This window comes from Rhizobium cauense (assembly GCF_019511525.1).
In the GTDB taxonomy this organism is placed as follows: domain Bacteria; phylum Pseudomonadota; class Alphaproteobacteria; order Rhizobiales; family Rhizobiaceae; genus Rhizobium; species Rhizobium cauense.
In genome coordinates, this window is record NZ_JAEUAT010000011.1 from 1 (window position 1) to 112,174 (window position 112,174).

The 112,174-nt window shown below is 60.6% G+C and carries 112 protein-coding genes and 1 tRNA gene (1 of these 113 cut by a window edge); 46 read left to right on the top strand and 67 right to left on the bottom strand.

The annotated features are described in order from the left end of the window. The 6 genes from JNB88_RS20110 to JNB88_RS20135 all read right to left on the bottom strand — a co-directional run. A partial coding sequence (locus JNB88_RS20110; RefSeq protein WP_220356986.1) for a DUF2207 domain-containing protein occupies window positions 1–1,895 on the bottom strand: 1,895 nt, incomplete at its 3' end. Between the two features lie 41 nt (window positions 1,896–1,936). Next, complete coding sequence (gene aroA, locus JNB88_RS20115; protein ID WP_220356987.1) at window positions 1,937–3,196, bottom strand: 3-phosphoshikimate 1-carboxyvinyltransferase; 1,260 nt, start codon at window positions 3,194–3,196, stop codon at window positions 1,937–1,939. A gap of 93 nt (window positions 3,197–3,289) precedes the next feature. Next, entirely contained in the window at window positions 3,290–3,841 is a 552-nt protein-coding gene (locus JNB88_RS20120) for a LemA family protein (protein WP_037135632.1), read from the bottom strand. A 327-nt stretch (window positions 3,842–4,168) separates the two neighbouring features. Next, window positions 4,169–5,104 (bottom strand): glycine--tRNA ligase subunit alpha, encoded by a 936-nt coding sequence (locus tag JNB88_RS20125; RefSeq protein ID WP_220357114.1) that lies wholly within the window; start codon window positions 5,102–5,104, stop codon window positions 4,169–4,171. A 102-nt stretch (window positions 5,105–5,206) separates the two neighbouring features. Continuing rightward, complete coding sequence (locus JNB88_RS20130; RefSeq protein WP_037135827.1) at window positions 5,207–5,401, bottom strand: hypothetical protein; 195 nt, start codon at window positions 5,399–5,401, stop codon at window positions 5,207–5,209. Window positions 5,402–5,420: 19 nt separating this feature from the next. Then, entirely contained in the window at window positions 5,421–6,281 is an 861-nt protein-coding gene (locus JNB88_RS20135; RefSeq protein ID WP_037135628.1) for a S49 family peptidase, read from the bottom strand. A gap of 169 nt (window positions 6,282–6,450) precedes the next feature. On the opposite strand from JNB88_RS20135, the gene JNB88_RS20140 reads away from it, so the two are divergent. Beyond that, entirely contained in the window at window positions 6,451–7,791 is a 1,341-nt protein-coding gene (locus JNB88_RS20140; RefSeq protein WP_037135626.1) for an Nramp family divalent metal transporter, read from the top strand. Here JNB88_RS20140 and JNB88_RS20145 read toward each other — a convergent pair. Together JNB88_RS20145 and JNB88_RS20150 are read right to left on the bottom strand one after the other, a co-directional pair. Then, on the bottom strand, window positions 7,788–8,564 hold the full coding sequence (locus JNB88_RS20145; RefSeq protein WP_220356988.1) for a tRNA1(Val) (adenine(37)-N6)-methyltransferase: 777 nt from the start codon (window positions 8,562–8,564) through the stop codon (window positions 7,788–7,790). The two genes, JNB88_RS20140 and JNB88_RS20145, sit on opposite strands and share 4 nt — an antisense overlap. Before the next feature lie 7 nt (window positions 8,565–8,571). Beyond that, window positions 8,572–8,799: a putative signal transducing protein gene (locus tag JNB88_RS20150; RefSeq protein ID WP_037135623.1), complete on the bottom strand. Its 228-nt coding sequence runs from the start codon at window positions 8,797–8,799 to the stop codon at window positions 8,572–8,574. A 108-nt stretch (window positions 8,800–8,907) separates the two neighbouring features. On the opposite strand from JNB88_RS20150, the gene JNB88_RS20155 reads away from it, so the two are divergent. From JNB88_RS20155 to moaB, 4 genes are all read left to right on the top strand, one after another. Beyond that, on the top strand, window positions 8,908–9,924 hold the full coding sequence (locus JNB88_RS20155; RefSeq protein ID WP_037135622.1) for a polyprenyl synthetase family protein: 1,017 nt from the start codon (window positions 8,908–8,910) through the stop codon (window positions 9,922–9,924). Between the two features lie 130 nt (window positions 9,925–10,054). Then, entirely contained in the window at window positions 10,055–11,887 is a 1,833-nt protein-coding gene (locus tag JNB88_RS20160; RefSeq protein ID WP_220356989.1) for a tetratricopeptide repeat protein, read from the top strand. A 6-nt stretch (window positions 11,888–11,893) separates the two neighbouring features. After that, complete coding sequence (locus JNB88_RS20165) at window positions 11,894–12,802, top strand: 4-(cytidine 5'-diphospho)-2-C-methyl-D-erythritol kinase (protein WP_220356990.1); 909 nt, start codon at window positions 11,894–11,896, stop codon at window positions 12,800–12,802. Continuing rightward, the gene (gene moaB, locus JNB88_RS20170; protein WP_220356991.1) at window positions 12,786–13,337 is read left to right on the top strand and encodes a molybdenum cofactor biosynthesis protein B; all 552 of its coding nucleotides are present in this window, start codon (window positions 12,786–12,788) and stop codon (window positions 13,335–13,337) included. The genes JNB88_RS20165 and moaB overlap by 17 nt, the downstream gene beginning before the upstream one ends. Before the next feature lie 27 nt (window positions 13,338–13,364). Here the strand turns inward: moaB and JNB88_RS20175 are convergent, their stop codons facing one another. Both JNB88_RS20175 and JNB88_RS20180 read right to left on the bottom strand, forming a co-directional pair. Beyond that, the gene (locus tag JNB88_RS20175) at window positions 13,365–13,682 is read right to left on the bottom strand and encodes a hypothetical protein (protein WP_220356992.1); all 318 of its coding nucleotides are present in this window, start codon (window positions 13,680–13,682) and stop codon (window positions 13,365–13,367) included. 185 nt (window positions 13,683–13,867) lie between these two features. Further along, a complete protein-coding gene (locus JNB88_RS20180; protein WP_220357115.1) occupies window positions 13,868–14,386 on the bottom strand; it encodes a glycosyltransferase family 2 protein in 519 nt (172 codons plus the stop codon). A gap of 137 nt (window positions 14,387–14,523) precedes the next feature. Here JNB88_RS20180 and JNB88_RS20185 point away from each other — a divergent pair, with 137 nt between their 5' ends. Together JNB88_RS20185 and JNB88_RS20190 are read left to right on the top strand one after the other, a co-directional pair. Then, a complete protein-coding gene (locus JNB88_RS20185; RefSeq protein WP_220356993.1) occupies window positions 14,524–15,681 on the top strand; it encodes a PA0069 family radical SAM protein in 1,158 nt (385 codons plus the stop codon). A 110-nt stretch (window positions 15,682–15,791) separates the two neighbouring features. Next, window positions 15,792–16,463: a ribonuclease HII gene (locus JNB88_RS20190; RefSeq protein WP_037135615.1), complete on the top strand. Its 672-nt coding sequence runs from the start codon at window positions 15,792–15,794 to the stop codon at window positions 16,461–16,463. Between the two features lie 9 nt (window positions 16,464–16,472). Here JNB88_RS20190 and JNB88_RS20195 read toward each other — a convergent pair whose 3' ends face one another. The 12 genes from JNB88_RS20195 to JNB88_RS20250 all read right to left on the bottom strand — a co-directional run bounded on the left by JNB88_RS20195 (window position 16,473) and on the right by JNB88_RS20250 (window position 28,360). Further along, a complete protein-coding gene (locus tag JNB88_RS20195) occupies window positions 16,473–17,237 on the bottom strand; it encodes a phosphotransferase (RefSeq protein ID WP_220356994.1) in 765 nt (254 codons plus the stop codon). An 80-nt stretch (window positions 17,238–17,317) separates the two neighbouring features. Continuing rightward, complete coding sequence (locus JNB88_RS20200) at window positions 17,318–17,809, bottom strand: F0F1 ATP synthase subunit B (RefSeq protein WP_037139595.1); 492 nt, start codon at window positions 17,807–17,809, stop codon at window positions 17,318–17,320. 3 nt (window positions 17,810–17,812) lie between these two features. Continuing rightward, the gene (locus JNB88_RS20205) at window positions 17,813–18,451 is read right to left on the bottom strand and encodes a F0F1 ATP synthase subunit B (protein WP_037139593.1); all 639 of its coding nucleotides are present in this window, start codon (window positions 18,449–18,451) and stop codon (window positions 17,813–17,815) included. A gap of 78 nt (window positions 18,452–18,529) precedes the next feature. Continuing rightward, entirely contained in the window at window positions 18,530–18,757 is a 228-nt protein-coding gene (locus JNB88_RS20210; protein ID WP_003588243.1) for a F0F1 ATP synthase subunit C, read from the bottom strand. Between the two features lie 72 nt (window positions 18,758–18,829). After that, window positions 18,830–19,582: a F0F1 ATP synthase subunit A gene (locus JNB88_RS20215; protein WP_037139586.1), complete on the bottom strand. Its 753-nt coding sequence runs from the start codon at window positions 19,580–19,582 to the stop codon at window positions 18,830–18,832. A 73-nt stretch (window positions 19,583–19,655) separates the two neighbouring features. Beyond that, window positions 19,656–20,000 (bottom strand): AtpZ/AtpI family protein, encoded by a 345-nt coding sequence (locus JNB88_RS20220; RefSeq protein ID WP_037139582.1) that lies wholly within the window; start codon window positions 19,998–20,000, stop codon window positions 19,656–19,658. Between the two features lie 281 nt (window positions 20,001–20,281). Next, window positions 20,282–21,460, bottom strand: coding sequence for a cell wall hydrolase (locus JNB88_RS20225; RefSeq protein ID WP_220356995.1), 1,179 nt, complete (start codon window positions 21,458–21,460; stop codon window positions 20,282–20,284). A 262-nt stretch (window positions 21,461–21,722) separates the two neighbouring features. After that, window positions 21,723–23,621 (bottom strand): potassium transporter Kup, encoded by a 1,899-nt coding sequence (locus JNB88_RS20230; RefSeq protein WP_037139578.1) that lies wholly within the window; start codon window positions 23,619–23,621, stop codon window positions 21,723–21,725. Between the two features lie 18 nt (window positions 23,622–23,639). After that, complete coding sequence (locus JNB88_RS20235) at window positions 23,640–24,614, bottom strand: magnesium transporter CorA family protein (RefSeq protein ID WP_220356996.1); 975 nt, start codon at window positions 24,612–24,614, stop codon at window positions 23,640–23,642. 353 nt (window positions 24,615–24,967) lie between these two features. After that, a complete protein-coding gene (gene apbC / locus JNB88_RS20240; protein ID WP_220356997.1) occupies window positions 24,968–26,122 on the bottom strand; it encodes an iron-sulfur cluster carrier protein ApbC in 1,155 nt (384 codons plus the stop codon). Between the two features lie 520 nt (window positions 26,123–26,642). Then, entirely contained in the window at window positions 26,643–27,374 is a 732-nt protein-coding gene (locus tag JNB88_RS20245) for a helix-turn-helix transcriptional regulator (RefSeq protein ID WP_037139569.1), read from the bottom strand. 191 nt (window positions 27,375–27,565) lie between these two features. Then, window positions 27,566–28,360, bottom strand: a complete 795-nt coding sequence (locus JNB88_RS20250) for an IclR family transcriptional regulator (RefSeq protein ID WP_220357116.1) — start codon at window positions 28,358–28,360, stop codon at window positions 27,566–27,568. A 105-nt stretch (window positions 28,361–28,465) separates the two neighbouring features. Between JNB88_RS20250 and JNB88_RS20255 the strand changes: the two genes are divergently transcribed. From JNB88_RS20255 to JNB88_RS20275, 5 genes are all read left to right on the top strand, one after another. Continuing rightward, window positions 28,466–29,236: an SDR family NAD(P)-dependent oxidoreductase gene (locus JNB88_RS20255; RefSeq protein WP_220356998.1), complete on the top strand. Its 771-nt coding sequence runs from the start codon at window positions 28,466–28,468 to the stop codon at window positions 29,234–29,236. Continuing rightward, complete coding sequence (locus JNB88_RS20260; RefSeq protein WP_220356999.1) at window positions 29,236–30,153, top strand: 2-dehydro-3-deoxygalactonokinase; 918 nt, start codon at window positions 29,236–29,238, stop codon at window positions 30,151–30,153. The genes JNB88_RS20255 and JNB88_RS20260 overlap by 1 nt, the downstream gene beginning before the upstream one ends. Before the next feature lie 15 nt (window positions 30,154–30,168). Then, the gene (locus tag JNB88_RS20265) at window positions 30,169–30,801 is read left to right on the top strand and encodes a 2-dehydro-3-deoxy-6-phosphogalactonate aldolase (RefSeq protein WP_220357000.1); all 633 of its coding nucleotides are present in this window, start codon (window positions 30,169–30,171) and stop codon (window positions 30,799–30,801) included. Between the two features lie 5 nt (window positions 30,802–30,806). After that, window positions 30,807–31,694: an SMP-30/gluconolactonase/LRE family protein gene (locus JNB88_RS20270; protein ID WP_220357001.1), complete on the top strand. Its 888-nt coding sequence runs from the start codon at window positions 30,807–30,809 to the stop codon at window positions 31,692–31,694. A 253-nt stretch (window positions 31,695–31,947) separates the two neighbouring features. Beyond that, a complete protein-coding gene (locus JNB88_RS20275) occupies window positions 31,948–32,556 on the top strand; it encodes a PRC-barrel domain-containing protein (RefSeq protein ID WP_220357002.1) in 609 nt (202 codons plus the stop codon). Window positions 32,557–32,615: 59 nt separating this feature from the next. Here JNB88_RS20275 and JNB88_RS20280 read toward each other — a convergent pair whose 3' ends face one another. Both JNB88_RS20280 and JNB88_RS20285 read right to left on the bottom strand, forming a co-directional pair. Then, window positions 32,616–33,974, bottom strand: coding sequence for a putative bifunctional diguanylate cyclase/phosphodiesterase (locus JNB88_RS20280; protein ID WP_037139554.1), 1,359 nt, complete (start codon window positions 33,972–33,974; stop codon window positions 32,616–32,618). Between the two features lie 122 nt (window positions 33,975–34,096). Then, complete coding sequence (locus JNB88_RS20285) at window positions 34,097–35,818, bottom strand: response regulator (protein WP_220357003.1); 1,722 nt, start codon at window positions 35,816–35,818, stop codon at window positions 34,097–34,099. 174 nt (window positions 35,819–35,992) lie between these two features. Here JNB88_RS20285 and mutL point away from each other — a divergent pair, with 174 nt between their 5' ends. Beyond that, entirely contained in the window at window positions 35,993–37,804 is a 1,812-nt protein-coding gene (gene mutL, locus JNB88_RS20290; protein ID WP_220357004.1) for a DNA mismatch repair endonuclease MutL, read from the top strand. Window positions 37,805–37,872: 68 nt separating this feature from the next. Next, window positions 37,873–38,103, top strand: a complete 231-nt coding sequence (locus JNB88_RS20295; protein WP_037139669.1) for a DUF2093 domain-containing protein — start codon at window positions 37,873–37,875, stop codon at window positions 38,101–38,103. Window positions 38,104–38,136: 33 nt separating this feature from the next. Here the strand turns inward: JNB88_RS20295 and lpxK are convergent, their stop codons facing one another. The 6 genes from lpxK to JNB88_RS20325 all read right to left on the bottom strand — a co-directional run bounded on the left by lpxK (window position 38,137) and on the right by JNB88_RS20325 (window position 43,944). Next, a complete protein-coding gene (lpxK, locus tag JNB88_RS20300) occupies window positions 38,137–39,174 on the bottom strand; it encodes a tetraacyldisaccharide 4'-kinase (RefSeq protein WP_220357005.1) in 1,038 nt (345 codons plus the stop codon). A gap of 106 nt (window positions 39,175–39,280) precedes the next feature. Continuing rightward, a complete protein-coding gene (locus tag JNB88_RS20305) occupies window positions 39,281–39,994 on the bottom strand; it encodes an HAD family hydrolase (protein WP_220357006.1) in 714 nt (237 codons plus the stop codon). Between the two features lie 11 nt (window positions 39,995–40,005). Beyond that, window positions 40,006–41,325 carry a lipid IV(A) 3-deoxy-D-manno-octulosonic acid transferase gene (gene waaA / locus JNB88_RS20310; protein WP_220357007.1) on the bottom strand — a complete coding sequence of 440 codons (1,320 nt, stop codon included), beginning with the start codon at window positions 41,323–41,325 and terminating at the stop codon, window positions 40,006–40,008. Window positions 41,326–41,463: 138 nt separating this feature from the next. After that, entirely contained in the window at window positions 41,464–41,709 is a 246-nt protein-coding gene (locus JNB88_RS20315) for a DUF4170 domain-containing protein (protein ID WP_037139538.1), read from the bottom strand. A gap of 61 nt (window positions 41,710–41,770) precedes the next feature. Beyond that, window positions 41,771–42,580 (bottom strand): 3'(2'),5'-bisphosphate nucleotidase CysQ, encoded by an 810-nt coding sequence (locus JNB88_RS20320; protein ID WP_220357008.1) that lies wholly within the window; start codon window positions 42,578–42,580, stop codon window positions 41,771–41,773. Between the two features lie 17 nt (window positions 42,581–42,597). Then, window positions 42,598–43,944, bottom strand: coding sequence for a TldD/PmbA family protein (locus tag JNB88_RS20325; protein ID WP_220357009.1), 1,347 nt, complete (start codon window positions 43,942–43,944; stop codon window positions 42,598–42,600). A gap of 118 nt (window positions 43,945–44,062) precedes the next feature. Between JNB88_RS20325 and JNB88_RS20330 the strand changes: the two genes are divergently transcribed. Together JNB88_RS20330 and JNB88_RS20335 are read left to right on the top strand one after the other, a co-directional pair. Next, entirely contained in the window at window positions 44,063–45,871 is a 1,809-nt protein-coding gene (locus tag JNB88_RS20330; protein WP_220357010.1) for a monovalent cation:proton antiporter-2 (CPA2) family protein, read from the top strand. 193 nt (window positions 45,872–46,064) lie between these two features. After that, window positions 46,065–46,214, top strand: a complete 150-nt coding sequence (locus JNB88_RS20335; RefSeq protein WP_220357011.1) for a hypothetical protein — start codon at window positions 46,065–46,067, stop codon at window positions 46,212–46,214. Window positions 46,215–46,234: 20 nt separating this feature from the next. On the opposite strand, the gene JNB88_RS20340 is transcribed toward JNB88_RS20335, so the two are convergent. Genes JNB88_RS20340 through JNB88_RS20350 form a run of 3 tightly spaced genes read right to left on the bottom strand, consistent with a single transcriptional unit; the run spans window position 46,235 to window position 49,684 of the window. Then, complete coding sequence (locus tag JNB88_RS20340) at window positions 46,235–47,131, bottom strand: patatin-like phospholipase family protein (protein WP_220357012.1); 897 nt, start codon at window positions 47,129–47,131, stop codon at window positions 46,235–46,237. Window positions 47,132–47,154: 23 nt separating this feature from the next. Beyond that, on the bottom strand, window positions 47,155–47,715 hold the full coding sequence (rsmD, locus tag JNB88_RS20345; protein ID WP_037139529.1) for a 16S rRNA (guanine(966)-N(2))-methyltransferase RsmD: 561 nt from the start codon (window positions 47,713–47,715) through the stop codon (window positions 47,155–47,157). Further along, window positions 47,696–49,684, bottom strand: coding sequence for a pseudouridine synthase (locus JNB88_RS20350; protein WP_220357013.1), 1,989 nt, complete (start codon window positions 49,682–49,684; stop codon window positions 47,696–47,698). Before JNB88_RS20350 ends, rsmD begins: the two co-directional genes overlap by 20 nt. Before the next feature lie 90 nt (window positions 49,685–49,774). Here JNB88_RS20350 and JNB88_RS20355 point away from each other — a divergent pair, with 90 nt between their 5' ends. Together JNB88_RS20355 and JNB88_RS20360 are read left to right on the top strand one after the other, a co-directional pair. Then, entirely contained in the window at window positions 49,775–50,212 is a 438-nt protein-coding gene (locus JNB88_RS20355; protein WP_220357117.1) for a nucleoside deaminase, read from the top strand. After that, window positions 50,209–50,514 carry a hypothetical protein gene (locus tag JNB88_RS20360; protein WP_220357014.1) on the top strand — a complete coding sequence of 102 codons (306 nt, stop codon included), beginning with the start codon at window positions 50,209–50,211 and terminating at the stop codon, window positions 50,512–50,514. Before JNB88_RS20355 ends, JNB88_RS20360 begins: the two co-directional genes overlap by 4 nt. 16 nt (window positions 50,515–50,530) lie before the next feature. Here JNB88_RS20360 and JNB88_RS20365 read toward each other — a convergent pair whose 3' ends face one another. The 4 genes from JNB88_RS20365 to JNB88_RS20380 form a co-directional block, all read right to left on the bottom strand. Beyond that, the gene (locus JNB88_RS20365) at window positions 50,531–51,157 is read right to left on the bottom strand and encodes a hypothetical protein (RefSeq protein ID WP_037139521.1); all 627 of its coding nucleotides are present in this window, start codon (window positions 51,155–51,157) and stop codon (window positions 50,531–50,533) included. A gap of 133 nt (window positions 51,158–51,290) precedes the next feature. Next, window positions 51,291–54,215: an isoleucine--tRNA ligase gene (ileS, locus tag JNB88_RS20370; protein ID WP_220357015.1), complete on the bottom strand. Its 2,925-nt coding sequence runs from the start codon at window positions 54,213–54,215 to the stop codon at window positions 51,291–51,293. A 287-nt stretch (window positions 54,216–54,502) separates the two neighbouring features. Beyond that, window positions 54,503–55,498 (bottom strand): bifunctional riboflavin kinase/FAD synthetase, encoded by a 996-nt coding sequence (locus tag JNB88_RS20375; RefSeq protein ID WP_220357016.1) that lies wholly within the window; start codon window positions 55,496–55,498, stop codon window positions 54,503–54,505. Window positions 55,499–55,523: 25 nt separating this feature from the next. Continuing rightward, window positions 55,524–56,372 carry a TIGR01459 family HAD-type hydrolase gene (locus JNB88_RS20380; protein WP_220357017.1) on the bottom strand — a complete coding sequence of 283 codons (849 nt, stop codon included), beginning with the start codon at window positions 56,370–56,372 and terminating at the stop codon, window positions 55,524–55,526. A gap of 378 nt (window positions 56,373–56,750) precedes the next feature. Here JNB88_RS20380 and groES point away from each other — a divergent pair, with 378 nt between their 5' ends. From groES to JNB88_RS20395, 3 genes are all read left to right on the top strand, one after another. Further along, window positions 56,751–57,047, top strand: a complete 297-nt coding sequence (groES, locus tag JNB88_RS20385; protein ID WP_007530391.1) for a co-chaperone GroES — start codon at window positions 56,751–56,753, stop codon at window positions 57,045–57,047. A gap of 73 nt (window positions 57,048–57,120) precedes the next feature. Next, window positions 57,121–58,761, top strand: a complete 1,641-nt coding sequence (groL, locus tag JNB88_RS20390) for a chaperonin GroEL (RefSeq protein WP_037139509.1) — start codon at window positions 57,121–57,123, stop codon at window positions 58,759–58,761. A gap of 709 nt (window positions 58,762–59,470) precedes the next feature. After that, complete coding sequence (locus JNB88_RS20395) at window positions 59,471–59,917, top strand: hypothetical protein (protein WP_220357118.1); 447 nt, start codon at window positions 59,471–59,473, stop codon at window positions 59,915–59,917. 63 nt (window positions 59,918–59,980) lie between these two features. Here the strand turns inward: JNB88_RS20395 and JNB88_RS20400 are convergent, their stop codons facing one another. Next, window positions 59,981–60,691, bottom strand: coding sequence for a glutathione binding-like protein (locus JNB88_RS20400; protein WP_220357018.1), 711 nt, complete (start codon window positions 60,689–60,691; stop codon window positions 59,981–59,983). 219 nt (window positions 60,692–60,910) lie between these two features. Here JNB88_RS20400 and JNB88_RS20405 point away from each other — a divergent pair, with 219 nt between their 5' ends. Then, window positions 60,911–61,354, top strand: coding sequence for a DoxX family protein (locus tag JNB88_RS20405; protein ID WP_037139503.1), 444 nt, complete (start codon window positions 60,911–60,913; stop codon window positions 61,352–61,354). Window positions 61,355–61,430: 76 nt separating this feature from the next. Here JNB88_RS20405 and hisG read toward each other — a convergent pair whose 3' ends face one another. Genes hisG through hisS form a run of 3 tightly spaced genes read right to left on the bottom strand, consistent with a single transcriptional unit; the run spans window position 61,431 to window position 64,760 of the window. Next, entirely contained in the window at window positions 61,431–62,126 is a 696-nt protein-coding gene (gene hisG, locus JNB88_RS20410) for an ATP phosphoribosyltransferase (protein WP_220357019.1), read from the bottom strand. Then, a complete protein-coding gene (locus JNB88_RS20415; RefSeq protein WP_220357020.1) occupies window positions 62,126–63,244 on the bottom strand; it encodes an ATP phosphoribosyltransferase regulatory subunit in 1,119 nt (372 codons plus the stop codon). Before JNB88_RS20415 ends, hisG begins: the two co-directional genes overlap by 1 nt. Window position 63,245: 1 nt before the next feature. After that, a complete protein-coding gene (gene hisS / locus JNB88_RS20420) occupies window positions 63,246–64,760 on the bottom strand; it encodes a histidine--tRNA ligase (RefSeq protein WP_220357021.1) in 1,515 nt (504 codons plus the stop codon). 138 nt (window positions 64,761–64,898) lie between these two features. On the opposite strand from hisS, the gene JNB88_RS20425 reads away from it, so the two are divergent. The 5 genes from JNB88_RS20425 (at window position 64,899) to JNB88_RS20445 (ending at window position 68,878) form a co-directional block, all read left to right on the top strand. Next, a complete protein-coding gene (locus JNB88_RS20425) occupies window positions 64,899–65,657 on the top strand; it encodes a hypothetical protein (protein ID WP_220357022.1) in 759 nt (252 codons plus the stop codon). 195 nt (window positions 65,658–65,852) lie between these two features. Then, entirely contained in the window at window positions 65,853–66,488 is a 636-nt protein-coding gene (gene catB / locus JNB88_RS20430; protein WP_220357023.1) for a type B chloramphenicol O-acetyltransferase, read from the top strand. A gap of 242 nt (window positions 66,489–66,730) precedes the next feature. Beyond that, window positions 66,731–67,252 carry a P-loop NTPase family protein gene (locus JNB88_RS20435; RefSeq protein ID WP_220357024.1) on the top strand — a complete coding sequence of 174 codons (522 nt, stop codon included), beginning with the start codon at window positions 66,731–66,733 and terminating at the stop codon, window positions 67,250–67,252. A gap of 149 nt (window positions 67,253–67,401) precedes the next feature. Next, window positions 67,402–67,872 carry a GNAT family N-acetyltransferase gene (locus JNB88_RS20440; protein ID WP_220357025.1) on the top strand — a complete coding sequence of 157 codons (471 nt, stop codon included), beginning with the start codon at window positions 67,402–67,404 and terminating at the stop codon, window positions 67,870–67,872. A 121-nt stretch (window positions 67,873–67,993) separates the two neighbouring features. Further along, on the top strand, window positions 67,994–68,878 hold the full coding sequence (locus JNB88_RS20445) for an amino acid ABC transporter substrate-binding protein (RefSeq protein WP_220357026.1): 885 nt from the start codon (window positions 67,994–67,996) through the stop codon (window positions 68,876–68,878). A gap of 35 nt (window positions 68,879–68,913) precedes the next feature. On the opposite strand, the gene JNB88_RS20450 is transcribed toward JNB88_RS20445, so the two are convergent. Further along, entirely contained in the window at window positions 68,914–70,320 is a 1,407-nt protein-coding gene (locus tag JNB88_RS20450) for an adenylate/guanylate cyclase domain-containing protein (RefSeq protein WP_220357027.1), read from the bottom strand. Between the two features lie 352 nt (window positions 70,321–70,672). Between JNB88_RS20450 and JNB88_RS20455 the strand changes: the two genes are divergently transcribed. The 5 genes from JNB88_RS20455 (at window position 70,673) to copM (ending at window position 74,524) form a co-directional block, all read left to right on the top strand. After that, the gene (locus tag JNB88_RS20455) at window positions 70,673–71,821 is read left to right on the top strand and encodes a hypothetical protein (protein ID WP_223217270.1); all 1,149 of its coding nucleotides are present in this window, start codon (window positions 70,673–70,675) and stop codon (window positions 71,819–71,821) included. Between the two features lie 134 nt (window positions 71,822–71,955). After that, on the top strand, window positions 71,956–72,882 hold the full coding sequence (locus JNB88_RS20460; RefSeq protein WP_220357028.1) for a ketopantoate reductase family protein: 927 nt from the start codon (window positions 71,956–71,958) through the stop codon (window positions 72,880–72,882). A 22-nt stretch (window positions 72,883–72,904) separates the two neighbouring features. After that, window positions 72,905–73,630 (top strand): class I SAM-dependent methyltransferase, encoded by a 726-nt coding sequence (locus JNB88_RS20465; protein ID WP_220357029.1) that lies wholly within the window; start codon window positions 72,905–72,907, stop codon window positions 73,628–73,630. Window positions 73,631–73,729: 99 nt separating this feature from the next. Then, entirely contained in the window at window positions 73,730–74,095 is a 366-nt protein-coding gene (locus tag JNB88_RS20470; RefSeq protein ID WP_220357030.1) for a hypothetical protein, read from the top strand. Window positions 74,096–74,164: 69 nt separating this feature from the next. Next, window positions 74,165–74,524 (top strand): CopM family metallochaperone, encoded by a 360-nt coding sequence (gene copM, locus JNB88_RS20475; RefSeq protein WP_220357031.1) that lies wholly within the window; start codon window positions 74,165–74,167, stop codon window positions 74,522–74,524. 51 nt (window positions 74,525–74,575) lie between these two features. On the opposite strand, the gene JNB88_RS20480 is transcribed toward copM, so the two are convergent. Next, window positions 74,576–75,625, bottom strand: a complete 1,050-nt coding sequence (locus JNB88_RS20480; RefSeq protein ID WP_220357032.1) for an aldo/keto reductase — start codon at window positions 75,623–75,625, stop codon at window positions 74,576–74,578. A 250-nt stretch (window positions 75,626–75,875) separates the two neighbouring features. On the opposite strand from JNB88_RS20480, the gene JNB88_RS20485 reads away from it, so the two are divergent. Beyond that, complete coding sequence (locus tag JNB88_RS20485) at window positions 75,876–76,580, top strand: HAD family hydrolase (protein WP_037139462.1); 705 nt, start codon at window positions 75,876–75,878, stop codon at window positions 76,578–76,580. 7 nt (window positions 76,581–76,587) lie between these two features. Here JNB88_RS20485 and JNB88_RS20490 read toward each other — a convergent pair whose 3' ends face one another. Beyond that, window positions 76,588–77,067: a hypothetical protein gene (locus JNB88_RS20490; RefSeq protein ID WP_037139459.1), complete on the bottom strand. Its 480-nt coding sequence runs from the start codon at window positions 77,065–77,067 to the stop codon at window positions 76,588–76,590. Continuing rightward, on the bottom strand, window positions 77,064–77,693 hold the full coding sequence (locus JNB88_RS20495) for a DNA-3-methyladenine glycosylase I (RefSeq protein ID WP_220357033.1): 630 nt from the start codon (window positions 77,691–77,693) through the stop codon (window positions 77,064–77,066). The genes JNB88_RS20490 and JNB88_RS20495 overlap by 4 nt, the downstream gene beginning before the upstream one ends. Window positions 77,694–77,903: 210 nt before the next feature. Here JNB88_RS20495 and JNB88_RS20500 point away from each other — a divergent pair, with 210 nt between their 5' ends. Together JNB88_RS20500 and JNB88_RS20505 are read left to right on the top strand one after the other, a co-directional pair. After that, the gene (locus tag JNB88_RS20500) at window positions 77,904–78,644 is read left to right on the top strand and encodes a L,D-transpeptidase (protein WP_037139451.1); all 741 of its coding nucleotides are present in this window, start codon (window positions 77,904–77,906) and stop codon (window positions 78,642–78,644) included. Between the two features lie 135 nt (window positions 78,645–78,779). Beyond that, a complete protein-coding gene (locus tag JNB88_RS20505) occupies window positions 78,780–79,460 on the top strand; it encodes a L,D-transpeptidase (protein WP_220357034.1) in 681 nt (226 codons plus the stop codon). Window positions 79,461–79,490: 30 nt separating this feature from the next. On the opposite strand, the gene JNB88_RS20510 is transcribed toward JNB88_RS20505, so the two are convergent. From JNB88_RS20510 to JNB88_RS20525, 4 genes are read right to left on the bottom strand one after another with little or no spacing between them, the layout of a single operon-like run. Continuing rightward, on the bottom strand, window positions 79,491–79,931 hold the full coding sequence (locus JNB88_RS20510) for a hypothetical protein (RefSeq protein WP_220357035.1): 441 nt from the start codon (window positions 79,929–79,931) through the stop codon (window positions 79,491–79,493). 36 nt (window positions 79,932–79,967) lie between these two features. Then, window positions 79,968–81,281, bottom strand: coding sequence for a glycolate oxidase subunit GlcF (gene glcF, locus JNB88_RS20515; protein WP_220357036.1), 1,314 nt, complete (start codon window positions 81,279–81,281; stop codon window positions 79,968–79,970). A 3-nt stretch (window positions 81,282–81,284) separates the two neighbouring features. Next, the gene (gene glcE / locus JNB88_RS20520; protein ID WP_220357037.1) at window positions 81,285–82,490 is read right to left on the bottom strand and encodes a glycolate oxidase subunit GlcE; all 1,206 of its coding nucleotides are present in this window, start codon (window positions 82,488–82,490) and stop codon (window positions 81,285–81,287) included. Next, a complete protein-coding gene (locus JNB88_RS20525; protein ID WP_220357038.1) occupies window positions 82,487–83,926 on the bottom strand; it encodes an FAD-linked oxidase C-terminal domain-containing protein in 1,440 nt (479 codons plus the stop codon). Before JNB88_RS20525 ends, glcE begins: the two co-directional genes overlap by 4 nt. Before the next feature lie 132 nt (window positions 83,927–84,058). Here JNB88_RS20525 and JNB88_RS20530 point away from each other — a divergent pair, with 132 nt between their 5' ends. From JNB88_RS20530 to JNB88_RS20555, 6 genes are all read left to right on the top strand, one after another. Then, entirely contained in the window at window positions 84,059–84,955 is an 897-nt protein-coding gene (locus tag JNB88_RS20530; RefSeq protein ID WP_220357039.1) for a LysR family transcriptional regulator, read from the top strand. 374 nt (window positions 84,956–85,329) lie between these two features. Then, window positions 85,330–85,842, top strand: coding sequence for an NUDIX hydrolase (locus tag JNB88_RS20535; protein WP_220357119.1), 513 nt, complete (start codon window positions 85,330–85,332; stop codon window positions 85,840–85,842). Window positions 85,843–85,904: 62 nt separating this feature from the next. Continuing rightward, a complete protein-coding gene (locus tag JNB88_RS20540) occupies window positions 85,905–87,404 on the top strand; it encodes an inorganic phosphate transporter (RefSeq protein WP_220357040.1) in 1,500 nt (499 codons plus the stop codon). 13 nt (window positions 87,405–87,417) lie between these two features. Beyond that, window positions 87,418–88,155 (top strand): 16S rRNA (uracil(1498)-N(3))-methyltransferase, encoded by a 738-nt coding sequence (locus JNB88_RS20545; protein ID WP_220357041.1) that lies wholly within the window; start codon window positions 87,418–87,420, stop codon window positions 88,153–88,155. A gap of 148 nt (window positions 88,156–88,303) precedes the next feature. After that, window positions 88,304–89,677 carry a glutamate--cysteine ligase gene (locus JNB88_RS20550; protein ID WP_220357042.1) on the top strand — a complete coding sequence of 458 codons (1,374 nt, stop codon included), beginning with the start codon at window positions 88,304–88,306 and terminating at the stop codon, window positions 89,675–89,677. Window positions 89,678–89,774: 97 nt separating this feature from the next. Further along, window positions 89,775–90,638, top strand: coding sequence for a DUF937 domain-containing protein (locus tag JNB88_RS20555; RefSeq protein WP_220357043.1), 864 nt, complete (start codon window positions 89,775–89,777; stop codon window positions 90,636–90,638). Window positions 90,639–90,725: 87 nt separating this feature from the next. Here JNB88_RS20555 and JNB88_RS20560 read toward each other — a convergent pair whose 3' ends face one another. Then, on the bottom strand, window positions 90,726–91,025 hold the full coding sequence (locus tag JNB88_RS20560; protein ID WP_037139413.1) for a DUF1127 domain-containing protein: 300 nt from the start codon (window positions 91,023–91,025) through the stop codon (window positions 90,726–90,728). Between the two features lie 202 nt (window positions 91,026–91,227). Between JNB88_RS20560 and JNB88_RS20565 the strand changes: the two genes are divergently transcribed. Further along, complete coding sequence (locus JNB88_RS20565; protein WP_037139410.1) at window positions 91,228–92,184, top strand: LysR substrate-binding domain-containing protein; 957 nt, start codon at window positions 91,228–91,230, stop codon at window positions 92,182–92,184. Window positions 92,185–92,187: 3 nt separating this feature from the next. Here the strand turns inward: JNB88_RS20565 and JNB88_RS20570 are convergent, their stop codons facing one another. Continuing rightward, window positions 92,188–92,820 carry a TetR/AcrR family transcriptional regulator gene (locus tag JNB88_RS20570; RefSeq protein WP_220357044.1) on the bottom strand — a complete coding sequence of 211 codons (633 nt, stop codon included), beginning with the start codon at window positions 92,818–92,820 and terminating at the stop codon, window positions 92,188–92,190. A gap of 391 nt (window positions 92,821–93,211) precedes the next feature. On the opposite strand from JNB88_RS20570, the gene JNB88_RS20575 reads away from it, so the two are divergent. Further along, window positions 93,212–94,117 carry a hydrogen peroxide-inducible genes activator gene (locus JNB88_RS20575; RefSeq protein WP_220357045.1) on the top strand — a complete coding sequence of 302 codons (906 nt, stop codon included), beginning with the start codon at window positions 93,212–93,214 and terminating at the stop codon, window positions 94,115–94,117. On the opposite strand, the gene JNB88_RS20580 is transcribed toward JNB88_RS20575, so the two are convergent. The 3 genes from JNB88_RS20580 to JNB88_RS20590 all read right to left on the bottom strand — a co-directional run bounded on the left by JNB88_RS20580 (window position 94,118) and on the right by JNB88_RS20590 (window position 96,381). After that, window positions 94,118–94,993: a dienelactone hydrolase family protein gene (locus tag JNB88_RS20580; protein WP_220357046.1), complete on the bottom strand. Its 876-nt coding sequence runs from the start codon at window positions 94,991–94,993 to the stop codon at window positions 94,118–94,120. A 107-nt stretch (window positions 94,994–95,100) separates the two neighbouring features. After that, window positions 95,101–95,523 carry an MAPEG family protein gene (locus JNB88_RS20585; protein ID WP_037139397.1) on the bottom strand — a complete coding sequence of 141 codons (423 nt, stop codon included), beginning with the start codon at window positions 95,521–95,523 and terminating at the stop codon, window positions 95,101–95,103. A gap of 102 nt (window positions 95,524–95,625) precedes the next feature. Then, window positions 95,626–96,381, bottom strand: a complete 756-nt coding sequence (locus JNB88_RS20590; RefSeq protein WP_220357047.1) for an SDR family oxidoreductase — start codon at window positions 96,379–96,381, stop codon at window positions 95,626–95,628. 95 nt (window positions 96,382–96,476) lie between these two features. On the opposite strand from JNB88_RS20590, the gene JNB88_RS20595 reads away from it, so the two are divergent. Further along, window positions 96,477–97,394, top strand: a complete 918-nt coding sequence (locus tag JNB88_RS20595; RefSeq protein ID WP_220357048.1) for a LysR family transcriptional regulator — start codon at window positions 96,477–96,479, stop codon at window positions 97,392–97,394. 2 nt (window positions 97,395–97,396) lie between these two features. Here JNB88_RS20595 and JNB88_RS20600 read toward each other — a convergent pair whose 3' ends face one another. From JNB88_RS20600 to JNB88_RS20610, 3 genes are all read right to left on the bottom strand, one after another. Next, window positions 97,397–97,957 (bottom strand): hypothetical protein, encoded by a 561-nt coding sequence (locus JNB88_RS20600; RefSeq protein ID WP_220357049.1) that lies wholly within the window; start codon window positions 97,955–97,957, stop codon window positions 97,397–97,399. 2 nt (window positions 97,958–97,959) lie between these two features. Next, on the bottom strand, window positions 97,960–99,444 hold the full coding sequence (gene guaB / locus JNB88_RS20605) for an IMP dehydrogenase (protein ID WP_220357050.1): 1,485 nt from the start codon (window positions 99,442–99,444) through the stop codon (window positions 97,960–97,962). Between the two features lie 247 nt (window positions 99,445–99,691). Then, window positions 99,692–100,681 (bottom strand): MBL fold metallo-hydrolase, encoded by a 990-nt coding sequence (locus tag JNB88_RS20610; protein WP_220357051.1) that lies wholly within the window; start codon window positions 100,679–100,681, stop codon window positions 99,692–99,694. 239 nt (window positions 100,682–100,920) lie between these two features. Between JNB88_RS20610 and JNB88_RS20615 the strand changes: the two genes are divergently transcribed. Beyond that, on the top strand, window positions 100,921–102,345 hold the full coding sequence (locus tag JNB88_RS20615; RefSeq protein ID WP_037139385.1) for an MFS transporter: 1,425 nt from the start codon (window positions 100,921–100,923) through the stop codon (window positions 102,343–102,345). Window positions 102,346–102,347: 2 nt separating this feature from the next. On the opposite strand, the gene JNB88_RS20620 is transcribed toward JNB88_RS20615, so the two are convergent. The 3 genes from JNB88_RS20620 to JNB88_RS20630 are packed head-to-tail and all read right to left on the bottom strand — an operon-like array spanning window position 102,348 to window position 105,060. Beyond that, entirely contained in the window at window positions 102,348–102,731 is a 384-nt protein-coding gene (locus tag JNB88_RS20620) for a VOC family protein (protein ID WP_037139382.1), read from the bottom strand. 58 nt (window positions 102,732–102,789) lie between these two features. Further along, window positions 102,790–103,509, bottom strand: coding sequence for an RlmE family RNA methyltransferase (locus JNB88_RS20625; protein WP_037139379.1), 720 nt, complete (start codon window positions 103,507–103,509; stop codon window positions 102,790–102,792). Between the two features lie 9 nt (window positions 103,510–103,518). After that, window positions 103,519–105,060: a Ppx/GppA phosphatase family protein gene (locus tag JNB88_RS20630; RefSeq protein ID WP_220357052.1), complete on the bottom strand. Its 1,542-nt coding sequence runs from the start codon at window positions 105,058–105,060 to the stop codon at window positions 103,519–103,521. 255 nt (window positions 105,061–105,315) lie between these two features. Here JNB88_RS20630 and JNB88_RS20635 point away from each other — a divergent pair. Then, window positions 105,316–105,389: transfer RNA gene (locus tag JNB88_RS20635), tRNA-Gln, on the top strand. Window positions 105,390–105,481: 92 nt separating this feature from the next. Here the strand turns inward: JNB88_RS20635 and JNB88_RS20640 are convergent. From JNB88_RS20640 to JNB88_RS20670, 7 genes are all read right to left on the bottom strand, one after another. After that, window positions 105,482–106,495, bottom strand: coding sequence for a GlxA family transcriptional regulator (locus JNB88_RS20640; protein WP_220357053.1), 1,014 nt, complete (start codon window positions 106,493–106,495; stop codon window positions 105,482–105,484). Between the two features lie 32 nt (window positions 106,496–106,527). After that, entirely contained in the window at window positions 106,528–107,526 is a 999-nt protein-coding gene (locus tag JNB88_RS20645; RefSeq protein ID WP_220357054.1) for a 4-hydroxyproline epimerase, read from the bottom strand. A 9-nt stretch (window positions 107,527–107,535) separates the two neighbouring features. Next, window positions 107,536–108,393, bottom strand: coding sequence for an ABC transporter permease (locus JNB88_RS20650; protein ID WP_220357055.1), 858 nt, complete (start codon window positions 108,391–108,393; stop codon window positions 107,536–107,538). Then, window positions 108,390–109,238 carry an ABC transporter permease gene (locus tag JNB88_RS20655; protein WP_220357056.1) on the bottom strand — a complete coding sequence of 283 codons (849 nt, stop codon included), beginning with the start codon at window positions 109,236–109,238 and terminating at the stop codon, window positions 108,390–108,392. The genes JNB88_RS20650 and JNB88_RS20655 overlap by 4 nt, the downstream gene beginning before the upstream one ends. 23 nt (window positions 109,239–109,261) lie before the next feature. Continuing rightward, on the bottom strand, window positions 109,262–110,353 hold the full coding sequence (locus JNB88_RS20660; protein WP_220357057.1) for a quaternary amine ABC transporter ATP-binding protein: 1,092 nt from the start codon (window positions 110,351–110,353) through the stop codon (window positions 109,262–109,264). A gap of 83 nt (window positions 110,354–110,436) precedes the next feature. Next, window positions 110,437–111,288 (bottom strand): glycine betaine ABC transporter substrate-binding protein, encoded by an 852-nt coding sequence (locus JNB88_RS20665; RefSeq protein ID WP_220357058.1) that lies wholly within the window; start codon window positions 111,286–111,288, stop codon window positions 110,437–110,439. 75 nt (window positions 111,289–111,363) lie between these two features. Then, window positions 111,364–112,174, bottom strand: the 3' portion of a protein-coding gene (locus JNB88_RS20670; RefSeq protein WP_220357059.1) for an NAD(P)/FAD-dependent oxidoreductase. 536 nt of this gene lie beyond the right edge of the window; 811 of the gene's 1,347 nt are visible here — the last part of the coding sequence; the start codon falls outside the window, past its right edge — the gene reads right to left on this strand; its stop codon occupies window positions 111,364–111,366.

A 112,174-nucleotide genomic window follows, 5' to 3' on the forward strand; every position in this document is an offset into this window, starting at 1 on the left:
CCGCCCGACGAGCCGCCGCCGGAGAAGCCGGAGGACGAACTGGACGGCGGTGCCGGAATGGTCGACGCAATGGTCGAGGCCATGGACGAGGAGAAGCCGCCAATGCGATCGGAAAAGTTGCCGCTGCCGAAATTGCCGGAATACCATGAGGGGGCGTAAGCGGCCGCTGCTCCCGCTGCCGCTGCCGCAAGCCATGTCTCGAAGGCCCGCGACCAGGGCTTTTCGACGCCGAGCGCCACGGCATAGGGCAGCAGCTTCTCGAAATGCTGGGGCGACATCTCTGGCGCGCCAGCCATGTTCATGCGGTCCTTCTCGGCCAGTGTCATGTACTGCCGCAGACCATCGATGCCATCCATCATCTTGGTCCCGAGCGGCGTCGGCGCGCCCATGATGAAGACGTAGAGCAGGTTCAGGAGAATGATGCCGCCGATCGCAAACAGCATCGGCGTCTCATGCACTTCAACCAGAGAGGAGAACAACGCCAGTGCTAGCGACGACACGATGCTGAAGCCGAAGAAGACGGCAAAGGCGATGGCGATCACGGACATGATCTTGGCGCCAAGCGATCTGCCGGGCCGAAACGACTTGGCGAAACCGGCAATGAAAACCGAGAGGAAGACGACAACGACAACAGGAATGATCATCAACGCGATCGTATCGGGCTCCAGCGTTCCGAAGACGAAGAGGGCCACCAGTGACGCGACGCTGAGCGCGATGCCGCCCGTCGTGTAACCGGTATTCGCGTTGTAGTACTTGCCCCGGTGCTCGCGCTCGATGGCAGCCCGGAAGCTATCGCCTGCCGATTTCACCCGGGTTCCGTTCGACTTGTCGATCGTGAGCGACCCTTTGGCTCCAACTGAATTGAGCAGGCTCGTCTCGCCCGCTTCCAGCTTCTCCTTGCCGACCGGCTTGTCCGTGCGGCGGATGACGATCGAGTTCTTCAGGTCCTCCAGTACCACATAGCCGCGCACCGCCAGATTGAGGGCGGTGGCCGACAGCGCCGTCCAGCCCTGCCCGGAAAAGCCGCGGTTATCAATGTAGTTCACCAGCGCCGGCGAGATCCCGTCGGGCGGATCCCAGCGCGGGACCAGTACCCCGCGGGCGGGGTCACGGCCAACCTTCAGCCAGGAGCGCGTGTAGTAGAGAAAGACAAGAATGAGCCCGCCGAAACCGAGAAAGTAGTCACGGTTGTCGCTAAGCCACCAGCGACGCTCATCGTCGGCACTCGGCGGATTGATCGAGCCCTTCGGCATCTTGACGGCGATCGTCAGTCCTTCGCCGGCATTGAGCGGCCGGGTCGTCGAAAACAGCAGTCGACCGCCACTCCCGGAAACGCTGGCATTCCTGTCCGTCGCACCCTGCGGGCCGGTGAAGAAGGCGGTGTCGGTCGCGCTGACACCGTCCGGAAGGTTGACCGTCGCTGTTGCTGTCAGGATCGGGAAGATCCAGCCGTTGCCGGTGACATTCCAATAGAGTTCATCGTGATCGTCGAAATAGCGGATCTGGCGATTGGTGCGGTAGGTGAAGACGTAATCGTGGCGGCCATAGCTCACGGTGACGTCTTCCGAACCGGCATAGATGCGGATACCGCCGCTGATGGACTCGGTATGCCATGGCTCGTCGCGGCCATCGCGCTTCACCGAAATGACGTCGAAATCGACGCGGCGGAGACGGCCTTCCGCATCCTGATAGGTCAACGGAAAATCGCGGAAGATACCGCGCCGGATACGATTGCCTTCGGCATTGACGGATATCGTCTCCGTCACCGTCATCGCGCCGCTCTTCTCAAGCGCGATGTCAGAGGCGAAGGCATTGATCACCTCCGCAGCGATGGCGCCACGCGCCGCAAGCATCAGAAACAAAACGAAGCAAAGGCCGAAAAGCCGTCGGATCATTATACCCCTCGCCTGCGGCGTCCCGGCCGCGTCAGATAAAGTCAGCCCTCGTCGGTATAGGTCACACCAAGCCCTGCGAGCGTGCGCCAATAGGCAGGGAACGTCTTGCCGACGCACTCCGGATCGAGAATCGTGATGCCCGCGATCTTCAGGCCGGCGAGCGCAAAGCTCATGGCAATGCGGTGGTCGGCGAAGGTGTCGATGTTGGCAGGCAGGCGTTGTCCAACTAGCGATGGATCGGACTGGACAACCAGATCGTCGCCTTCCTCGGCCGCGAGCCCCTGGCGGATGTTGTTGAGCCCGGTCGAGACGGCGCGGATACGATCGCATTCCTTGACGCGCAGATTGGCGATGCCGACGAAGCGGACGGGCGTCGCGTTGAAAGCCGCAAGAACGGCCAAGGTCGGAACAGCATCCTGCATCTGCGAACCGTCGATAACGGCTGGAAGATGCGGGAACTCGGCGATCAGATCATAGGCCTTCGCGTCCGGCTGCGTGAACGCGCCATTCGCGACACCGAGGTCGATCTTGCCCGATGTCAGCACTTCGGCCGCCCAGAGGTAGGTCGCGGCAGAGGCGTCGGGCTCGACCACGAAATCTGCTGCCGTGTAGCCGGTCGGCTCGACGCGCCAAGTCACCGCGCTCGTCTTCTCGACCTTGGCGCCGAAGGCGCGCATCGCCGCCGTCGTCAGGTCGATATAGCCGAGCGCGCCGATATCCTCACCGAGCAGCTCGATTGTCACCGCCTTGTCGCCACCGGCAGCCATCATCAGGAGCGCCGAGACGTATTGACTAGACAGGCCGCCATCGATCTGGATGCGGCTCGCCTCAAAACGGCCGGTGCCGTTCACGGTGACGGGCGGGCAACCGGTCTCGGTAGACGCATCGATGCCAAGCGAACGCAGCGCATCGACCAGCGGACCGATCGGGCGCTTGCGCATATGCTGGTCGCCATCGACGACAACGGTGCCATCGACCAGGGCGGCAGCGGCCGTCAGGAAGCGCGTCGCCGTTCCGGCATTGCCGAGGAAAAGCGGCACCTGCGGCGGCAGTAGCTTGCCGCTGCCCGTAACGACGAAGCTCGTATCATCCGGCTCCTCGATGATCACGCCCATGGCGCGGAGAGCATCGGCCATGTAGCGGGTGTCGTCACTCTTCAAAGCGCCGGTCAGGCGGCTGGTGCCCTTGGCGAGACCTGCCAGAAGCAGGGCGCGGTTGGTTATGGATTTCGAACCGGGCGGGACGGCACGACCTGTCAGCGGCTTGTCCGGCGGGATGATGGTGAGCTTGTCTTTACTCATTACCTTGTCTTTTCCGTCTTTGCGCGAGGGCCATGTCTGGCCACGATCATGCCCTGCTCATAGCAGCTTTTGCGCAAAGGCAAATGGCGGATATCAGAACTTTACGGTCGGAACGGCGCGATCTGCTTCGTTGGTGATCTCGAAATACTCGCGCTTCTGGAAACCGAACTGGCCGGCGACCAGATTGGACGGGAAGCTCTCTACCTTGACGTTCAGATCGCGAGCCGCGCCGTTATAATAGCGGCGAGCCATCTGGATTTCGCTTTCCATCGTCTCGAGCGAGGTCTGCAACTCGCGGAAATTCTCGTTTGCCTTCAGATCGGGATAGGCTTCGGCCAGCGCCAGCACGCGCCCCAGCGCCTGGCCGAGCAGGCCTTCGGCCTGGGCGCGGCCGGCGACGTCTCCAGTCGGAACCGATTGCGCCTTGTTGCGCAGGGCAACGACCTCTTCAAGCGTCGTCTTCTCGTGCGCGGCGTAGCCCTTCACCGTCTCGATCAGGTTGGGGATGAGGTCGGTGCGGCGCTTCAGCTGCACGTCGATGCCTGACCAGGCTTCCTCAGCCATCTGCCGTGCACGAACAAGGCCGTTGTAGATGAAAACGGCATAGAGCGCGGCCAGAACAATAAGGCCAAGAATAACATACATTCGCGAATCCCCCGCAACGACCGAAAGTATATCGGGAGACTATGCGCGTTACCGCAGATTGTCATCCCGCATTTCCGAGCGATCAATAGACCGGGGGTAGTGAGAAATCACGATACCGTGGCGCGAACGGACGCCCTATTTTCATCTTGCACGGTTGAAGCAACCGCGCCCGAGAAACTTGCGACGAGGATTACTCAGACCATGAGCGCAGTACTTTTCCTGCTGAACACGCTGGCCATCGCTTCGTACTTCTTTGTCCGGAAAATGGCGCGCCCGGTGGAGCGCCGTGTCGAGGTAAGAAACCACGAGCGCCGTTGACTACCGCCCTTAAGCGGCAGTTTTCGACAGATTCACGCCACCCGCATCCGTCATGAGGAAGGCTTCGCCACAGGCCTTCGCCAGCGTCCGCACCCGCAGGATATAGCTCTGGCGCTCGGTGACCGAGATCACGCCGCGCGCATCCAGCAGATTGAAGACGTGGCTCGCCTTGATGCACTGGTCATAGGCGGGGAAAACGCACTTGTGCAGCAACTGGTTGGCGTTGTCGCCCGGCGCGCCGGCCGCCAGGAGCGCCTGGCACTCCTTTTCGGCATCGATGAAGTGCCGATGCAGCATTTCCGTATTGGCGTATTCGAAATTGTGGCGTGAATATTCCTGCTCCGCCTGCAGGAAGACGTCGCCGTAGCTGATCTTCTCGTCGCCTTCACGGCCGTTGAAGTTCAGGTCGTAGACGTTGTCGACGCCTTGCACATACATCGCCAAGCGCTCCAGGCCGTAGGTCAACTCGCCCGCCACGGGCGAGCATTCGATGCCGCAGACCTGCTGGAAATAGGTGAACTGCGACACTTCCATGCCATCGCACCAGCACTCCCAGCCGAGACCCCAGGCACCGAGCGTCGGGCTTTCCCAATCGTCCTCGACGAAACGGATGTCGTGCAGCAGCGGGTCGAGACCGATGGCTGCGAGCGAGCCGAGATAGAGCTCCTGCAGGTTCGGTGGGTTCGGCTTCAGGATGACCTGATACTGATAATAGTGCTGCAGCCGGTTCGGATTCTCGCCGTAACGGCCGTCCGACGGGCGGCGCGATGGCTGTACGTAGGCAGCCTTCCACGGCTTGGGGCCGAGCGCACGCAGCGTCGTTGCCGGATGAAACGTACCAGCGCCCACCTCCATGTCGTAGGGCTGCAGTACCGCACAACCCTTGTCCGCCCAGTAGTTATGGAGCGTGAGGATCAGCGCCTGGAACGAGCGCTTCGGGTTCATGTGATCGGGGATTGCTGCAGACATGGAACGGCTTCCGAATTCGTACAAAAAGTGCGCGGACAGGTGCCACGCCGCGCCAGACGGGTCAAGGCTTTTGCGGCCCTACTCGTCCTCGTCCTTCTTCAGATGGTACTCGCCGGTGACCGGATCCTTGACCAGCGTACCGATGGCGCCGGTCTGGCGCTCCTTCTCTTCCCTGCGGGATCGTGCTGCCAGCCGCTGCGCGTCGGCAACAAAGCGGCGATAGAGAAGCCAAGCGCCTACCACTAGAACGACGATAATTATCAGTTGCGGCATGATGCCAGCCTTTAATCCCTCAGAGCCCGTATCGGCTCCACAATGCTTTTTCCTCGGCAGCCTCGACAAGCCCGCTTGCAAGACCAGCGCCGGCTCCCTCCAGGTTGGCTGACGATATACCCGGAATGCGCCTTCCGAAAAGACCGCGCGCGGGCATAACCAGTTCGAGCTTGGTTTTCGCCCCGTATCGACGCTTCAGTTCCTGGCGCATGTCGCCCAGTCCATCGATCAGGCCGAGTTCAAGGCCACGCGTGCCGGTCCAAAAAAGGCCAGAGAAGACCACATCGTCGTTCTTCAACTTGCCTGCACGCCGTTCGCGAACCATCGAAATGAAGACCTGATGAATCTCAAGCTGCAACGTCTTCAGATACTCGATGTCCTTTTCCTTCTCGGGCTGGAACGGATCGAGGATTACCTTGTTTTCACCGGCCGTGTAGACGCGGCGTTCGACGCCGATCTTTTTCAGCAGTTCCGGGAAGCCGAAGCCGCCGGACACGACCCCGATCGAGCCGACAATTGAGGTCGGATCAGCAATGATCTCGTCGCCTGCAAGGGCGATCATGTAGCCGCCGGATGCAGCAACGTCCTCGACGAAGACCAGAACCTTCTTCTGCTTTTCACGCGCGAGTTCGCGGATGCGGGTAAAGACCAGGCGCGACTGGACCGGGGAACCGCCGGGAGAATTGAGCGATATGGCCACCGCTGGCGCATCCTTGAAGCTGAACGCCTTTTCGAGGACCTGTGCCGTGGCGGCGAGATTGAGGGTCGGCCGAAACTGGCTTCCGCCGCTCATGATCGGACCGTGAAGTCGAACGACGGGGATCACCACGCCTTCCTTGCGGAAACGCTTGGGCAGCAACCTCTTCAAAAATCCGGCCATTTTCCATCCTTTGCGGCGATATCAGCAAACGTCTTCCATGTATGCAACGACACGTCAAACACAATGGTGACGGCACAAAACATCTTTCATTTGTAATTCTTGTTGCGAATGACTTGCATTATCATTCTAATCAGACATACTGGCCCTATCGGTAAGAAGGGCGAATTGCATGGACATCGTAAATCCGAACACAAAGGCCGGCTGGCGACATGAGCGCGAAGAGGCATCGCTTTCCGATGTCTACCGTTCGATCCAGACGCAGAAACACGGGACGCGCTGGCGGCGCATCGCCGCGTTCCTCGGCCCTGGCTACATGGTGGCCGTCGGCTATATGGACCCCGGCAACTGGGCGACTTCGCTCGCGGGCGGTTCGAAGTTCGGCTATGCGCTGCTGACCGTCGCCTTGCTATCCAACCTGATGGCGATTGTTCTGCAGTCGCTCTGCGCGCGCCTTGCGATCGCCTCCGGCCGCGACCTAGCCCAAGCCTGCCGTGACGCGTATCCGAAATACGTCTCCATTCCGCTATGGGCGTTTGCTGAAATTGCCATTATCGCCACCGACATCGCGGAAGTGATCGGCACGGCAATCGGTCTCAACCTGCTGTTCGGCATTCCGCTCGAACTCGGCGTGCTGATCACGGCGCTCGATGTGTTCCTTATCCTCTATCTCCAGAAGATCGGTTTCCGCTGGGTGGAAGCCTTCGTGATCGCCCTGCTCGGTATCATTGCCGTATGCTTTGGCGTGCAGATCTTCCTTGCCGATCCGGAATGGGGCGCGGTAATCCGGGGCTTCTTCCCGACGACCGAGATCGTTTCCAACCCCGAGATGCTCTATCTCGCACTCGGCATTCTTGGCGCCACCGTGATGCCGCACAATCTCTATCTGCACTCCGGCATCGTCCAGACCCGCGCCTATGGCCACACGGTGCCGGAAAAGCGCCAGGCGCTGACCTACGCAACGATCGACTCGACGATAGCGCTCTGCTTTGCGCTCCTGATCAACGCATCGATCCTGATCCTTGCTGCCGCTGCGTTCCATGCGAACGGCAAGACCGACGTCGTGGAATTGGGCGTGGCATCGTCGTTGCTCGCACCGTTGCTTGGCCTGGCAATCGCTCCGACGCTCTTTGGTATAGCATTGCTCTGCTGCGGCCTGAATTCGACGGTTACGGCAACGCTTGCCGGTCAGATTGTCATGGAAGGCTTCCTGAAGATCCGGCTTCAGCCATGGGTTCGCCGCCTCATCACCCGCGCGATCGCCATCATTCCGGCCGCCTTCGTCACCATCTGGTACGGCGACCAGGGCACAGCGGAACTACTGATCCTGACTCAGGTCGTGCTCAGCCTGCAGCTCTCCTTCGCCGTCTTCCCGCTGGTTATGTTTACGGCAAGCAAGGCGAAGATGGGCGCGCTGGTTGCACCGCGCTGGCTGAGTGCGATCGCCTACCTCATCGCGGTCCTGATCGCTGGCCTGAACATCAAGCTGCTGTTCGACTTCGTCATCGGTTAGCGCCTTTTATAGGCCGCCCGGCCATTGTTCAGATCGTCGACGAAGGACGAGAATTTATGCGTCCCTTCCTCGTGCATGATGAATGGCGCGCGCAGCGAAAGCCGCGCGCGCGACCCTTTTATAGCCGTGACAAGGATGCGTACGGCATTCTCGCCGTCGCGCGGATGGATCGCGGTGATCTCGATGCCGCCGAAGCGACGGCCACAAGCGTCGATGATCTCGGCGATCGATTCCGGCCGCGCGATTAGCGACAATTGCCCGCCAGGGATCATGATTGCCCCGGCAGTCCGCAACCAGCTATCGAAGAGACCTTCCGTCATAGCATGCGCTTCCGCCTTCAAGGCATCCGGTGTCCGGCGATCGCCTGCGTCGTTGAACGGCGGGTTCATGATGACGTGATGGAAGCTCTCGTCGACAAGGCCGGCCTCGTTTCGCGCCTTGGCCTTCAGCGTCACATCCGCCCGGATGACCGAAACGCGACCCGCCACATGCGCGTTTCCGGGTAAAAGAACGCTGCGGCGCGCATAGTCAGCCATCTCCTCCGAGCGCTCGAAGAGCACGACATGAGCCGCCGGCAGCCGCGATGCGACAGCCAGGCCGGCCGCGCCTGCGCCTGCGCCGAGATCGGCAACCTTGATAGGACGACCGTCCGCGACAAGCGCGGCGAGCAGCATTGCATCCATGCCGGCGCGATGCCCCCTGCCCTTCGGCTGCACCACATGAAAGAGCCCGCGGTGAAAGGCGTCGATGGTCTCGGCAACATCGTCCGTCATGGCAGGATCACTTCGGAGCGCGCAGTTCGTCGCCGAGCCCGGCATCCACGAGGATACGTCGTGCCCGGTCCGCTTCCTCGTCATCGACAAGCAGCCGGCGCTGCAACATGCCCAGCGACCCTTCCAGAATGCTCATTGCCTGATCGGCGATAAAGCAGTGAATGCCCGCATCTTTCAGCAGGCTCTCCGCATAGGAGAGCAGCACGGGATCATTGGCGCGGATAAGTTCATGCATTTGCCGGAAAATCCCTTTCAAATTTGCGCGACGCGACAATTCACCCCTTGCCGCGCCAATCGCCCCTTTCTATTGTCGAACTCAATAATTTAACAGGAGTCCGGGTCGTTGGGCGTGGTCATACCGCTTGAAGAAAGCAAAAACAAACTCGCATCCGTCAAGCCGCTGGTGGATTTGACCAAGGCAGATATGGAACGGGTCAACCAGCTTATCCTCTCCAAGGCCGGTTCCGATGTCCAGATGATCCCGGAGGTGGCCAACCATCTCATCTCGTCTGGAGGCAAGCGCCTGCGCCCGATGCTGACTCTGGCGTCCTCCGCGCTCTTCGGCTACAAGGGCGAGAACCACATCAAGCTCGCGACATCAGTCGAGTTCATGCACACCGCGACGCTGCTGCATGACGACGTCGTCGACGAGAGCGATCTGCGCCGCGGCAAGTCCACGGCCCGCATGATCTGGGGTAACCAGGCGAGCGTGCTCGTTGGCGACTTCCTGCTCGGACAGGCGTTCCGCATGATGGTCGATGTCGGCTCGCTCGACGCGCTGGACGTTCTCTCCTCGGCGGCTTGCGTGATCGCCGAAGGCGAAGTGCTGCAGCTTTCCGTCGCCAAGAACATGGAAACGACCGAGGATGACTACCTCGCCGTCATCCGGGCGAAGACGGCAGCGTTGTTTGCCGCTGCCGCCGAAGTCGGCCCGATCGTCGCCGATGCAGGCAAGTCCGGCCGCAACGCACTGAAATCCTACGGCATGAACCTCGGCCTCGCCTTCCAGCTCGTCGACGACGCGCTCGACTATGGCGGCAAAGCAGCCGATCTCGGCAAGAATGTCGGCGACGACTTCCGTGAGGGAAAGATCACCCTGCCAGTGATCCTCGCCTATCGCCGCGGCACCGAAGACGAGCGCGCCTTCTGGCGGCAGGCAATCGAAGGCGGCGAAAGCAGCGACCAGAACCTTGAAAAGGCGCTTGGTCTAATTGCCAAGTACGGCACGCTGAACGACACCATTGCCCGCGCGGTTCATTATGGAACCATCGCAAGAGATGCGCTTGCGCCGCTTCCCGACACGGCATGGAAATCTGCCCTGATGGAAGTCATCGACTTCTGCATCGAGCGCGTCAACTAACCGACGGCCACTGAGCGCGGGCTGAATTTGTTGCAGGACCGCTTCAAAAAAGCCATCCTGTTGTGAGTCAGTCATTTCAACTGATTTTGCAGTCGGACGAGGCCGACTGCCCGACAAGAGAGGTTTTCTAATGCGGCAGAAGCTTGCCATCCGTCTTCTTTCGAGCGCAGCCCTGGCAGCGGTCCTGTCGCTGGCTGCACTCGGCGGCGCAAATGCCGAAGAGACGGCCAAGAAGGACGATGCCGCCGCTACGGTGATGTTCGATCCGGACAGCGTCACGAGCTTCTCCGGTGCGTTTCTGGCTGCCCGTACCGCCGATGTCGACCATGACTACGAAACGGCGATCGCGCTCTACAAGAAGGCGCTGCAGATCGAGCCGGGGAACCCGGAAATCCGTCAGCGTCTGATGATCTCGCTGCTTCTCAACGGCGACATCCAGGATGGCGTCAAGTACGCCAACGACCTGAAGGGCGATCCGACAGTCGAACGCATCACGACCATCGTGCGCAGCATGGATGCTATTCGTCGCGGCGAATACAAGACGGCTGAATCGCTCCTGAAATATACCGGCCCGAACGATCTCGACCGGATGATGAACGATCTCCTGGCTGCCTGGGCGCGCGTCGGTGCTGGCCGTGGCAAGGATGCGCTTGCAATGGTCCAGAAAATGAGGGGGCCGGAATGGGTCGGCATCTTCAAGTCCTACAATGCCGGTGCGATCGCGATCGTGAACGGTGACGTCAGGGCGGCCCGCCAAAATCTCAATGACGCCGTTCTCGACAAGGACGGTGGCGCGACGGCGCCGGACACCTTCATGCGGGCAGTCATGGCGCTTGCGCGGCTGGAAGCATCCCAGGGCAACAAGCGAAAGGCGCTCGACGCAATTTCCGTCGGCGACAACCTGCTGCCGAACTACGCGCCGCTGAACGCGTTGCGTCAGAGCATCGAAAAGGGCGAGAAGCAGGAACAACAAATCCAGACGGCGAAGCAGGGTGCTGCCGGCGTACTCTTTTCCATCGGCGGCGCGCTGAACCGCGACGGCGCCGAGGATATCGTTTCGCTCTACCTTCAGACTGCAAAAACACTGGATCCGGATAGCGCCGACACGCTCGTCATGCTCGGCGGCATCGCCGAGAAGCAGGAGCAGATGGACCGCGCGATCGCGCTCTACAAGCAGGTACCAGAAACCTCGCCGATGCGCCGGATCTCTGAACTGCAGCTCGGTCTCGCCCTTGCTCAGGGCGGCAAGGTGGAGGAAGCACGCAAGCATCTCCAGAGCCTTATCGCCTCCGATCCGAAGGACATTCGCAGCTATCTCGCCTATGGCAGCGTGCTGTCGGATGCGAAAGATTACGCCGCGATGGCCGACAATTACGACAAGGCTGTTGAAGTCCTCGGTCCGCTGCCGGGCAAGGGTGCCTGGACGGTCTTCTTCCAGCGCGGCATTGCCTATGAGCGCCTGAAGAAATGGGACCAGGCCGAGCCGAATTTCCGCAAGGCTCTGGACCTCAACCCCGACCAGCCGCAGGTTCTGAACTATCTCGGCTATTCCTGGATCGACATGAACCGGAACCTCGACGAGGGGCTGGCGATGATCAAGAAGGCGGTCGATCTGCGTCCTGACGATGGCTACATCATCGACTCTCTCGGCTGGGCCTATTTCCGCCTGAACCGCTTCGACGACGCGGTGGAGGAATTGGAGAAAGCTGCCCAGATCAAGGCCGGTGACGCCACGATCAACGACCATCTCGGCGATGCCTATTGGCGTGTCGGCCGCAAACTTGAAGCCGTCTATCAGTGGAACCGCGCGCTCGGCTCCGAGCCCGAGGCCGCCGAGATCCCGAAGATCAAGGAAAAGATCGCCAACGGCTTGCCGCAGGATACGGACAACTCGAAGGCGGCAGACAAGAAGCAGCCAGATCGAGCACCGGTGGAACCGAAGCCCACGGACAAGAAGTCCTGATAGCCCATGCCCGACGCGAGCATGCGCGATGACGTGACCGTCGTCGAGAACGCTCCAGCCAAGATCAATCTGGCCCTGCACGTAACGGGCCAGAGATCCGATGGCTATCACCTTCTCGATATGCTGGTAACCTTCACCCTTCATGGGGATCGGTTGGATTTCACGTCGACCGACGAAGATGAGTTCTTGATTTCGGGGCGCTTCGCCGGGGCACTCAACGACGGCCACGACGATAATCTCGTCCTAAGGGCCCGGGACCTTCTGCGGGATGCCATCAGCCACGGCGGCGGCTCTGCTCCCACCGTCCGCATCCATCTCCAGAAGAACCTTCCGATTGCATCAGGAATCGGCGGCGGGTCGGCCGATGCCGCAGCGACGCTTCGCGGCCTGATGCGGCTCTGGAACGCATCGCTCCCTGACGCGATCATTCAGGCGATAGCCATCCGCCTCGGCGCCGACGTGCCGATGTGCCTGGCGAGCAGACCGCTGATCGCGCGCGGCATTGGCGAGCAGATCACGCCTGTCGACGACATGCCTGTGTTTGCCATGGTGCTTGCAAACCCGTTGCAAGGCGTGTCGACGCCCGAGATCTTTCGGCGATTGAAGAACAAGAGCAATGGGGCCCTCGAGATGACAGCGCAGTCCGACTGGCTCGACACGGTCCGCGCGATGCGCAATGATCTTGAGCCAGTCGCTCGGGATCTTCTGCCCGAAATTGGCGAGATCTCGGCGATGTTGGCAAAGCAAGGTGCCGCATTCGTCCGCATGTCTGGTTCCGGCGCGACTTGCTACGGCATTTTCGATACGCTTGCTGCAGCGGAAGCGGCGGCGGCCGCGCTTCGCAGCAAACGGCCGGACTGGTATTTCGAAGCGACTGAAACGATTGCTGGAGGTCATGATGCCAGGGCTGGATGATACACGTCCCTTCATTCCTGTGGGCATTGCCGTGCTGACTGTCTCCGATACGCGCACGCTGGCCGATGACCGCTCCGGAGACACGCTGGCCGCCAGGATCAAGGAGGCCGGTCATCGGTTGATCGACCGTGCAATCGTCCCGGATGATCGACAGGCAATCGCCTCGCGTGTGAAGACCTGGACAGAGCAGGACGATATCGACGTTGTCATCACTACCGGAGGAACCGGCTTTACCGGCCGCGATGTCACGCCGGAAGCTCTGGAGCCGCTTTTCGAGAAGAGGATGGACGGATTCTCGGCGGTGTTCCACCGTATCTCCTACGACAAGATCGGCACCTCGACGATTCAATCCCGTGCAACGGCGGGTGTTGCCAACGCGACCTTCATCTTCGTGCTGCCCGGTTCGCCCGGCGCGTGCAAGGACGCCTGGGACGGCATATTGAAGGCCCAGTTCGACTACCGCCACATGCCCTGCAATTTCGTGGAGATCATGCCGCGCCTCGATGAGCATCTGAAGCGCGGCGCGGGCAAATAACGGACTGCGCCGGCGAAGACCACCGTTCTACGTCCCTATACCCGGTAGGTTAGGCATCGTTTCCCAGCTTTCACCAGACAGCAGGATGCAGCTTACGCCGCGAACATCCGTGATGAGCAGCGTCCATGTGCCACTCTGCGCGGCATAGACCTCAAGCATGGCGTTATGGTTGATCAGTCCGACTGCCGTCAGCCTCTCGGCAAAGTTCTTGTCGAGGAAATTGACGACCTCGGATCGGCCTGCGCAACTGCGCATCATCTGCGATGCTGCCGAATGCGGATGCGCGATCATCGATGTCGTCAATATGACAGCCAATAACAGGCTGCGGATCATATTGCGTTTCATGACGCACCTCCTTTTGCCGGAAACCGGCAGAAGAGGAGACTTCCGCTGACCTGTTCTGCCGCCTAACGGCATTCCATGGCCGACCGTCACGAAGCGAGGCGCTCGGGCGGCGCCACGGCTGAATTATAGCGCAAAACTGTTTAGGGCGCCATTATTTGCGGGAAATAGCACCAACTCGCGCCAGCTTATCGTGCGGCGCGCGCGACCCAAGATGGAATCAGTTCGCTGCTGAGCTTGCGCAGTTTCTGCCCCTTCGCGAACTCGGAAAGGCGCATCCCGCTTCTCGCCGTGGCTACCGCCTGCTTCTTCGGGAGAAGAAGCCCGAGCTCCAGCGGCGATGAGGCCCGGCCGATGCGCTGCAGCAAAGGGCGCTTATACCCACGGGAGGCGGTGAAACGCGCCGGCAGCTTGTTCAACGCCATGTACTCGGCGATTTCATCGATCCAGCCAGTCTGCGGCCGCGCGCCCGCCTCGACGAAGAGCAACCACTCGCCCCGCGCCGACCGCACTATATCCTTGATATCCCATTGCGAATGAAAGCGGCAGCCGGCTGCGTCGGCCACCCTCGACGTCCCGTCTCTGGAATCGTGGTCAAGCACCACGACGTCACTGACGAGCCCTTCCACTGCGCCTGCAACCAACACCGACAACGTCTGCGCCAATTCAGGTTCCTGATCCTGGCATTCAAGTACAACAGTCAACATTGCCCATTCATAGAGCACCGCACAAATTTTTGCCAGCGGCACTTTCCTCATTTTGTTCTTGCATTGTTCTCATTTTGCCGATAGGAATTTAATCATCAAACCGGATGGAAGCAAAGCTTCCGCCAGCGGAGAATCCGATGAACGAGCAGTCCCTTGCAGGGCAGGCCGCATTCGCGCCTGCCAACACGGCAGATATTGCCGATGCGATGATCGCATCTGCCGGCCTGCGGATCGACGTCGACCGCCGACGGGGGCGCGCGGCCGGACTCAATCCGAGTGGCCGTTTCGAGCCTTTGCGACGGGAGTCCTTCGACGATGGCTGGCAGAATCTTGAGGATTTGCCACCGTTCAAGACCGAAGTGCAGATCGAGAAGCCTCGCACAGCCATCACCCGCAATGAATCGCCGGACATTCCCTTCGACCGCTCGATCAACCCCTATCGCGGCTGCGAACACGGCTGCATCTACTGCTTCGCGCGGCCGACGCATGCCTATATGGGGCTTTCCGCCGGTCTCGACTTTGAAGCCAAGCTCTTTGCCAAGCCGGATGCGGCAAAGCTTCTGGAGCGCGAACTGGCAAAGCCCGGCTATAAGCCGCGCGTGATCGCGATCGGAACCAACACCGACCCCTATCAGCCGATCGAGAAGGAATGGCGCATCATGCGGCAGATCCTCGAGGTGCTTGATAAGGCGAACCATCCGGTTTCGATCGTAACCAAGTCGGCAATGATCATGCGTGACCTCGATATTCTCTCGGCGATGGCAGAGAGGAACCTTGTTCGTGTTTCGCTGTCGGTGACCACGCTCGATCGGAAGCTGGCGCGGACCATGGAGCCTCGTGCTTCGACACCGACGCGCCGGCTGGAAGCGATCCGCGCACTCTCCGAGGCAGGGATCCAGACATCGGTCATGGCTGCTCCGATGATCCCTGCGCTCAACGATCATGAACTGGAGCGTATTCTGGATGCGGCTCACGCCGCCGGCGCTACGGAGGCCGGTTATGTGATCCTGCGTCTGCCGCTTGAGGTGTCGCCGCTGTTTCGCGACTGGCTGCTGCAGAATTATCCCGACCGCTACCGCCACGTCATGTCGCTGGTTCGCTCGATGCGCGGCGGCAAGGATTATGACGCGGAGTTCGGCAAGCGAATGAAAGGTGCCGGCCCCTATGCCTGGCAGATCGCGCGCCGTTTCGAGATGGCTACGAAGCGGCTGGGCATGACCCGTCGCAGCATGCCGCTGCGCGACGACCTGTTCGTGCCTCCTGACGGCAGCGGCGTCCAGCTTACACTGCTTTGATATTTGCGCTTCGCGGATGGTCACCCTGCCCTTCCGCGCTCGAGTCCCCGGCCCGCCGCCCTGATCCGGGGACTTGCAGGAAATCGGGTTGGCGTGCGAGGTTCAACCGCATGAAACGTCGCACGTCACCCGATTCTCCCATGCTTTTCGAAGATGTCCCTCTCGTGCCGGATTTCCGGCTGGAGCTGAAGGCGCGCAAGGCCGGCCATTGGCCGGTTGCCGGCGCCGATGAAGCAGGGCGCGGGCCACTCGCCGGCCCTGTCGTGGCGGCTGCCGTTATTCTCGATCCAAGGCGTATTCCCGACGGCCTGAACGACTCGAAGCAGCTTTCGGCGCAGAAACGCGAGGAACTCTTCGTGCAGATCCTCGCAACGGCGACCGTATCGATCGCATCCTCAAGCTCGACGCGCATCGATGAGACGGATATTCGCAAAGCCAGCCTGGACGCCATGCGCCGCGCCATTTGTGGCTTGTCTGTCCCCGCAAGCTATGTCCTGACTGACGGGCTCGACGTTCCACCGGGCCTGGCCTGCCCCGGGCAGGCGGTCGTCAAGGGCGACGCCCGCTCCGTCTCCATCGCTGCGGCCTCGATCGTCGCCAAGGTGACACGCGACCGGATGATGGCGCGCGCCGACAGCAGCTTCCCCGCCTACGGCTTTGCAGCGCATGTCGGCTACGGCACCGCGCAGCACCGGGCCGGCATCGAAAAACACGGGCCCTGCCCGCTCCACCGCATGAGCTTCAAGCCGCTCAGCCAGTTCACGGTGACCGAGACGGAGTGAGCCGACGCATCAGCGGCGCAGCAGACCGACAAGAAGGGCCTCGCGATGGCGGGCGAGGTAGGCGATGTCGGCCTCATAAAGGCGGCCGTCTCCCTCCAGGAGATCATCACTGTACTTGGTCGATCCGGCGTCCGCCTGCTGCTTCATGAAGTCGAGAAGGCTGCGCAACCGCTCGGTCACGGCATCGACGATGGCGGCGCGTTCCCGGTTCGCCAGACCATAGGCATCAAGGAAGCGGCGAGCGCGGGCGATCTGCGCGTCGATATCGGCCAGCGGCGCGGCGGCGTGCTGCGACAGCGGCGCCCAGCGATAGAGCGCGTAGGCGAGATCCCATGAACGCGGCGCCGGGTGCGCCGTCTCGAAGTCGATGATCCCCGCCACCACTCCATCGCGTAACACCACGTTGTAGGGCGCGAAGTCGCCATGGCAGATCGTTTCGAACGGAACTCGCGGCGGCAATTGCCACACCCGTCCCGCCCAGTCGGCGGCGATCGCCGCCGTGTAATCGTGAAGGCGGCGCAGGAGGACTGCTGCCGATACCAGGACCGGCTCAGACTGCATCTCGGCATCGGTTTCGATCTCGGCGACGCGGCCCTCCACGAAGCTGACGCGCTCCCATTGCCCGGTGAAGCCGGCGGCAGCGGGTACGGCATCAAACCCCTGCGCTTGAATATGTGTAAGAAGCTCCTGGACAGCCTCGCTCCACGGTCGGCGTGAGCGCCAGACCAACCCGTCGCGCAGGTACGGCTCGCGCGTGTCTTCGCTCGTCAACATCGGCATCCTCCTCGCCACGATCAGAGTACAAAAACAAAAAGCCCCGCAGTGCGGGGCTTTTCAGCAGCTCGTGGCTCACCTCAGTTGAGGCGGCTCTTGACCTGGCCAACGGCGTCACTGAAAAGTTCGGACTGAACCTTCTTGTCTGCCTTCTTCGCCAGAACGTTTTCGGCAGCAGCGATCGCCAGATCGACGGCTGCGGAACGAACCGCCTTCATCGCATCGGCTTCGGCCTGCTTGATCTTCTGCTCGGAAACCGCCGTGCGGTTCGCGACGAATTCTTCCGTCTTCTTCTTGGCTTCGACAGTGAGCATTTCAGCTTCGCGCTCGGCAGCGGCAACGATGTGCGCGGCTTCGGCTTCAGCTTCCTTGCGCTTGCGCTGATACTCGGCAAGCAGATGCTGGGCCTCTTCGCGCAGACGCTTGGCTTCCGCCAGCTCATTGCGGATCTGGTCGGCGCGATCGTCAAGCGACTTCGCCATCATGCCCGGAACCTTGAGGTACACGACCAGCGCCAGGAACAGGACGAGGCCGACGAATGCGAAGAATGTTGCGTCGAGTGCAAATTCCATCGATCAAGCCCCCTTCTTGATTTCAGCGACCGCAGCGGCAACATCTGCCTGTGCCGAGGTTCCGATCAGCTGTTCCACGACAGCCGTTGCAGTTTCTTCTGCGATGGTTCCAACGTCAGCGAATGCTTTCGCCTTGATGTCGGCGATGCGACCTTCAGCGGCTTTCAGCTTTTCGGCGAGGCCGGCTTCAACAGTCTTGCGGTCGGCTTCAGCCTTCAGCTTGGCTGCGTCGCGAGCGGCGGTGCCAATCGCGCTCGACTTGGCGCGGGCGGCAGCCAATTCGGCTTCGTATGCGGCAACGTCGGCGTCGGCTTCCGCCTTCAGGCGGCTTGCCTCGTCGAGGTCCTGCGAGATGCGGTTGTGGCGCTGCTCGAGGATAGTGCCGATGCGCGGCGCGATAACCTTTTGCATGAGCACGAAGAAGACAACAAACGTAATCGCCAGCCACAGCAGCTGCGAGGCGTAGGTCGTCGAATCGAAAGGCGGGAATACACCGCCACCATGATGCTCGGCTGGCACGCCGGTCTCGGTGTGGACATCGCCTGCGGCCGGAGCGGCATGCGGGTCTGTACCGGTCGCTGCACCAGTTTCTGCGGTTCCCGCCGGGGCCTCTTCGGCGTAAGCCGGGGTCACAAAAAACATGCTCACCTCCAGGTGTACTGCAAATGCAAAAGATCACGGCATGCGGACTGCAGGCCGTGATCCTTCAATGCGCCTGTATTAAACGGCGAAGAGCAGGAGGAGAGCGACGAGCAGCGAGAAGATGCCCAGAGCTTCCGTAACGGCGAAGCCGAAAACCAGACGGCCGAACTGGCTGTCAGCAGCAGACGGGTTGCGCAGAGCGCCGGACAGGTAGCTGCCGAAGATGTTGCCGAGGCCGAGAGCCGTACCGGCCATACCAAAGCAAGCCAGACCTGCACCGATGAACTTTGCTGCTTCCGCTTCCATGTTGAACTCCTTTGAAATGGTTGTGTTGCGGCGATTTGACTGACGCCCGAGTGACGTCAATGTCGGTATCCCTTAGTGGCCACCCGGATGGACCGCATCGTTGAGGTACATGCAAGTCAGCACCGCAAAGACGTAGGCCTGGAGGAAGGCGACGAGGAACTCGAGACCGGTCAGGGCGACCGTCATAATGAGAGGAAGAATGGCACCACCGATACCGACCGCACCCATTGCTCCGAGCGAGGCAACGAAGCCTGCGAACACCTTGAGGGTGATGTGACCAGCCAGCATGTTGGCGAAAAGACGAACGGAGAGAGAAATCGGGCGGGACAGGAACGAGATGATTTCGATCGCCACGACGAGCGGCAGAAGAATGCCAGGAACGCCGGAGGGGATAAAGACGTTCAGGAAATGGAAGCCATGCTTGTAGAAGCCGTAGACCAGAACGGTACCGATAACGAGCAGCGCCAGCGCGAAGGTGACGATGATCTGGCTGGTGACCGTGAAGAAGTACGGGAACATGCCAAGCAGGTTTGCCGTCAGCACGAACATGAAAAGCGAGAAGACCAGCGGGAAGAACTTCATTCCCTTTGAGCCGGCGCCTTCCTTCAGCATGTTGGCGATGAACTCGTAGGACATCTCCGCAACCGACTGCGAGCGGCCAGGCACGATCGCCCGGTTCGACGTCGAGAAATACAGAAAGCCAGCAGCAACGGCAGCCGACGCCACCATGAAGAGCGATGCATTCGTAAACGAGAAATCAATTCCGCCGACTTCGATCGGCACAATCTTCTGGATCAGGAACTGATGGGTCGGATCGTTAGACACCGCTTGTTCTCTCTATCTTTAGCCCACGCGAGGCGGGATCATTGCACTGGATCGAACGCCGGAGCGCTACGCCCTATTTTCCACCATTCCGGTGCTCCGTTGGATCGGGCTTCGCAACCCTTCCCGCAGCACGCAGAACGTTCAATACACCGGCACAGAATCCAAGAAGAAGAAGAACAATCAACCCCCAAGGCGTCGTGCCGACAAAACGGTCGAAGAGATAGCCAAGAACGGCGCCAACCACGATTGCGGAAATGAATTCGCTCGAAAGCTTCATCGCCTGGGCATAGCCTTTGCGGCTCGCCTCAGCGCTGGCTTCGATAGCCTCTTCCTTCCCCGCTTCGACGCGCCTGGTTGCGAGTTCCGCTTCCAATTGCGCCCGGCGCTTCTCAAGACTTTCCTCGCGGTCTTCCGCCATGGTGCTCTCCTCTGCCAGCCGCTGTCCGCGATCCCGCTACCCCGGTTCTCCGGACAACGACCTCAAGGTTTGAGAACCTTTCGGCCCGTTCTGAAGTCGCGCGCAACATAGTTTTAGCAAAAAGCATAGTCAAGGCGTAGCAGGTCGATGTCCAGCCATAAAATAAGCGATCAAAAACATAGGCTTAGGCCGTCAGCTGCGGACTACGCCAAAATCGACCGGAAGAATCCGCTTTTGTGGGGGGCGATGACGCGCAGAATCCCGTCGGTATCGCCTTTTTCTCAGCTCCAGCCGCCGCCATAGGTGCGATAGAAGACATGCAGGCCAATGCGTCCGACCTTTTCCATCGTCTTGGCCCATTTCGGACGAACATAGACGGCATGGTAATGAGTCGAGGATCCGACCTGCGGGAGCCAGATCTTGCCTGCGGTGACGGCCATGGCCACTTCGCGGGCGATTCTCCAGTGATACTGCGAGTTCACACGATCCTTGATGCTGTCGCAGGCAAAGGAGAACTGGCAACGGTTGCGCCAGTCTTCGTTCTGGTAGACGACGCCGCAGATGGTCTTGGGGTATGCCGGATTGCGGACGCGGTTGAGAATGACCTGGGCGACGGCGGCCTGCCCCTTTACCGTCTCGCCACGTGCTTCGAAATAGATGCCTGATGCCAGGCACTGCTGTTCAGCTGCTGAAAATACAGAAGGAGGCAGAACACTTGCGGCCCAGGCGTGGTCGCGCGGACCAATCTGCGGCACGAAGCGGCCGTCGTCGGCCTTCTCGGTCAAGATCGAATCGAACGGGGACTGGCGGGAATAGTCCGGCGCGGCCGGCGCATAGGCCGTCGCCAGCACATCAGCCTTGGGGTTCGTCACAAGGCCGGCCAGCATGGGCGAGACGCCGCGATCCGGCTTGGGCGGCTGTTTCTTATAAAAATTGGTCGCGATCTGGATTTCCTTGCCCTTGATCTTCGGCTTCACGAAAGCCGACTTATCCTTCAGGTCGAAAGTCGGCTGGAAAAGCAGACGCGTGCGCTGCAGAATCGATCCGGCTGAGAAATCCTTTGGCGGCTGCACCTTTTCGACGGCAACGACGCGCCCCTTCTTGGACGGGCGATTGATGCGATCTTCATCCGGCGTCGCCTCGTGTCCCTTGTCCTTCGCCATGAAAGCGACCTTGCGACCGTCGGGTAGGACCATGCCCGCTCCGGCGGCGATCGTACCTGTCACAACGGGATCAGCAAAGGTGAGCTCCGCCTGATGGATCGAACCTGCCGGCGAATTGGTCAGAACCATGCGCCAGTTTTCCCGGCCCTGATCGAGGCCGGCAAGCAGAGCGGCCAGGTCAGCATGAGACGCCATCGTCGGCGACATCAGCCATCCGCAAACGCCGAAGAGCGCGGGTGAACTCCAGTTTTGAAGCAAGAGGCGCAGCTTGCCAAGGGAACGGCTATTTCGACGCAACGCAAGACTCCGGCATGAGACGCATGAACATGCCGTTGAAAATGTCTCATTAACCTTGATGCTTGGTTAATGACGGCGCCCTTGGGAGAGAAAGAATTAGCACTAGGAAAAATAAAAGCCCGGCGGATCGCCGGGCTTTCATCTGAGGTATTTGCTCACCTAAAGCGCGTCGCGATCTTTCAGATTCGCTCGTGCGCTTCAGCTCATTGTTTTCTCGCATGTCTTTATCCCGAAACCGGTGACCACTTTCGGGAGACATGTTTTAGATGATGACGTGCGAGCCGAGCTCCACCACGCGGTTTGCGGGTAGGCGGAAGTAATCCGATGGATTGGCCGCGGCATTGGCAAGCGCGATGTAGAGGCGGTCCTGCCAATACGGCATGCCCGACTTCGCATCGGGAACGAGCTTGCGGCGCCCGAGATAGAAGGACGTGGACATAATGTCGAACTTCAGGCCGGTCTTGCGCAGCGTCGCCAGTGCTTGGGAGACATTCTGCGATTCCATGAACCCGAACAGCAGTTCGACGCGCGAGAAGCGCTCCGAGATCTGCTCGACCTTGTAGCGGTCGGCGCTCGCGACACGCGGCTTGTTGATCGTGCGGATCGTCAGGATGACGTTCTTGTCGTGCAGGACGTGGTTGTGCTTCAGATTGTGCAGCAGCGCGGCCGGAGCCGATTCCGGATCGCTGGTCAGGAAGATCGCCGTGCCAGGGACCTGCGCCGGCGAATGGTCGCTCTTGCGCTCGATCGAGCTGACGAACGATGCCAGCGGAATATCCGTATGACGCGTTTTCTCCATCAAGAGAGCAGAACCGCGCCGCCACGTCCACATGATCACGGTAAATGCGGTGGCGATCAGGATCGGGATGTAACCACCATCGTGGATCTTCAGGAGGTTTGCGCCCAGGAAGATGAGTTCCAGGCCAAGCAGCGGCGCAAGTGCCAGCGTCGCAACCAGGATGGACCAGTTCCAGCGAACTCGCACGAACTCGAAGGCCATGATGGAGGTCACGACCATCGCGCCGGTGACCGAGATACCGTAGGCCGTTGCCAGCGCATCCGACGTCTTGAAGCTGATAACGAGGAAGATAACGCCGAAGAAGAGCACGGCGTTCACTGACGGTACGAATATCTGTCCCGTGTTGGTTTCCGAGGTGAAGAGGACCTCCATGCGCGGCAGGAAGCCGAGGTTGATCCCCTGGCGAACCAGCGAGAAGGCACCCGTAATGACGGCTTGGCTGGCAATAATCGTCGCCGCGGTGGCGAGGATGACGGCAGGCAACAGCGCCCATTGCGGGAACATCAGGTAGAACGGATCCGACATCGTCGCCGGATTGCCGAGCACCAACGCCCCCTGCCCCAGATAGTTCAGCGTCAATGACGGGAAGACCAGCGCAAACCACGCCCACTGGATCGGCCGACGACCGAAGTGGCCAAGGTCGGCGTAAAGCGCTTCGGCGCCTGTTACGGTCAGGAACACCGCGCCGAGCACGATGACGCCGTAGAACCCTTCATGCAGCAGGAAGCTCACCGCGTAGTAGGGATTGAATGCGGCGAGGATGCCGAAATCGTCCGAGATATGCGAGATGCCCGCGGCTGCCATCGCGAGAAACCATAGGGCGGTGATTGGCCCGAAGAAGCGCGCCATGGTGCCGGTCCCGCGGGACTGCACGGCAAACAGCAGCGCCAGAATGAAGACCGAAATCGGCACGATGTAGCTGGTCAGGCTTGGCGCCACGAGCTTCAGACCTTCGACGGCCGACAACACCGAAAGCGCCGGCGTGATCATCGCATCGCCGAGGAACAGCGCTGCACCGACGAGACCGAGCAGCATCAGCAGCGCGGTGTGTCCGTTGGCGGTCTTCATCAACAGTGCCAGCAGAGAAAGCGTCCCGCCCTCGCCTTCGTTATCGGCGCGGAGCAGGAAGAGCACGTACTTGATAGTGACGATAATGGTCAGAGCCCAGATCATCAGAGAGATGAGACTGATCACCTCGAAACGAGTGAGACCATCGGCGGCGATGGGCTTCAACGCTTCGCGGAACGCATAGAGCGGGCTGGTACCGATATCGCCATAGACGACGCCGACGGAGCCCAGCGCAAGGTAAAACAGCTTGCGCGGCTTCATTTTTCGTTCGTGTGAATGGCTGCCTTCGTGCATGAAATGAAAACAGGCTCTTCAGAGCCAGCCTTTCCATCGGAAAAAGAAGAAGGGAATGATGGCGGACATCACCATCAGCCCAAGCGAATACGGATATCCGTGGGCAAAGTGCAGTTCCGGCATGAACTCGAAATTCATGCCATAGATGGAAGCGACCAGCGTCGGCGGCAAGAAGACGACGGACGCGATCGAGAAAATCTTGATGATCGAGTTCTGCTCGATATTGATCAGGCCAAGCGATGCATCGAGCAGGAAGGTGATATTGCCGGCGACGAACGACGCATGCTCATTGAGCGACTGGATATCGCGAGAAACAGTCTTGCACAGTTCCTTGGTATCGCGATCCTGCTGCACAGCCGGAATTGTGTAGAAGAATGTCATCAGGCGGGAGAGCGATGCCAGGCTATCCCGGACCTTGCTGACCAGGCGATGATGGCCGGCAATGTCGCGGAGCTTTTCTTCCAGATAGTTGGACGGCTTGCGGACCTTCTTGGCGCGCTCGCCGAACACATGCGTCGACAGGATGTCGATGCGGGCAACGGAAAGCTCAAGGATCTCGGCAGTCCGGTCGATCACTGTTTCGAAGAGCTTGGCAAGAAGTGCCGCGCCGCTGCGCCACTGCTGCGGCACGCGATGAAGGGCAGCGATAAAGAGCGTGAAGGACTTCGGCTGGGCGTAGCGGATGGTAACCAGTCGCTTGCCGGCGAGGATGAATGCCACATCCGTCAGCGTCGGCGCATCCGTTTCCACTTTCCAGAGGAGCGAAGCCGTCATGAAAACAGCATCGTTCTCGACGTAGAGGCGCGCGGACGGCTCGATGTCCTTGAGATCGTCGCGCGTCGGAACCTCGATGCCGAGAGCTCTCTCGACGAAGAGTTCTTCCTCTCGCGTTGGTTCGATCAGATCGATCCACATAACGTCTTCCCGCACGGCGCCTTGCGACAAATCGCCGACTTCAATCGACGTGCAATTGGAGCAGTATGCTGTAATCACCGAATGCCCTTTCGCGGCGCGCTGGCTACAAGAGCGCGCGGGACGCGGGTTCCCGATCTCAACGAAAGCGATTGAAGAAAGCGCATACTACTCCTGACACATCCGGAAATCGCCCGGATATGCAATCTGCTCAACCGCATCGCAGTCACCAATCCTTCGACCAAGATAACTCCGAACATGCAGGCGACCAGTCCCAATCGGGATGGCCATCATCGAGCATTCGCAAAAAGCCGCCCTCATGGCGACGGCGGGCCATATGACGGAAAGCTGCGAAAGAATCAAGACATCTTACGTACGCTGCGCCGTTTGAACACATTTCCTCCGCAATTGGGAGTCTAGCCGGCGCGAAGCATTCACTCGAAAACAATTGCCGGCGCTGCCCTCTGCGGCTGCCCGCCGAGCTGCTGCCAGACCTTTGCCGCGATCTCGCGATAGATACCCGCGACGATGCCGTTAGGCTCCGAGGCGACCAGCGGCGTTCCGGCGTCCGAAGTCTCCCGAATGTTGATCGTCAGCGGCACTTCGCCGAGGAAAGGCACGCCGATGCGCTCGGCCTCGTTGCGTGCCCCGCCGTGACCGAAGATATCATAGCGCGTACCGGTATCCGGCGCGATGAAATAGCTCATGTTTTCAACGATGCCGAGGACAGGAACCTCGACCTTCTTGAACATGTTCAAGCCCTTGCGGGCATCGATCAGCGCGAGGTCCTGCGGGGTCGAAACAATGACGGCGCCAGCCAGCGGCACTTGCTGCGCCATCGTCAACTGTGCGTCGCCTGTGCCGGGCGGCATGTCGACGACAAGCACGTCGAGCTCGCCCCAGGCGACCTCGCGCAGCATTTGCATCAGTGCAGACTGCACCATGGGGCCACGCCAGATCATGGCCGTTTCCTCGTCCACGAGGAAACCCATCGACATGACCTTGAGCCCATAATTCTCCATTGGATTGATGATGCGACCGTCGATCTGCGTGGGGCGGCCGGAAATCTTCAGAAGCCGGGGCATCGACGGGCCGTAGATATCGGCGTCGAGAATGCCGACACGCAGCCCGTTTGCCTGCAGACCGAGCGCAAGATTGACGGCCGTCGTGGATTTTCCCACGCCTCCCTTGCCTGATGCGACTGCGATGATGGCGTTGACCCCGGGAACGCCGAGCTTGCCGGCACGGGGCTGCTGTTGTGGTGCGTGCGAATGACCGTGATGGTCGTGCCCCGCCGATGGCTGCGGGCGGGAAACAGGCGCCGAGGCGGAGCCTGCTTTCTTGTCTGCCGTCAGCGCAACCAGCGCGCCCTTGACGCCCGGCATTTCCTTGATGACCCGTTCGGCAGCAAGACGAAGCGGCTCCAACTCTTTGGCGCTCTCAGCCGGAACGGTGATCGAGAAGTAGACCTTCCCATCGGCAATGAAGACATCGGACACCATGCCGAGCTCGACGATATCGTGCTCCAGATCGGGCCCGCGTACTGTCTTCAGTGTTTCGAGAACCTGTTCCTTGGTGACGCCCGTCATTCCATCCTCGCTGCCTATGCTGGATTCCTAGATAGAGGAGCGCCGCGCCTTCGCCAAACAAAATCGGCGGCACGGTTTCATCGCGATGGCAATTGAGGAGAATTCGAACCGGAAGGCCGTTGCGTCCACCAAGTCCGCCGGGCTTTCGCCCTGATGATCGCCCCGGCCTTCCAGGATAGTCGGTAAGTTTCGCGAATTAGCGCATACTCGGCAAAAGGCCAGCATAAAACGACATGGAAAGAACGGACGCGAGGGCATCGGGCCGCAGCGTGCCCCAAAAGCAACAACCGCCGCCGACACCAAAGCCCGATGGGCACATTGGCGTCGGCAGGCAGTATGCGGGTCGCGCCGTTTATCCGGCGTCGATACCAGGTCCCCTCTGGACCGCTGAGAACAAGGAAGCAGAAAATGTGCCAATTGGCAAACATACGCCAAAAGCCACCCGACACGGCGGCTCACCATTTGCGCTTGATGAAAATTTAGGCGTGAATGGCCGCCGAGCCCCCAATTTGAGCACCCCTTACTTTATAAGGCCGATCCGCAGAGCCTTGGCGACGGCTTGCGTTCGGTTCACCGTATCGAGCTTCTTGGTGGCTCGGTTGAGGTAGTGATTGACCGTGTGCTCCGAGAGGGTGAGAATTTCGGCGATTTCCACACTGGTCTTACCGGCTGCAGTCCAATTCAAACAATCGATCTCGCGGTCAGTCAGCGCATCGGTGATCCGGTTATCATAGCTGCGGATCTCTGCCAGCCGGTTGAAGACATGCGTTGAGAGATAATGGAGTTCGCGCATTTCCTCCGCCGTGAAGGGTTCACGGTCGCCCGAAAATGACACGGCGCCTCGACCGCCCGAAGCCTCATGGGTCGGGAAATAGGCGCAGCGCATCATTCGAAAGCGCTCGAATAGAGCCTTGACGATGCCGGCCTTTCCATCGGGCCGCTCCAACTTTGCCTGCGACAGGTCGTTGAAGAAGGGCGCGGTCGACGTCCGCAGCCGCTTCATCACCGGACTGTGGGCCACCAACCGCTCGTGATCGTAGGCCGCCAGGAGTTCGACCGGCCAACTGGAGATGACCGTGTTGCTCTGCAGATCAACTGCAGTCACGGAAGGAAGATTGAAAACCATGAAGGCACGCGAACGATAGGCTTCCGTCACTTTCTTCATGAAGCGGAAAATATCGAACTGCGTTTTCAGTCCGGCGATCTCACTAACGTGGACGTCCACGGAAGATCCTGGCTGCGATGAAGTCATTTATGTGTTCGACTCGAAAAGATGCGGTTGAGGTTGAGATAGCGCGTTCACCGTCGCTGATTTGTAGCGCCGGTGACAATTTACCAGCACATACACCCCAGGACGGGGGATTGACGAGCCTCAATTGTGATGATTCGTCAGAAAATCTCAATATTATGCTTTAGGAGGGCTTTCGCGCTCAGCCGAACCGGTCAGCGACGTGGCCCAAGCCCGATTCTCATGGCTTCCATGATCCGTTTCGCCGTCTCCTGGATTGGACCGGACCACTCCGAAAGCCGCTCCATCGTCAGCCGATAGGCAGGACCAGTGACCGAAACGCCGCCGACGAGCGACAGGTTTTCCGACCAGATCGGTGCCGCGACACACCGGATTCCGACCTCGTGTTCCTCACGATCGAACGCGTAGCCCTGCTTTCGGATGTCCTCGATCTCGGCAAGAAGCGACGCGGCTGTATGTGTATTCGCCGTGAACCGGTGGAAGACGATATCAGCCACCAAGGCTTCAACACGCTCCCTGGGCAAGATGGACAACGCCGCCTTGCCCACGCCCGTGCAGTAGACCGGCGAGGCATTGCCGATCTGCGAGTACATCCTGACTGGCTGCTGCCCCTCGACCTTGTCGAGATAGATGATCGCGGTACCGCGCAGCACGCCAAGGTGCACGGTCTCTCCGGTCAGACCCTGAAGCGCCTTGAGGTGGGGCTCGGAGACGAGGCGGAACTCATTGCGCGCCCAGCTGCGAGAGGCGAGATCCAGAAGCCGGAAGCCAGGCGAATACCGGCCATCCGCATCGATCTCGAGCAGCCCCTCTTCCACCAGATGGCTCAGCTGGCGGTGAAGCGTGCCGCGCGGCTGATCGGCGACCGCCAAGATGTCAGTAAAGCGCATGGGACCCTCGGCATGCGTCACCAGATCAAGGAGGACCATAAGTTTGCCAAGGGTGCCGGTATCGCGCTTTTCGGAAGCGCTGTCCTTTGCCACACTCATCATCGCCCCAAACCGCCTTGACAGAGATACCAGCCTAGTCGGATAATTCCACATAGTCAAATAAAGTTCCAAATAATAGAACACGCGAAACCGGGAGGAAGTGTGGTGACGGGTGTGCTTGCACAGTTTCCGGAATTCAGGGATCGCACGGTCCTGATCACAGGCGGTGGGTCAGGCATCGGGGCTGCCATCGTCGAGGGCTTTGCCCGGCAGGGTGCCAAGGTTTCCTTTCTTGATATCGCGGAAACCGAAAGCCGCGAGCTCGCCGATAGGCTGTCGCGCGACACGCTGCACCCGGTTCGCTTCCACAAGACCGACCTTCGCGACGTCAGTGCCATTCGCAACGCAGTGGATCAGGTCGTCGCTCATTCCGGTCCGATCAGCGTTCTCGTCAACAATGCCGCTCGCGACGACAGGCATGATTTCGAGGCGGTCACCGAAGAGTATTGGGACAACAATCAGGCGACGAACCTGCGCCACGTCTTCTTCACCACGCAGGCCGTCGCGCCCTCGATGCGCGCTGCCGGCGGCGGTGCCGTGATCAACATGTCGTCGATCGCCTTTCTGCTGAATATGCCGGAGTTTCCGGCCTATTCGACTGCCAAGGCGGGTGTGATCGGGCTGACAAAGAGCATGGCTGGCAAACTCGGACCCGACAACATCCGCGTGAATTGCATCCTGCCCGGGATGATCGTGACGGATCGCCAGATGAAGCTCTGGCTTACCGAGGAAGGCATTGCGCAGACTGTCCAGCGCCAGTGCATCAAGAAGGTTCTGCACGCCGACGCGATCGTCGGCCCCTGCCTGTTTCTGGCGTCCAGCTGCGCAGCAGCGATGAGCGCACAATCTCTTATAGTCGATGGAGGCATTTTCTGATGGCGGATCCCGCTTATGTCGCGGTGGATTGGGGAACGAGCAGTTTCCGGCTCTGGCTGATAGGCAAGGACAACAGCATCCTTGGCGAAAGCCGCAGCAACGAAGGCATGACGACGGCGGCGAAGACCGGCTTTGCCGAGGTTCTGGCCTCGCACCTCGAGAAGGTCAACGCGCCGGCGCATCTGCCGGTAATTGTATGCGGCATGGCGGGCGCGAAGCAGGGATGGGTCGAGGCCGGCTACATCGATGTGCCGGCGTCGCTTTCTTCGATCCTGACCGGCGCCGTGCCTGTCCCCGGCCAGAGCCGGGACGTTCGCATCCTTCCCGGCCTCGCGCAACGGGATGAGACGAGACCGGACGTCATGCGTGGTGAGGAAACGCAGCTTCTCGGTGCGCTTGGCCCGGCAAGCACCGGATCGCAGGCAGTGTGCATGCCCGGCACGCATTCGAAGTGGGTGCATGTCGAGGACGGGCTGGTCACCGGCTTCTCCAGTTTCATGACCGGCGAACTCTTCGATGCGATCTCCAAGCACACGATCCTGTCTCATGCCGTGGCTGGTGCTGAACAGGCGCCCTCCGATGACGCCGCCTTTGCGAGTGCCGTCAGGCAGGCCTACGATCATCCGGCCCTGGCGACGAACCTCTTCTTTACCGCTCGCTCGGGACAGCTGCTGCATGGCCTGACCGCCGCCGGCGCACAGGCCAGGATATCCGGCACCCTGATCGGCCTGGAAATCGCGGGCGCACTTGCCGACACGGGAACAGGCGCCAACGTTACCCTTGTTGCAGCAGGCCGATTGCAGGGCCTTTATGAAGCAGCCTTCCGAGCACTATCTCTATCTTATACTACCATCGACGCCGACGTGGCCGTCCGTGGCGGCCTTGCTGCCGCTGCCAAGGCAATCTGGCCGAATTGAGAGAGCACCAAAACCATGAACCGCATCCCCTTCCCCAGCATGAAGCGTCCGTTGATTGCCATTCTGCGTGGTATCAAGCCCGAAGAAACTGAAAGTGTTGTCGGCGCGCTGATCGAAAACGGACTGACCGCGATCGAAATTCCGCTGAACTCTCCCGAACCGTTCAAGTCGATCGAGATCGCGGCGAAGATGGCACCGGCCGATTGCCTGATCGGCGCCGGGACTGTGCTGACCACCGAGGGCGTCGACAGCCTTCACTCGGCCGGCGGCAAGCTGCTGGTGACGCCGAACGTTGAGCCTGAAGTCATCATCCTCGCCCGCAACTATGGAATGGTCACCATGCCCGGTGTATTCACGCCAACAGAAGCGCTGGCGGCAGCCCGCGCTGGCGCAACGGGGCTGAAATTTTTCCCCGCCAGCGTTCTCGGCCCCTCCGGCATCACGGCGATCCGCGCAATCCTGCCGCCGGAGCTGGTGATCGCAGCCGTTGGCGGCGTTTCGGACAAGAATTTCGCCGAATATACCAAAGCCGGCATCCATGCCTTTGGCCTCGGCACCAGCCTCTACAAGCCCGGAATGACCGCCGCAGAGGTTGCCGAGCGTGCCAAGGCGACCATTTACGCCTATGACGCAGCGGTAGGAGCTTAAGGCGTATGACGGAAATTCACGAGTTCGCAGGCAAGACACTTTGCAGTACCAACTCCGTGCTTGGCGAAGGCCCCACCTATGATCCGGACACAAACACGGTCTGGTGGTTCAATATTCTCGGCAAGGAATTGCACGAACTGAACCTTTCCACGAACGAGAAGAAAGTGCACGCGCTGCCGATGATGGCAAGCGTGCTTGCGCGCATCGATCCCGCACGCCAACTGCTTGCCACTGAACAGGGTCTCTTCGTCCGCGACATGAAGAGCGGCAACCTGACCTTCTATGCGGCGCTTGAAAGCGACAATCCTGATAACCGTTCGAACGACGGCCGCACGCACCCTTCAGGCGCGCTGTGGATCGGTACGATGAGCAAGCGGGCTGAAAACCGCGCGGGCGCCATCTATCACGTGGCTGGCGGTCGCGTGACCAAGATTTTTGACGGCATCAGCATTCCGAATTCGATCTGTTTCTCGCCGGACGGCACGATTGGTTACTTCACCGACACGCGCCTCAGCCGCCTGATGCGGGTGATGGTTGATCCGCAGACGGGCCTGCCGACCGGCGAGCCGATCGTGCTCGTGGATACCATGGATGAGCAGGGCGGCATCGACGGGTCTGTCGTCGACGCCGACGGATATATCTGGAATGCGCGCTGGGGTGCCGGCACGGTCGATCGATACAGCCCGGACGGCTTGCGCATATCGCGCTACAAGGTCCCGGCAGCGCAACCCTCCTGCCCCGCATTCATTGGACCGAACGGCGATCGTCTTGCGGTCACCACGGCATGGGAAGGACTGGATGACAACGCACGGTCCATGCAACCGCAGGCTGGATCCCTGCTTGAGCTCGAGGTCACGGTGAAGGGGATTTTCGACCCCGCCTACGTGATGTAACCCGACAGCAGTCAGAATCTCCAGGGGCGTCCTCCAAGGCGCCCTTTTTTATTTTTCGATGCATTTGATTGCTGGGAGGCCTGCAGCGTTTACGATAAAAGTTCCACGAAATTAGCAATTTTCGCGCGATTTTTTTGCGGAACCAATAGGAATCCCATTCATTTCGATAGGGAGCCGGCCAGCGAACGCCCAACCGCGAAGGAGGGCAAAGCTGGCTAGAGATCACCCATTGGACTGTAAAGGTAGGTTCGAAATGACACGCAAACTCCTCACAACCGTTGCCGCTGGTGCCCTGTTTGCCACGGCTTTCGCACCGGCGGCATTCTCGCAGAGCACAACCCAGCCGGCTGATCCGAGTGCTCCGGCTACGCAGGCGGCGCCAACCGATCCGGCAGCTCCGCCGAAGGTTCCGGATGCGACTGCTCCGGGTGATGCGGCTCAGGCTCCGGCACCGGCTACGACGACCGATACCGCACAGGCGGGCGGCTCATATCTGACCGAGCAGGCTGCCGACCAGGTAAGCGCCAATACCTATATCGGCCAGTCGGTCTATAATGGCCAGAACGAGAGCATCGGTAACGTCAACGACCTGATAATGAAGAAGGACGGCGGCTTGGTCGCTGCGATCGTCGGTGTCGGCGGCTTCCTCGGTATCGGCGAGAAGAATGTGGCCGTGCCCATGGACAAGATCACGGTCGCTCAGAACACACAGGACGGAAGCGTCAAGCTGACCACTTCCGAGACCGCTGAATCGCTGAAGGCAGCACCTGAATTCAAGACGCTGCAGATGCAATCCGCGGAAAAAGCCCCGGCCCCAGGCGCAATGGACACCACGGCCACGGGTTCAACAACGAACAAGTAAGATACTGCGCAGTGAGTACAGAGTAGCCGGTGGCGTCCGACGGGGCGCCATCGGCGTTTCTATGCGCTGACACGATCGGTCGTATCGCAGTAGTTCTCGTGCAGGAAGCGCAGCGTGGCAATGCCATCGGCGGGCTTGCCGAAGTGATAGCCCTGGCCCATGCCGCAGCCGAGCGAACGGAGCTTAACGGCCTCCGAATAGTCTTCGATGCCTTCCGCAACCACTTCGAGGTCTAGCCCCTCGCACATCGTCAGGATTGCCTTGATGATGTGCTCGGAAGCGCGATCCGAGTTGATCCGCGATACGAAGGCGCGATCGATCTTGATCTTGTCGAACATGAAATCGCGCAGGCGACCGAGGCTCGACTGGCCCGTTCCGAAATCATCCAGCGAGATGCGCACGCCTGCCTGCCGCAGATCGGCGATGATGCGGTTTGCGGTGTCGGCGGACCCCATTACCGCAGTCTCGGTGATTTCCAGTTCGAGCCGATGCGGATCGAACCCGACCCGACCGAGGATCGACAGGATGCTATTGCTCGTACCGGGATCCATCAGCTGGGCCGATGAGAGATTGAAGGAGAGGAAAAGTTCGCGCGGCCAGGAAAGTGCTGCCTCCGCCGCCTTGCGCAGCAACGCCTCTGACAGGGCGTCAATGAAACCGCGTTCCTCGGCAAGCGGGACGAAGACTCCTGGCGAGACAAAACCCAGATCGGGATCATTCCATCGCGCCAAAGCTTCGAAGCCGACCACCTGGCTGTTGGAAAGGGAGACGATCGGTTGAAAATGCACGTCGATCGCGTCGGAGATAATGGCGTTGCGCAGGGCCTGTTCGAGCTGCGTTGCGCGCTTCATTTCCTGCGCGATCTCGCGAGAATAGACCGTGATCTGCCCGCGGCCGCGCCGCTTGGAGCGGTAAAGAGCCGTTTCAGCGCTCTTCAGCAGTTCCTCGAATTCCTCGCCGGCGAATGGATAGATCGAAAAGCCGAACGATGCCGAGAGCCTAACATTGCGGTCGCCGAGATCGTATGGCGCCGACAGGACCTCGCGGATCATCTGGCCGAACTTCTCGGCGCTGGCTCGCTCGAACACGAGCGGCAGGACAAAGGCAAATTCGTCCCCATCATGACGCGTTACAAGCGCACCGTCGGGAATGCAGGCCTTCAGCCGATGGGCAACCTGACAGAGGATTTCATCGCCTGCCGATGAACCGAAGAGATCGTTGATCGGCTTGAAGGAGTCGAGATTTGCGATACCGATCGTAAAGGGTGCAGGATCGCTCGCCCGTTCCGCGGAGATCTGTGCGATCCGATCGCGCATGCGGTAGCGATTGCCGAGACCGGTCAGCGCATCGGTATAGGCCATCGTCTGAAGTTCATTCTGACTTACGGGCATCAAGGGCATTTCAGCCGACATCATCATTCAGACCCAGACTGCACCAACGCCTGGAGGATGGCGGGCAAGTCTTAAAAATTCGATAGTATAGCGTCCACTCAGAAGCCCTATTCTGTCCCCAGATTTAGGGAGTTGACCAGTCTTGTCGGTCACATGCCCGTCAGTCGCATCTCTTCCGCAAGGTACTTGTGAAAGATCGCCTGCAGAATATCCGGACTTACCGGCTTCATGATCACATCATCCATTCCAGCTTTCGCGCATTCAGCTCGGTCGCGCTCAAAGGCTTGGGTCAGGACGCCGATAATCGGCGTTCTTGAGCTGCCGCCTTCCTCGGTCTGGCGGATCAGCCGCGCTGCCTCGAAACCGTTGAGGCCTGGCAGCGATATGTCCATCAGGACGATCTTTGGCTGATGCTCGCTCCAAAGCCGAACCGCTTCATCGCCGCTCGGGGCGATTAGGTAGCGGTAGCCGAGCCCTTCGAGGATCTGCGAGAAGACGATCTGGTTGATGTCATTGTCTTCGGCAACGAGCACGTCGAGCGTCTTCACCTCCTCGACGGTCGTGATCTCCCAATCAGTGTCGATGCCGTCGGCGGTTTGGCCACGATTGCTGCGATTGAAGTGCCGGGCGATCTGGAATGTCAGTTCATTGGCTAGCTGGAAGCCGTCCATGACAAGTGCCGGGATGCCGTACTGTTCGGCCAGTTCCAGGCAGCGCATTCCAAGCTGGTTGTCGATGACGAGCAGGTCGAGCGCGATACCCGAGGAGCTGGCGATCTCAAGGAAGTGCTCTTCTTCGTCCTCTCCGCGGACCGAGCAGGCCTCGAAGCCGTACTTGGCCAGCGTCCGCAAGGCTGCTCCCTCCGCGACGACGTCAGAGGTTACCACCAGGATCTTGCGGCCCGAAAAGTTCTCCGGGACGATGGCCTCCATTGCCGCCGGTTCGCGCCGTTCACCGCTGGCGCTCATCGGAACGTAGGCGCGCCGATAGGAGCTCTTGCTTGAAGTTGTGACCGTCGATGCAAGCCGGAATTCATCGAGATCAGCGCCGTCGCGTGGCAGGTCCTGCATGGTCGAGACGAGGAAGTAGCGTCCCGGCTTACCGATGCGATGCTTGCGTGTGACGATGTCCCGTTCCACGCCGTCGCGGGAGACTTGCCGCTGGCGCGAGATCGACATTTCGCCGGTCTCGAGGACGTGTCGGTCGCTCTCCTCGAAACGCTGGGCGACCTCCGCCGAAAAGAGGTCGCCGCTCTTGCGGCCGAGCACCTCATCGACGGTCGTCTGGTACTTCTCGCAGAAGGCGATGTTGACGGCGACGTAGTTCAGATTGCGGTCCTTGACGAAGAGCGGAAACGGCAGGTTATCGAGGATGTCCTCGGTGAGCTGCACGCGCTCGAGATCGGAGCGCCACTGCTCCTCGCGTTTCTTTGCCTCGGAGATGTCCTGGATGACAGAGACGCCATAGCCGCTTGCAAGACGCCTCTTGCCGAACCGGATCCAGCGATCCGTACCGTGCCGTTCGACGGCTTCGAAACGCTCTCGCCAATGCGTGGCGATCTTCTGGGACAGCCAATCCTCACGGCTCATCGCACCCTGGTTACCGACCGACTGCGTGCGGATGCCGGTATCATAGATGGCGCCCAGATAGTCGCGCAACCGCGTACCCGGTTTCAGCATGGTCTCTGATATGGGGAAAAAGTCGAGAACCTGACGGCTCGCGAAGATTATGTGATCGGTCTTGTCATAGATGACAACGGTGGCCGCAAGGCCGTCGCAGACCGCGTCGAACAGCGCCGCCTGCAGACCTGCGTCAGCCGGCATGTCGCCACTCACAGATGATGTGTCCGCTTTTTCGAAGCCGGCACTCATTCTTACGCGTCCCACATCTGTCCGACTGAAACCCCAGTCCTCGGAAGTTGCAAAATGGCATTTTTGTCTTAAGGCGCGCTTAACGTTAAGCAGGCCGAACTAGGGCGTGCAGAACTGGCAAACAACCATGCTTTCGCCCTTCCCTCGGCCCCGCGAATCCAAGAGAATAGGCGCATGGCCATCAGACAGCTTTCAGAGACCCTCATCAACCAGATCGCGGCCGGCGAAGTCATCGAACGGCCGGCGAGCGCCGCCAAGGAGTTGATCGAGAACGCCCTCGATGCGGGCGCGACGCGCATCGAGGTTGCAACATCGGGCGGCGGCAAAAGCCTGCTGCGGGTTTCCGACAACGGCTCCGGCATGGATGGCGCCGACCTCGAACTCGCGGTGCGACGGCACTGTACCTCGAAGATATCCGACACCCTCGACGATATCCGCACGCTCGGCTTTCGCGGCGAAGCACTGCCATCGATCGGCTCGGTGGCGCGGCTCAGTATTTCCAGCCGGCGGCGGGACAGCGCAGGCGGCAGCGAGATCGCCGTCGAAGGGGGGAGGATCCGGCATGTCAGGCCATCAGCCGCCAATCCGGGCACCATCGTCGAGGTCCGCGATCTCTTCTTCGCGACCCCCGCCCGCCTGAAATTCCTCAAGACCGAGAAGGCCGAGGCTGCTGCGATCACCGAGGTCGTCAAGCGGATGGCGATTGCCTTTCCTGGCGTGCGTTTCGTCCTTTCGGGAACCGACCGCACGACGCTGGAATTGCCGGCGACGGGCGACGATCATCTGGCCCGTATGGGGCAAATCCTCGGCAAGGATTTTCGCGACAACGCCATTGAGATCGACGCCGAGCGCGAAGGCATATCGCTGACCGGCTTTACCGGCGTGCCGACCTTCAACCGCGGCAACTCCGCTCATCAATACGCCTTCGTCAACGGCCGCCCTGTGCAGGACAAGCTCATCCTGTCGGCAATCCGCGGCGCCTATGCGGAGACGATCCCCGCTGGCCGTTACCCGGTCGCCGTGCTTGCGATCAGGCTCGACCCGGCTTTGGTCGATGTCAACGTGCATCCCGCCAAATCGGATGTACGCTTCCGTGATCCGCAGCTGGTTCGTGGCCTGATTGTCGGCGCGGTGCGCGAGGCGCTGGCGCGCGACGGCAGTCGGGCTGCGACGACGGGGGCGGACGGGATGCTGCGTTCCTTCCGGCCGGGTTTCCAGCCAGGCGCTCAGCGACCGCAGCAACCATGGTCGCCCGCAACCTCGCCTTCGCGCCCTTTCCATCCGGCGGCGAACAACGCTTTCAGCGAGCGCCCTCAGGCATCGTTCGATGGGCTTGCAGCACCGACGGCGCGCAGCGATGCCGCGCCGCCGCCAACGCCGCAAGCGGCGGAGGAGCCGCCGCAGCACTATCCGTTGGGTGCCGCCCGAGCGCAAATCCATGAAAACTACATCGTGGCGCAGACGAACGATGGCCTCGTGATCGTCGACCAGCACGCGGCGCATGAGCGCCTGGTGTTCGAAGCGATGCGCAAGGCGTTGCATTCGAAGCGACTTGCCTCGCAGGTACTCCTCATTCCCGAGATCATCGATCTGCCGGAAGAGGATTGCGACCGCCTGATGCAGTTTTCGGCCGAGTTCGGCGAACTCGGGCTTGCGATCGAACGCTTCGGTCCGGGCGCCATCGCCGTGCGTGAGACGCCTGCAATGTTGGGCGAAGTGGACGCCGCGGGGCTCATCCGGCAGCTCGCCGACGAGATCGCCGAGTGGGATACTGCTTCCGGCCTGTCGGCCAAGCTCGAATACGTGGCCGCGACGATGGCCTGTCACGGATCGGTCCGTTCAGGACGGCGGCTGCGCCCGGAAGAAATGAACGCGCTCCTGCGCCAGATGGAAGTCACGCCGGGTTCCGGACAGTGCAACCACGGACGGCCGACCTATATCGAGCTTAAGCTCTCGGATATTGAACGCTTGTTCGGCCGTAGCTGAAAAAGCTGGAAAAGGCCGGCGCGGCGCGTTATGGCAAGGCTGTGACAGGCCGCAAGGAAACGGAGCACATGAATTTGTTCGAGGGAAATGGAAACCGCGAAGCGCAGATACGCTATCTCGATGCGGATTTTCAGATCCTGTCGCCGGGCTCCTATGTGGTCTGCGCGATTACCGGAAAGCAGATCCCGCTCGACGAGTTGCGCTACTGGAGCGTCGCGCGTCAGGAGCCCTATGCCGACGCCGTTACCTCGCTCGAGGCGGACAAGCGCGCTGGCGTGTTGCCCACCCAGAAACGTTGACGACCCGAAATCGCCGAGCTTTCGTAGCGCACGCTAATTCTGCCCTTCCTTCAGTCGACGGTTGCGGCAGGCGCCGATCGCGCGCTCGATGACAAGCGCCGGCGCCAGAGGATCGGCGAACGCCATCTCCACCTCGATCACACGGCATTTGGCCGCAAGCGCCTCTGCCTTGCCATGGTGGCCGGCGAGGCGCACGAAATCCTTCGAGGTGGTCACGATCTGAAGGCCGTCGCGCTCCGCCGTTGAAAGGATGTCGTCAATTTCGTCATCCGTCAGGTGCTCGTGATCGCCGAACGAGCGGCGGGCCGCAATTTGCGCCCCGGTGGATTCGACCGTGCGGAAGAATTTCGACGGGTCGGCAATGCCTGCGAAAGCCAGTACTTTCTGGCCAGAAAGATCGGCGCTGTCGCACACTTTCAGCGAGGCCGTGAAATAGGGCTTGGCGGCACGCGCGGCGATCCGAACGATATTGTCGGCGGCCTCTCCGGCGCCGACCTTCAGGAGCGCCGTCGCGTGGCGAAGCTGCTGGCGAATGGGGGCCCGCACAGGACCGCCCGGAACGATATGACCGTTTCCCAGCCCTCGCGTCGCATCAATGACCAGCAAGGCGTAGTCAATTGCCAGTCGCGCGCTCTGGAAGCCGTCATCCATGATGATGAGGTCGACGCCCTCCTTGACGAGGCGCTGTGCACCTTCGACGCGGCGGCGAGAGATCACCGTCAGGGCTTCGCGGGCGAGAAGAAGCGGTTCGTCGCCGACTGCAAGGGCGCGGTGATGCGCCGGATCGACGACCGTCGTGACATCCAGGGATCCGCCATAGCCGCGGCTCAGGAATCCTGGGGTCAACCCCTTCGCTTTGGCTGCGCGGGCGATCGTCAGCGCCGTTGGTGTCTTGCCTGCCCCGCCAACAGTGAAATTGCCGACGCAGATGACTGGCACCGGGACCGACGCTCGCTTCGCATTGGCCATGCGGTAGCCGGCAATACGCCCGTAAAGGAAGGAAATCGGATAGAGCGTCCAGGCACGCCAATCGGCTTTCGACCACCAGAAGGGTGGCGCTTCGGATACCATTTTCCCCGCCCTGCCTTTCGGACCCCGCGCGTCATGCTGACGGGTTATGTCCTCGACCGGGCGAAAAGAGAGGGTAATTTTCAAGAAAAAGCAAGCCCTTGGTCAATCAGACAAGCTGGAGGTCGGGCAGCAGGCCCTCAAGCTCGGTGATGTCATTCAGGCAATAGTCGGAGGCGGCTGCGAGCGTCTCCCGCGATCCCGTGCCTGTCAGAACAGATACCGTGACGCCGACCTTGGCGTTCCGGCCCATATGAAGGTCATGATTGTTGTCACCGACGACAGCAATCTCGGCAGGATCAAGGCCGGTCGCCGCACAGAAGCCGAGTACCATCCCGGGCTCCGGTTTCGTGCCGAAGCCGCTGTCGTACCCCGCCACGTAATCTATGAACGGAGCAAAGCCGAAACGTTGGGCGGTCTGCCTGATCGAGCGCTCGTTGTCACTTGAGGCGACGCCGAGGCGAAAGCCGCGCGCGTGCAGGCGACCAAAGAACGCCGCGAGATCGGTGACCGCGACGGAAAAATCGGCGGCGTGCGAAAAGAGGTCGTCCAGCTTGATCGTGAGCTCGATGACGTCGAGGCGCGAGCCGGCCCCGACCAACCCTTCGGCGATCTGGCGTGTATTGCCAGCAGCAAGCAGACTGTCTGGAACGATGTGGCCACTGACCGGATCCATCCCGCAGGCAAGCAACAGCTGGTCGGCAAGAGCAGGATCTCCCTCCGAAGCGATGCGCGCCAGCTCGCGATTCACCGGAAGCCAGCTCTCGTCATAATCGAGAAGCGTACCATCCTTGTCGAAGAGAATGCCCTTGATTGCCTGCATGCCCGCCCCCTTCAGCGCTGCATCGCCGTCTTCGGCAGCAGCCTCGCCTTCACCGTCAGCGGATTGATATAGGGTTCAAGGCCCTTCACCGTCGCCGTCAACGCACCGCGCATCTCTTGCACGGTGGCGATCCCGGCGTCGATCATCTTGCGCCGTGCCTCGTCGTTGGTAAGCAAGTAATGGACGCCCTTGGCAAGCATCTCTGTGTCGCGCACCATCCGGGCGCTGCCCCTGCGCGCCAGCTTCTGATAGGCTTCGCGGAAATTCTGCACGTTGCTACCTGACAGCACCGCGCAGCCAAGCATTGCCGGTTCCAGAGGATTTTGCCCTCCCTCGGCAAACAGCGAGCGCCCGACGAAGGCGACCTCGGTCAGGCGCAGGTAGAGGCCCATTTCACCGATCGTATCTCCGAGGAAGACATCGACATCCGGTGTGAGCATATCGCCGCGCGTGCGGCGGGCCACCTTGAGACCCAGCTTGACGAGCTCGGCCTCCACCTCATCGGCACGTTCGGGATGGCGCGGGACAATAATCGTCAGCTGCGCGTTTCGCTCCTTCAACGCACGATGGACGATACCTGCCGCCTTTTCCTCACCGTCGAAAGTGGAGATGGCCGCCCAGGTCTTGCGGTCGCCAAGCTGTTTCTTGTAGCCGGCGAAGACGGCAGCGTCGTAAGGCGGGACGTCGGTATCGACCTTCAGATTGCCCGACATCATGACGTGGCGCGCGCCGAGATCGCGAAAGCGCTCCGCGTCGACATCGGACTGCGCAATCACGAGCGCCAGGTTTTCAAACAGGGCTTCGGCAAGTGCGGGGCGCCGGCTCCAACGCTCGAAGGAACGGTCCGACATGCGGGCGTTGACGAGTATCTGCGGGATGCGACGCCGGCCAAGCTCCATCAGGGTCGCCGGCCAAATTTCGGACTCGGCGATCAGCGCGCAGTCCGGCTGCCAGTATTCGAGGAAGCGGCTGACGGCCGGTTTCAGGTCGAGCGGCACATACTGGTGGATCGCTTCATTGCCGAGACGCTCCGCGGCCAGCTTGGCGGAGGTCATCGTTCCGGTCGTCAGAATGACGTGGATATCGCGGCGGCGAATTTCGCGGATCAACGGAATGACCGCGTTGGTTTCACCAACGCTCGCCGCATGGAACCACACCAGGGGTCCGGCTGGACGATCGGCGCTGGCATAGCCCGAACGCTCCAGGCGGCGCGTGCGATCTTCCTTACCCTTGGCTGCCCGATAGGCCAGGTATCCGCCGACGCACGGGGTCAGCAACGTCCCCGCTGCCTGATAGGCGCCCAGCGCAAACCGCGCCATGCGACCACTCATCTGCCAATTCTCCGATCGCAAATGATCGACATCAACCCATTCCCTATTATTGTTGCGGCCAAATGGCCGATCAGTTTGTCCAGAATGCGTCAGGCAATCGGTCGGCGGCTATCGACACCAGTCGCCACCGTGGGAGGGTTACTGCGCAGACTTGTTTTCCGGATCCAGCAAGCGATGCATGTGGACGATGAAATAGCGCATGTGGGCGTTGTCGACGGTCGACTGAGCCTTGGCCTTCCAAGCTGTCAGGGCGCTGGCGTAGTCCGGATAAATGCCGACGATATCCAGGTCTTTCAAGTCCCGGAACTGAACGTCTTCCAGGCTTTCCAGTTCGCCGCCGAATACGAGATGCAGGAGCTGCTTTTTGCCGCTGGATTCAGTCATTTTCTTCTCTTTCTGCTCTGTTCTCCCCCACAGTGTCATCTGAGGGATTTTGACGGAAACGTCAACTGCCTCGTCGCTGAGCGATCCCTGATAGCAGATCGGCAAGCCGCGCTGGCGCGGCTGCGCAAAGCTCGCCATGGCTGATCTGCTCGCGATTATAAAGCGGCACGTTGCCCTGCAGATCCACCAGCCGGCCACCGGCGCATTGCAGTATCAGATCAGCGGCCGCGAGATCCCAATCGTGGGAGTTATGCTTGATGAAGGTTCCGTCAAGCCGGCCGTCTGCCACCATGGCGATGCGGTAAGCAAGAGACGGCACATGCCGGACACGTTCGATGCGATTTTTAAGCGCGTCCGGGAACGCCTTCAGCACGTCCTCGGCGATGGCAAAGCGTCCAGGTGTTTCGAGAGCTGTCGTCGAAACGACGATCGGCCGGCCATTCTTCAGGGCAGTGCCGCCTTCTGCAGCCTCGTAGAGTTCTTCGAGAGCGGGAGCGTAGAGGACGCCGGCGACAGGGCGCCCACGGCGCACAACCGCGACACTGACGCACCAGAGGTCCTGACCCGCCAGGAATGCCCGAGTGCCGTCGATCGGATCGATGATGAACAACGTGTCCTTCGACAGGCGCTCGGCGTCGTCGTCGGTTTCTTCGGAAAGCCAACCATAGTCCGGCCTAGCCGCGCGGAGAATGGATTCCAGCTTTTTGTTGGCCGCAAAATCGGCGGCGCTCACGGGCGATCGGCCCTCGTTCTTCCACCAGACCTCTGGCGATTGATTGAAGTAGCCGAGTGCGACGGTACCGGCCTGCCTGGCGGCATCGGCGATCAGCTCCAGATCGCTCCGCCAGAGGGCTGTGTCCACGTCAGTCATTTCGGCAATCCAATCCTTCAGCGCCCGGCGAGCGTCATTCCTTCGATCGCAAGCGTCGGAGCGGCGACACCGAACTTGCGGTCGATGTCGTTTGCAGGCGTCACCCGCATGAACATGTCCTTGAGGTTCGACGCGATCGTCACTTCCGATACGGCAAAGGTCAGTTCGCCGTTTTCGATCCAGAAGCCGGTCGCGCCGCGGCTATATTCACCGGTGATCATATTGACGCCCTGGCCGATCAATTCCGTAACGTAAAAACCGTTGCCGACGCTGCGGATCAATTCCTCCGGCGAGATGTCACCCGGCTCGAGAGCAAGGTTCGTCGCTGAGGGCGTCACCGAATTGCCGCCGCGCACGCCGCGGCCATTGGTTTCAAAGCCGATTTCACGGGCCGTCGACGTGGAGAGGAACCAATGATTGAGGACACCGTCCTCGATCATCAGCAACCGCTCACCCGATACGCCCTCGCCATCGAAGGGGCGCGACGACGGACCGCGGACGATGAGCGGATCGTCCGAGATCGAAAGCCCCGACTTCAGTACCTGCTGGCCCATCTTGTCGCGCAGGAAGCTCGTCTTGCGGGCAACAGAGGCGCCGTTGATTGCTCCGGCAATATGGCCAACAAAGCCGCGGGCGACGCGGGGATCAAAGACGACCGTGATGTCCTTGCCAGTGTCCACCTGACGCGGGTTGATGCGTTTGACCGTTCGCTCGCCTGCCCGACGGCCGATCTCCGCGGCATCATCCAACTCGCCGAAATAGATCCGGCTGTCGAAATCGTAATCGCGCTCCATGGCCGTGCCTTCGCCGGCAATGACGCTGACGGACCTACCAAAGCGCGAGGCCATGTAACTGCCTTCGAAGCCGTGGGAGGTGACGAGAACAAGGCCGCCCATGCCGGCCGAAGCCCCAGCACCGGACGAATTCGTGACGCCCTTGACCGCAAGTGCCGCGGCCTCCGCCTCGAGGGCTGCTTCGCGGAGTTGGTCGGACGAAACCTCTGTCGTATCGAGAAGCTCAAGGTCCGGGTAGGACTTTGCCAGCCTGTCCTCGTCCGCCAGGCAGGCGAACGGATCTTCCGGGGAAACCCTGGCCATCGCCACGGCGCGCTCGGCCAGAGCAGCAAGATCAAAGCCCGGATTGGCGGAGACGCTGGCAACGCGCTTGCCTACGAAGACGCGCAGAGAGAAATCATCGCTTTCCGACGATTCCGTGCCCTCGACCTTGCCGAGGCGCACGCTGACCGATTGCGAGCGGGAGCGAACGATCACCGCATCGGCGGCGTCGGCTCCAGCCTTCTTTGCCAGGTCGATCAGTTGGCTTGCGCGGGAAAGAAGCGTCGAGGAGTCGATTTCTGAGGACATGATTTGGCCTTTCCTTCGCGTTCCATTTATTGTGCACTACGAAAAGCATCAAGGCCGCGCGCGCCGATTCTTTTGCCCGTCGCTTGCATGCCTCCCCGCATTGAAAGAAAATCGCCTGATGTCAGAGCCCAATACCTTTTTCACCGAGACGATCCTTTTGCTCGGTGGCGCCGTGGTTTCGGCGCCTATCTTCAAGCGCCTCGGGCTCGGCACGGTGCTCGGCTATCTTGCCGCCGGCGTCGTCATCGGGCCGATCTTTCACGGATTGACGGATGGTGAAGAGATCCTTGGCGTTGCCGAACTCGGCGTCGTCTTCCTGCTGTTCATCATCGGGCTGGAGCTGAAGCCCACGCGCCTCTGGCAGATGCGGCGCGACATCTTCGGACTCGGGACCGCACAGGTGGTTGCGACAGGCCTTTTACTGACGCTCCTGACCTATCTCTCCGGCGTTCTCGACTGGCGAGGGAGCATTGTCGCGGGCTTCGGGCTGGCGCTCTCCTCCACCGCCTTTGCGATGCAGATTCTGGAGGACGAAGGCGACGTGAATACCCGCTACGGGCAACGTTCGTTCTCGATGCTGCTGTTTCAGGACCTCGCCATCGTGCCGCTGCTTGCCCTGATCAGCATCCTCGACGGAGGCAAGGGCAGTGGAACGCCCCTGCTGGACTTTGCGATTGCCATCGCGGCAGTCGCCGCGATGATCGTCATGGGACGCTATCTGCTCACGCCGCTCTTTCAGATCATCGCCCGCACCGGCGCCCGCGAGGCAATGATCGCGGCGGCTCTCTTCGTGGTGATGGGGGCGGCAAGCCTGATGCAGCTTGCCGGACTGTCGATGGCGATGGGCGCCTTCCTGTCAGGCGTTATGCTCGCCGAGTCCTCCTACCGCCATGAACTGGAGGCAGATATCGAGCCCTTCCGCGGCGTGTTGCTCGCTATCTTCTTCATAGCGGTCGGCCTTTCGATCCAGCTGGAAGTGCTCAGAGACAACGCGCTCTTCATCATCTTTGCCGTGCCTGTCGTCATGGCAACGAAGGCTCTCGTCATCTACATCCTCTGCCGCGCGACAGGTTCGAACCACAACGACGCCATTCGCATTGCATTCCTGCTACCGCAGGGCGGAGAATTCGGCTTCGTCCTTTTCTCCGCAGCCGGCGTTGCCGGTTTGATGCCAACGAGCACCGCCTCGCTTCTGATTGCGATCGTCACCCTTTCGATGGCACTCACACCGATCGGAACGATCCTTTCCAAGCGATTGCTGAAGGCCGACGAGGCGGAAGAACTGGATGAAGACTTCGAAGGTGCAGGTGCCGACGTACTGATGGTCGGTTTCTCGCGTTTCGGCCAAATCGCGGCCCAGATCCTTCTCGCCGGCGGGCGCGATGTGACCGTCATCGATTTTTCGGCTGATCGCATCCGCCAGGCTTCGTCCTTCGGCTTCCGCATCTATTTCGGCGACGGGGCACGCATGGATGTGCTCCGTGCCGCCGGCATCGATCGCGCGAAGATCGTCGTCGTGTGCACGCAGAAGCGGGAGACGACCGACAAGATCGTCGAGCTGGTGCAGGCCGAATATCCGCATGCCAAGCTCTTCGTACGCTCCTACGATCGCATCCATTCGATCGCGCTGCGCAATCTCAACGTCGACTACGAACTGCGTGAAACGCTGGAATCCGGCTTGCTCTTCGGCCGCCGCACGCTCGAGGCACTGGGTGTCGGTGAAGCTGAGGCTTACGAGATCGGCGAGGATATCCGCAAGCGCGATGAGGCGCGCCTCGTGCTTCAGGTCTCGGAGGGACTGCAGGCCGGCCGCGACATGCTGTTCTCTCAGCCGGTCAAACCTGAGCCGCTCATGAAGCCGAAGCGCACCGTGGACCTCGATGAGGACCCGCTGGCCGGCACGGCAGATGCGACAGCGGGCGCTTAGGGCCTTTCAGACATCCCCGGACGAGGCGCCCGGCCCGGAAACCTAGTGTCGGAGCCTCAACACAAACCGTCACGATACACCCTCCAGATATCGATGGGCAGTTTGCATCCACTCGTTGCCAACCCCGTTGATTTGAGGGAGTATCCGGCTCTGGCCCCTGAGGCCCGCGCAGTCTCGATGAGAGGACAATGCCATGCCTCAACGCTATCTTCTGGCCACCTTGGCCATCGTGCTCCTGGCCCTATCAGCGTGCTCGACCACCGGCTCGGGTGCAGGCAATACGACCTACGCCACCCCCGCGGGGATTGGCCCCGTTCGAGGCAGCGGAATTAACGGTTACTAATCGAATGCAGGTGCCGCCCCTTAAGAGGCGATCCGCGCCTCGATCTCGCGATCGAGGGCGTACTTCAGTTCGTCCTTGATGCCTGCTGACATCGACAGGACTTCACGCGCCTTGAGGAAATCCATCACGCCGATGCGCCCGACCGCCGGGCGCAGGAAGATATGCGGTGCCTGAAGCCGCAGCTTCAGGGAAATCGCCGTCTGCATCATCAGCTGGCCGGAGCCGAAGATGCTCTCCATCCGGTTTGGAATATGGGTGCCATCGCCCTCGGGCGCGCCGACGACATCGATGCCGATGACGATGTCGGCGTGGTCCATCAGGCATTCGTAAGGGACGGGATTGCTGATGCCGCCATCGATCATCACGCGCCCGTGCAACCGCACCGGCATGAAGACTGCCGGGATTGCCGAGGACGCCGCCAGCGCCGGGAACAGCGCGCCGTGACTCGTCAGTACCTCGCACTGGCCGTAATAATCGGTGGCCGTCACGGTCATCGGGATCGGCAGATCCTCGAAACGATCCGGCAGGTCGGCGGGCAGGAAGGCTTTCAGGATACGCTCGAGATTGAACTGGCCGATGCGTACGCCGTTTGCGACGGCATCGCGCACCGTCTGCGGACGCAGGCCCCAAAGGCGGCTGACGACCGCGGCCTTGTTGCCGACCGTCATCATCACATGCTCGCGGATGGCTTCGCCCGTCATTCCTGCCGCCATGCCGGCTCCCATGATCGAGCCGATCGACGACCCTGCAATCGCCACGGGGCGAATACCGAGCTCATCCAGCGTTTCGATGATGTGGATGTGAGACAGGCCGCGCGCGCCGCCACCGCCGAAGGCAACCGCGACGGTTGGTGTCGCCCGGCCGGAGGTGTCGCGGGGGGCAGGCAACTCGGTTTCGATCTTCTCTGCCTGCTGCACCGCTGCCCCCGATTTCCGCCGCCCTATTCGGGCTGATAGCGGAAGAAATGAACCTTGGTATCGCCGAATATCCGGCTTTCCAGGAAAAGATAGGAAGGGTCGACCGAAACGGCAACGTCAGCGCGTTCCTCAAGCACAGAGATTGCGCCCGGTTGCAACCAGCCGCCCTTGGCGGCAGCGGCCATCGCCTTTTCGCCAAGCCCCTTGCCATAGGGCGGGTCGGCAAACAGCATCTGGAAAGGCTCGAGGTTACCGACGCTGCCGAGATCGGTGGCGTCGCGCCTCAGGATGCGCGTCCTGCCATGCAGGCCGAGCGCATCGATGTTTTCCCAGAGCAGGCCCCTGCCCTCGACGCTGTTTTCGACGAACAGCGCGTGCCGACACCCGCGGGAGACGGCTTCGAGGCCAACCGCGCCGGTACCGGCAAAGAGGTCCAATATCCGGGTGCCATCGACGCATTCCGGATAGGCATGGCTTAGAATGTTGAACAGGCTCTCACGCGTCCGGTCGGCAGTCGGCCGGATGTCGTTTGACTTTGGTACGGCAAGCGGCCGTCCGCGAAACTCACCGCCGACGATCCGCACCGCGTCCTATTCCCTTTCCTTTTGGTCCACCCCGCGACGGTCCACCCGAAGGCTTGCCACCGCCGCCCGGCCTGTCGCCCTTCGGCTTGCTGGAGAAAGACTTGCCGCCACCGGGCTTGCCGCCGCCGAAGCTCTTGCCGCGCGGCTTGTCGCCAAATGACTTCCCGGCCGGACGCTCTGAACGAGCCTCGCCCGAAAAGCTCTTGGCACGAGGACGCTCGTCACCTTCGGCGCGCGGAGGACGATCCCCGCGTGGCTTGCCGCCGAACGGTCGGTCGCCACGTGGAGGACGGTCTCCGAATGAACGGTCGCCGCGAGGACGATCCCCGAACGAACGCGGACGCTCCTCGCCCTCTTCGCGTGGCTTGCGATCACCACGGGGGCGGTCCGAGAACGGACGGTCGCCGCGCGAAGGGCGATCGCCATGCGGTCTGTCGCCACGAGCGGGACGGTCACCGAACGAGCGTTCGCCGCGAGGGCGATCCCCGAACGAACGCGGACGCTCGTCGCCCTCTTCGCGTGGCTTGCGATCACCACGGGGGCGGTCGGAGAACGGACGGTCGCCGCGTGAAGGGCGATCCCCGAAGGAGCGCTCACCGCGAGCCGGGCGGTCCCCGAAGGAACGCTTGCGGCCGAAACCTTCGTCCCCTTCATCCTTGGGCTTGCGAACGATCTCGCTGGAACGGATCCACTCGCCCTCGTCATCGCGGGCGCGGTTGATCTGAACGCGTGGCCGGTCGTCACCGTGACGCTCCGGTTTCGCGGAAGCTGGGGCCTCGCCGCGCCTGCGGGCCGTCTTGGCGTTCTTCTCGGCCTTGGCGGCTGCCTTTTCGCCGAGAGGGCGAGCGCCGGGAGCCATCCAGACGTTGGCGTTGCGGCGGCTGCCTAGCGCCGGACGCTTCGGACGATCATCGTCATTGCGGCCACCCTCGCGGCGGTCGTCACGGCGATCATCGCGGCGGTCATCACGCTTGGTGTCGAGGCGGCTCAGCGCACGCTCGCGCTTGTCCTCAGGCTTGTGGGGGCGCTCACGGCGCTCCGGCTTTGCCTCTACCTCTTCGTCGGCGGCAACGGCCGGCGAGTTGTAGATCGGCGCGTCGAAATTGGCCTTCGCATCCTCGATCAGGCGTGGGCCGAGCTGGTCGCGCAAGGTGCGTCCACGCACTTCGACCACGTCACGCTCAGGCAGGTCGCCGAGCTGGAAGGGGCCGTAGGAGATGCGGATCAGACGATTGACGTCGAGACCGAGCGCGCCGAGCACGTTCTTGATTTCGCGGTTCTTGCCTTCGCGAAGGCCCATGGTGAGCCAGACGTTCGAGCCCTGCGTGCGATCCAGCGTCGCCTCGATCGAGCCGTAGAGAACGCCCTCGACGGCAATCCCGTCCTTGAGCTTGTCGAGCGCGTCCTGATCAATCTCGCCATGGGCGCGCACGCGGTAGCGGCGCAGCCAGCCTGTGGTCGGCAGTTCCAGCGCGCGGGCAAGGCCCCCGTCGTTGGTCAAAAGCAGCAGGCCTTCGGTGTTGATGTCGAGGCGGCCGATCGACATGACGCGCGGCAGATCATCCGGCAGGTTGTCGAAAACGGTCGGGCGACCTTCCGGATCGGCGTTCGTGGTCACGAGGCCGGCCGGCTTGTGATAGAGCCAGAGCCTGGTTCGCTCGATGCCGCGGATCGGAACACCATCGACTTCGATCTTGTCCGTGAGCGTCACGTTGACGACGGGGGTTTCCAAGATCTTGCCGTTGAGCTTGACGCGGCCGTCCATGATCATGCGCTCGATATCGCGGCGCGAGGCAACGCCGGCGCGTGCCATCACCTTCGAGATACGCTCGGCCTTGCCATCGCTCTCGGCGACGTCGCTTGCCTCGGCCTTGGCGAGCGGCTTTGCCGGCTTCTCGCCGGATTTCGGGCCGGCATTGCGCGGGGATGGCTTGCCGCCTGGCCGTTTTGGCTTGTCTTTGAATGTCATTTGTTGTTTGCCTGCCTTTTGGGGCCTTCCTATCAGGTCGCGCCCCTGCGGTTAAGTGGAAATTGTCGGATCGTGAAGACAAATCAATTTATGGAGTTGGCGCTCGAGCAGGCCCGCGCAGCCGGAGAACGGGGCGAAGTGCCGATCGGAGCGGTCCTTGTGCTTGACGGCAGCGTGATCGCAGCGTCCGGCAACCGCACACGCGAGCTCAACGATGTCACCGCCCACGCCGAAATTGCCGTCATTCGAATGGCTTGCGAGGAACTCGGCCAGGAGCGGCTGACGGGCGCCGACCTCTATGTGACGCTGGAGCCCTGTACGATGTGCGCGACCGCCATTTCCTTCGCGCGCATTCGCAGACTGTACTACGGTGCGGAAGACCCGAAGGGCGGCGCCGTCGACAACGGCGTGCGCTTCTATGCACAGCCAACCTGCCATCACGCGCCCGAGGTGTATTCCGGTTTACAGGAGACGACATCCGCGGATATCCTGCGGGCGTTCTTTGCGCAGAAACGGGACGTGCCATGACATTGCTTGCCGGCGAATTCACTTTCATGATCGCCGTCGCAATCTATGGCTACTACAGGATTGCGCCCGACAGTGGCGCTATTCCGATGCAATGGTCACTTTCGGGAAGCGTGAACTGGTCAGCACCGCGGCTGGTCGCGTTTGCCTTCATACCAGTCCTTGCACTTGCGGCGACGCTGCTTGTCGCATCGAGCGCGATCATCGATCCATGGAGCCTCGGCCTGGTCGGCGGGATCCTTCTTGCCTGCCAGATTCTTCACATTGTGCTGGTTGACCGGTGGTCAAAAGCAAAGCGGGGCTGACTGCCCCGCTGAAGACCTACTGAAGGAGGTTCCACCACTGCTTGCCTGAACCGGCGATTGCAGCTTCCTTCTTTTTCTTCTTCGCCTTCTTCAGCTCCGGTTCGCCGACATCGTCCAGCTTCGTGGGGTCGTCGACCTGACGATATTCGGTCGGCGGATCCGAGATGTAACGACGATCGGTATAGGTGCCCTTCTGGGCGGCGCGGGCCTCGCGATACGCCTTGGTCTGGGCTTCCGTCGTCTGCCGGCCGCCTTCAACCTTGTCGCTTGCGAGCGGCGAGCGGTAATTCGGGTTATCGCTGTTCTCGTCGGCTTCCTTGACCAAGCGCGCGCGGGTCTCTTCCGGGGATTCGATCCACTGCGGATTTTCCTTGCTGGCAATGCTCTGCTGCGGCTCGACAAGGGCCTCCTTGGAGGCCGCAGACGGCAGAACCAGGCCTGGACGCGCGCTGTACTTGACGCCCTTGTTCTTCGGTCCGTCGCCGGTGATGGAAACGGACTGGCCGATATCGTCGGTCAACTGCTCCATGGCGGTCTTGTCCGTACCGTAGCGGGGGCTTCCCATGCAGCCGGTGATCATCGAGCCGCCTGCCACAGCAACTGTCAGGCAGACGCCCGCACGGAACCAACGCGTTGATAACATGAAAACCCTTCCAGCCATGCCGGTGCAATCGTCGCCCTACCGGACATTCGTCCCCCTGACGCAAAAATCCGGCCATTTTCAGGCAGCTTTTACCGGATGAACCACAATTAGGCAATTCACCCGGCAATATTCTTCAGTTTTGCACCGCTAGTTCGCGCAATGCGGCCGCATCGCGGGCTGAGACATCGGGATACTCGGAGTCCGAGCCAACGTCCGTCGTGATCCGCCAGGAGCGAGCGCATTTCGTGCCCTCGGCCAGTTTCGGCTCGACGCTGACACCGGGCACCTCCGGCAGGCGGAAAGCATCGGCCGGCCCTTCCGTGCCGTCGATGACGATGCCGGACGTGATGCAGATCTCTTCGAAGTCCTGACCGTCCAATGCCTTCAGAAGCTCCACATCGGCGACGTGCACGACAGGTGCAGCCTCCAGCGAGGAACCGATCCGCTTGTCCTTGCGCTCGATTTCGAGAGCGCCTGTCACAACCGTGCGAACGGCGCGGATCTTCTTCCACTTCTCAGCCAGAGCCTCGTTCTTCCATTCCGCCGGAACGGTCGGGAACTGCTCGAGGTGAACCGAAACGGCCGAAGGATTGCGCGACAGCCAAGCCTCTTCCGTCGTGAACGGCAGCATCGGCGCCAGCCATGTCACCATGCACTCGAAGATATTGCGGATGACATGAAGGGCCGAACGACGGCGCAGGCTCGACGGCGCATCGCAGTAGAGTGCATCCTTGCGGACGTCGAAGTAGAAGGCCGAGAGTTCGACGTTCGCAAAGTCGATGAGCGCGCGGGCGATCTTCTTGAACTCGAATGCGTCGTAGCCTTCGCGAACCAGTTGATCGAGTTCCGCCAGGCGGTGCAGCATCAGCCTTTCCAGCTCCGGCAACTCGGCAAGCGCGATGACCTCGCCCTTGTCGTGCGCCAGCGTGCCCAGCATCCAGCGGATGGTATTGCGCAGCTTGCGATAGGCGTCGACGTTCGTCTGGATGATCGTCTTGCCGAGGCGCTGGTCTTCCCAATAGTCCGTGGTCATGACCCACAAACGCAGGATGTCGGCGCCGGCGTCCTTCATGACGTCCTGCGGGGAGACGACGTTGCCCTTCGACTTAGACATCTTCTCGCCCTTCTCATCCATGGTGAAGCCATGGGTGATAACGGCGTTGTAAGGCGCGCGACCGCGGGTGGCAGCCGATTCCAAGAGCGAGGAATGGAACCAGCCGCGATGCTGGTCCGACCCTTCCAGATAGACATCAGCCGGCCACTTCAGATCAGGGCGATCTTCCAGCGTAAAGGTATGCGTCGAGCCCGAGTCGAACCAGACGTCGAGGATATCCATGACCTGCGCCCACTTGGCCGGGTCATGCTCGTTGCCGAGGAAGCGCTCCTTGGCGCCTTCGGCGAACCAGGCATCGGCACCCTCGGCATCGAAGGCATCGAGGATGCGCTGGTTGACGGCATCGTCCTTCAGCACTTCGCCGTGCTCGTCTACGAAGACGCAGATCGGCACGCCCCAGGCGCGCTGGCGCGAGAGGACCCAATCCGGGCGCTGCTCGATCATGGCGCGCAGGCGGTTCTGGCCGGCAGCCGGCACGAAGCGGGTGTCATCGATCGCCTTGAGGGCGCGGGAACGCAGCGTCGTGCCGTCGGCAAGGTCCTTGTCCATGTAGACGAACCATTGCGGCGTGTTGCGGAAGATGACCGGCTTCTTCGAGCGCCAGGAATGCGGGTAGGAATGCTTCAGGCGACCGCGCGCGAAGAGCATACCGACCGCGATCAACGCCTTGATGACCGCGTCATTGGCATCACCCTTCTTGCCGTGGTCGTCGATGACGCGCGCAGCGCCGCCATCGCGGTCCGGGCCGAAGCCGGGGGCGTCAGCGGTGTAGAAGCCGCCGTCATCGACCGGGAACGGGATCTTGGTGTCGACGCCGCGGGCTTCGAGCTCGCGGGTGTGATCCATCCAGACGTCAAAGTCCTCGCGACCATGGCTCGGCGCGGTATGCACGAAGCCGGTGCCGGCGTCGTCGGTAACATGGTCACCGGCGAGCAGCGGCACGGGGAATTCGTAGCCGCCGCCGAGGCCCTTCAGCGGATGGGCGGTGGTGAGGCCAGCCAGGACGCCAGCCGGAACATCGGCCAGACGACGGAACTGCAGCTTGGCTTTGGCAAAGCTTTCCTCAGCCAGCTTGTCGGCAAAGATCAGCTTCTCGCCGGGACGCGGACCGAAGTCGTTCTCGGCGGCTGTCACTTCGTAGAGGCCGTAGGCGACCTTCGGAGAATAGGCGATCGCGCGGTTGCCCGGGATGGTCCAGGGAGTCGTGGTCCAGATGACGACCGCGGCGCCCGCGAGTGCGTCCGCACCCTTGGCGACCGGGAACTTTACCCAGATCATGTCGCTGTCGACGTCTGCGTACTCGACTTCTGCTTCGGCCAGCGCCGTACGCTCGACGACCGACCACATGACCGGCTTGGAGCCACGATAGAGCTGGCCCGACTTGGCGATCTTCAGGAGTTCGCCGGCGATGCGGCTCTCCGCGTGGAAGTTCATCGTCAGATAGGGGTTCTCGAAATCGCCGATGATGCCGAGGCGCTGGAACTCGCTGCCCTGGATGCCGATCCACTTTTCGGCATAGGCGCGGCATTCGCGACGGAACTCGATCATTGCCGCCGGTTCGGAAAGGTCAGGCTTAGCCTTGCCCTTGGAGCGATAATTCTCTTCCTCGATCTTCCATTCGATCGGAAGGCCGTGGCAGTCCCAGCCGGGAACATAGTTGGAGTCATAGCCGCGCATCTGGAACGAGCGGGTGATGACGTCCTTGAGGATCTTGTTCAGCGCGTGGCCGATGTGGATGTTGCCGTTCGCATAGGGAGGGCCGTCGTGAAGCACGAATTTTTCGCGGCCGGCGGCGGAAGCACGCAGCTTCTTGTAGAGATCCATCTGCTGCCAGCGGGCAACGGTTTCCGGCTCCTTCTGCGGCAGGCCGGCGCGCATCGGGAAGTCGGTTTCCGGCAGATAGAGGGTCTTCGAGTAATCGATCTTTTCGGCTGTATCGGTCATGTCTAGCAATCGTCTCTAGGCGCCACGGGAGCGGGCGCAACGGGCTTGAAAAATTGGTGACGGAGGCGCTCGTCGTCCAAGCGCCAAAAACCCGGACCTTCCGGCCGCTTAGCGCGCGCGGAAGGCCGGGCCGATAATTCGTATCGTGATCGCCAGCCGGAACTTGTTCATCGCGCCGGTTCATAGGCGCTTTTGCCGGGAAAAGGAAGAGGCATTTCATGCCGTCATGCCGCGGACGCCTTCATCGTTGACGTCATTGCGAGCGGCTTCGGAGAGCGAAGGAGGCCTTACTCCTGGCGATCGGCGAAGCAAATCTTTCGGTCGAGCTCGCGAAGCGGTTGCACACCTGCAAGCAACGCCCTCGCCTCCTCCTTGTCGCGGTTCATTTGCTCCACAAGCGGATCCAGACCGTTGAATTTCAATTCGGGGCGCAGGTAACCGAAGAAGGAAACGGAGCAGATCTGTCCGTAAAGGTCGCCGCTGAAATCGAAAACGAACGTCTCCAGCAGCGGTGCACCGTTGTCCGTGACCGTGGGACGGCGACCGTAGCTGGCGACCCCGTCGTGCAGCGTGCCATCCGCCATTCTAAAGCGAACGGCATAAATGCCGGCCTTGAGGTCGACCTCCGGAGGCAATTGCATATTCGCGGTCGGGAAACCGAGCTGCCGTCCAAGCTTTTCGCCGCCGATCACTTCCGCTTCGACGGTGTAGTGATAGCCGAGCATCGCCGCCGCCTCGCTGACATTGCCGTCTTTCAGCAGCGCGCGAACCTGGCTCGAGGACACGACGTCGGCGTTTTCGTCACGAAACGCATCGATCAGGGTCACGCCGAAGCCGTATTTGTGGCCAGCGTCCATCAGGAAGGCGGGGCCACCTTCACGGCCACGGCCGAAGTGAAAGTTGAACCCCGTCACGACCTCGGAAGCACCGAGCCAATCCTTGAGGATCGAATGGATGAAATCGTCCGCCGAGCGCTGCGAAAACTCCAGGTCGAACGGGTACTCGATAACAGCGTTAAAGCCGATCGCCTCGAGGATGCGGGCCTTGAGCGGTGCGGGCGTGAGACGGAAGACTGGCTCATCCGGGCGGAACACGGTGCGGGGATGCGGTTCGAACGTCAGAACCAGCGCCGGTATGCCGCGCTGCCTCGATATGTCCAGCGCCCGGTTCAGCACCGACTGGTGGCCGCGATGCACACCGTCGAAATTGCCGATGGCAATGACTCCCCCGCGCAGGTGGGCGGGCAAAGGTTCTCGAGTTTCGTTGCGGTGAAAAACGGTCATCGGCTGGCTTTTCTCATGCGGGCTCTTATGCGAGGCGAGGCATCCACCACTTCGGCGTCGCTCTTTCGCGCTCCAGATAGGCCGTGAGGAGCGCCTCGTCGGTCTCGCCGTTGAGCGTGTATTCCTTCGCGTGGATGCCGCCGCTGATATAGAGGAGATCGAGGCCGTAATCGAGAGCGCCGCGAACATCGGTCGGCATGCCGTCCCCGATTGCCAGCACACGGCTCAGCGGGAAATCGCCGTGGGCCTCGCGGGCAACGGCGAGGACAGCATCATAAATCGGCTTGTGCGGCTTGCCGGCAATGCGGGTCTGACCGCCAAGCTGGTTGTAGTAAGCCGCCATCGCGCCGGCGCAGGGAATGATCTTGTGACCGCGCTCGACCACAAGATCAGGATTTGCGCAGATCATCGGCACACCCCGCGCCTGAAATTCCCTGAGCATCGCCGTATAGTCTTCGGGCGTCTCGGTCTCGTCATCGAAAAAGCCCGTGCAGACGACCGAGTTAGCGTCCCGGGCATCCACGCGGTCCACGCCAAGACCCTCGATAAGGGCCGCGTCACGATCGGGGCCGAGTAGGAACACTTTCTTCGGACCTTCGGCAATGAGACCTCGCGTTACGTCGCCCGATGTGACGATGCGGTCGTAGGCGCCATCCTGAATGCCGATCTGGCGAAGCTGTGCCACGACCTGTGGGGCGATCCGCGGTGAATTGGTGATGAGAACGACCGTCAGGCCTCCCTTGCGCGCAGCTTCCAGCGCTGCAGCCGCCTTGGGAAAGGGATCGACGCCATTGTGCACGACACCCCAGACATCGCAGAACACCGCATCATACTGGCTGGTGATTTCCGCAAAGTTCTCGATCCGCTTCGCCATTCCGATTTCCCGATTTCGTTAAGTCATCGGTGACATCGCAAAGGCATGTCGGGATGGCAAGGCATTTCCAGTGAGCACTGCAAAAAACCTCGAAGCTGACCACTGGAAGCTTCTGTCGTTCCGAGTGCCGCACGGCAGCAGACAATGCTGTTTCAATCCTTGCTCGGAGACTTTATCAAAGGCAACTCGCTGACCGCCTGCCGGCGGCGTGCAGGGTGACCGCGCGACTTCCAGACAAAAATGACGTGGTCGTTCTTGACTCCCCGATGGGCCACTCCTAAATGCTGCCTCGCTAGCACTCGCCAATGAGGAGTGCTAACACCCATCCGTGCGGGCCGCTCTCGGCCTGCTGATGTCATTTGATCGAGGGATTAGACAATGGCAACCACCAATTTCCGCCCCCTTCACGATCGCGTCGTTGTTCGCCGCGTTGAGTCCGAAGAAAAGACCAAGGGCGGCATCATCATTCCAGACACCGCCAAGGAAAAGCCGCAGGAAGGCGAAATCGTCGCCGTCGGTTCCGGCGCTCGTGACGAGTCCGGCAAGGTCGTCGCTCTCGACGTCAAGGCTGGTGACCGCGTTCTGTTCGGCAAGTGGTCTGGCACCGAAGTCAAGATCAACGGCGAAGACCTTCTGATCATGAAGGAAGCCGACATCATGGGCATCATCGGCTAATCAGCCGTTTTTCCCTTTCCGATTTTAGCTACGGGCCCAAAGCCCGGACAACTCGAATTCAGGAGTTTCAATCATGGCAGCTAAAGAAATCAAGTTCGGCCGCACTGCGCGCGAAAAGATGCTGCGTGGCGTCGACATTCTCGCTGACGCAGTGAAGGTAACGCTCGGCCCGAAGGGTCGTAACGTCATCATCGACAAGTCCTTCGGCGCTCCGCGCATCACCAAGGACGGCGTATCGGTCGCCAAGGAAATCGAACTTGAAGACAAGTTCGAAAACATGGGCGCCCAGATGGTCCGCGAAGTTGCTTCGAAGACCAACGACATCGCCGGCGACGGCACGACGACCGCAACGGTTCTCGCTCAGTCGATCGTTCGCGAAGGCGCCAAGGCAGTTGCTGCCGGCATGAACCCGATGGACCTGAAGCGCGGTATCGACCTCGCTGTTGCTGAAGTCGTCAAGGATCTCCAGGCCAAGGCCAAGAAGATCAACACCTCGGAAGAAGTTGCCCAGGTCGGCACGATCTCCGCAAACGGCGAAAAGCAGATCGGTCTCGACATTGCTGAAGCAATGCAGAAGGTCGGCAACGAAGGCGTTATCACCGTCGAAGAAGCCAAGACCGCTGAAACCGAACTCGAAGTCGTCGAAGGCATGCAGTTCGACCGCGGCTACCTCAGCCCGTACTTCGTCACCAACCCGGAAAAGATGGTTGCTGACCTCGAAGACGCCTTCATTCTCCTCCACGAGAAGAAGCTCTCGAACCTCCAGGCTATGCTCCCGGTTCTCGAAGCTGTCGTTCAGACCGGCAAGCCACTCCTCATCATCGCTGAAGACGTCGAAGGCGAAGCTCTTGCTACGCTCGTCGTCAACAAGCTGCGCGGCGGCCTGAAGATTGCTGCTGTCAAGGCTCCTGGCTTCGGCGATCGCCGCAAGGCCATGCTCGAAGACATCGCTATCCTCACGGGCGGCACTGTCATCTCCGAAGACCTCGGCATCAAGCTCGAGTCGGTTACCCTCGACATGCTTGGCCGCGCCAAGAAGGTTTCGATCTCCAAGGAAAACACGACGATCGTCGACGGTTCGGGCGCAAAGTCCGACATCGAAGGCCGCGTTGCTCAGATCAAGGCTCAGATCGAAGAAACCACCTCCGACTACGACCGCGAAAAGCTGCAGGAGCGTCTCGCTAAGCTCGCTGGCGGCGTTGCCGTCATCCGCGTCGGCGGCTCGACGGAAGTCGAAGTGAAGGAAAAGAAGGACCGTATCGACGACGCCCTCAACGCGACGCGCGCTGCTGTTCAGGAAGGCATCGTACCGGGCGGCGGCGTTGCCCTGCTGCGTTCCTCGGCCAAGATCTCTGTCAAGGGCGAGAACGACGACCAGGAAGCCGGCATCAACATCGTTCGCCGCGCTCTGCAGGCTCCTGCCCGCCAGATCGCCGAGAACGCTGGTGACGAAGCTTCGATCGTTGTTGGCAAGATCCTCGAGAAGGGTCAGGACAACTTCGGTTACAACGCCCAGACCGGCGAATACGGCGACATGATCGCCATGGGCATCGTCGACCCGGTCAAGGTCGTTCGCACGGCTCTGCAGGACGCAGCTTCGGTTGCTTCGCTGCTGATCACCACCGAAGCCATGATCGCCGAGCTGCCGAAGAAGGACGCTCCGGCTGGCATGCCGGGCGGAATGGGCGGAATGGGCGGCATGGACATGATGTGATAGGCGAAAGCCTATCGCTGAAGCGTCCATAAGCTTCACCGATCTATCTCCGGTTTTCCCGGAGTATGAAGGGCGGTCTTCGGACCGCCCTTTTTGGTTTCGACGTGTGATTCGTCGCTGAAAGGAATTCCTAGCGCTTCAGCTTCCGGCTGAAACGTTTAATCACATTCTTGAGTGCAGCTCACGTTCGCCGAAGCTTTCGCAAGGCTTGCGGTGCGACGTTTTTTCTTCCCTAAGCTGATTTCCCAGGGCGGTGCAATTTCGCGCATGTTTCACTCGCTGGACTGCGATGAAACCGTTTACATCAAGGAAATTCGTGGGTTTTTTGTCACTTTGACGTGGCGAAGGGCTTAGCGGCGCGGATTTTCCACTCCCGGTGGAAATAGGAAGCATGCAAAAAGCCGATTGCCGTTTGCATAAAAGTGCCTATAAATCCGCGCTACACTTGGTGTGCGCCTATCAGCCAATGGTCGTGACCCTATTGCGATTGAAGCTGCGAGAGCGCGAGCCCGAGTTCGGGAAAACCCCTCCCGCGATACATCAGAAGTTGTGTAACGTGCCGAGAAAGTGGAAGCGGCCTCCCGCCAGGGAATCGGCAATTCCAAACCCCATTTCCCGGTCGCCCGCGCATGAAGCGCGGTGCAGCATGAACCTGCTCATTTTTGCCGGACGTGCCGCGGGGGAAGCTGCACCTAAGCTGGGGAAAAATTTGTTCAAAATCGCGAAAAGCAACGCCGCGGCACCGCTCATGCCGGGCTCGCTGGATCTCAGCAACCATGATCCTGAAATGCTGGCGCAGTTTTCCATTTCGGAGACGTGGGTCGGCGATCTTTCCAGCGGCTTGATCCGCCTCAAGGAATGGAGCGCCATGCTGCACGGGCTGCTGGCGCGCGAATGCGGCCTTCTAAGCCTTATGCGCTGCTACGATCCGAAGGATCACGACCACATCCTGGAACTCTTCGAGCAGGCTGCGACGCTGTCGTCATCCTTCTGTTTCTCGACCACGATCATGATGCCGAATGGCTTTCGTCAGCCATTGTTCTGCATGGGAGAGTCGAACGGTCAGGACGACACCCACAATGGTAGCATGCTCGGCGTTTTCGTCTTTCCTCGGTTCAAGACGACGGTCGGCAGCGAGTTCGCGCGGCGCCAATGATACCCTCCGCGCGCAAAAAGCCGGCCCCTGAGGGGTCGGCTTTTGTCGTTGCTCTGTTTCGGCTTATGCCGGGCGCGCCGGGATGTTGAATCCCTTTTCCGATGCCGGCCTGGCGATGCAGCGGTCGAGCCAGTCCACGACCGCCGGAAAGCTCTTGTAGTCAAGCACTTCTCGGCCGCCGTAGAAAATGTCGGCGCCGCGCAGCCATGGGAAGGTGGCGATATCAGCGATGGTATAGAGATCGCCCATGATCCACTGTCGGCCCTGCAGCCGCGCTTCCAGGACGCTCAACAACCGCTTGGATTCATCGCGGTAACGCTCCATCGGGTAGGAGTTGTTGGCGACCTTGTCGGCCGCGAACTTGTAGAAGTGTCCAAACTGCCCAAACATCGGTCCGATGCCAGCCATCTGGAAGAAGACCCACTGGATCGTCTCGTAACGACCGGCTGCGTCTGATGGAATGAGCTTGCCTGTTTTCTCGGCGAGATAGAGCAGGATCGCACCGGATTCGAAAATGCCGATCGGCTTTCCATCCGGGCCGTTGGGGTCGATGATCGCTGGAATACGGCCATTCGGATTGAGCGACACGAATTCCGGAGACTTTTGATCGTTGGTGCCGAACGAAACCAGATGCGGCTCATAGGGCAAGCCAAGCTCTTCGAGCGCGATTGATATCTTCACGCCGTTGGGGGTCGGAAGCGAGTAAAGCTGAATAACGTCGGGGTTCGCAGCTGGCCAGCGCGTCGTGATCGGGAAAGCGGAAAGATCTGCCATCGGGGTCTCCATCTTGGGCGGCCGACCATAAAAGAGGGGCATTGCCGATGGCAAGCCGCCATTGCCATCGAATGGTCGTTCAATAAAAGAGAACAAAGCGTCCGCTTCCGTCTATCTTTCCACAACGGCAAAAAAAGGCGACAAAACGGCATCCGAGGTTGAAACAGTGCCGGGGGCACAAAGACCTCAAACGTCATTCACAAACGGAGACTTTGTCCCATGTCGAATACCAATAACGCCATCATTCTTGTCGCTCGTATTCTCCTCTCCTTCATGTTCATCTATGCCGGCTTCGGCAAGCTGACCGACCCGGCTGGCACTGCCGGCATGATCGCCGGCGCTGGCCTTCCGGCTTCCAGTGCGCTTGCCTATCTTGCAGGTGCCTTTGAATTCGTAACCGGCCTTGCCGTCCTCCTCGGTTACCAGACCAAGATCGTCGGCTGGCTGCTCGCCGCGTTCTGTGCATTCACTGCCATTGTCTTCCACCTGCCGACCGTCAACGTTCCGGACTTCCCGGCTGCTGCTCTCGGCTGGATCAACGCCCTGAACCAGATCATGGTCATGAAGAACTTCACGCTGGCTGGCGCTTACATCTTCCTCGCCATCGTCGGCCCCGGCCTCTACTCGCTTGACGCACGTCGCGGCGCCTACGCAGCCGCCTAAGCAATCAGGTATCCTCCCAAGCATGAAAAACCCGCCGTCACCTGACGGCGGGTTTTTTTATGCATCGTTGGCGATGTCAGAGTGCTGAACGAACGGCGTCGATCAGGCGCTGAACGGTTGCGTCGTCCGCGTGGCTTTCCTTGCGCGCCCGGACGAAGCAAGCCTCGGAGCGAAGGATGACGCCGTCGGACAGGACCTTCAGGTTGTTCGCGCGAAGGGTCGAGCCGGTGGAGGTGATATCGACAATGATATCGGCCGAGCCGGACGCAGGCGCCCCTTCGGTCGCCCCCAGGCTCTCGACGATGCGGTAGAGCTGGATACCGTGCTGGCTGGAGAAGAACTGCTGCGTCAGCCGCCAGTATTTGGTGGCGATCGCCAGACGGCGGCCGTGGCGGGCGCGAAAGTCGGACGCGACGTCGCCGAGATCGGCCATGGTGTCGACATCGAGCCATATTTCGGGAACGGCAACCACGACATCGGCGTGGCCGAACCCGAGACGCGCGCAGAACTCCACGCGCTTGTCCGCTTCCGCCAGACCCTCGCGAATGAGGTCTTCGCCTGTGACGCCGAAGTCGACCGTGCCGTTGCCTAGCTCGCGGGAAATTTCGGACGCGGAAAGGAAGGCAACCTCGACGTCATCCCAGCCTTCGACGCGCCCACGATAGGAGCGATCATTGCCGACGGCAGTGATCCTGATGCCGGCGCGTTCGAAGATCGCCGAGGCATCATCTTTCATGCGGCCCTTGGAGGGCAGTGCGATGGTAATCGTCATCAGGCAGCCCTCTCGGTCTCGATACGATCCAGCCAGAGCGAGAAGCCGACGGCGGGGATGCGTTCCCTGGCTCCAAGGAAAGTCATCAACCGGTCGAAACGGCCGCCACCGGCGAGAACTGCCGATGTGCCCTGGACGGCGATCTCGAAAACCAGACCGGTGTAGTAATCCAGCGGACGTCCGAAGGCTGCGCGGTAGTCGATCAGGGCGAGATCGACGCCTGCATTCGCCAAAGCGGCCACGCGGCCGTCGAAACGCGCAAGCGCGTTACCGAGTTTGAGGCCAGCAGCATCGGCAAAACCGGCCAGCGCTGCCGATGCATTGATGAGCGGCGCGTTCAGCGACAGGAACTCTTCCAGCACGCGGAAGGCCGCATCATCGAGGCGCGTTTCGGAGAGGATCAGCTTCTCCTTCAAGCGCCGCGCGATTTCCTGCGGCGAGCGGCTTGCATTCGTTGAATAGCCCGTCGCCTGCATCGTCGCGTCGATGTGCGCGACCAGCGCCGCTTCGTCGCCGGCGGCAATCAGATGAGCGATCTCGTCACTGAGCCCCGTCACAAACTGGGGGCTGATAAGGCTCGCCAGCAGTGCCTCAAGCTGGCCCATGTTGCCGAACGCGTGGATCAGCCGCTTCTGCCAGCCAAGCGGCAGGCCAAGCGCCTGGACGACCGCCTCGAACACAGCCTGATCGCCGAGCGTCACCGCAAGGCGCTTGCCGGGGACGACACGCTGCAGAACGCCAATTGCATCGCCGATCGCCCGCGCATCGGCCGCGGCGATGTTGATGTCGCCAAGATCTTCGATACCGGCCTGATAGAACTCGTTGCCGCCCTCGCGCCGCTGACGGAAAACTTCGCCGAGATAGGAATAGCGCTTCGGTGTGCCGGTCGCGCTCTCGATATGGCGCAGACAGACGGGGATCGTGAACTCGGGCCGAAGGCAAAGGCTGGCGCCCGTCTCGCTCTCTGTCATGAAGATACGCCGGCGAAGATCCTCACCGGCGATATCGAGAAACGGTTCGGCCGGCTGGATGACGGGCGTGTCCACCCGCTCCGTCTTTCGCGCCGCAAACTCTGAGAGGAGTTCGCCGGAGAAGTCCGGCAGGTTGATCAGGGCCATCTCAGCCCGCCCTCTTCCGGTCTTCGGCCTGCGCCGCCAGGATTTCCTTCACCTTGGCGACGAGGTCGCCCTCGGCAACCGTCTCCTGGGCAACACGGGCCTCACGCCAGCTGGCGTTGTCCTCGATCTCTCCCGACAAGCGCTTGCCCTCGATCAGGTCCTTGATTTGAACGACGCCCTCAGCCCGCTCGTCTCCACCCTGGATGATGGCAACGGGGCAGCCGCGGCGGTCGGCGTATTTCAGCTGGTTGCCGAACTTCTTCCAGTTGCCTTGATACATCTCGGCGCGAATACCGGCCTTGCGCAGTTCTTGCGTCATGCGCTGATAGCGGCCCATCGCCTCAACGTCGCCGTCCATCACGGTCACCAGAACCGGCTCGATAACCTCGGCCTGGCCAAGCTTGCCGAGGTTCTTCAGCGCCGTCATCAGGCGCGAGACGCCAATCGAGAAGCCTGTGGCCGGAACCGGTTGCCCCATGAAGCGGGATACGAGACCGTCGTAACGACCGCCGCCACCGACGGAACCAAAGACGACCTTCTCGCCCTTCTCGTTTGTGACGTCGAACAGAAGTTCGGCTTCGTAGACCGGGCCAGTGTAATATTCGAGGCCGCGCACGACGGAAGGGTCAATCTTGACGCGGTCGGACTGATAGCCGGCGCCGGTGACGAGGCTGCCGATGAAGTTCAGCTCCTCGACGCCTTCGGCGCCCTTCGACGTACCGGCCACCAGCTCGGCAAGCTGGGCGGCGCTTTCGGCATAGTCCTTGATGCCCACGAAGAAGAGGACCTTGTCGATCTGGCTCTGGTCGAGACCCGCGCCCTTTGTGAAGTCGCCGGACTCATCCTTGCGGCCGGGGCCGAGCAGGAGTGCCACGCCCTCGGGGCCAAACTTGTCGAGCTTGTCGATGGCACGCAGCACGTTGAGACGCTGCCCGGCCTTGTCGTCACCGCCAAGGCCGATCGCTTCCAGAACACCGTCGAGAACCTTGCGGTTGTTGACGCGGATGACATAGTCGCCGCGCTTGATGCCGAGCGCTTCCAGCGTGTCGGCCATCATCATGCACATCTCGGCATCGGCCTGCACGCCGGGCGCGCCGACGGTATCTGCGTCGAACTGCATGAACTGGCGGAAGCGACCCGGACCGGGCTTCTCGTTGCGGAAAACGTAGCCGGCGCGATAGGTGCGGTAGGGAAGCTGGATCTCGTTGAAATTCTCGGCGACATGACGGGCGAGCGGCGCCGTCAGGTCGTAGCGCAGGCTCATCCACTGCTCGTCGTCGTCCTGCAGCGAGAACACGCCTTCGTTCGGCCGGTCGGCATCCGGCAGGAACTTGCCGAGCGCATCGGTGTATTCGAAGAGCGGCGTTTCGACGGGATCGAAACCATAATGCTCGTAGACTTCCCGGATCTTCGCGGTCATTTCATTGACGGCGCGAATGTCGGCTGCCGAACGATCGACGAAGCCGCGGGGAAGTCTGGCCTTGAGCTTTTGTGGTTTCTTCTTGATGTCGTTCATTTCCAAGGTATTCCGCTCGCTGTGACAGTGGCGGTTTCCTAGCGGAAAGGGCCGGGTGCGGCAAGGGCGAAGGCCCTTGATCCGGAACACAGAATCGATTGAACGAGTAAGAATGGATCGAATGACGGGAGCACTATCATGATCGCGGAGGCGCTTCTCTATGCCGCGACCGTTCCGGTGACGCTGAAGGCGCATCGCCGGTTCATCCGATACTCCGTCAATCTCTGGTCTCGCGCCGGCCGCTGCAGCCGGCAATGGGCGGAGCACGAGGAGCGGAGCAAGAATGCTATCAGGAACGCCATGGCGGGCGTGCGGCAGAAGAGGACGGCAGTTGTCCTGGGATCCGGCCTGCTGCGCGATGTGCCGATAAAGGAACTGGCGGAGAGCTTTGACACTGTCGTGCTCGTCGATCTCGTGCATCTCGCCTCGACGCGCCTGTGGCTGCGGCTGAAAGGCTACAAGAACATTCGGCTAATTGAGCGCGACCTTTCGGGCTATGACGACCTTGCGGCCAGCAGGCAGCCGGAACCCCTCGCCTTCTTGAGAAACGTTCCGTATCTCGACTTCGTCGTCTCGGCCAATCTTCTCTCGCAGATCGGCCGAGGCGCAAAGCGGCGCTTCGACGCGGAACAAAACTGCACGATGCCCGCCGATACCGTCGCACAGCTGATCGGGGCGCACCGGTCGGCGCTGGAAGCGGCGCCCTGCAAGACTTGCCTAATCACGGATGTCTCCTATGCCGTCATCGACCGCACCGGGAAGGTTCACGAGGAGGCTGAGTTGCTGCACGGCGTATCGCTGTCATCGGTTCAAGCCGACTGGACATGGCCCGTGGCACCGATCGGCGAGGAAAGCGCCGACTATCAGATCGTGCATAAGGTAGTTGCGGCATATTGAGCGTCAGCCGGTTGAGCACGCCAAATTGCCGTCGTTGGCTTTTTGCGATATGACGTCGGCATGATCAAAGCATCGAGTACCCCCTACATCGTGCTCCCGCGCTAACGCGAGGAGCTTGGCGAGCGTCTGAAAGCCTCGCCTTGCATCCGCATGCCATGACGCAAGCGGTCAGGAACGTATGTAGAGAGAACATCGATGGACAACTATTTTGAAAGTCCTTTCAAGGGCATTACGCTCGAAAAGCAGGTCACCAATCCCAACATAATCGTTGGGCGATACAGCTATTATTCCGGCTATTATCATGGCCACAGCTTCGACGATTGCGCCCGCTACCTTTTGGGCGATGAGGGAGCCGACAAGCTCATCATCGGAAGCTTCTGCTCGATCGGATCAGGTGCAGCCTTCATCATGGCGGGCAATCAGGGGCACCGCAATGAATGGATCAGCACGTTTCCGTTTTTCTGGATGCCTGAAGTACCCGAATTCAGCGGAGCGGAAAACGGATACCTGCCAAGCGGAGACACCGTCATCGGCAATGATGTCTGGATAGGCTCCGAGGTTATCGTCATGCCCGGCGTCAAGGTTGGCGACGGCGCCGTACTTGGAACGCGTGCGGTGGTGACACGCGACGTCGAGCCTTATACGATCGTCGGAGGCAATCCCGCCAAGCCGATCCGCAAGCGTTTCGACGATAGCGCGATTGCGCTGCTGCTCGCAATGAAATGGTGGGACTGGTCTGATGCCCAATTGCGGGAGGCAATGCCGATCCTGACGACGGGCGACGTCCAAGCACTTCATCGCCACTGGCTATCGGCCGATCGTCAGGCCTGACACCAACAGGTCCGCCCGGAATTGAACCGGGCGGCATCTACTTTCGCTGGCAGGCCAGCGGGCGCTGCCGAACCCTCCCGACAGTAGGGTACCGGAAGCAGCCCGATCCGTTAGGACTTCCCGCCAACAAGTCGCACCCAGGCGTCCTCAGAGCTGTCATTGCGGCGTCGCTAGAATCGCGTATTTGCGCGTACCGACGATGACGCCCTCTGATCCCAAGGATTCTGGTCAGGACATCAGATATGCAGCGATTGATTGTGACCGGTCCGAATGGAGCAGGCAAAAGCCACCTTGCCGCGCAGTTGGCTATAGCCCGTCCTGAGGTGCCGGTCATTTCCTTTGATGCGATAAAACTCACCCAGAATTGGAAGCAACGCCCCAAGTCGCAGATCGACAGCGAACTGCTCCGGATCGTCCAAACCGACAACTGGATTTTGGAAGGCGGCCCGAGCTTGCTCCCCTACGCCATGAAACGCGCAGATGGCATTATCTGGCTAGATCCGGAGGAGTGGGTGAGAGCCTGGCGTTTGTTGGTGCGCCCGTTGCGCAACCTTGGGAGAACTCGCCCAGAACTCCCAGACGGGAATATCGACTGGCCATGGGAACAATACAGGTTTGCATTTCGCAGCCTTAGAAATCAGGCCAAATTTCGCAGTGCTATCTCCAGGCAGCTCTCCGACGCCGAAGGTCTTCGCGTTTGGCATATTCGAAGAACTCGTGACATAGCCGCTGCCGTCGACGAATGGCGCCACGCAGTGAGCTGAGGAGCGGGATCCAAATTGGAGGATCCGGCACCTAGCGCCGCCGAGTAGCGCAGGGCCGTAAAATGCCGCCAATTGCTCCCAATGCCCGAGTCTGTCAGATCGATAGTCCAAGACCATTCCGATAGCCTATGAATTAGGGGATTTTGCTCGTGCAACTCTCAGTCACACTGGCTCAGTCAGACAAGAAGCCTCTCCTTCGATTCCTGTTGCAAGAATATCTTGCCGAACTGAGTCAGTTCGGCGAGGTCGACCAGCACTACCCCTACTTTGACAGCTATTGGGACGACGCCCAGCGCTGGCCCTATCTGATAGACATAGATGACCAACTCGCGGGGTTCGCTCTCGTGAACTCGTGGTCACCCTCAGGGCAACCTACAGATTTTGCGATCGCCGAATTCTACATCCTGCCGAGGTTCCGAAAGAGCGGCATTGGAAGCAGGGCATTCGCGGCGCTCCTTGGAAACCACCCAGGTATTTGGGAATTGAGTGTGATCTCGCGCAATGAAGCAGCGGCGCGCTTCTGGCGACACGCACTTGACGCTGCGGATGTCGTGAATATCGAGCGTATCAGGTTAAATAACGAAACAGTTTATCGCTTCGAGACGTCGGGCCGACCCTGACGATCGACCAGTCTTCTGCATTAGCACTGGGGTATCCTCAGTTGACAAATGACCGGCAGCCCATAATCTGCGTGTACGTCGTTGAGATCACAACCGCCTTTCGGCGATGAGGATCATGCCCATGGCAAAGTGCATGAGACTGTTTCTGCTGGCGAAACTTACCGTTTGTCTTTCCGCTTTCGCGGCAGGCGCTGCGACGCTCGACACGATCACCCAACGCGGCAGCGTCCGTATCGGCTTCGTCGCGGACGAGGCACCCTTCTCCTCCAGCAAGCCCGGGGCCGATCCGACGGGGTATTCTATCGACCTCTGCGGCAAGATCGCCGATGAAATCGAACACCAAGTTCCGCAGCTTAAGCGCGAATACATCGAGGTCACCCTCGCAAACGGCTTCGATGCGGTGAAGAATGGGCAGGTCGATCTGCTGTGCGGTGCAATTACCGTCAATCTGAAGCGCCGGGAGATCGTCGACTTCTCGCAGCCGATCTTCCTGACCGGGGCGACTGCGCTTTTGCGAAAGGATTCGCCGGACTACCTGCAGACCCTCTTTATCGAGAAGGCCGCGGTTCGGTCCGTCAGTCAGGGCGTCGCGTCCACACGCGTGATCGGCGTGCGAGCAAACACCACAACAGGAGAGACGCTGCGCGAAGCCTTGGAAAGCCAGGTATCGAAGACGAGGCTTGCCGATTTCGAGACCCATGAGGCTGGTCTTGCTGCACTCCAGGATTACAAGATCGATGCCTATATCGCCGATCAGGTGTTGCTGATCAGCCTCGCCAAGCGGGCGCGCGATCCGTCCTCGCTTGTCATCGGCGACCGGCTGTTTACGCACGAGCCCTATGCGATAGCACTGCGCCGCGATGACGCCGACTTCCGTCTGCTGGCCGACCAGGCTTTGACCGCTTTCTATCAGTCGGGCGATCTGCTTCCGCTGCTGGAAACCTATTTCGGAGCGGAGGCGCCGATGCTGCACACGCAAATCATCATGCAGCATGTGCCTTATTGAATTGATATCGGTCGCGTCGCGGACAGAGACGAAACTCACGAGAGGGCGAAAATTCTTACCTCTCTCCCGATACCCTGAAGCTCGGCCATCCGAGAGACCGATGTAATGCCGCCGTCTCGCAAAATCTCCGAGACGTGGGCATCCCCGACAATCGTCTCCGTCGTCAGGATCACGTTCGGATCAGCAAGGCCCTGCACGCGGGAGGCTATGTTGACCGTCTGGCCAAAGTAGTCCTGCCGGTCGTTGAGGTTGACGGCGAGGCATGGACCCTCATGGATGCCGATCTTCAGGAGAAGATCCTCGCTGCCGTGCTCAGCATTCAATCGAGACATCGCTTCCCGCATCCGCAGCGCAGCCGCCACTGCGCGGTCAGGGCTCGGGAAGGTCGCCATCACGGCATCGCCTATCGTCTTCACAACCGCCCCGGCCTCCGCGGCGACGATCTCGTGCAGAACCCTGAAATGGGCCCGCACCAGATCGAAGGCGGCAAGATCTCCTACGCGCTCGTAAAGAGCGGTCGAGCCCCTCAGGTCCGTGAAGAGGAAGGTCAGGCTTGTGATCTTGAGGCGCTGATCGACATCGAGCGTGTCGGTTCGATAGATGTCGCGGAAACTCTGGTTCGTCAGCAGGCGCGTGGCTGTCAGGAATGGTCGCCTCCGGCCCAGCAGATCGTGCAGATCATCGCCCGCGATGCAGACGTTCGGCACCACTCTGCGATCGGTGTGGTTCTCCAGGGTGATGCGCAACGGGCCGGGACGAAGGGTGATCGTTTCGTTCAGCGCATGTGTCCTGCTGATGACCAGTGAGAGGTTTTGCCGGTCGCCGGTCGGCTCGCCCTGCACGTCGATAAACTGCGCCGAGTGTGTTACCGCATCGAAAATGATGACGAACTGAGCCGGCAACTGCACGGAGACGAAAGCTTTCTCATCCGGATCCAGTTCGATGATTTCCAACAGGATGCGCCCGAACCTCTTTTCGAAGTCCTCCGGCAAATCGACGCCGGAACTGAAGAAGATCTGGCGGTAGTACTCAAGCGGAGGCAGCCGATCGGGGTCGTGGGCGGCTATGCTGCGCACTCTCGGACTGACCGTGAAGGTTACCTCGACCATCTCGTCGAGCGTCGGCTCGTATCCGGCCGCGCAGAGTGCGCAATGATACGTGTCCCGGTCGACCGTCTTCAGGGTTGCGCCTGTATCGAGGACGCCACCGCATCCCGGACAGAGGACGTTCCATGTCATCTCGAACGCGCCCATGCGCGCTGCATGGAGGAATGCTGCGATCGTTTTCTCTTCATCGAGGTGGTGTGCGTTGGCGAAAGCGAGCGCATTGATGCGGTTGAGATCGCGATCAGAACCATGCTTGACGACATTCTCGATGCGTTCAACGGTCTGCGGGTCGGCCGCCTGTCGCAGGGTGGCAAAAAGCACGTCCACTTCGCTCATCAGAAAGCCTCCGTGCGCATGGCCCACAGCGTACGACGCCGATAGGCGAATTGTATCACGGGAATCTCTTGATAGAAATCTCGGCGCTGCTACCGCTTGCGTGCAGGTCTGCTAGCCTTCACTCGGTTGCGGCTCGTCTTTCCAGATGCCGGTCGACCTTGGTCGGAGAGTGCCGCGACCAAGGTGCCACCCAGATCACTCCTTGGTCGCAAAAACAGACGGACCTTGTTCTCTACAAGAACCGCGCGAGCGATGCTGAAATGTCGTCAGCGTTTCAAGAGAGCTTCGTTGCTGTGCGGAAAGGCCACCAGCCTTCCGAACGGTTTGCTGCGTCCAATCCGGAGAGCAAAAAATGGCTACGTTCAAGTTCGACTTTCGGCACGTGACATTCAACCCAGGCCGGATCAAGATTTCGATAGATGCGGCGGAAGATGAGGGCTCACCGACACTTCGGATGACCCGTGCGGCGTTTCTGCAGCGCCTCGAGGCCCTCCTTATTCTCGTCATGGCGGGGTTGATAGCGTGGCCGTCGCCCGCCGATGCCCATGTCAAATGGTTCGCTTCATATGACATCGCTTCACCAGTGCGGCCGCTTTCAGCAACACTCTCAAGCCTTTGGTTCTGGCTTGCAGGCGCCATCTCGGTCTCACTCTTTGCAATGACCGCGTCCATCGAACGTACTTTTGTCGGCAACAGAATTCTGATCCTAATGGACCGGGTGACAGAACCGCTGTGGAATCGGGCGGACGACTTTGTTCGCGCCATAACCGGGGCCTTCTTCGTCGCCATATTCGTCCTTGGTGGTGTCTATCTCACCCCTGACCTTCAGACCCGTTCGGAATGGGTTTCATGGACCCAGTTGGCAACTGCCGTTGGCCTCTTCTCCCGGCGCACAATGTGGCTTTCTGCCATAGGTGTGCTCGCGCTCTGGATTGCAGCGCTTTATCGGTATGAGATCTTCCACCTCCTCGACTATCTTGTCCTTGGCTTGGGCGTCGCCGGCTATCTCGTGCTGTTCTCGCTCAAGGCGACCTGGTGGCATGGACAGCGCTTCAACGTTTTGCACTGGGCGATCGCCGTTACGCTGATGCGCTCCAGTCTTGAGAAATTCGCCTATCCCGAATGGTTCCAGCCGCTGGCGCAGGAGAAGCCTTTCCTGACCTTCGGGATGCCTACGGATGTATTTCTGCCGATGGCAGGCGTCGTCGAGTTTGCTCTCGGCCTGGGATTGCTGTGGACGCCACTTATCAGGCGGCTTTCCGCCATTGCGTTGCTCGTCATCTTCAACGCGGCGGTCGTGCCGTTCGGAAGGCTGGATCTGGTGGGGCACAGTCTAATCATCATGATGTTGGTGATCGCAGCCATTGATCCGGCACGGAGTATGCAGATTGCCCCAGCATTCAGGAGAGCGATTGTGGGAGTTCCCGCCGGCTTTGTCGCGGCCCTGGCGATCTTGGCACCGACGTATTGGAGCCTGCACGTGGCAATCTATGGTCATTGAGGCATGTCCGCTTAGTGCCTAGGGCGACCGGGGCGGTGAGACCCGACCTGGAGGATCCATTTGATTGTGGTCTAGGGCGGTGGAATTGCTATATTGGTTTTACAGCCAAGGGTTTTGTCGTCGGAGGGGCGACCATGCGGATCGCGATCATGGGGTCGGGCGCTATCGGCGGCTATCTTGGTGCGCGGCTGGCTGTGGCCGGCCACGATATCACCTTCGTTGCACGTGGTGCCCACCTCGCAGCAATGCGAAGCCATGGGCTAAAGCTTGAAAGCCCGCTCGGCAACGTGAACCTGTCGCGCATACGGGCGACCGACACGCCTGGTGATGTCGGTCACGTCGACATCGTGTTCTTCACGGTCAAGCTCTATGACAGCGAAACCGCGGCAGCCGCGATTGTGCCGATGGTTGGGCCGGAGACGAGAGTGGTGTCGCTGCAGAACGGCATCGACAGCGTTGAGACCCTGGCTAGATTGGTGCCTCCCTCGCGGGTTATCGGCGGTGCCGCCTATATTTCAGGATATATCAAACAGCCAGGCGTGATCGTGCATGTGGGTGGCGCCACGCAGTTCTATATCGGCGGGCAGCACGACCCGGTGATCGGTGCGCTGCTCGCGGCATGTATCCAGGCGGGAAATATTGGACTACAGACCGTCGAAGATATCGATCAAGCGCTCTGGACCAAGTTCGTGACGCTGTGTGCGTTCTCAGGTGCGACCAGCTTGCTACGGTCTGGAATTGAACCGATCCTGACCGATCCTGAATCCCGGATGTTCCTCGATCAGCTGCGTGATGAGGGCATGGCGGTGGCAAAAGCAGCGGGTCACCCGATGCAGGACGGATATGAAGCGCACGCGGTATCGGTATGGCAGGACTTGCCGCCCGACACACGCTCATCGATGGCCAACGATCTGCTGCACGGAAGGCCGCTGGAACTTGCCTGGCTTTCAGGGCGCATGCACACGCTTGGAAGCGAACTTGGCGTACCGACGCCGGCGCATACGGCGGTTTATCGCGCATTGCATCTATACGCGAAAGGGCAGACCAAACTCCACGGCTAACGGCTTTTCTGGGGGGAACCAAATGGAGAGCGTTGAAAGCAACGCCACGACCGGCACCGACGATGCACAAGCCATGTTCAACAAGCACCTGGCGACTTATCGGAAGATCGTCGGCGAAAACCTCATGTTTCATCGTGAGGTCTATGCCTTGCTTCGCAACCAGTTCTCGCAAGGGATGCCGAAGCCGTTCAGCTTTCTCGATATCGCTTGCGGGGATGCGGTTGCCTCGGCGGCTGCGCTGGAGGGGAGCGCCATCGGCCAATACTACGGGATCGACCTCTCCCCGCAGTCGCTGGAACTCGCAAAAGAATCGCTGAAGGACTTGCCGTGTCCTGTCGACCTTCGGTGCCGCGACTTCGTCGAAGCGATGGCCGACTGGTCGGATACGGTGGATCTGGTGTGGATTGGAATGTCGCTTCACCATCTGCAGCCGGACGGAAAAGTCCGGCTGATGAAAAATGTGCGTGATGTGTTGAGCCGTGATGGGCTATTCCTGATCTGGGAACCCACCCTTGTCGATGGCGAGAGCCGAGAGGAACATTTTGATCGGTTCTCGGCCCACCGGGGCGCATGGGCCACATTGACCGACGACGAATTTGCAGCGATGGAAGCTCACATGAGGCTGGCCGACTTCCCTGAATCAGCCGACACATGGAAGGCGATAGGCCGTGAAGCCGGGTTTTCCGAGGCCGAACAGATATTCCTGATGCCCAATCGCTTCGGGGGTGTCTATCAATATAGAAACTGACATCGCATTCCTGGAACCATCGCCCGCCGGAAGCGCCCCGTCTGCCAAATCCGCGAAATGCAGCTTGGCTTCTTGGTGTAATGTTCCTATTTTCACCGCATGCGCTTTCTTGCAATCATAGCGATGGTGTTTGCCTGGCTTGCCTACGGCTCCATGTCCGCCTGGGCTGGCTGTCCGACGTGCCTGTCCATGCAGACCGTCGCTTCGCACAACGGCGACCAGCATCAGCACATGAGCGGGATGGACATGGCCGAGAAAGCCAAATCACCCGCTCCACAGCTCGACCCCTGCTCAGCCGGCGGCATGGTGCATATGCCCTTCTGCTCGGCCTGTCTTGTCGTGCCGCCGTCGATCGGGTTTGGCGTGGCTGGCAAGCATGTGTTTTCCTATCCTGCGCCCGGACCGGCTCACGCCTTGCCGGATGCCCGCCCGGCGCCGCTGGCGCCGCCTCCCCGGCTCGTCTGACAGGTTCATGAAACAATGCGGCTCCGGCCGCGTATCGAATCCTAGTATCAGACAGAGGAAGGAACTCCCATGTCTCTGAAAATTCTCGCCATCGCCGCAACGCTCGCGCTCTCTGCCGCGTCTGTCCTTGCCGAAGACATGCAGATGGACATGAGCAAGCCAATGGGCGACCACAGCGCATCGAGCCACGCCTTCGCCGAGGCGAACGCAAAGATGCACAAGGATATGGCGCTCACATATAGCGGCGACGCCGACGTCGACTTCGTGCGCGGCATGATCCCGCACCATCAAGGCGCCATCGACATGGCGAAGATCGAGCTGCAGTACGGCAAGGATCCGGAAATTCGCAAGCTTGCGGAAGCCGTGATCAAGGCCCAGGAGGCCGAGATCGCCGACATGCAGGCCTGGCTCAAGGCGCGCGGCAAGTAACGGAAATGGACGCCGGAGCATCGCCCCGGCGTCCATTTCAGATGATCTCGATCAGGCCTTCGGTTCGAAAGGTTCCGGCCGGCGACCGCCTCCCTGGCGTGCGAGCATCCAACCCGGATATTCGGGCGAGAGTTCGCTGACGTCATCCAGCGTCTTCAGGTCGTCCGCGTCGAGTTTCAGATTGACGGCGGCCAGGTTCTGGTCGAGCTGTTCGACGCGTTTGGCGCCGATGATCACAGTCGTCACGAAAGGCTTCGCGAGGATATAGGCCAGCGCGACGGTCGCGACACTCGTGCCGTGCTTCTCAGCGATCTCACGCATGACCGCGACGCAGGCCCAGGCGCGGTCCTTGTCGACAGGCGGGAAGTCGAACGAGGCGCGCCGACCCTCGCCGTTGCCCGGGGCTCCCGGCCCGTACTTGCCGGAGAGGAGGCCGCCCGCCAGCGGCGACCAGACCATCAGGCCAAGCTTTTCTTCCTGCATCATCGGCACGATGTCGCGCTCGAGATCGCGCCCGGCGATCGAGTAGTAGGCTTGCACCGTCTCGAACCGTGCCAGGCCGCGACGTTCCGAGATGCCGAGCGCCTTGGCGATGCGCCATGCCTGCCAGTTGGAAACGCCGATGTAACGGACAAGGCCGCGGGAGACGAGATCGTCGAGCGCACGCAGCGTCTCGTCGATCGGCGTGACGGGATCGGTAGCGTGGATCTGGTAGAGGTCGATGTGATCGGTCTGCAGCCGCTCCAGGCTTGCCTCGACCGAATCCATGATATGGCCGCGGGAGGCGCCGCGATCGTTCGGCTTGTCGCCCATGACGCCATAAACCTTCGTGGCGATGACCACGTCCTTGCGGGGAACGTTCAGGTTCTTCAGCGCCTGACCGAGCAATCTTTCAGACTCGCCGAATGAATAGACGTCGGCAGTGTCGATGAAGTTCACGCCTGATGCCAGCGACCTCTCGACGATCTGATCGGCAGCTTTCTGGTCGACATCGGCAATAGAGCCCCAGAAATTACCCTCGTTGCCGGCGCCGAAAGTCATGGTGCCGAGGCAAATTTCCGAGACAAAAAGTCCCGTATTTCCCAGTTGATTGTAACGCATGATCGAAGATTTCCTTGTGACGACCGCAGGCACCGCCTGCAGACAGATGAATTTGTTTTTTGGTTATTGGCCTGCTCGTGACAGGAACAGCCGGAATGCGGCCGCGCGGGAGGCTCTACCGATGTAAGGCGAAGCGGCGGCATTTCAATATGTCCAACTCGCGCCCTCGCCGCTTCGCATTCGCTTGTTTCGGACCCTTGTTTCGGGCTGGGCCTTCAATAAACTCTATCTGATGACTCGGAGATGACGGATGACCACTCGCGCGCTGACAACCATCGGCTTCGATGCCGACGATACGCTCTGGCAGAACGAGCAATATTACAGGCTGACCGAGGCGCATTTCACCGAATTGCTGGCCGACTTTGCTGACGGCCCGAAAATCTCTGAACGTTTGCTGGAGGCTGAGAGGCGCAACCTCCGGCACTATGGCTTTGGCATCAAGGGATTTACCCTGTCGATGATCGAAACGGCGATCGAGGTCACCGAAGGTAAGGTGCCTGCCAGCGTGATCGCCGGTATCCTGGACACTGGCCGCGACCTGCTTTCTCACCCTGTCGAGACGCTGCCGCACGTACAGGAGACGCTGGCAGCACTCTCGGAAAGCTACCTGCTGGTGATGATTACCAAGGGCGACCTGTTCGATCAGGAGCGCAAGCTGGCGCAATCCGGGCTCGGCGACTTCTTTCACGCGGTTGAGATTGTCTCAGACAAAACGGCCGTGACGTATCGGCGGATCTTCTCCAAAGTCGGCGGTGGTCCTGAGCGCGCCATGATGGTCGGCAACTCGCTGAAATCAGACATCGTGCCCGCGATCGCCGCCGGCAGCTATGCTGTCTTCGTGCCGCATGAACTCACATGGATCGTCGAACATGTCGAAGAGCCGAAAGACGCGCCGCGTTTTCGCAAGATCGAACACCTCGGAGAACTGCGCGGACTGATCGACGGACTGGGCTAGTGCGTTGTCACTGCCTTGGGGGAAAAAGCGGCGACGGTGATTGCTTGTCGGCGGGATCAGTCGGCGGCGGTGTTGCAGCCTGGGGCTCGACGAGGATGCTGTATGGCGCGCCCAGCCCGCGGCGCGGCGATACCTTCGAATAGTAAGGCCGTAGCAGCCAGGTGGTGCTGTTCTTCACCGTAACGTCGTAGCTGCTGCCGTCCTCGTCGGTACCAAAGATCGCTTCCTCATCGGGCGTTGCGAGATCGAAGATCGAGAGGAACGCTACCTTGCTCTTGGTCGAGAAACTGATCTTCACATGTTGGCCGGCCTTGACGGGAAGCGTGTAGACACGCCCGTTGCCGAACTTCGTCCAGCCCTTTAGCTCCATGGTCACGGCCGGAAATTGCAGCTTCTCCAGTCGCTCGCCCGGCTGCAGTTCCGGCGACTGGGCAAATGCCATCGACGTCACCAGGCAGAAGGCAATGGTTGCCGCGAGCCGCTTCATGGGCGCACCAACGCGTCGCGCATCGCCTCTACCTCGGCTCGACAGAAGCAGCCTTCGACGTGATCGTTGACGAGACCCATTGCCTGCATGAAGGCATAAACTGTGGTGGGGCCGACAAAGGTCCACCCGCGCTTCTTGAGATTCTTGGAAATGACAACCGATGTCGGCGTTGTCGGGTTTGCCATGACAGTGGCCCGATCAACTACCTTCGGCCGCTCGTTGTGACCTGGCTCAAAGCTCCAGAAATAACGTGCAAGCGATCCAAATTCCTGCCGCAACTCGATCGCAATGCTGGCGTTGTTGATGGTCGAAACGATCTTGCCGCGATGGCGCACGATACCGGGATCTGCAAGGCAGCGTGCGATATCGCTGTCGTCGAAGAGCGCCACCTTGTCGAAATCGAAGCCGGCGAAGGCTGCGCGGAAATTCTCGCGCTTGCGCAGGATGGTGAGCCACGAGAGGCCGGACTGGAACCCTTCCAGGCAGATCTTCTCGAAGAGGCGAATATCATCGGTTACCGGACGTCCCCATTCATCATCGTGATACCAGAGATAGTCCGGGAGGTTAGCATGCCAGTGACAGCGGCTCTTGCCGTCTTCGCCGATAATGATGCCCGTATCGCTCATGATCCCGCTTCGCTTTCCTGCTGCGAATCCGGCTTTACCATTTGCAAACTCTGTTTCCAAACCGAACGATAACCCTGACGAAAAGTTTATCTCCCGCTTCCGGTTCGAATGAATTCAAATTTACCATTCGCTGGCGGAAAGGGTGGCAGCGTGACGGCAGACGGACGCTGCCGTCCGTGCATTTTCGGCCATTTGTAGAGAGTCCGTCCGATGATGAAATCCCTTCTGCTCGCCGCAGCGATGCTCGGCGTCTTTTCAACGGCTGCGCTCGGCGACGACCGATACGCAACGCGCCCTCCGGTCGTGCTGAGCCCTGACCCGGCGGGCCCCTGGGTGATGCAATTCGGCGGCAGGACCCGCCCGGCCGTCTACCAGCAGCCGGCCTTCGCGCCGCGCGGCCTGTTCACGTCTGGTGCTTTCGGACGCGCACCTGCTGTCGGGGCGCAGCGGGTGTCCGCCGTCAATCCCGGGGTTCCGGTCATTCGTCGCCAGCTTGAGCCAGAATATCTGCCGCAGATCGTCAATTACGACACCAAGGAGCGGCCGGGCACCATCGTGATCGATACCAACAACCGTTTCCTCTATCTCGTGATGGACGGCGGCAAGGCAAGACGCTACGGCGTCGGCGTCGGCAAGCCGGGCTTCGAATGGGCCGGTGTGCACAAGATCACCCGAAAGTCCGAATGGCCGGACTGGACGCCGCCATCGGAGATGATTGGGCGCGAGGCTGCCAAGGGGCGCTATCTGCCGGCGCGCATGGAGGGCGGTCCTCAAAACCCGCTCGGCGCCCGGGCCATGTATCTCGGCTCGACGCTCTACCGAATTCACGGAACCAATGCGCCATGGACGATCGGCAATGCCGTTTCCTCCGGCTGCATCCGGCTGCGCAACGAGGATGTGGTTGACCTTTACGAGCGCGTAAAGGTCGGAACCCGCGTCATCGTCATGTAAAAGCTCATCAATACCGCCTGGCGCGGAAGAATAGTTGCAATTGAACATCGCAGCTGTTTCATTCGCCCCTTGATATCTTGAATCGGATCGAAGTTCGATTAGCTTCGGTCCGATTTTGCTTTGAGGGAATCACAAATGCTGAAATTCGCGACGGCTCTCGCAGCCGCCGGCCTTCTGGTCTCTTCCGTATCCACCTCGGTATCGGCTCAGCCGATCGCGCCTGCCCATGATGGCGCACCTGTCGTTCGGGTCTCCGCGCAGCCGAAATCGGTCAAGCCGCAGTTCAAACGCCAGCGCGTGCGCCTGGTCACAAATGAAGTGCCGGGAACGATCATCATCGATACCAACAACAAGTTCCTGTATCTCGTCGAAACCAAGAACCGCGCGACCCGCTACGGCATCGGCGTCGGTCGCGAAGGTTTCGGCTGGTCGGGCGTCGTCAAGATCGGCCGCAAGGCAGAGTGGCCGGGCTGGACGCCACCGCCTGAAATGCGCATTCGCGAAGCCGCGAAAGGCCACATCCTCCCGGCCTACCAGGAAGGCGGCGAGGACAATCCGCTCGGCGCCCGCGCCATGTACCTCTACAAGGGTGGCAACGACACGAGCTTCCGTATCCACGGTACCAACCAGCCCTGGTCGATCGGCCTCAACATGTCGTCCGGCTGCATTCGCATGATGAACAAGGATGTGATCGATCTCTACGAACGCGCACAGGTCGGCACCAAGGTCATCGTCGTCGGCCCCGGCAACAAGCAGGGCGAGATCAGCTTTGAAGATCGCGGCATCGACGTGCTGCGGACACTTTTCGGTGGCTGATACAATAACAAGGCGGCCGGTAGCGGCCGCCTATTTCGATCCGCAGGTAACCTTGCCGGTCACAGCGAGCGGCTTCGTGCCACCCTCGAGAGCAAGCTCATAGGCACCCGAGAACGTCGTCATCGACTTGCCGCGCTGACCGGCAATCACGATCAGGCCGATCCCCTGCCCTTCCGCGGCGTCGCCGCCGTCATAGAAAACCTCCAGCCGCAATTCGCCATCATGCGACCAATGGTGCGTCAGATTTTCCGACGTGACGGAAATCTTCTGAAGCGCCTGCGGGAGATCGCTGCTCTTCATTGCCAGAGCACCGCGAAAATGATTGAGCTTGTGACCACCCGCGGCCTCGAAGCCGCTTTCCACGGTGAAGCGCACATTCTTGTCGTCGGCCGAACAGAAGAAGCGGGTGTTCGCATGGGCGGCATTGGCCGCACCGCAAAGAAGCGTCAGCGCGAGGATCGTGCGGTACATGGCGGGCTCCTGAGATCGCCGGACGATCCGGCGGCGCTAAGCTAAGGGCAAACCCTTTAATTTTTCGGGTATATCCCCGCCACAAGCCCAGTCCAGCAGTTGTACGGTGTGGACGATCGGAATGGCTGTCCCCGTCGCGATCTGCATCATGCAGCCGATGTTGCCGGTTGCGATTACATCAGGCTTCGTCGCCTCGATATTCCTGACCTTGCGGGTCTTCAGGACATCGGAAATATCGGATTGCATGATGTTGTAGGTGCCGGCCGAGCCGCAACAGAGGTGACCTTCAGCGGGATCACGGACGTTGAAGCCGGCGGCCTTCAGCAATTGCTTCGGCGCCATCGTCATCTTCTGGCCATGCTGCATCGAACACGCGGAGTGATAGGCGACGATGATGCCCTTAGGCATTTGCGCGGGGAGCTCAAGCGACGCGAGATACTCCGTGATATCCTTTGCCAAAGAAGACACGCGTGCTGCCTTTTCGGCATAGTTCGGGTCCAGCCTCAGCATGTGGCCATAGTCCTTGATCGTCGTGCCACAGCCCGAAGCGGTGATGATGATCGCATCGAGCCCGCCACGCTCGATTTCCCGCGTCCACACATCGACATTGTTGCGTGCGCTCGCCAAAGCCTGCTCCTCGCGTCCCATATGATGGACGAGCGAACCGCAACACACCTCCCCCTCGGGAACGACGACTTCGACGCCCAGCCGGGTGAGCAGCCTGATCGTTGCCTCGTTGATCGTGGGGTCGAGGACCGGCTGCGCGCAGCCGGTCAAGATCGCGACCCGACCGCGCTTGTCGGCTTGCGGCGGGTGGGTTGCCGGCGCGGCATAAATCGAGGGCGGAGGAATGCGGCGCGGCGCGAGCGCCAGCATCGCGGCAAATGGCTTCAATGCCGGCGCACGCTGCAAGAGGCTAGCGAACGGCCGGCCCGCCGACGACAGCTTGATCGCAAGGCGAAACCGATCGGGATAAGGCAGGACAGCGGCGAGGATGGCGCGCGCGAGGCGGTTCATGAAAGGCCGCCTGTAGGTTTTCTCGATGTGTGCGCGTGCATGGTCGACGAGGTGCATGTAGTCGACACCGGAGGGACAGGTGGTCACGCAAGCGAGGCACGAGAGACAGCGGTCAATGTGGGTGACGACCTCGGCATCTGCCGGGCGGCCGTTCTCCAGCATGTCCTTGATCAGGTATATGCGCCCCCGCGGGCTATCGAGCTCGTTGCCGAGCGTCACATAGGTCGGACAGGTGGCGGTGCAAAAGCCGCAATGCACGCATTTGCGCAGGATCTTTTCGGATTCGGCGACATGAGGATCGGCAAGCTGAGCTGGCGTGAAGTTGGTCTGCATAGCCTACGCTCCTGCCATCTTCCCGGAATTGAAGATGCCGGCTGGATCGAACTGCAGTTTCAATCGCTGCGACAACAATGCCACGGCCTCGGGCTGCGGCTGGAAGGCGGCTGTCATTGCCCGCATCTGTGCCGGTGCGCGGATCAAGGTCGCATGTCCGCCGCCCAGCGCCTTGATGAAGCGACGCAGCAGGTGGGCATCCGCATCGGCCTCCATCCGCATCCAGATCAGTCCGCCCTGCCAGTCATAGAATGCGTCCACGCCTGCTTCGAGGCGGAGTGCGGCGACCAATTGATGACCAATGCTGGGGGCAACCGACACGCGCCACACCGGCCGCGGGCTACCATCGGCATAGGGCAAGACGTCGCGGATATCTCTCCAGAGGCGAGCGCTTTCGTTCTGCTCCAGCCGTGCGACCGAACCGAATCTTCCCATGGCCGCAGCGAGCTTGCCTGCCCGGGCATCGACGGAACCTGGCAGGCCTTCGATCCGCAGACAGGTTCCTTCGCCTTCCGAGAGCGTGCTGTCGAGAAACTTCCAGGCGACTGTCATCGGCAGATGCGCCGCGCCTGAGATTTCGACGGGCAACGCCATCGCCGCCGCCATGGCGTTGGCGGCTTCGGCGTCGTTCAGCCCGGAAACGACAATCGTTGCTTCGGTTCTCGGCCGGGGCGGCACGCGGAAGGTCACTTCGGTGAGGAACCCAAGCGTTCCGTGCGAGCCGGCCATCAGCTTTACGAGATCCAGCCCGGTGACGTTCTTCATCACGCGACCGCCGGCCTTGATCACCTCACCCTTGCCGTTGATGAAGCTGACGCCAAGCAGGCTGTCGCGTGCGGCCCCGGCCACGAAACGGCGTGGGCCCGAGACATTGGCGGCAAAGACGCCGCCGATCGTCGGCTCGCCTGACGTTCCCATGATCGGGCGATGATCCATCGGCTCGAAAGCCATCATCTGACCATGCTCCTGAAGGGCCGCTTCGATCTCCGACAGAGGTGTTCCGGAGCGGGCCGTCAAAACCATCTCGCCGGGATTGTAGGCCGTGATGCCGCTCAAATTAGACGACCGCAGGCGGCTTTCAGCCACCACGGCATTCCCGAAACCCGAGCGGGTGTCGCCGCCGCAGATTGCAAGCGCCCTGCCCTGCTGCGCATGACCGCGGATGATTGCCGCAGCCTCTTCGTCCGTCATAGGCAATAGGTCGATCATGCGGCCGGACGTCCCTCGAGCGGGAAGACCTTCGACGGATTCAGCAGCCAGGCCGGATCGAACGCAGCGCGCGCCGCCATCTGCTGCCCGAGATCCGCCTCGGAGTACTGGTGGCGCATCAGATCCCGTTTTTCGATGCCGACGCCATGCTCGCCCGTCAGGCAGCCACCGGCATCGACGCATAGCTTCAGGATTTCCATGCCCGCCGCTTCCGCGCGGGCAGCATCTTCGGGATCGTTCGCATTGAACAGGATCAGCGGGTGCATATTGCCGTCACCGGCGTGGAAGACATTGGCGACGCGAAGCCCATAGCGATCGATGATTTCAGAGGTTTTCCTGAGCACGTAGGAGAGCTGGCTGAGCGGCACGGTGCCGTCCATGCAGATATAGTCGGCAATGCGGCCCGTGGCGCCGAAGGCTGACTTGCGGCCCTTCCAGATCAGCGCCGCCTCGGTTGCCGACTGGCATTCGCGGACGGTCTTCACGCCATGCTTGCGCGCGATTTCGACGATGCTCTTCAGCATGTCGTCCATCTCCGCTTCCGACCCTTCGACCTCCACGATCAGCAGCGCGCCCACATCCAAGGGATAGCCAGCCTTGGCAAAGGCTTCGCAAATTTCGATCGCCGGCTTGTCCATGAATTCGATGGCGACGGGAATGATGCCGGCGGCGATGATATCGGCAACACAGGATCCGGCCGCTTCGGAGGTATCGAAACCAAAGAGAACCGGGCGCGCGCCCTCGGGCTTGGCGATGAGCCGCACGGTGGCCTCCGTGACGATCCCGAGCTGACCTTCATGTCCGCAGACGAGGCCGAGCAGATCATAACCCGTCGCATCGAGCGCCTTGCCTCCGAGGTCGATGACGGTTCCGTCCATCAGAACCATCTTCACACCGAGTAGATTGTTCGTCGTCACGCCGTATTTCAGACAGTGCGCCCCGCCCGAATTCATGCCGATATTGCCACCAATCGTACAGGCTAGCTGGGAACTCGGGTCGGGGGCGTAGAAAAATCCGTCTGCGGAAACGGCTTCCGATATGTTTAAATTGGTGACGCCTGCCTCAACCACCGCTGCGCGGTTCGGCAGATCGATTTCGAGAATGCGGTTCATCTTCGAGACGCAGACAACGACTGCATCCTCCTGCGGGATCGCACCGCCCGACAACGAGGTTCCCGCGCCGCGCGGCACGACCGGAACGCCATAGCGATGACAGTATTTCATGACCGCAGCCACTTCAGCGGTTGTCCGCGGCAAGGCGACCGCCAGCGGCATCCGGCGATAGGAAACGAAGGCGTCAGTCTCGAACGGCATTAGCTCGCGCGCTTCATGCACCAGGCATTCCGGCGGCAGGAGATCGATCAGATCGGCGACGATCTGTTGGCGGCGGGCAAGCACATCGGCACGCGGGGTGAGAAACGAAATCGTGTCGGACATGGCTCTCTCCCTTCGCTCGCAACAGCGAAACCGGAGGCGTCCTCCACGCTGCCGGCTTATCCGGGCTTAGCACTTTCCCGATTATGGCGCAAATGCTAAGCACTTATTCCAAAAGGATAAACAATCAGACCTATGACCAATCTGGGTGACCTCGAAATTTTCGCAAAAGTCGTTTCGACGGGCAGCATGTCGCTCGCAGGCAGAGCGCTCGGCTTTTCGCCGGCAGTGGTCTCCAAACGCATCAAACGGCTGGAGGACCGGCTCGGTACACGGCTTCTGCAGCGCACGACGCGGCAGATCTCCCTGACGGAAGCCGGCCAGGGCTTCTACGACCGTGTGCTTGGCATTCTCGCCGGCATCGAGGAGGCGGAATACTACATCTCCGGGCGCTCGGCACAGATGCAGGGAACGCTGAAGGTGACCGCACCCACCTCGTTCGGACGCACGCACGTCGCCCCGCATTTGAAGTCCTTTATGGATGCGCATCCGGGTCTCGCGATCAATCTGGTGCTGAGCGACGAATTCACCGACATTGTGGGTGAAGGCTTCGACCTTGCCATCCGCATCGCCGAGCTGACGGACTCGAGCCTCGTTGCACGGCGCCTGGCGCCCGTGCGTCGTCTGCTCTGCGCATCACCTGACTATCTTTCCGCAAATGGCATGCCGGAGTCGATCGAGGACCTGAAGCATCATCGCTGCCTGCCGGCGCACAACAACGATGCCTGGCGGCTTGAGGGACCCGAGGGGCCGCTTTCCCTCCGGCCGGAAGGAATGCTCGTCACGAATTCAAGCGAGGTCGTGCGGGAGGCAGTCGTATCCGGCCTTGGCATCGCGCTCCGTTCCACCTGGGACATCAGCCGCGAACTGAAGGACGGACGGCTGGTACACGTCCTGCCCGCCTACGAGGGATCGAGAAACGTGACGCTTTCCGCCGTCTACCCGAGCCGTCAGTTCCTGCCGGCGAAGGTGCGGCTGTTCATCGACTATCTCGCGGACGTCTACGGACCAGTCCCCTATTGGGAGTGCTGAGATCCCCAGATGCCGGTCGGTCGGCGGTGATTGCCGACTCTGGGGAAATCCGGTGGTTATCGACGCGATCGCCCTGAACGGAAACACCGTCCGTCACCGAGACGACATATCACCATCATAGTATTGACATACCAGTGCATGACAGGAAGCCGTCGTTGATTGTAACGCGGGGCAGGCGCATATTGAACGCCTGTGCAACTGCGGAATCAGGATAGTAAATGGCGGGTTTCCGACGGCGGCCAAATGAAAGCCGCCTATTGATTTACTATAAAGTCCTGCTGGAAAAACATGAAACGCATATGGATGGCGCAAGCCTTTCCATGAATACTGAAACAACCGACTCAAGGAACTGAAGCAAAAAGGTGACCCGACCGTTGACTCTTCTCGCCCGCCTCGCCACCGACGTGCAGCTGATGTTCAGGCGTCCGCCGCGTCAACAGTATGCCGCGCTTTGCTACCGGGTGAAGAAGAAGACAAACGAACTTGAGGTGCTTTTGCTGACGAGCCGCGAGACCGGCCGATGGGTTATCCCCAAGGGCTGGCCGATGGACGGACGCACAGCCTATGAGGTTGCAGCACGCGAAGCCTTCGAGGAAGCGGGTGTGCGCGGGACCGTCGAAGACCAGACGATCGGCTGCTATTCCTATCCCAAGGTCTTGAAGAACGGGCTCAGCGTAACGTGCAAGGTTCAGGTTTACGCGCTGGAAGCCGCCACGATCGCCAAGAACTTCAAGGAGAAAGGCGAACGCAAGACCGAGTGGGTTTCTTGTGACGAAGCCGCGAAACGGGTGAACGAACCCGAGCTTCGGGAAATATTCCGGCTGTTCAAGCGCCGCATGGCGGAGCAACTCGCGGAGAGCGTGCCGAGGCAAATTCCGGCTGAGTGAATATTGCCATCTTGCGCTGCTAAACTTGGCGACGTTAAAGGGAGTGAAAGCCAAGGAATAGCATGCCCGACCGCCCAGCCATCCTCACAAAACGAACGCTCGACAAGGATCTCGACAAGCTTACGCATGTCGAGGACGCGACGAAGTTTGTCACGCGCAAGTTGGTGGCGCCGGGCCTCGGGCTGATCTTTCTCGGACTGGCCATGCTATTTGCGGGCGTCTACGTGTTCGATCGGCCAAGCGCCGTCCTGGTGGTCGCCGCTGCGGCGCTTGCTGCCTACATGGCCTTGAACATCGGCGCCAACGACGTCACCAACAACGTTGGCGCTGCGGTCGGTGCGCGGGCGATGACCATGGGCCAGGCGCTTGTCATCGCCGCAATCTTTGAAGTTCTCGGAGCGACGATTGCCGGCGGCGATGTCGTCAAGACGATCTCCTCAAGCATTGTCGATACAGTGCAGGTGCCCCCGGCGACGCTAAGCTGGATCATGATGGCGGCGCTGATGGCCGCTGCCTTGTGGATCAATCTCGCCACCTGGCTGAATGCGCCTGTTTCGACCACGCATGCGATCGTCGGCGCGGTGATCGGCGCGGGTGTCGGTGCGGTCGGCCCCGAGCCCGTCAACTGGCGCGTCATGATCGAGATCACCTCAGCCTGGGTGACATCCCCGCTGCTGGGCGGCGTGATTGCGGCCGGTCTGCTTTTCCTGGTCAAGACCTTCATCATCTACCGTGACGACAAGATCGCAGCGGCCCGGCGATGGGTGCCCGTGCTGATAGGGATGATGATCGGCGGCTTCACGTCTTACATGGTCGTGCAACTCGAAACGGCCAATGAATTTTCGTCGCTTACAATCTTCGTGCTCGGTCTCGCGGCAGGCTGCCTTGGGTGGTTTGGCGGGCGAGTGTTCGTCCGCAGGCAGGCAGCGGGACTGGAAAACCGCAACAGTTCGCTGCGCATTCTGTTTCAGATCCCCTTGATCAGTTCGGCAGCCTTGCTGTCCTTTGCGCACGGTGCGAATGACGTATCCAATGCCGTCGGTCCGCTATCGGCAATCGTGCGTAACGTCGGTGCATCCCCCGACGCTGCGGGCGACAATCCCCCGGTTTGGGTGCTCCTGATCGGCGCCCTCGGCATCTCCGTCGGCCTTTTGCTCTTCGGACCACGCCTGATCCGGCTAGTCGGCGATCAGATCACCAAGCTCAACCCCATGCGCGCCTATTGCGTGGTGCTGTCCACGGCCTTCACGGTCATCGTCGCCTCGTCGCTTGGCCTACCGGTCAGCACGACGCATATTGCCGTCGGCGCGGTGTTTGGCGTCGGCTTCTTCCGCGAGTGGTACACGCGGCATTCGAAGCGCCGCATCGCTTATGTGCGACGCAAGGCGGAAAGCTGGGCGATTGACGAACCGGAAGATCCCAATACGCATGAGGTTCGCCGCCGCTATCTCGTCCGCCGTTCGCATTTCATGACCATCATTGCCGCCTGGGTCATCACCGTGCCGGCCTCCGCGGCGCTTGCAGCCATGATCTATTGGGTTATGTTCGCGCTCTTTGTTTGAGCAGGACCTTTTGATGCGCGCCAATTTTCGAATGCAACGGCTGTTCGTGGAGGCTCCCCTCTCGGCGGGAGCCGCAATCGACACGACGACCGACCATTTCAACTATCTGGCCAACGTGCTGCGCATGGCCGAAGGGGCCGAGCTTCTTGTCTTCAACGGTCGCGATGGCGAGTGGAAGGTGCGCCTCACCTTCCCGACGCGAAAGCGGATCGTGATGATTGCAGAAGAACAGACACGACCGCAGCCTGCTCCCTCCGATCTGCATTATCTTTTCGCGCCCCTCAAAGTCGGGCGCCTGGATTATCTGGTGCAGAAGGCGGTTGAGATGGGAGCCGGTGTCCTGCGGCCAGTACTGACCCAGCATGTGCAGGGGAAGATCACCAATCTCGAAAAGCTCAAGGCAAACGTCATTGAAGCGGCGGAACAGTGCGGCATACTCGGCATCCCCACTGTTGCCGAACCGGTGAAGCTGTCCGATCTCCTTGATGCCTGGCCGAACGACCGCCGTATCATCTATTGTGACGAAGGCGATGCGGGGCAGAATCCGCTGCCGTTGCTGTCCAAAATCAGTGAACAAAAGCTGGCCCTCCTCGTCGGGCCCGAGGGTGGGTTTTCGGAAGAGGAGAGAGCGAGGCTCCGCAGCCTCGATTTCGTCACTGCAATCCCGCTCGGACCCCGAATCCTGCGGGCGGACACGGCGGCCGTTGCTGCAATGGCTGTCATTCAGGCGTCGATCGGCGATTGGAATTAACCCTGGAAACAACGGGCGACAAAATACGCTGCTATTTTTTTGATGGACCGTTGAAACAATTTCACTTGCAACATACGTGGGAGCGGTCCTAATCACCCTTCCAATTGCCCGGTTTTTCCAGGCCCTCTCCCATTGCAGGTAGATTTGAATGGCTCGCGATACCACCGACCAGACACCGCTCTCTTCGGTTCAGGAGCTGACCGACTATCTTGCCGTGGGCAACAAGCCGAAGGAAAAGTTCCGCATCGGTACGGAGCACGAGAAGTTTGCCTTCTTCCGCGCCGATAACAGCCCGGTGCCGTACTTCGGCGAGGCCAGTATTTCAGCGCTGCTGAAGGGCCTGCAGCAAAAGTCCGGCTGGGATCCGATCATGGACGGCGACAACATCATCGGCCTTGGCGAGCCTAGGGGAATGGGCGCGATTTCGATCGAGCCCGGCGGTCAGTTCGAACTATCAGGCGCACCGCTGGAAACGATCCACGAGACCTGCAAGGAATCGAACGCCCACCTTGCGACGCTGCGCGAGATCGCCGAGCCTATGGGCATCCGCTTCCTCGGCATCGGTGGCAGCCCCAAATGGACACTGGCTGAAACGCCTGTCATGCCGAAATCCCGCTACGAGATCATGAGCCGCTACATGCCGAAGGTCGGGTCCAAGGGTCTCGACATGATGTATCGCACCTGCACGATCCAGGTGAATCTCGATTTCTCCTCGGAAGCCGACATGCGCAAGAAGATGCGCGTCTCGATGAAGCTGCAGTCGCTGGCAACCGCCCTCTTTGCCTCGTCGCCCTTCACCGAAGGCAAGCTCAACGGCCTGTTGTCCTGGCGCGGCGACATCTGGCGCGACACCGACAACAATCGCTCCGGTTTGCTCGACTTCACCTTCCGCGACGACTTTGGTTTCCATGACTACGCGGAGTGGGCGCTTGATGTGCCGATGTACTTCATCGTGCGCGACGGGCACTATCACGACTGTACCCACGTTACCTTCCGCCAGTTCATGAACGGCGCGTTGAAAGGCGAGATCGCGGCCTGGGAGCCGACGATGGGAGACTGGACAAACCACCTCTCGACACTCTTCCCCGATGTTCGCCTGAAGCGCTTCCTTGAGATGCGTGGTGCAGACGGCGGCCCCTGGCGGCGTATCTGTGCGCTGCCGGCCTTCTGGGTGGGCCTGCTTTACGACGACGCGGCTCTCGAGGACGCGGACATGCTGACCAAGGACTGGACGTTCGACGAGGTCAATGCTCTGCGCAACGCCGTGCCAACCCAGGGCCTCAGGGCAAAGTTCCGCGGTCATGAGCTCTACGAGACCGCACGTGAAGTGATCGCCGTTTCGAAGGCGGGTCTGAGGGCGCGCAACAAGCTCAACAAGGAAGGCCAGGACGAGACCATCTTCCTCTCGCCGCTCGATGAGGTCATGGCCAAGAAGGCGACGTTGGCCGAGGATCTGCTGGCGCTCTACCACGGCCGCTGGGCCGGTTCGGTCGAGCCTGTCTTCGAAGAGTATCAATACTAGGGTCGGGCCTAAGCTCTTCTGCAAAAAGCGGTTTGCGCATTCCTTTTTCCGGCTATAGTGACGCAATTGCGCGTTGCGAACCGGGAAGGGGATTACCATGCTGCCACTCTTCGACATGATGATGCAGGCCCAGAACGGCGCGGCGATGGATGCAGTCTCCAAGCAGTTCAACCTTGCACAAGAACAGGCAGCCAAGGCGATGGCGGCGCTGATGCCAGCCTTTTCCGCGGGCCTGAAGCGGAGCACCACCAATCCCTACGACTTCATGGGCCTGATGCAGGCCGTGGCCTCCGGTAACTATGCCAAATATTTCGAGGACGTGAGCAAGGCCTTCACACCGCAAGGCGTGTCCGACGGCAACAACATCCTCGCGCAGCTGTTCGGCTCGAAGGAAGTCTCGCGCGCGGTCGCGGCGCAGGCAGCCCAGATGACCGGCATCGGACAGGAAATCTACAAGCAGATGCTGCCTGTCATGGCCGACACGCTGATGGGTGGCCTCTTCAAGCAATCGATGGGGCAGATGGCGACCCCGGTCAATCCATTCGTCAACACGGCGATGGGCGAAACGATGCAGAAATGGCTCGAAAGCACTGGCTTCGCACCAAAGCAGAAACCAGCTCCCGAACCGAGCATCTTCGACAATCCCTTCACTCAAGCGATGCAATTGATGTTCGGGATGCAGAAGCCGGAGGCGGAGAAGACAGTCACCAACCCGTTCTTCGACAACCCATTCGCGAAGGCGTTTCAAGAGATGATGGGCTCGCTCGGAAAGCCGGTCGAGCCCAAGCCTGCGGAAGCTCCGAAGGAGCAGGCAAAGGCGGAAACGGAAAGCTACATGGACATGCTCAACAGCATGTTCGATAGCGGGCTCGAGGTACAGAAAAGCTACCAGAAGAGCATGGAAGCGATCTTCGAAAACTATTTGCCGAAGACGCCGCCCTCCACTCCACCGAAGGCATAAAAAAACCCGGAGACGGCTGGGAGGCCGGTCACCGGGCAAGAGGCAGGGCTATTGGCTATCACCCTGCGGGGAAAAACTGAGCCGGCCTCACTCCCTTTGAGACCGGAAGAGTGAACGGCGTCCGCGCTTGCGCGCGAATTGTGTCAGGTGTTCCGACGGATCTTCAAAGAAGGTGGACGCCAGGAACGCTGAGGTAAGATCGATCCTCGAAAGGCCGATATCCTCCAATTGCTTGTCATCGAGCTCGTGCAGCCGGTTGATCTCCATACGGTTGCGGAACACGCGCAGTACGGATGACAGCGTTGCGAAGCCACGTGCGACGCGCTGAGCAAACGTCAGCGAGGTCGGGCTGCAGTCGAGTTCGAGTATCCGGTCTGTCGTGCGCATGGGACGATCCTTTCATTGGCGCGCAACAACCCACCCCTCCCGCGAGGTCGAGCGGAAAGGTATCGGGTTGAAATCGGAGCGGACAGGCAGGGTGTCTGTCCTTCACTTTGCTTGATTTGCATCCAGAAGATGCCAAACACCTATTGATCAGTCCAACGAATGTTTCTAATGATTATCATCAGAGATTGTTATAGGTGAACTCATGTCCGCGCCTCTTGATATTGACCAGTTGCAGACCTTTATCGCGATCGTCGATTCCGGCAGCTTCACCAAGGCTGCGGACAGGGTCTACAAGACGCAGTCAGCCGTCTCCATGCAGATGCGGCGACTGGAAGAGCGCATCGGCAAGCAGCTTTTCATCAAGGACGGCCGTGGCAACCGCCTGACCGCCGAAGGCGAAAAGCTCTTGAACTATGCGCGGCGTATGATCCGTCTCAACAACGAGGCGATCGCCGCCTTCGACGACAACCGCCTCGAGGGTACGCTTCGTATTGGCACGCCCGATGACTATGCCGACCGCTACATGCCGGAAATCATCGGCCGCTTTGCCAAGACGCACCCGAATGTCGAGCTCTACATCGTCTGCGAGCCCTCGGTGGACCTTGCCGAACGCATGCATCGCGGCGAACTCGATATCGCGCTCGTCACACATAACCCGCGCGAGCGCATGTCAGACGTCGTGCGAACGGAACCGCTCTGCTGGGTCGGATCGGCCAACCATCCAATCCGAGACGATGCGCCGGTGCCACTCGCTGTCGGCCGCCGTGATTGCCAGTGGCGCCAGCTCGCCTGCTCGGCGCTTGACGCAGTCGGGCGCGAACACCAGATCCTGTTCACCAGCTGGTCGTGCACAGTCGTTGCAGCCGCGGTCCTCGCCGGCATGGCCGTTTCCGTCATGCCGGAATCGGCACTGCGCACCGGGATGAAGGTGTTGAGCCAGGCGGACGGCTTCCCCGCCCTGCCCCCGGTCCAGATCGGCATCATGAAGCGGCCGGGCGTTTCGATCTCGCTGATGAACGCGATCACCGCGCATATCACCGCGTGTCTCGACAACATCACGCCGGCTGTCGTCGATGACAATCTCGAGCCAGACGTGAAGAACGCCTATGGGCGGGTGCAGCCCCGCCTCAAGGTCGCCAACGTCGTTCCGAGCTGGTAGGCCTCAGGCCGCAACGGGCGAGAGGAAGGCCATGCGGATGACGCGCTTCCACTCGTCCAGAATGCGCCTGGCAAGCGAGTCCTCGCTGACGATGGCAAGACGGATCGACGCCCCGAGCAGGTGACTGAACAGATAGGTGCGCGCCTGCATGTCGGCCCCGGACAGTTCCGGAGCGACACGACGCAGGGTGTCCTCGAAGATGTCCGCTATCCGCTTGCTGTGCTCTATGTTGAGCCTGAGCAGGTCGTGATCTGTCTCGGTGCCCATCCAGATACCGAGATAGGCGGCGTCCCTGCGGTAATCGTCATAGTGCCAGTCGATCGTTGCGGAGAGCACATCGAGCGCGTGGTCGACGGACTGAACCTTGGAAAAGGCGTCGGCGATTCTGTCCTGGATGGCGGATGCATGGCGGTCGAACAACGCCTTTACGATCGCCGCCTTCTCCGGAAAATACTGGTAGACGGAGCCTATCGGCACCTTGGCGGCGACTGCCAGTTCCGTCATGCGCATGGCGCTCACGCCTTTTTCGGCAATGATGGCGGTGGCGGCCGATAGAATGAGGTCAAGCCTCTGAATACTGCGTTCCTGCTTCGGCTTCCGGCGGAGGCCAATGCGATCCAAACTTCCGACCGTCATGTCGTTCCCATTGGTTCTATGTGGAGCGACGGAGGTGGTTCATGCCGGCGCCATTTGGCCGATATGCCATTGCATTTCTTCACGACTCGTAAACACGATGGATCAGATTGTTCGCATCGCGAAAAGCATAGAAAAATCGAGGTGATACACCCGGATTTGGTCCGTTTTTGACTGCGATTTCATTCCCCAGAAGCAGGCTATACACCGACTTTACCGGCCTTGTGGCCGCGTTGCTTGCAAAGTGCTTCACGGACAACTGATTCGTCATTCCGGGACGCCAGCGTGAAATGGCATCCTGGCGATCAGCTGCACGTCGTCGGCAAGGCAGCCCTATTGACTTTCGATAACCCCTTGTCGCATGTACCCATCAATTCCATCGGAAAAAATTATCGTGCTTACTCTTCGACAGATGCGCTACTTCGATGCGCTGGCAACCACGCGCCACTTCGGCCGCGCAGCCGAAATGGTCCACATAAGCCAGCCGGCGCTTTCGACCCAGATCATGGAAATGGAGGAGTACCTCGGCGCCAAGCTGGTCGAGCGCACGCGCCAAAGTACGATCCTGACATCAAAGGGCGAAGAGGTGCTACACTATGTGCGCACCATTCTGCATCAGGTCGACTTGCTGGAGCAGACGGCCCGCAAGGGCGGCGGCACGCTGGAAGGTCTGATCCGCATTGGGATCATTCCGACCGTCGCGCCGTACCTCGTCCCTCAGTTCATTCCGCATCTGCGCAACACCTACCCGAACGTCGAGGTGGAACTGCGTGAAGCGGTTACCGACCGTCTGCTTGGAGACCTCTCGACCGGGAAACTCGATGCCGTCATCGCCGCGTTGCCGCTCGACATCGAAGGCATCCAAACGCGTCCTCTCTTTACCGATCGCTTCTTCATGGCAGTGGCCGACAATGGAGACGCGGTGCTGATGTCGCCGCTGACCGAGCATGAGGTCAATGTCGACCGGCTTCTGCTGCTTGAAGAGGGACATTGCCTGCGCGATCAAGCGCTCGCGGTCTGCAGCGCCGGCAAGCGCAGCCTCGTGAACTTCGGAGCGACGTCGATGGCAACCCTCTTGCAGATGGTGTCGCACGACATGGGAATGACGCTCATCCCCGAGATGGCCATTCCGACGGAGACGAGCCGCAACTCGATCCGCATACTTCCGTTTGCCGATCCGCAGCCGTCGCGCGAAATCGGGCTCGCCTGGCGGCGCAGCAATCATCGCGGCAAGGAGATGGAAGCGCTGGCAGAGGCGATTATTGCTGTCGCCCCTGCCCCACGCGAGCAGGCAGCCTGATCAGGCGAGATTCTTCTTGAGGAACTCGACGGTTCTGCTCCAGGCAAGCTCGGCCGCCTTCTTGTCGTAGCGGGCCGCCGAGGTGTCGTTGTTGAAAGCGTGATTGACGCCGTCATAGACAAAGATCTGGAAGTTCTTGCCGTTCTCCTCCAGTGCCTTTTTGTAGGCGTCGATGCCGGCGTTGATGCGTTCGTCGAGACCGGCATAGTGCAGCATCAGCGCGGCCTTGATACCAGGCACGTCGGTCGCCTTTGGCTGCGCCCCATAGTAAGCGACGCCGGCCTTGAGTTCCGGCGATTTGGTGGCAAATTCGTTCACCAGCCCGCCACCCCAGCAAAATCCGATCGCCGCAACCTTGCCGTTGGAATTCGCCAGCTTGGTCAGATAGGCGAGCGTCGCCTCTGCGTTCGCCACGGTGGCGGGCCGATCCAGCGTGCTGAACATCTCTCGGGCCTTGTCCTCATTCTCCGGCGTGCCCCCTAAGGGCGACAGGAAATCCGGCGCAAGCGCGATGAAGCCCTCCAATGCCATGCGGCGCGCGACATCCCGGATATGCGGATTGAGGCCGCGATTCTCGTGGATCACGATCACCGCGCCGAGTTTGCCTGAAGCATCCTTCGGCTCGACCAGGTAACCCTTCATCTCACCGGCGCCACCTGGATAGGTCACATCCTTCGCCACCAGTCGCGGGTCTTCGGCGGCTATCATTTGCGCGCTCGCCTTGTTGGCCGCAAGCATCGGCGCGATGACCGCGGCAGCGCCAGCGGAACCGGCCAGTTTCGTCAGCTTGTCCATGAAGCCGCGGCGATCGAGTGTCAGATGCGTATATTCGTCGTAGGCGTTGATCATCGCCTGCGTGATTTCCGGCTTGTTCATTTGGGGCCTCCTCTTCCCTACCTGTTGGCTTCCGCCTGCCGGGGAAGATAGGTCAGTGGCCGGTAACACGAGAACAAAACTGCGTTACTTCAGGCTGATAGCCCCGATCAGCCGTTCGGAAAAGTCATCCAGACGGCAAGCCATAGCCACATGGCGCCGAGCACGACATAGCCGGCCGCAAAAAGCGGACTGCGATAGCGGAGATTGTTGCTGGTGACATGCACGAAAGCGTGCAGATAGCGCAGCGCCACAAAGATCCAGGCCAGGACTACGGCCGGGAGGTTGTCGGCTTCCGTGATGTAGAGAAGGACGCAACAGGCGTAGAACAGCACCGGCAGCTCGAACTGATTGGCAAGGCAATTCTTGACGACGAGGCTTTCCGCCGGTTCATCGCGGTTCTCCCGGTAGTTCGAGCCGCGGACCTTTCCAGCTTGAACCAGCTTTCTGCGGCGATAGCCGAGAAGCATGTAGAGAATGTAGACCAGGGCTACGTGGGCGATCATTGGCCAGAACATTTCGTAGCCGGTCATGCTGTCTCTTCCTTGCTGCTTTCCGTCTGATTTCCGTGCTCTAGAGGAAAAGCATCAGCGCCGCAAATGCCCGCCGCAGTTTCGCAGCGGGCACAGTCGGGATCAGACCTGAGCGATGCCGCCGTCGGCGAAGAGTTCGGCACCGGTCACGAAGCTCGATTCATCCGACGCCAGGAAAAGGGCGGCGGCAGCAATTTCCTCGGCGCGACCAACGCGACCCATTGGAACCTGGGAGCCGAGATAGTCGAGAAGGCCCTGCTGCTGCGCCTTGTCCTGGCCGGCAAGCTCGACCAGACCTGTCGTTTCCGTCGGACCGGGGCTGAGGGTGTTGATGCGGATGCCGCGATCCTTCAGATCGAGGATCCAGTTGCGGGCGAAGTTGCGGATCGCCGCCTTTGAGGCAGCGTAAACGCTGAAGGCAGGTGTGCCGGTCGCACCAGCGGTAGAACCTGTCAGGATGACCGACGAACCCTTGCCCAGCAGCGGCAGTGCCGTCTGAACGGTGAAGAGCACGCCCTTCACGTTTCGATTGAACGTGTCGTCGAACTGTTCTTCGGTGATCTGCCCGATCGGCACAAATGAGCCGCCGCCGGCATTGACGAAGAGTACATCGATGCGGCCAGCTTCATCCTTCACACGATTGAACAGGCGGTCGAGATCGGCCTGCTTGGCGGAGTCTGCCTGGATGCCGGTAACGTTGCCGCCGATCTCGGCGACAGCCGCATCGAGCACCTCCGCGCGCCGGCCGGTAATGAAGAGGCGTGCGCCTTCGGCGGCGAAGCGCTTTGCCGTGGCGAGGCCGATGCCCGACGTCGCACCCGTTATGACCGCAATCTTTCCGTTCAGTCTCTGTGTCATTTCAGTCGTCTCCTTTTGTTCGACTGAACAGGAGATATGGACGGCGGCATCATTTCTGAATAGAAAGGAATGAAAACCATTGTTGCAGATATGAAATGATGAAATTGCCTGACTTCGAAGGCCTCGCGATGTTTGCCAAAGTGGCGGAGGAACGCTCGTTTGCCCGGGCGGCAAAGACGCTGGGTATCTCTGTCGCAACCGTCTCGCGCGGCGTCGCCCGTCTGGAAGAGAGATTGGGAGCCCGGCTGTTCAACCGAACATCGCGACAGCTATCGCTGACGGAATTCGGCCTCCGCCTCGCTGATCGGGCCTCCAGGATTTACACCGATGCCGAGGAGATCGAGAACGCGGCGCTCGAGCTTTCGAGCCGTCCGCGCGGCTTGATCCGGCTGGCAGCACCGATGACGTTCGGCGTCCATTGGATTGCGCCGATCCTGCCCGAATTCCTTGAGCTCTACCCCGACATCAGCATCGATCTTCATATGAGCGACGCAAGCGTCGATCTCGTGGGGGAAGGTTTCGATGCGGCGCTGCGCATCGCCGTGCTACCGGACTCATCGCTCATTGCCCGGCGGCTCGCGCCGGTCGCCCCGTTCATCCTGGCGTCTCCCGCCTACCTGGAGAAATACGGATGTCCGCAGCATCCGCGAGAGCTGGCCGCGCATCACTGCCTTGGCTATGCCTATCGCCCTCGCCAGGACATATGGCGTCTGACGAACAAGGCAGGCGAGGAAGAATTCGTCACGCCAACCGGCCCGCTTCGGGCAACGAATTCGGAAGCATTGGTTCCGATGGCACTGCGCGGTCTTGGCATCTGCGAACTGCCGGAATTCATGGCCAGCGAATATCTGGCAGATGGACGTTTAAAGGCGATCCTGACCGATTGGAGCCTGCCGAGCGGTGCCCTCTATTTCGTTACACCATCCGCACGCGCGCGGCCGGCAAAGGTTGAAGTGCTGGCTGAGTTCATGGCGGCTCGTCTTTCCAATCCGCCATGGCGGTGGCCGCGCTGAGACTACTGCTCGCCCTCTTCGCGATGCATGGCGCGAACGATGGCAAAGCGGACAATGACAATGAGGCAAATGGCGAGGCTGGCGAGTTTCAGCCGCGTCATCCACGGCAACAGCTGTGCGGCCTTGTCTGCCCAGTCGCTGTCTCCGAAGGCGATCAAGCTGGAGATGTTTTCGCCATAATCGGCAAGACCATAAATAATGGGAAGAGCGTAGACGAGCCTGATGACGGCGGGACTGAGCGGGCGTGCGAAATAGGAGCCGCTCGGCCGTAGTCTCATCAAGACCAGCAGCAGGAGCATCGCCAGGAGCGCTGGAAAGACCAGCTCCGGCCCTGCATACATCGCCCGCAGCAAATTGCCGGCGATTTCGTTCTCGCCAAGCAGCCGCCGCATCCGGCCGACCGTCAGTTCGTCATAGCCGGCGAAATAGGCATCGAGAACGGTCTGCCCCGTCTCATGCTTGAATGGGACGACAAAGCCGAATGTCGTCCACGCAAGTATGCAAAGGCAGATGGCCGCGAGCAGCGCGATAATCCAGAGCGGAATACGGCTGCCCACGTTCATTGTCAGCCGCCGGCGCTCGGATAGTTCGGGCTTTCGCGGGTGATCGTCACATCGTGCGGATGGCTTTCACGAAGGCCCGCGCCAGAGATGCGGACGAAGGTCGCGCGCTCCTGGAAGTCCTTGATATCCTTGCCGCCGACATAACCCATCGCAGCCTTGAGGCCACCTGCGAGCTGATGCAGCACACCCGATACCGGACCCTTGTAGGGAACCTGGCCTTCAATGCCCTCGGGCACGAGCTTCAGCGTGTCACGCACTTCAGCCTGGAAGTAGCGGTCTGCCGATCCGCGCGCCATGGCGCCAACGGAACCCATGCCGCGATAGGCTTTGAAGGAACGGCCCTGGTAGAGATAGACTTCGCCCGGGCTTTCATCCGTGCCGGCGAGCAGCGAGCCGATCATGACAGCGGAAGCGCCGGATGCGATCGCCTTGGCGACGTCGCCCGAGAACTTGATGCCACCATCCGCGATGACGGGGATATCCTGCGCGCGTGCTGCCTCAACGGCCGACATGATGGCTGCAAGCTGAGGGACGCCAACACCAGCGACAATGCGCGTCGTGCAGATCGAGCCGGGGCCGATACCGACCTTGACGGCATCCGCACCGGCATCGATCAACGCCTTGGTACCATCTGACGTCGCGACGTTGCCGGCCATGACCCGCACGGAGTTGGAGAGCTTCTTTACCCGCGCCACGGCATTGAGAACGCCTTGAGAATGGCCATGCGCCGTATCGACGACGAGAAGATCGACGCCAGCTTCGATCAGACGTTCGGCACGGTCGAAACCATCGTCACCGACGCCAACGGCGGCGGCAGCGCGCAAGCGGCCCTGTGCGTCCTTGGATGCGTTCGGGTTCAGCTGCGACTTTTCAATGTCCTTGACGGTAATGAGGCCGACGCAGCGGCCTTCGCCGTCGACCACCAGCAGCTTCTCGATGCGGTGCGCGTGGAGCAGGCGCTTGGCTTCTTGCTGGTCGACGCTTTCCTTGACGGTCACGAGGTTTTCGCGCGTCATCAACTCGTAGATCTTCTGCTTCGGGTCGGAAGCGAAGCGGACGTCTCGGTTGGTCAGAATGCCAACGAGACGACCGGACTTTTCGACGACCGGAATGCCCGAAATGCTGTGGATTTTCATCAAGGCGAGCGCATCGGCGAGCGTTGCGTCCGGGCCGATCGTCACCGGATTGACAACCATGCCGCTTTCGAACTTCTTGACCTGGCGGACCTGCTCCGCCTGCTCGGCAGGCGTCAGGTTCTTGTGAATGACGCCAAGACCGCCAGCCTGTGCCATGGCGATGGCAAGACGGCTTTCCGTGACAGTATCCATGGCCGAAGAGATGATCGGAATGTTCAGCTCGAAATCGGTTGCGATGCGCGTTGCAACGCTCGTCTGACCGGGCAGAACCTCGGAATGACCGGGCTGCAGGAGCACGTCATCGAACGTGAGTGCGTCCAAACCGGTTGGCGTTTCTATGATGCGAGCCATGGCCAATTTCCTCAATTAAGAAAAATGCAACGCCTCCCGGAACGAATCGTCCGCACCGGCGGGTGTGCAAGGGTTGCTTTGGAAGTTGGCGAGGGCTGGTAACACGTCTATGACAGGAAGGGAATAGCAAAACGCGAATGCCAGCCACGCGTCCGTCGAATAGGGGCGCGGAGAACTGAGCTTGTCTCGTAGGCCGTCTGCCGGCCAGAATGTGCGGAGGAGCGGCGGTAGGCCGCTCCTGATGCTGTCAAAGGTCGAACTGATAGGTCTTCGGAACGAAGCGGTAACCCGTCTCGTATTTCTCCACGAAACCGACCGCAGGAAACGGCATGTGGTAGCCCATGAAAGCAACCTTGTCGGTCGCGATCATGTCGAAGACCTTCTTGCGCGAGGCGGCGGCCTGCGCCTTGTCCATGTCGAAGCGGACCTCCCATTCGGGCTTCTGCAGCGACAGGATATAATGGTTGGCAGTATCACCCGTGAAGACCATCCGCTTGCCGTCCGCTTCGGCGTGGAAGACCATGTGGCCCGGCGTGTGACCCTGCGCCATCACGGCCGTGATGCCGCTGACGATCGAGTCGCCTTCCTTGATAAACGTCGTCTTCTCCGCGAGCGGGACGACGTTGGCGAGCACCGTCTTGTGCCCACCCTCGGCCGGCGTTCCCTCGCGCGCCTTATCGGACCAGAAATCATACTCGACCTGACCCGCCACATATCGTGCGTTCTTGAAGGCGGGCGTGCCGTTCTCCATCAGGCCGCCGATATGGTCGCCGTGCATGTGGGTAAGGGCGACAATGGTGATATCGTCCGCGGAATAGCCTACAGCCTTCAGGCCATCCTGCAGCTTGCCGAGGCCGCGTTCACGACCGGCGGCGCCAAAGCCGGTATCGATCAAGATCACCTCAGAGCCGGTATCGATCAGTGCCGGCGCATAGCTGTTCACGAATTTCTCAGTCGGCAAAAAATTGTCGCCGAGCAGCTTCTTCACCGCCTCAGGATCCTGGTTCGTACCAAAGGTCTCGAAGGGCTTCTCCGCAAGGTTGCTGCCGTCCCTGATCGCAACGATCTTGAACGAACCGAGGTTGAACTGGTTTACCTCCGGGAGCACGATAGTGTTCATCTTTGCCTTTTCTCCACTGGCGGCTGCGGGAGCCGCTCTCAAAACAACAGGCGCCGCCAGCAGGCCAAGGCCCGCAGCAAAGAACGTGCGCCGCTTCATCCCCGTCGACACTGCCATCTGCCATCCCTCCTATCGCGCGGCAGGATTGCCGCATAGCCCCAACTGTTGATTCACCCGGTCAGCGCCGCGATGAAGTTCCGGCCAATCTTGCACGCCAGAATTGCGGAGCAAGGGGACTCACGCAGACGTGATGCAATCGTGTTTTCCGCGTCGCTCAAAGGGTTGGCAGATCCCGCTGCGAGGACTACAGAGCACAGGCCCCCAGACGCCTTCGCAGACCTTCAAGGCATTCGCGTATGAACCGCATCGTTCCGCTGATCCTCGCCGTCGCTCTCTTCATGGAGCAGATGGACTCTACCGTTATCTCTACCGCACTTCCGGCCATCGCAAACGACCTCCATGTCGGGCCGATCACGCTGAAGCTCGCGCTGACCTCCTATATGGTCTCGCTTGCGGTCTTCATTCCAATCAGCGGGTGGATGGCGGATCGGTTCGGCGCCAAGCGCATCTTCCGCCTCGCCATCTGCGTCTTCGTCATCGGCTCGATCTTCTGCGCGGCCTCATCGGGCTTGATCGAGTTCGTCTTTGCCCGCTTCCTGCAAGGCATGGGCGGCGCGATGATGACGCCGGTCGGTCGCCTCGTTCTGGTAAGAACAACGAAGAAGAGCGAGTTGGTCTCGGCGATGGCGCTGCTGACCATCCCGGCATTGGTCGGACCGTTGGCCGGCCCGCCACTCGGCGGCTTCATCACCACCTATTTTACCTGGCACTGGATCTTCCTGATCAATGTGCCGGTCGGCATCATCGGCATCTGGCTGGCGACGATCTTCCTGCCGGAGGTGGAAGCGACTGCACCGCCTAGGCTCGACGTGACAGGCTTCGTGCTGACGTCACTTTCCGCCGCCGGCGTCGTCTTCGGCCTGTCGGTCGTCAGTCTGCCGGCCCTGCCGCCCGTGATCGGCATCACGGCGACAGCGATCGGCATCGTCTGTGGTTTCCTTTATGTGCGCCACGCAAAGCGGCATCCGGCGCCGATCCTCAATCTCAACCTGTTGCGCACGCCGACCTTCCGCGCATCGGTAACCGGCGGCACGCTGTTTCGTATCTGTATCGGCGCGCTGCCTTTCCTGACGCCTTTGATGCTGCAGCTTGGATTCGGTCTGACACCCTTCCAATCCGGCCTCATCACCTTTGCCGGCGCGATCGGCGCGATCACCACGAAGTTCATGGCGCGTCGCGTCTTCGCTGCGGCGGGCTTCCGCACCACGCTGCTTTCAGCAGCGGCCGTGACGACGGCCGTGACCGTTGCGACCGGATTCTTCACACCGCAGACGCCGCACCTCGTCATCATCGCCATTCTATTGATTGGCGGCTTCTCACGCTCGTTCTTCTTTACCGGTGTCAACGCGCTGGCGTTCGCCGATATCGATGACGCGCAGGCAAGTCAGGCAACGTCGATGAGTTCGGTGATGCAGCAGATAAGCCTCGCGCTCGGAGTTGCCACCGCCGCGGCGATCCTCGAGACGTCGATCTATTTCCGCGGCGAGGCGCTGCAAGTCGCGGACTTCCACGTCGCCTTCTACGTCCTGGCGATCATGACAGTGGTGGCGACGATCCCGTTCGTCCGGATGGACAAGAGCGCTGGTGCAGTCGTCTCCGGTCACCGGGTAAAGCGCCTTTCGCCTGCGGCGATCGAGGCGGAGCGAGAGGTCGTCAAGTAAGGCTATTCCGGAGCCTCGCAGACGGCACTGAGCTTGTTGCCGTCTGGATCACGCACATAGGCGGCATAGAAATTGGCATGAAACGGCCGAAGGCCCGGCGCGCCTTCATCTTCGCCACCGGCAGCAAGCGCTGCGGCATGAAATGCATCCACGTCCGCGCGGCGCTCTGCCACCAGCGCCACCATCGCACCGTTGCCGTTCGAGGCGCGCCGCCGATTGAACGGGGTGACAACCCAGAACCTGCAACGGATGTCACCGTCCGCCGCATAGCCGATCTCCTCCTCGGAATAGCGTTGCCGCCTATAGCCGAGCAAGGGCAGCACGACGTCGTAGAAGCGCCGGGCCTGATCGATATCGTTGGTTCCAAGCGTAACGTATAGAAGCATCGTAAGCGGGCATTCCAAGTCTTGGGAGGCTAATCATCGCCCGAGACCGGTCCGAAGATCAAGCTTCCTGTGCGTCAGGCTCGGCTTTGCGGCCCTTGAAGCCCTTTGCAAGCAGGAACATTTCGACGGATTCCGCGCGCGACGAGGCCGGCTTGACGTGAATGACCTGCTTGAAATGATGCTTCAGCATGGTCAACAGCTCGCGTTCGGTACCACCCTGGAAGGTCTTCGCCAGGAAGTGGCCGCCTTCTCCCAGGACCTCGATAGCAAAGTGCGCCGCCACTTCGCAAAGATGCATCGTGCGCAGATGGTCGGTGCGATGATGGCCGGTGGTCGGCGCCGCCATGTCCGACATTACCAGATCAGGCGTACCGCCAATCGCTTCCATAAGCTCAGCCGGCGCGGAGGGATCGAGAAAATCGAGCTGCAGAACCTTGACACCGGGCAGCTGCGCCATCTCGAGAAAATCGATGGCGGCGACACGGATATCCTCGTCTGTCGAGCCGGTAACCTTGGCGGCGATCTGCGACCAGCTGCCAGGTGCTGCGCCAAGATCGATAATCCGGCGGGCGCCCTTGAGAATATTGTGCTTCTCATCGATCTCCAAAAGTTTGAAGGCGGCGCGGGCACGGTAGCCTTCAAGCTGCGCCCGCTGCACATAGGGATCGTTGATGTGACGCTGCAGCCATTGCCGAGACGACGCCTTCATCTTCTTGTTCTTGACGCGCTGGCCGAGCTTGCGGCCGGTGCGGTTGCCCGCGATCGGTGGCTTGGTCATCCCTGTCCCCTATTTGCCGCGTTGGCCGCGGCGGTTGCGGTGGCGCCGCCAGACGCCGTCGTCCGCCATCATGTCGGTGAGCAGGCCCTCTCTCAAGCCGCGATCGGCAACGCGCATGCGCGGACTTGGCCAGCGGCGCCGGATCGCCTCCAGAATGGCGCAGCCAGCCAGTACCAGATCGGCACGATCCGGCCCGATGCAGGGATTGGCAGCGCGGCTTGCGAAATCCCAAGACAAAAGCTTTGCCTGCATCGCCGAGACCTCATCGTCCGAAAGCCAGATGCCATCGACCTTGCGCCGGTCATAGCGTGGCAGATCGAGATGCACGCCCGCCAGCGTCGTCACCGTTCCCGACGTACCGATGAGATGGAAATCGCCCGCATGACCGATGTCGATCGCCGGGCAATCGAAGCTGTCGAGCATGCCTTCTACTTCCACCACCATTCCTTCGAAGACGTCCGGAGTAACATCGCGCCCCCCATGACGCTCGGAAAGCGTAACGACACCAACGGGAAGCGAGGTCCAGTGGGTTATGTGGTTGGCGAGGCGGTTGAAGCGGCTATCTCCGATGCGGATGACGGCAATTTCCGACGAGCCTCCGCCAATGTCGAACAGGACGACCGACCGCGTTTCCCGCCCGACCAGCGACGAGCAGCCTGATACGGCCAGCCGCGCTTCGGTCTCCCTATCGATGATCTCGAGTTCGAGGCCGGTTTCGGCGACGACCCGTTCGAGGAACTGTGCTCCGTTGCTCGCCTGCCGGCAGGCCTCGGTCGCGATCAGCCGCATACGGCGGATTTCGCGATTCTTCAGCTTCGAAGCGCAAACGCGAAGTGCATCAACGGCGCGATCCATCGCGTCATCGGAGAGGCGACCGCTTGCCGCCAGCCCTTCGCCGAGGCGCACGATCCGGGAGAAGGCATCGACGACACGAAACTGGCCCGGACGCGTTGGCTGGGCAATCAACAAGCGGCAATTGTTGGTGCCCAGGTCGAGCGCCGCATAGAGTTCATCAGGCCAGGGGTGTTCACCATAACTGCGCTGTCCGCCGTCGGGCTGGCGCGCAATACGATTGTCATTCTGGCCGGCCCGTGATTCGGCGGGAGGATTCCGCCCGGGAGACGCAGGCTGACGCTGTTGCGGCTCGGGATGCCCGAGCGGCTTTTCATGCACCAGCGGGCGTCCCTGCAGGCCGCGCTTGCCACGATGCTTGCGGCGATTGCGGCGGCTTGGCACAATTTCGCTCTCGCTGAGAGCGGCGTGCCCTGCGCTTACGGCGATTTCATTTTCTGTCCGGTGTTGCTGGCCGACCGGGCCTTGAGAGATCGCACCACGACGGCGGCGCTTTCGCTTGCGCGCTGCGTTACCGGCTTCAATTGGGCGTGCCGCCTCCCCGGTCTCGCCGGAGAGGACGTGCGGAGCGGGCTGGCTCGCATTGCGGGATTGCCCGCCACGCTTGCCCTTGCGACGCCTGGATTTCTTACCATCCCTGCGCCCTGCCGCCGACGCCCCGTCACCTTGCGACCTTAGGCCGCCTTCGGGGTCTTCCACGTTCGTTTTCCATCGCGCCGCGCAAGTCCAAAGGTATGCAGCAGGCGCTCATTCGATTTTGCGTTGCCGCGAAGATACCAGCGCGAGGCGAAAACACCAAATTCTTTTTGGAACGGCGAGAAATCAGGCTGCAGGAGCACGTCGAAAACCGCTTCGACGCGGCTGTGGATTTTTTTCCAAACGGGTATTTGCAATCCGTGATGTTTTGGTTATAAGCGCCGCACAGCAGCCAAGCCACGCTTCGGCAGCGACTGCTGGGGAATAGTTCAATGGTAGAACGACGGACTCTGACTCCGTTAATCTTGGTTCGAGTCCAGGTTCCCCAGCCAATTCTCCCTAAAAGCCCTTGAGGAAGCGCGTAGCGGATATTCGCTATGCGCTGAGAAACGACGAAGCCAGCCACCTCTTGCCAAGAGCTATTTCAGTGCTCCGAATATCCAGCGGAACGAAGCTGTGTGGGCGTCTGGCCGAATATACGCTTGAACGTCCGCGTGAAGTGGGAGGCATTCTCATAGCCCACATCGAGCGCAACTTCGATCAGGGATGCCTTTGATTGAACAAGCAGGGCTTTGGCCCTCTCCATGCGAACTCGCGTGTAGGCCTTGGCCGGAGACATGCCTGCCTTTTCCAAGAATAGCCTCTCGAGTTGACGCCGCGAAAGGCGAACCGAAGCCGCGAGCCTGGGGATGGTCATGCCGCCCTCGACATGTTGCTCCATCAGGATCATCGCCGCCTTGACGCGGTCGTCTTCATACTCGTCGTGCAAAGGGCGCCGAGGCTGAATGTCGCCGGCCGAGCGCGCCTTTTCGATCTGGAGGACTTCCAAGGCATTTCTTTCGGCCTCGCGGCTGATATACCGTCGGACCAGAACCGCTGCGATATCGGCTGCACTGCTGCCGCCAGCACAAGAACCGCGTTGTCGATCCAGGTTGAATATCCGATCCGATCGTACAGCGAGATCGGGAAAGCGTTCGCGAAACTCCTTGTAGTGAAGCCAGCTCACGCATGTCTCATGCTTCGTCATCAATCCAGCCTCGGCCAGGATGAACGAGCCAGTGCAGAGACCGATCAATGGGACTCTTGCAGCATCCGCGCGCTTGAGGAACGCGATCGTGTCGTGATCAACAGGGTTTGCCACGGTGAGGAGCCCACCGACAACGACGATGTGGTCGAACCGCGTCGGATCCACGAAATCCGAGGTTGGCGCGACCTGCACGCCGCAACTTGACGAAATCAGATGCCTCGTACTCCCGAGCACTTGCCAATCCGCCAACACGCGTCCGGAACGATCGTGCTCGTCGCTCGCAAGCCGCAGCGTGTCCACGAACAGCGCGAACGCTGACAGGGTGAACGATCGCGCAAGCACAAATCCAACCTTGAGCCGCCCGGCGGATTTGCCGACGGCGTCTCCCTGCCGATACTCTTCTGGTCGCATCTCAGTCTCCCTGATGGCCTTATCGTTCATGGTCACCGCATCTGGAATCCATGCGCGAGCGGGTCGCGTTCATCGACGAAGATCGTGTTGTGACCAATGACTCGCGCCCAACCACCCACACTTGGAAGAATGCCTCGATAAGCACCGATCTCCGCATCCGCCTCAACCTTGCCCGCAAATACCGTCCCGATAAGGCTTTCATGCCTGAAAGCCGCACCGACTTCCAGCCGCCCCTTCGCGTGCAATTGAGCCATGCGGGCCGACGTTCCGGTTCCGCCGGGAGACCGGTCGATGGCCTTTTCCCCATAGAAAACCGCGCAGCGTCCATCCGAGCGATCGCTTGTGGGTCGGTCGCACCAGATCGCATGGTGGACGCCCCGGATCCTTTCATCCTGAGGATGGACAGGATCGCAAGTCTCAGCCAGCGCATCACGCAGCCGCTGACTGAAGCCAACGATGTCGGCCGCAGTCATGCCGTCGAGGCCACTCCAGTTTGGCTGCGGTTCCACCACCGCATAGTAGTTGCCTCCATATGAAATATCGACCCGCAGCCGCCCCATTCCGGGCACATGCACCTCAACATCGGCTTCGTGCAGATAGCTTGGCACGTTATAGAGACGAACGGAATCCACGAACCCGTCCTTTTCTTCGTAGGTGACATCGACCCGTCCTGCGGGCGTCTCGATCGAAACGCGCCCCGGCGTGCGGGGCTTCACCAGTCCCTCCTCGATGGCAGAGGTCACGACGCCGATCGTCCCTGCGCCACACATCGGCAGACACCCGCTCACCTCTATGAAGAGTACCGCGAAGTCGCAGTCCTCGCGGTAGGCGGGATAGATGATGGCGCCCGACATGATATCGTGGCCACGGGGTTCGAACATCAGCGCCCGCCGGACCCAGTCGTGATCACGAACAAAGATATCCCGCCGCTCCGCCACGGGGACGTGCGGCAGCAGCGGCCCTCCGCCGGCCACCAAGCGGACTGGATTTCCGCACGTATGCGCGTCTATGCAAAAGAAGCTGCTTCTCATTGACCTACCTCAATGCCCAGCCGTCACCGGCGCTCGACCCCTATCAAGCAGACCACGGCTCACGCGGTCGAGCAGTAGGGCAACGGCGACGATGGCCAGACCTGCGCGCAAGCCCAGCCCCATTTCCATGCGGGTCAAGCCGCGGGTCACTTCGGCACCGAGGCCGCCTGCGCCGACCAGGCCAGCCAAAACGACCATGGCCAGGGAAAGAAGGATGCATTGATTGAGGCCGACCAACAGCGTCTGTTTGGCGAGCGGGAATTCAATCTTCCAAAGCACCGAGCGCGGGTGAGCGCCAATCGCACTTCCGAGTTCCACATACTCGCGCGGGACCTGGTTGAACGCCAAAGTGGTCAGTCGCAGCATCGGCGGAATGCCGTAGACGATCGTCGCGATGATGGCCGGCACCCGCCCCAGACTGAAAATCATGACCGCCGGAATGAGGTAGACCCACGGTGGCACGGTTTGCATCACGTCGAGGACTGGCCGAACGAACGCTTCAAGGGTCTTGTAGCGCGAACAAAGAACGCCAATCGGAAACGCAATGAGGACAGAGATAAGGACGGCCACCGTGACAAGCGCGACCGTCTGCATCGATGCCGTCCAAAGCCCGACGATCAGGCAGAAGCCGAGGCATAGCCCAGCAAGGATGGCCACGCGAAGATTGACCGCAAGGAAGGCCGCGACGAAGACGATCCCAATAACCGCAAGAGGCGGTACGAACAGCAGTCCTGCTTCGATTGCCGACAGGATAGCTTCCACGACATAGGTGATCGCGGCGAACAGGGGATGCAGGTTCGTGTTCAGCCAGTCGACGGCGGGAGCCAGAAGAGCCCCTGGGGAAAGCTGCAAGATCGAAGGGTTCATGATTGCCTCCCTACGCCGAGCCGGGCCGCGCTCTGTGTTATGCGGTCAAGTATCATCGTCAGGACGACGATGGCGATCGCTCCGTTGATGGATGTCGCGATGTCGAGCGTCCGGATCGCGCCATAGATCGTTTCGCCAAGGCCGCCGGAGCCGACAATACCGGCAATGACGACCATACCGAATGCCATCATCAGGCTCTGGTTGATGCCCGCCATGATGCTCGGCAGTGCAAACGGCAGGCGGATCTTGAAGAACATCTGGCCGGGCCGCATTCCGCTTGCCTCCCCAAGTTCTATGAACTCCCTTGGCGTCATGCGGATTCCAAGCGAAGTCAGCCGGATTGCCGGCGGAACGGCGACGACGACGGTGGCGATGAGTGCTGTCGCTGGACCGTAGCCCAGTAGAGCGATGGCCGGCAGCAGATAGATGTACGGCGGAAGCGTCTGGATCAGGTCGAGGCCCGGTTCCATGAACCGGTCGAGAGCCGTAAAGAAACCCGCCGCTATACCAACAGGAAGACCAATCGCAAGTGCGAGCACCGTCGCCGTCAGGACCAATGCCAGCGTGCTCATCGTTTCGGACCACAGTCCCATCGAGTAGCACAGCAGCAGGGCAACACCGCCCACGATTGCAAACCAGGCATTCACCAGCCGCCAGCCCACCAGCGCAACAACTATTGCGATGACATAGAAAGGCGGAAGCTCGAGCAGCCAGAGGATACCGCCATAGAGTCCCTCGAGAATCCATCTGACGTAGTCGAAAAGGGATTCGCCGTTCTCGCTTACCCATTCGAGGGTCGCGTCTGTCCATTCATCGAAGGCGTCCGTGAAGCTTGAAATGTCCATTTCAGTCAGCTCCTGTTGAGCGGTCAGGCGGCCGCGCGATCGTTGTGGGAAGTCCCCTTGACACCCATCAGGAGGCTGCGGGGTGTGACCACACCAACAACCTGGCCGTTGTCGACAACAGCGATAGCGTCGCGCTCCGACTGCATTGTCAGCGTGATAAGTTCGTCGATGTCGGCGTCGGGTGTCGTTTGCGCCAGCGACGAAATGTCGAAATGCGTTTCCTTGCCTTGATACTCGCTAACGCTGTGCATCACCGAATGCGCCTTGATCAGATGCAGGCGCGATATCCCCGCGACGAACTCGGCGACATAATCGTCTGCCGGATTGAGAATGATCTCCTCGGCGGTGCCAGTCTGGATGATGACGCCGTCCTTCATGATGGCGATGCGATCTCCAATGCGGATCGCTTCGTCGAGATCATGGGTGATGAAGACGGCGGACTTGCCAAGCGACTTTGTAAGCTGGCGGAACTCGTCCTGAAGCTGCCGGCGGATTAGCGGATCGAGCGCGCTGAAGGGCTCATCCATGAGAATGATCTCCGGATCGGAGGCAAGCGCGCGAGCAAGGCCAACGCGTTGCTGCATGCCGCCGGACAATTCCTTCGGGTAGCGATCGACCCAGTCTGCGAGGCCCACCGTTTCCAACGCAGCCTTGGCGGTGTTGTTGCGCTCGAGCTTGGAAATACCCTGGACCTCCAGTCCGAAGGCCGCGTTTTCAAGCACCGTGCGGTGCGGAAGCAGCGCGACACTTTGGAACACCATGCCGATGTTCTTCGCACGCATCTGCCGGAGCTCCGCCGGAGACAGTGCGCCAACATCCCTGCCCTTCACCAGGACCTTTCCGGAACTCGGCGTGATCAGCTTGTTGAGCAGCCGTATGAGCGTTGACTTTCCGCTCCCCGACAGACCCATGATACAGAATATCTCACCGCGCCGTACCTGCAGGCTGGCGTTGGAAACGCCGACCACGCAGTTGAATTCCTTCAGCACTTCCTTCTTGCCCAGGCCACGCTCGCTTATGGATTTCATGGCTGCGGCAGACTTGTCGCCGAAGACCTTCCAGAGGGACTGGCAGTCAATCAGGACTTCATTGGCATCGGTATTGGCGGCTTTCATAGCGATCCCCTTGAGCCAATTGTGCTGGCTTCTCTCATTGGGCTTCAAGGGGCCGTCCGACCGGATCGGACGGCCCGGCACGATCAGTTCTTCTTGATGTTTTCCCAGCGCTTGATCAGGTCGGCATGGGCGCCAACCCAGTCCTGTACGGCCTGATCCATCGTCTTGCCATCCTTGACGGCACCGTTGATGGCGGTGATGTCGGCGATTGGGACATATACGCTGGCCATGACTTCACGGGCGTGCGGGTTCTCTTCGGAGAAACCCTTCTGTCCGATCCAGTAGTAGCCCTGCGGCGGCGGGAAGATGCCCTTCGGATCCTTGAGATACTTGACTGGGAACTTTTGGACCATCCACGATGGCTCCCAGACCGTAACGGCGATCCACTCCTTGCGGTCGTACGCCGACTTGAGCGCCGCCGTCATCGCGGCCGTACTGCCCTCGACGAGTTGCAGCTTGATGTCGTAGTCCTTGACGGCTGTCGATGCATCGCGCATCAGGCCGGAACCCGGCTCGATGCCAATGATCTTGCCGCTGAACTTCTCGCTGTTTTCCTTGAGCTGCTCGAGAGAGTCGATCGGCACGTAGGCCGGGACTGCAATAGCCTGATACAAGCCGTGCGAAACCGGCGAGATCTTCTCCAGACGGTTCTTGTTCTTGTTCCAATAGTCCTGCGCAACGTAGTCAGTCTGAGACGCAAGAACCTGTATATCTCCCTTGGTGAGGGCCGCATAGGCAATGCCCCACTCGGAGAACTCAGTCACCTTCACCGTGTAGCCGGCGTCCTCGAGTACCTTCTTCGTGATGCCGGTAATGGGCGTCAGGTCTTCCCACGACAACGTGCCCATGTTGATCGTCTTTTCTTCGGCATGGGCCGCCGCCATGGTCATTCCGAACATCGCGGCTGCACAAAGCGCTTTCCACAGAGTCTTCATCTTACGCTCCTAGTTTTTGTTCCCATTCTTATCGAAGACCCGCGTTGGCTCAGTCTTCACATTGCGCGGCGAGGGTTATCCCTCACGGCCTGCACGCAATTCCTGCAAACGGATCACTGCGTTGATACCGAGCCACGCCAGGGGCTCGGGCGGCAGCCTCGTGGGCGCTGCATGATCCATGTATCTGTCGAGTTGTTCTGAGCCGGTTTCGGTCGCAAGTTCGGCCGCCAGCACACCGGCAAGTGTGCTCTTCACGGTGCCCAGGCCATTTTCGCAGCACGCCGAGAACAAGCCGTCGTCGATTTCACCGAAGGCGGGCACGTGATTGCGGCTGAGGCAGAGGCGCCCAGCCCAACTGTACTGGAACGGCAAATCCGTCAGTTTCGGAAAGCGTGCATCCAGCGATCGGCGATGGGCCGCTGCCAGCTTGGCCAGACGGCTGTCGGTTACGGTGATCGTCCGGTCGTAGGTATATTTCGTACGGAGGACGATCCGCGAAAGACCGTTCGAAGTGATCTTACGAACAGTCGCCCCCATGGCGTCGGCCGGGAGCAGCGCCCACCGGTCTTGTCCCGACGCAGCGTGCCCAATGTCATCAGCCGGAAAAGGCTCCGTCATCGACGCGTAGGCAAATATATGCATCAGCCGCCCGCGAAAGTGGCCGAAGTCTTCAATATGGCCGTTGACCCCCAGGATGACCTTCGGCGCGCTAACCGTGCCCCGTATCGATTTCGCGGTCCAGGTCCCTCCCTCACGCCGCAGTTCCGTTACCGGAGAGCGCTCAAAGATCGTCACGCGTTGTCCAACGCCGGCCGCAAGGCCACGAATATAGTCTGCAGGTTGGATCATGACCGCACCGGGCGTGAACAAACCGCCGAGGTAATAG

Excerpts from the sequence above, each read along its gene's own strand:
- JNB88_RS20265 (WP_220357000.1), top strand. The coding sequence starts at position 30,169 with ATGAACCGCATCCCCTTCCCCAGCATGAAGCGTCCGTTGATTGCCATT.
- JNB88_RS20360 (WP_220357014.1), top strand. The coding sequence starts at position 50,209 with ATGACATTGCTTGCCGGCGAATTCACTTTCATGATCGCCGTCGCAATC.
- apbC (WP_220356997.1), bottom strand. The coding sequence starts at position 26,122 with ATGACGGGCGTCACCAAGGAACAGGTTCTCGAAACACTGAAGACAGTA.
- JNB88_RS20665 (WP_220357058.1), bottom strand. The coding sequence starts at position 111,288 with ATGAAGACTCTGTGGAAAGCGCTTTGTGCAGCCGCGATGTTCGGAATG.
- JNB88_RS20550 (WP_220357042.1), top strand. The coding sequence starts at position 88,304 with ATGGCTCGCGATACCACCGACCAGACACCGCTCTCTTCGGTTCAGGAG.
- glcE (WP_220357037.1), bottom strand. The coding sequence starts at position 82,490 with ATGATCGACCTATTGCCTATGACGGACGAAGAGGCTGCGGCAATCATC.
- ileS (WP_220357015.1), bottom strand. The coding sequence starts at position 54,215 with ATGACCGATACAGCCGAAAAGATCGATTACTCGAAGACCCTCTATCTG.
- JNB88_RS20285 (WP_220357003.1), bottom strand. The coding sequence starts at position 35,818 with ATGAGTGCCGGCTTCGAAAAAGCGGACACATCATCTGTGAGTGGCGAC.
- JNB88_RS20145 (WP_220356988.1), bottom strand. The coding sequence starts at position 8,564 with ATGACGGACGATGTTGCCGAGACCATCGACGCCTTTCACCGCGGGCTC.
- JNB88_RS20330 (WP_220357010.1), top strand. The coding sequence starts at position 44,063 with ATGTCAGAGCCCAATACCTTTTTCACCGAGACGATCCTTTTGCTCGGT.
- JNB88_RS20350 (WP_220357013.1), bottom strand. The coding sequence starts at position 49,684 with ATGACATTCAAAGACAAGCCAAAACGGCCAGGCGGCAAGCCATCCCCG.
- JNB88_RS20565 (WP_037139410.1), top strand. The coding sequence starts at position 91,228 with ATGTCCGCGCCTCTTGATATTGACCAGTTGCAGACCTTTATCGCGATC.
- JNB88_RS20280 (WP_037139554.1), bottom strand. The coding sequence starts at position 33,974 with ATGATGATGTCGGCTGAAATGCCCTTGATGCCCGTAAGTCAGAATGAA.
- JNB88_RS20260 (WP_220356999.1), top strand. The coding sequence starts at position 29,236 with ATGGCGGATCCCGCTTATGTCGCGGTGGATTGGGGAACGAGCAGTTTC.
- JNB88_RS20640 (WP_220357053.1), bottom strand. The coding sequence starts at position 106,495 with ATGCGACCAGAAGAGTATCGGCAGGGAGACGCCGTCGGCAAATCCGCC.
- JNB88_RS20580 (WP_220357046.1), bottom strand. The coding sequence starts at position 94,993 with ATGAACAAGCCGGAAATCACGCAGGCGATGATCAACGCCTACGACGAA.
- glcF (WP_220357036.1), bottom strand. The coding sequence starts at position 81,281 with ATGCAGACCAACTTCACGCCAGCTCAGCTTGCCGATCCTCATGTCGCC.
- JNB88_RS20470 (WP_220357030.1), top strand. The coding sequence starts at position 73,730 with ATGCGCTTTCTTGCAATCATAGCGATGGTGTTTGCCTGGCTTGCCTAC.
- JNB88_RS20425 (WP_220357022.1), top strand. The coding sequence starts at position 64,899 with ATGATCGCGGAGGCGCTTCTCTATGCCGCGACCGTTCCGGTGACGCTG.
- JNB88_RS20120 (WP_037135632.1), bottom strand. The coding sequence starts at position 3,841 with ATGTATGTTATTCTTGGCCTTATTGTTCTGGCCGCGCTCTATGCCGTT.
- moaB (WP_220356991.1), top strand. The coding sequence starts at position 12,786 with ATGCCAGGGCTGGATGATACACGTCCCTTCATTCCTGTGGGCATTGCC.
- JNB88_RS20365 (WP_037139521.1), bottom strand. The coding sequence starts at position 51,157 with ATGTTATCAACGCGTTGGTTCCGTGCGGGCGTCTGCCTGACAGTTGCT.
- JNB88_RS20660 (WP_220357057.1), bottom strand. The coding sequence starts at position 110,353 with ATGAAAGCCGCCAATACCGATGCCAATGAAGTCCTGATTGACTGCCAG.
- JNB88_RS20135 (WP_037135628.1), bottom strand. The coding sequence starts at position 6,281 with ATGGCCGGATTTTTGAAGAGGTTGCTGCCCAAGCGTTTCCGCAAGGAA.
- JNB88_RS20190 (WP_037135615.1), top strand. The coding sequence starts at position 15,792 with ATGAAACGTCGCACGTCACCCGATTCTCCCATGCTTTTCGAAGATGTC.
- JNB88_RS20355 (WP_220357117.1), top strand. The coding sequence starts at position 49,775 with ATGGAGTTGGCGCTCGAGCAGGCCCGCGCAGCCGGAGAACGGGGCGAA.
- JNB88_RS20205 (WP_037139593.1), bottom strand. The coding sequence starts at position 18,451 with ATGTTTTTTGTGACCCCGGCTTACGCCGAAGAGGCCCCGGCGGGAACC.
- JNB88_RS20435 (WP_220357024.1), top strand. The coding sequence starts at position 66,731 with ATGCAGCGATTGATTGTGACCGGTCCGAATGGAGCAGGCAAAAGCCAC.
- JNB88_RS20450 (WP_220357027.1), bottom strand. The coding sequence starts at position 70,320 with ATGAGCGAAGTGGACGTGCTTTTTGCCACCCTGCGACAGGCGGCCGAC.
- JNB88_RS20210 (WP_003588243.1), bottom strand. The coding sequence starts at position 18,757 with ATGGAAGCGGAAGCAGCAAAGTTCATCGGTGCAGGTCTGGCTTGCTTT.
- JNB88_RS20570 (WP_220357044.1), bottom strand. The coding sequence starts at position 92,820 with ATGACGGTCGGAAGTTTGGATCGCATTGGCCTCCGCCGGAAGCCGAAG.
- JNB88_RS20140 (WP_037135626.1), top strand. The coding sequence starts at position 6,451 with ATGGACATCGTAAATCCGAACACAAAGGCCGGCTGGCGACATGAGCGC.
- JNB88_RS20455 (WP_223217270.1), top strand. The coding sequence starts at position 70,673 with ATGGCTACGTTCAAGTTCGACTTTCGGCACGTGACATTCAACCCAGGC.
- JNB88_RS20230 (WP_037139578.1), bottom strand. The coding sequence starts at position 23,621 with ATGCACGAAGGCAGCCATTCACACGAACGAAAAATGAAGCCGCGCAAG.
- JNB88_RS20460 (WP_220357028.1), top strand. The coding sequence starts at position 71,956 with ATGCGGATCGCGATCATGGGGTCGGGCGCTATCGGCGGCTATCTTGGT.
- catB (WP_220357023.1), top strand. The coding sequence starts at position 65,853 with ATGGACAACTATTTTGAAAGTCCTTTCAAGGGCATTACGCTCGAAAAG.
- JNB88_RS20585 (WP_037139397.1), bottom strand. The coding sequence starts at position 95,523 with ATGACCGGCTACGAAATGTTCTGGCCAATGATCGCCCACGTAGCCCTG.
- JNB88_RS20485 (WP_037139462.1), top strand. The coding sequence starts at position 75,876 with ATGACCACTCGCGCGCTGACAACCATCGGCTTCGATGCCGACGATACG.
- JNB88_RS20150 (WP_037135623.1), bottom strand. The coding sequence starts at position 8,799 with ATGCATGAACTTATCCGCGCCAATGATCCCGTGCTGCTCTCCTATGCG.
- JNB88_RS20650 (WP_220357055.1), bottom strand. The coding sequence starts at position 108,393 with ATGAACCCTTCGATCTTGCAGCTTTCCCCAGGGGCTCTTCTGGCTCCC.
- JNB88_RS20555 (WP_220357043.1), top strand. The coding sequence starts at position 89,775 with ATGCTGCCACTCTTCGACATGATGATGCAGGCCCAGAACGGCGCGGCG.
- aroA (WP_220356987.1), bottom strand. The coding sequence starts at position 3,196 with ATGAGTAAAGACAAGCTCACCATCATCCCGCCGGACAAGCCGCTGACA.
- JNB88_RS20405 (WP_037139503.1), top strand. The coding sequence starts at position 60,911 with ATGTCGAATACCAATAACGCCATCATTCTTGTCGCTCGTATTCTCCTC.
- JNB88_RS20505 (WP_220357034.1), top strand. The coding sequence starts at position 78,780 with ATGCTGAAATTCGCGACGGCTCTCGCAGCCGCCGGCCTTCTGGTCTCT.
- JNB88_RS20525 (WP_220357038.1), bottom strand. The coding sequence starts at position 83,926 with ATGTCCGACACGATTTCGTTTCTCACCCCGCGTGCCGATGTGCTTGCC.
- JNB88_RS20375 (WP_220357016.1), bottom strand. The coding sequence starts at position 55,498 with ATGACCGTTTTTCACCGCAACGAAACTCGAGAACCTTTGCCCGCCCAC.
- JNB88_RS20600 (WP_220357049.1), bottom strand. The coding sequence starts at position 97,957 with ATGAACGTGGGCAGCCGTATTCCGCTCTGGATTATCGCGCTGCTCGCG.
- JNB88_RS20540 (WP_220357040.1), top strand. The coding sequence starts at position 85,905 with ATGCCCGACCGCCCAGCCATCCTCACAAAACGAACGCTCGACAAGGAT.
- JNB88_RS20655 (WP_220357056.1), bottom strand. The coding sequence starts at position 109,238 with ATGGACATTTCAAGCTTCACGGACGCCTTCGATGAATGGACAGACGCG.
- JNB88_RS20335 (WP_220357011.1), top strand. The coding sequence starts at position 46,065 with ATGCCTCAACGCTATCTTCTGGCCACCTTGGCCATCGTGCTCCTGGCC.
- JNB88_RS20400 (WP_220357018.1), bottom strand. The coding sequence starts at position 60,691 with ATGGCAGATCTTTCCGCTTTCCCGATCACGACGCGCTGGCCAGCTGCG.
- JNB88_RS20130 (WP_037135827.1), bottom strand. The coding sequence starts at position 5,401 with ATGCCGCAACTGATAATTATCGTCGTTCTAGTGGTAGGCGCTTGGCTT.
- JNB88_RS20180 (WP_220357115.1), bottom strand. The coding sequence starts at position 14,386 with ATGTTGACTGTTGTACTTGAATGCCAGGATCAGGAACCTGAATTGGCG.
- JNB88_RS20200 (WP_037139595.1), bottom strand. The coding sequence starts at position 17,809 with ATGGAATTTGCACTCGACGCAACATTCTTCGCATTCGTCGGCCTCGTC.
- groL (WP_037139509.1), top strand. The coding sequence starts at position 57,121 with ATGGCAGCTAAAGAAATCAAGTTCGGCCGCACTGCGCGCGAAAAGATG.
- JNB88_RS20250 (WP_220357116.1), bottom strand. The coding sequence starts at position 28,360 with ATGAGTGTGGCAAAGGACAGCGCTTCCGAAAAGCGCGATACCGGCACC.
- JNB88_RS20465 (WP_220357029.1), top strand. The coding sequence starts at position 72,905 with ATGGAGAGCGTTGAAAGCAACGCCACGACCGGCACCGACGATGCACAA.
- JNB88_RS20625 (WP_037139379.1), bottom strand. The coding sequence starts at position 103,509 with ATGACCAAGCCACCGATCGCGGGCAACCGCACCGGCCGCAAGCTCGGC.
- guaB (WP_220357050.1), bottom strand. The coding sequence starts at position 99,444 with ATGGCTCGCATCATAGAAACGCCAACCGGTTTGGACGCACTCACGTTC.
- JNB88_RS20125 (WP_220357114.1), bottom strand. The coding sequence starts at position 5,104 with ATGAACCCGAAGCGCTCGTTCCAGGCGCTGATCCTCACGCTCCATAAC.
- JNB88_RS20645 (WP_220357054.1), bottom strand. The coding sequence starts at position 107,526 with ATGAGAAGCAGCTTCTTTTGCATAGACGCGCATACGTGCGGAAATCCA.
- hisG (WP_220357019.1), bottom strand. The coding sequence starts at position 62,126 with ATGACGATTACCATCGCACTGCCCTCCAAGGGCCGCATGAAAGATGAT.
- JNB88_RS20620 (WP_037139382.1), bottom strand. The coding sequence starts at position 102,731 with ATGCTTCTATACGTTACGCTTGGAACCAACGATATCGATCAGGCCCGG.
- JNB88_RS20160 (WP_220356989.1), top strand. The coding sequence starts at position 10,055 with ATGCGGCAGAAGCTTGCCATCCGTCTTCTTTCGAGCGCAGCCCTGGCA.
- JNB88_RS20270 (WP_220357001.1), top strand. The coding sequence starts at position 30,807 with ATGACGGAAATTCACGAGTTCGCAGGCAAGACACTTTGCAGTACCAAC.
- JNB88_RS20165 (WP_220356990.1), top strand. The coding sequence starts at position 11,894 with ATGCCCGACGCGAGCATGCGCGATGACGTGACCGTCGTCGAGAACGCT.
- JNB88_RS20315 (WP_037139538.1), bottom strand. The coding sequence starts at position 41,709 with ATGACTGAATCCAGCGGCAAAAAGCAGCTCCTGCATCTCGTATTCGGC.
- copM (WP_220357031.1), top strand. The coding sequence starts at position 74,165 with ATGTCTCTGAAAATTCTCGCCATCGCCGCAACGCTCGCGCTCTCTGCC.
- JNB88_RS20610 (WP_220357051.1), bottom strand. The coding sequence starts at position 100,681 with ATGGCAGTGTCGACGGGGATGAAGCGGCGCACGTTCTTTGCTGCGGGC.
- groES (WP_007530391.1), top strand. The coding sequence starts at position 56,751 with ATGGCAACCACCAATTTCCGCCCCCTTCACGATCGCGTCGTTGTTCGC.
- JNB88_RS20560 (WP_037139413.1), bottom strand. The coding sequence starts at position 91,025 with ATGCGCACGACAGACCGGATACTCGAACTCGACTGCAGCCCGACCTCG.
- JNB88_RS20195 (WP_220356994.1), bottom strand. The coding sequence starts at position 17,237 with ATGTTGACGAGCGAAGACACGCGCGAGCCGTACCTGCGCGACGGGTTG.
- waaA (WP_220357007.1), bottom strand. The coding sequence starts at position 41,325 with ATGAGTGGTCGCATGGCGCGGTTTGCGCTGGGCGCCTATCAGGCAGCG.
- JNB88_RS20245 (WP_037139569.1), bottom strand. The coding sequence starts at position 27,374 with ATGACTTCATCGCAGCCAGGATCTTCCGTGGACGTCCACGTTAGTGAG.
- JNB88_RS20495 (WP_220357033.1), bottom strand. The coding sequence starts at position 77,693 with ATGAGCGATACGGGCATCATTATCGGCGAAGACGGCAAGAGCCGCTGT.
- JNB88_RS20220 (WP_037139582.1), bottom strand. The coding sequence starts at position 20,000 with ATGGCGGAAGACCGCGAGGAAAGTCTTGAGAAGCGCCGGGCGCAATTG.
- JNB88_RS20380 (WP_220357017.1), bottom strand. The coding sequence starts at position 56,372 with ATGGCGAAGCGGATCGAGAACTTTGCGGAAATCACCAGCCAGTATGAT.
- JNB88_RS20615 (WP_037139385.1), top strand. The coding sequence starts at position 100,921 with ATGAACCGCATCGTTCCGCTGATCCTCGCCGTCGCTCTCTTCATGGAG.
- JNB88_RS20325 (WP_220357009.1), bottom strand. The coding sequence starts at position 43,944 with ATGTCCTCAGAAATCGACTCCTCGACGCTTCTTTCCCGCGCAAGCCAA.
- JNB88_RS20500 (WP_037139451.1), top strand. The coding sequence starts at position 77,904 with ATGATGAAATCCCTTCTGCTCGCCGCAGCGATGCTCGGCGTCTTTTCA.
- JNB88_RS20480 (WP_220357032.1), bottom strand. The coding sequence starts at position 75,625 with ATGCGTTACAATCAACTGGGAAATACGGGACTTTTTGTCTCGGAAATT.
- lpxK (WP_220357005.1), bottom strand. The coding sequence starts at position 39,174 with ATGGTATCCGAAGCGCCACCCTTCTGGTGGTCGAAAGCCGATTGGCGT.
- JNB88_RS20595 (WP_220357048.1), top strand. The coding sequence starts at position 96,477 with ATGATGAAATTGCCTGACTTCGAAGGCCTCGCGATGTTTGCCAAAGTG.
- JNB88_RS20530 (WP_220357039.1), top strand. The coding sequence starts at position 84,059 with ATGACCAATCTGGGTGACCTCGAAATTTTCGCAAAAGTCGTTTCGACG.
- JNB88_RS20185 (WP_220356993.1), top strand. The coding sequence starts at position 14,524 with ATGAACGAGCAGTCCCTTGCAGGGCAGGCCGCATTCGCGCCTGCCAAC.
- JNB88_RS20545 (WP_220357041.1), top strand. The coding sequence starts at position 87,418 with ATGCGCGCCAATTTTCGAATGCAACGGCTGTTCGTGGAGGCTCCCCTC.
- JNB88_RS20490 (WP_037139459.1), bottom strand. The coding sequence starts at position 77,067 with ATGAAGCGGCTCGCGGCAACCATTGCCTTCTGCCTGGTGACGTCGATG.
- JNB88_RS20295 (WP_037139669.1), top strand. The coding sequence starts at position 37,873 with ATGAATTTGTTCGAGGGAAATGGAAACCGCGAAGCGCAGATACGCTAT.
- JNB88_RS20445 (WP_220357026.1), top strand. The coding sequence starts at position 67,994 with ATGGCAAAGTGCATGAGACTGTTTCTGCTGGCGAAACTTACCGTTTGT.
- JNB88_RS20175 (WP_220356992.1), bottom strand. The coding sequence starts at position 13,682 with ATGAAACGCAATATGATCCGCAGCCTGTTATTGGCTGTCATATTGACG.
- JNB88_RS20510 (WP_220357035.1), bottom strand. The coding sequence starts at position 79,931 with ATGTACCGCACGATCCTCGCGCTGACGCTTCTTTGCGGTGCGGCCAAT.
- JNB88_RS20590 (WP_220357047.1), bottom strand. The coding sequence starts at position 96,381 with ATGACACAGAGACTGAACGGAAAGATTGCGGTCATAACGGGTGCGACG.
- JNB88_RS20275 (WP_220357002.1), top strand. The coding sequence starts at position 31,948 with ATGACACGCAAACTCCTCACAACCGTTGCCGCTGGTGCCCTGTTTGCC.
- mutL (WP_220357004.1), top strand. The coding sequence starts at position 35,993 with ATGGCCATCAGACAGCTTTCAGAGACCCTCATCAACCAGATCGCGGCC.
- hisS (WP_220357021.1), bottom strand. The coding sequence starts at position 64,760 with ATGAACGACATCAAGAAGAAACCACAAAAGCTCAAGGCCAGACTTCCC.
- JNB88_RS20320 (WP_220357008.1), bottom strand. The coding sequence starts at position 42,580 with ATGACTGACGTGGACACAGCCCTCTGGCGGAGCGATCTGGAGCTGATC.
- JNB88_RS20305 (WP_220357006.1), bottom strand. The coding sequence starts at position 39,994 with ATGCAGGCAATCAAGGGCATTCTCTTCGACAAGGATGGTACGCTTCTC.
- JNB88_RS20415 (WP_220357020.1), bottom strand. The coding sequence starts at position 63,244 with ATGGCCCTGATCAACCTGCCGGACTTCTCCGGCGAACTCCTCTCAGAG.